This is a genomic window from Sphingobacterium lumbrici (assembly GCF_006476045.1).
GTDB lineage: Bacteria > Bacteroidota > Bacteroidia > Sphingobacteriales > Sphingobacteriaceae > Sphingobacterium > Sphingobacterium lumbrici.
Genome location: NZ_SRZY01000033.1, coordinates 1 through 107,136, shown reverse-complemented (window position 1 = coordinate 107,136; position 107,136 = coordinate 1). Strand labels below are relative to the sequence as shown.

82 protein-coding genes, 2 tRNA genes, 1 other RNA gene and 1 riboswitch are annotated in these 107,136 nt (G+C 38.9%); of the genes, 31 read left to right on the top strand and 54 right to left on the bottom strand.

From position 1 onward, the window contains the following. Positions 1–106 precede the first annotated feature (106 nt). The 3 genes from E4F24_RS13705 (at position 107) to E4F24_RS13695 (ending at position 1,362) form a co-directional block, all read left to right on the top strand. Positions 107–301, top strand: coding sequence for a hypothetical protein (locus tag E4F24_RS13705; RefSeq protein WP_140939673.1), 195 nt, complete (start codon positions 107–109; stop codon positions 299–301). 180 nt (positions 302–481) lie between these two features. Continuing rightward, positions 482–799: a hypothetical protein gene (locus E4F24_RS13700; protein ID WP_140939672.1), complete on the top strand. Its 318-nt coding sequence runs from the start codon at positions 482–484 to the stop codon at positions 797–799. 290 nt (positions 800–1,089) lie between these two features. Beyond that, complete coding sequence (locus E4F24_RS13695) at positions 1,090–1,362, top strand: hypothetical protein (protein WP_140939671.1); 273 nt, start codon at positions 1,090–1,092, stop codon at positions 1,360–1,362. A gap of 78 nt (positions 1,363–1,440) precedes the next feature. Here the strand turns inward: E4F24_RS13695 and E4F24_RS13690 are convergent, their stop codons facing one another. From E4F24_RS13690 to katG, 3 genes are all read right to left on the bottom strand, one after another. Then, positions 1,441–2,415 (bottom strand): ROK family protein, encoded by a 975-nt coding sequence (locus E4F24_RS13690; RefSeq protein WP_140939670.1) that lies wholly within the window; start codon positions 2,413–2,415, stop codon positions 1,441–1,443. 120 nt (positions 2,416–2,535) lie between these two features. Then, positions 2,536–2,901: an iron chaperone gene (locus tag E4F24_RS13685; RefSeq protein ID WP_140939669.1), complete on the bottom strand. Its 366-nt coding sequence runs from the start codon at positions 2,899–2,901 to the stop codon at positions 2,536–2,538. Positions 2,902–3,036: 135 nt separating this feature from the next. Further along, entirely contained in the window at positions 3,037–5,319 is a 2,283-nt protein-coding gene (gene katG, locus E4F24_RS13680) for a catalase/peroxidase HPI (protein ID WP_140939668.1), read from the bottom strand. 374 nt (positions 5,320–5,693) lie between these two features. Here katG and E4F24_RS13675 point away from each other — a divergent pair, with 374 nt between their 5' ends. Further along, positions 5,694–5,918, top strand: coding sequence for a VF530 family protein (locus E4F24_RS13675; protein WP_140939667.1), 225 nt, complete (start codon positions 5,694–5,696; stop codon positions 5,916–5,918). 133 nt (positions 5,919–6,051) lie between these two features. Continuing rightward, a tRNA-Pro gene (locus E4F24_RS13670) sits at positions 6,052–6,125 on the top strand. A 78-nt stretch (positions 6,126–6,203) separates the two neighbouring features. On the opposite strand, the gene E4F24_RS13665 is transcribed toward E4F24_RS13670, so the two are convergent. The 7 genes from E4F24_RS13665 to E4F24_RS13635 all read right to left on the bottom strand — a co-directional run bounded on the left by E4F24_RS13665 (position 6,204) and on the right by E4F24_RS13635 (position 15,536). Then, positions 6,204–6,650 carry a DoxX family protein gene (locus E4F24_RS13665; RefSeq protein WP_140939666.1) on the bottom strand — a complete coding sequence of 149 codons (447 nt, stop codon included), beginning with the start codon at positions 6,648–6,650 and terminating at the stop codon, positions 6,204–6,206. A 298-nt stretch (positions 6,651–6,948) separates the two neighbouring features. Beyond that, a complete protein-coding gene (locus tag E4F24_RS13660; RefSeq protein ID WP_140939665.1) occupies positions 6,949–8,613 on the bottom strand; it encodes a PNGase F N-terminal domain-containing protein in 1,665 nt (554 codons plus the stop codon). A gap of 35 nt (positions 8,614–8,648) precedes the next feature. After that, positions 8,649–9,692, bottom strand: a complete 1,044-nt coding sequence (locus tag E4F24_RS13655; RefSeq protein ID WP_140939664.1) for a ferredoxin--NADP reductase — start codon at positions 9,690–9,692, stop codon at positions 8,649–8,651. A 106-nt stretch (positions 9,693–9,798) separates the two neighbouring features. Continuing rightward, a complete protein-coding gene (infB, locus tag E4F24_RS13650; protein WP_140939663.1) occupies positions 9,799–12,852 on the bottom strand; it encodes a translation initiation factor IF-2 in 3,054 nt (1,017 codons plus the stop codon). Between the two features lie 102 nt (positions 12,853–12,954). After that, a complete protein-coding gene (gene nusA, locus E4F24_RS13645) occupies positions 12,955–14,193 on the bottom strand; it encodes a transcription termination factor NusA (RefSeq protein ID WP_140939662.1) in 1,239 nt (412 codons plus the stop codon). Between the two features lie 2 nt (positions 14,194–14,195). Further along, complete coding sequence (gene rimP, locus E4F24_RS13640) at positions 14,196–14,660, bottom strand: ribosome assembly cofactor RimP (RefSeq protein WP_140939661.1); 465 nt, start codon at positions 14,658–14,660, stop codon at positions 14,196–14,198. 99 nt (positions 14,661–14,759) lie between these two features. Continuing rightward, entirely contained in the window at positions 14,760–15,536 is a 777-nt protein-coding gene (locus tag E4F24_RS13635; protein ID WP_140939660.1) for an XRE family transcriptional regulator, read from the bottom strand. Positions 15,537–15,639: 103 nt separating this feature from the next. Here E4F24_RS13635 and E4F24_RS13630 point away from each other — a divergent pair, with 103 nt between their 5' ends. Next, entirely contained in the window at positions 15,640–15,957 is a 318-nt protein-coding gene (locus E4F24_RS13630) for a GIY-YIG nuclease family protein (RefSeq protein ID WP_140939659.1), read from the top strand. A 63-nt stretch (positions 15,958–16,020) separates the two neighbouring features. Here the strand turns inward: E4F24_RS13630 and E4F24_RS13625 are convergent, their stop codons facing one another. Both E4F24_RS13625 and E4F24_RS13620 read right to left on the bottom strand, forming a co-directional pair. Next, the gene (locus tag E4F24_RS13625; protein WP_317130750.1) at positions 16,021–19,131 is read right to left on the bottom strand and encodes a peptidase MA family metallohydrolase; all 3,111 of its coding nucleotides are present in this window, start codon (positions 19,129–19,131) and stop codon (positions 16,021–16,023) included. Between the two features lie 56 nt (positions 19,132–19,187). Then, on the bottom strand, positions 19,188–21,536 hold the full coding sequence (locus tag E4F24_RS13620) for a transglycosylase domain-containing protein (protein ID WP_140939658.1): 2,349 nt from the start codon (positions 21,534–21,536) through the stop codon (positions 19,188–19,190). Positions 21,537–21,761: 225 nt separating this feature from the next. Here E4F24_RS13620 and rpoN point away from each other — a divergent pair, with 225 nt between their 5' ends. After that, positions 21,762–23,225: an RNA polymerase factor sigma-54 gene (rpoN, locus tag E4F24_RS13615; protein ID WP_140939657.1), complete on the top strand. Its 1,464-nt coding sequence runs from the start codon at positions 21,762–21,764 to the stop codon at positions 23,223–23,225. A gap of 212 nt (positions 23,226–23,437) precedes the next feature. On the opposite strand, the gene E4F24_RS13610 is transcribed toward rpoN, so the two are convergent. Then, a complete protein-coding gene (locus E4F24_RS13610) occupies positions 23,438–24,409 on the bottom strand; it encodes a bile acid:sodium symporter family protein (protein ID WP_140939656.1) in 972 nt (323 codons plus the stop codon). Positions 24,410–24,489: 80 nt separating this feature from the next. Between E4F24_RS13610 and E4F24_RS13605 the strand changes: the two genes are divergently transcribed. Both E4F24_RS13605 and E4F24_RS13600 read left to right on the top strand, forming a co-directional pair. Continuing rightward, a complete protein-coding gene (locus E4F24_RS13605) occupies positions 24,490–25,695 on the top strand; it encodes a pyridoxal phosphate-dependent aminotransferase (protein WP_235891232.1) in 1,206 nt (401 codons plus the stop codon). Between the two features lie 148 nt (positions 25,696–25,843). Further along, entirely contained in the window at positions 25,844–27,292 is a 1,449-nt protein-coding gene (locus E4F24_RS13600) for an IS1182 family transposase (RefSeq protein WP_140939655.1), read from the top strand. 269 nt (positions 27,293–27,561) lie between these two features. On the opposite strand, the gene E4F24_RS13595 is transcribed toward E4F24_RS13600, so the two are convergent. From E4F24_RS13595 to E4F24_RS13580, 4 genes are read right to left on the bottom strand one after another with little or no spacing between them, the layout of a single operon-like run. Further along, positions 27,562–28,836, bottom strand: a complete 1,275-nt coding sequence (locus tag E4F24_RS13595) for a glucose-1-phosphate adenylyltransferase (protein WP_140939654.1) — start codon at positions 28,834–28,836, stop codon at positions 27,562–27,564. Positions 28,837–28,838: 2 nt separating this feature from the next. Beyond that, on the bottom strand, positions 28,839–30,251 hold the full coding sequence (locus tag E4F24_RS13590; protein WP_140939653.1) for a glycogen synthase: 1,413 nt from the start codon (positions 30,249–30,251) through the stop codon (positions 28,839–28,841). An 11-nt stretch (positions 30,252–30,262) separates the two neighbouring features. Beyond that, positions 30,263–32,173 (bottom strand): 1,4-alpha-glucan branching protein GlgB, encoded by a 1,911-nt coding sequence (gene glgB / locus E4F24_RS13585; RefSeq protein ID WP_140939652.1) that lies wholly within the window; start codon positions 32,171–32,173, stop codon positions 30,263–30,265. 6 nt (positions 32,174–32,179) lie between these two features. Continuing rightward, positions 32,180–34,633, bottom strand: coding sequence for a glycoside hydrolase family 31 protein (locus tag E4F24_RS13580; RefSeq protein WP_140939651.1), 2,454 nt, complete (start codon positions 34,631–34,633; stop codon positions 32,180–32,182). A gap of 251 nt (positions 34,634–34,884) precedes the next feature. Between E4F24_RS13580 and queA the strand changes: the two genes are divergently transcribed. Together queA and E4F24_RS13570 are read left to right on the top strand one after the other, a co-directional pair. Then, complete coding sequence (queA, locus tag E4F24_RS13575; protein ID WP_140939650.1) at positions 34,885–35,934, top strand: tRNA preQ1(34) S-adenosylmethionine ribosyltransferase-isomerase QueA; 1,050 nt, start codon at positions 34,885–34,887, stop codon at positions 35,932–35,934. A gap of 68 nt (positions 35,935–36,002) precedes the next feature. Then, on the top strand, positions 36,003–36,695 hold the full coding sequence (locus E4F24_RS13570) for a 2-C-methyl-D-erythritol 4-phosphate cytidylyltransferase (protein WP_140939649.1): 693 nt from the start codon (positions 36,003–36,005) through the stop codon (positions 36,693–36,695). Here the strand turns inward: E4F24_RS13570 and E4F24_RS13565 are convergent. The 9 genes from E4F24_RS13565 to E4F24_RS13525 form a co-directional block, all read right to left on the bottom strand. Further along, positions 36,692–36,844 (bottom strand): lmo0937 family membrane protein, encoded by a 153-nt coding sequence (locus E4F24_RS13565; RefSeq protein WP_140939648.1) that lies wholly within the window; start codon positions 36,842–36,844, stop codon positions 36,692–36,694. The two genes, E4F24_RS13570 and E4F24_RS13565, sit on opposite strands and share 4 nt — an antisense overlap. Positions 36,845–36,949: 105 nt before the next feature. Then, on the bottom strand, positions 36,950–37,717 hold the full coding sequence (locus E4F24_RS13560) for an MBL fold metallo-hydrolase (RefSeq protein ID WP_140939647.1): 768 nt from the start codon (positions 37,715–37,717) through the stop codon (positions 36,950–36,952). Between the two features lie 3 nt (positions 37,718–37,720). Further along, positions 37,721–37,990 carry a hypothetical protein gene (locus E4F24_RS13555; protein WP_317130747.1) on the bottom strand — a complete coding sequence of 90 codons (270 nt, stop codon included), beginning with the start codon at positions 37,988–37,990 and terminating at the stop codon, positions 37,721–37,723. 41 nt (positions 37,991–38,031) lie between these two features. After that, entirely contained in the window at positions 38,032–39,039 is a 1,008-nt protein-coding gene (locus tag E4F24_RS13550; RefSeq protein ID WP_140939646.1) for a glycosyltransferase, read from the bottom strand. A gap of 5 nt (positions 39,040–39,044) precedes the next feature. After that, positions 39,045–39,995 carry a glycosyltransferase family 2 protein gene (locus tag E4F24_RS13545; protein WP_140939645.1) on the bottom strand — a complete coding sequence of 317 codons (951 nt, stop codon included), beginning with the start codon at positions 39,993–39,995 and terminating at the stop codon, positions 39,045–39,047. A 21-nt stretch (positions 39,996–40,016) separates the two neighbouring features. Continuing rightward, positions 40,017–40,583, bottom strand: a complete 567-nt coding sequence (locus E4F24_RS13540) for a DUF4199 domain-containing protein (protein WP_140939644.1) — start codon at positions 40,581–40,583, stop codon at positions 40,017–40,019. A 6-nt stretch (positions 40,584–40,589) separates the two neighbouring features. Then, the gene (locus E4F24_RS13535) at positions 40,590–41,258 is read right to left on the bottom strand and encodes a hypothetical protein (protein ID WP_140939643.1); all 669 of its coding nucleotides are present in this window, start codon (positions 41,256–41,258) and stop codon (positions 40,590–40,592) included. A 4-nt stretch (positions 41,259–41,262) separates the two neighbouring features. Next, positions 41,263–42,531: a dihydroorotase gene (locus E4F24_RS13530; protein ID WP_140939642.1), complete on the bottom strand. Its 1,269-nt coding sequence runs from the start codon at positions 42,529–42,531 to the stop codon at positions 41,263–41,265. A gap of 305 nt (positions 42,532–42,836) precedes the next feature. Next, positions 42,837–43,412, bottom strand: a complete 576-nt coding sequence (locus E4F24_RS13525; RefSeq protein ID WP_140939641.1) for a UbiX family flavin prenyltransferase — start codon at positions 43,410–43,412, stop codon at positions 42,837–42,839. A gap of 342 nt (positions 43,413–43,754) precedes the next feature. Here E4F24_RS13525 and E4F24_RS13520 point away from each other — a divergent pair, with 342 nt between their 5' ends. Then, positions 43,755–44,408 carry an ankyrin repeat domain-containing protein gene (locus E4F24_RS13520; protein ID WP_140939640.1) on the top strand — a complete coding sequence of 218 codons (654 nt, stop codon included), beginning with the start codon at positions 43,755–43,757 and terminating at the stop codon, positions 44,406–44,408. On the opposite strand, the gene E4F24_RS13515 is transcribed toward E4F24_RS13520, so the two are convergent. Continuing rightward, complete coding sequence (locus tag E4F24_RS13515; RefSeq protein ID WP_140939639.1) at positions 44,405–45,682, bottom strand: DUF2851 family protein; 1,278 nt, start codon at positions 45,680–45,682, stop codon at positions 44,405–44,407. The two genes, E4F24_RS13520 and E4F24_RS13515, sit on opposite strands and share 4 nt — an antisense overlap. A gap of 43 nt (positions 45,683–45,725) precedes the next feature. Beyond that, positions 45,726–46,781 (bottom strand): bifunctional diaminohydroxyphosphoribosylaminopyrimidine deaminase/5-amino-6-(5-phosphoribosylamino)uracil reductase RibD, encoded by a 1,056-nt coding sequence (gene ribD, locus E4F24_RS13510; protein WP_140939638.1) that lies wholly within the window; start codon positions 46,779–46,781, stop codon positions 45,726–45,728. A 55-nt stretch (positions 46,782–46,836) separates the two neighbouring features. Between ribD and prmC the strand changes: the two genes are divergently transcribed. Both prmC and E4F24_RS13500 read left to right on the top strand, forming a co-directional pair. Further along, a complete protein-coding gene (gene prmC / locus E4F24_RS13505; RefSeq protein ID WP_140939637.1) occupies positions 46,837–47,697 on the top strand; it encodes a peptide chain release factor N(5)-glutamine methyltransferase in 861 nt (286 codons plus the stop codon). A gap of 160 nt (positions 47,698–47,857) precedes the next feature. Further along, positions 47,858–47,930 (top strand) — tRNA-Lys (locus E4F24_RS13500). A gap of 509 nt (positions 47,931–48,439) precedes the next feature. On the opposite strand, the gene E4F24_RS13495 is transcribed toward E4F24_RS13500, so the two are convergent. From E4F24_RS13495 to E4F24_RS13450, 10 genes are all read right to left on the bottom strand, one after another. Continuing rightward, complete coding sequence (locus tag E4F24_RS13495) at positions 48,440–49,735, bottom strand: TlpA family protein disulfide reductase (RefSeq protein WP_140939636.1); 1,296 nt, start codon at positions 49,733–49,735, stop codon at positions 48,440–48,442. Then, positions 49,732–51,108 carry a TlpA family protein disulfide reductase gene (locus tag E4F24_RS13490; RefSeq protein ID WP_140939635.1) on the bottom strand — a complete coding sequence of 459 codons (1,377 nt, stop codon included), beginning with the start codon at positions 51,106–51,108 and terminating at the stop codon, positions 49,732–49,734. Before E4F24_RS13490 ends, E4F24_RS13495 begins: the two co-directional genes overlap by 4 nt. Before the next feature lie 27 nt (positions 51,109–51,135). Beyond that, complete coding sequence (locus tag E4F24_RS13485) at positions 51,136–52,566, bottom strand: TlpA family protein disulfide reductase (protein ID WP_140939634.1); 1,431 nt, start codon at positions 52,564–52,566, stop codon at positions 51,136–51,138. 79 nt (positions 52,567–52,645) lie between these two features. Further along, a complete protein-coding gene (locus E4F24_RS13480) occupies positions 52,646–54,193 on the bottom strand; it encodes a PKD-like family lipoprotein (RefSeq protein WP_140939633.1) in 1,548 nt (515 codons plus the stop codon). Positions 54,194–54,217: 24 nt separating this feature from the next. Then, positions 54,218–54,991 (bottom strand): DUF4843 domain-containing protein, encoded by a 774-nt coding sequence (locus E4F24_RS13475; RefSeq protein ID WP_181182496.1) that lies wholly within the window; start codon positions 54,989–54,991, stop codon positions 54,218–54,220. Between the two features lie 10 nt (positions 54,992–55,001). Then, a complete protein-coding gene (locus tag E4F24_RS13470) occupies positions 55,002–56,426 on the bottom strand; it encodes a RagB/SusD family nutrient uptake outer membrane protein (protein ID WP_140939631.1) in 1,425 nt (474 codons plus the stop codon). Positions 56,427–56,433: 7 nt separating this feature from the next. Beyond that, positions 56,434–59,742, bottom strand: a complete 3,309-nt coding sequence (locus E4F24_RS13465) for a SusC/RagA family TonB-linked outer membrane protein (protein ID WP_181182495.1) — start codon at positions 59,740–59,742, stop codon at positions 56,434–56,436. Positions 59,743–59,951: 209 nt separating this feature from the next. Continuing rightward, positions 59,952–62,219: a M60 family metallopeptidase gene (locus tag E4F24_RS13460; protein WP_140939629.1), complete on the bottom strand. Its 2,268-nt coding sequence runs from the start codon at positions 62,217–62,219 to the stop codon at positions 59,952–59,954. Positions 62,220–62,325: 106 nt separating this feature from the next. Continuing rightward, positions 62,326–63,462 (bottom strand): FecR family protein, encoded by a 1,137-nt coding sequence (locus E4F24_RS13455; RefSeq protein ID WP_140939628.1) that lies wholly within the window; start codon positions 63,460–63,462, stop codon positions 62,326–62,328. 83 nt (positions 63,463–63,545) lie between these two features. Beyond that, on the bottom strand, positions 63,546–64,160 hold the full coding sequence (locus tag E4F24_RS13450) for an RNA polymerase sigma factor (protein WP_140939627.1): 615 nt from the start codon (positions 64,158–64,160) through the stop codon (positions 63,546–63,548). A gap of 381 nt (positions 64,161–64,541) precedes the next feature. On the opposite strand from E4F24_RS13450, the gene E4F24_RS13445 reads away from it, so the two are divergent. The 5 genes from E4F24_RS13445 to bioA are packed head-to-tail and all read left to right on the top strand — an operon-like array spanning position 64,542 to position 69,162. Further along, the gene (locus E4F24_RS13445) at positions 64,542–65,150 is read left to right on the top strand and encodes a hypothetical protein (protein ID WP_140939626.1); all 609 of its coding nucleotides are present in this window, start codon (positions 64,542–64,544) and stop codon (positions 65,148–65,150) included. Then, positions 65,143–66,252, top strand: a complete 1,110-nt coding sequence (locus E4F24_RS13440; RefSeq protein ID WP_140939625.1) for an aminotransferase class I/II-fold pyridoxal phosphate-dependent enzyme — start codon at positions 65,143–65,145, stop codon at positions 66,250–66,252. The genes E4F24_RS13445 and E4F24_RS13440 overlap by 8 nt, the downstream gene beginning before the upstream one ends. After that, a complete protein-coding gene (gene bioD / locus E4F24_RS13435; RefSeq protein WP_140939624.1) occupies positions 66,253–66,873 on the top strand; it encodes a dethiobiotin synthase in 621 nt (206 codons plus the stop codon). A 4-nt stretch (positions 66,874–66,877) separates the two neighbouring features. After that, positions 66,878–67,873 (top strand): biotin synthase BioB, encoded by a 996-nt coding sequence (gene bioB / locus E4F24_RS13430; protein WP_140939623.1) that lies wholly within the window; start codon positions 66,878–66,880, stop codon positions 67,871–67,873. Further along, positions 67,858–69,162, top strand: coding sequence for an adenosylmethionine--8-amino-7-oxononanoate transaminase (gene bioA, locus E4F24_RS13425; RefSeq protein WP_140939622.1), 1,305 nt, complete (start codon positions 67,858–67,860; stop codon positions 69,160–69,162). The genes bioB and bioA overlap by 16 nt, the downstream gene beginning before the upstream one ends. A gap of 32 nt (positions 69,163–69,194) precedes the next feature. On the opposite strand, the gene E4F24_RS13420 is transcribed toward bioA, so the two are convergent. Continuing rightward, positions 69,195–71,852, bottom strand: a complete 2,658-nt coding sequence (locus tag E4F24_RS13420; protein WP_140939621.1) for a glycoside hydrolase family 38 N-terminal domain-containing protein — start codon at positions 71,850–71,852, stop codon at positions 69,195–69,197. 380 nt (positions 71,853–72,232) lie between these two features. Then, on the bottom strand, positions 72,233–72,976 hold the full coding sequence (locus tag E4F24_RS13415; protein ID WP_235891231.1) for a GntR family transcriptional regulator: 744 nt from the start codon (positions 72,974–72,976) through the stop codon (positions 72,233–72,235). Positions 72,977–73,271: 295 nt separating this feature from the next. Between E4F24_RS13415 and E4F24_RS13410 the strand changes: the two genes are divergently transcribed. Further along, the gene (locus E4F24_RS13410) at positions 73,272–76,436 is read left to right on the top strand and encodes a GH92 family glycosyl hydrolase (RefSeq protein WP_140939620.1); all 3,165 of its coding nucleotides are present in this window, start codon (positions 73,272–73,274) and stop codon (positions 76,434–76,436) included. Positions 76,437–76,463: 27 nt separating this feature from the next. Here E4F24_RS13410 and E4F24_RS13405 read toward each other — a convergent pair whose 3' ends face one another. Together E4F24_RS13405 and E4F24_RS13400 are read right to left on the bottom strand one after the other, a co-directional pair. After that, positions 76,464–78,620: a cation:proton antiporter gene (locus E4F24_RS13405; RefSeq protein WP_140939619.1), complete on the bottom strand. Its 2,157-nt coding sequence runs from the start codon at positions 78,618–78,620 to the stop codon at positions 76,464–76,466. 107 nt (positions 78,621–78,727) lie between these two features. Continuing rightward, on the bottom strand, positions 78,728–79,945 hold the full coding sequence (locus tag E4F24_RS13400) for an ABC transporter permease (RefSeq protein WP_140939618.1): 1,218 nt from the start codon (positions 79,943–79,945) through the stop codon (positions 78,728–78,730). 95 nt (positions 79,946–80,040) lie between these two features. Here E4F24_RS13400 and fmt point away from each other — a divergent pair, with 95 nt between their 5' ends. Further along, complete coding sequence (gene fmt / locus E4F24_RS13395) at positions 80,041–80,961, top strand: methionyl-tRNA formyltransferase (RefSeq protein WP_140939617.1); 921 nt, start codon at positions 80,041–80,043, stop codon at positions 80,959–80,961. A gap of 8 nt (positions 80,962–80,969) precedes the next feature. Here the strand turns inward: fmt and E4F24_RS13390 are convergent, their stop codons facing one another. Further along, entirely contained in the window at positions 80,970–81,173 is a 204-nt protein-coding gene (locus E4F24_RS13390) for a helix-turn-helix domain-containing protein (protein ID WP_140939616.1), read from the bottom strand. A 300-nt stretch (positions 81,174–81,473) separates the two neighbouring features. On the opposite strand from E4F24_RS13390, the gene E4F24_RS13385 reads away from it, so the two are divergent. The 3 genes from E4F24_RS13385 to E4F24_RS13375 all read left to right on the top strand — a co-directional run bounded on the left by E4F24_RS13385 (position 81,474) and on the right by E4F24_RS13375 (position 87,708). Next, complete coding sequence (locus E4F24_RS13385) at positions 81,474–82,334, top strand: sigma-70 family RNA polymerase sigma factor (protein ID WP_079642450.1); 861 nt, start codon at positions 81,474–81,476, stop codon at positions 82,332–82,334. Positions 82,335–82,515: 181 nt separating this feature from the next. Continuing rightward, a complete protein-coding gene (locus tag E4F24_RS13380) occupies positions 82,516–85,323 on the top strand; it encodes a S9 family peptidase (RefSeq protein WP_140939615.1) in 2,808 nt (935 codons plus the stop codon). 195 nt (positions 85,324–85,518) lie between these two features. Next, positions 85,519–87,708 (top strand): glutamine synthetase III family protein, encoded by a 2,190-nt coding sequence (locus tag E4F24_RS13375; protein ID WP_140939614.1) that lies wholly within the window; start codon positions 85,519–85,521, stop codon positions 87,706–87,708. A 93-nt stretch (positions 87,709–87,801) separates the two neighbouring features. On the opposite strand, the gene E4F24_RS13370 is transcribed toward E4F24_RS13375, so the two are convergent. The 6 genes from E4F24_RS13370 to holA form a co-directional block, all read right to left on the bottom strand. Beyond that, complete coding sequence (locus E4F24_RS13370; RefSeq protein ID WP_140939613.1) at positions 87,802–88,101, bottom strand: septum formation initiator family protein; 300 nt, start codon at positions 88,099–88,101, stop codon at positions 87,802–87,804. A 64-nt stretch (positions 88,102–88,165) separates the two neighbouring features. Then, positions 88,166–89,464: a phosphopyruvate hydratase gene (eno, locus tag E4F24_RS13365; protein WP_140939612.1), complete on the bottom strand. Its 1,299-nt coding sequence runs from the start codon at positions 89,462–89,464 to the stop codon at positions 88,166–88,168. Between the two features lie 698 nt (positions 89,465–90,162). After that, a complete protein-coding gene (carA, locus tag E4F24_RS13360) occupies positions 90,163–91,263 on the bottom strand; it encodes a glutamine-hydrolyzing carbamoyl-phosphate synthase small subunit (protein ID WP_140939611.1) in 1,101 nt (366 codons plus the stop codon). 238 nt (positions 91,264–91,501) lie between these two features. Continuing rightward, positions 91,502–91,705: a YwbE family protein gene (locus E4F24_RS13355; RefSeq protein WP_140939610.1), complete on the bottom strand. Its 204-nt coding sequence runs from the start codon at positions 91,703–91,705 to the stop codon at positions 91,502–91,504. Positions 91,706–91,707: 2 nt separating this feature from the next. Further along, complete coding sequence (locus tag E4F24_RS13350; protein ID WP_140939609.1) at positions 91,708–92,277, bottom strand: hypothetical protein; 570 nt, start codon at positions 92,275–92,277, stop codon at positions 91,708–91,710. 4 nt (positions 92,278–92,281) lie between these two features. Next, positions 92,282–93,292 (bottom strand): DNA polymerase III subunit delta, encoded by a 1,011-nt coding sequence (gene holA / locus E4F24_RS13345; RefSeq protein WP_140939608.1) that lies wholly within the window; start codon positions 93,290–93,292, stop codon positions 92,282–92,284. 96 nt (positions 93,293–93,388) lie between these two features. Here holA and E4F24_RS13340 point away from each other — a divergent pair, with 96 nt between their 5' ends. The 7 genes from E4F24_RS13340 (at position 93,389) to E4F24_RS13860 (ending at position 100,240) form a co-directional block, all read left to right on the top strand. Next, a complete protein-coding gene (locus E4F24_RS13340) occupies positions 93,389–93,844 on the top strand; it encodes a type I restriction enzyme HsdR N-terminal domain-containing protein (protein ID WP_140939607.1) in 456 nt (151 codons plus the stop codon). Between the two features lie 74 nt (positions 93,845–93,918). Then, the gene (gene clpP, locus E4F24_RS13335) at positions 93,919–94,617 is read left to right on the top strand and encodes an ATP-dependent Clp endopeptidase proteolytic subunit ClpP (protein ID WP_140939606.1); all 699 of its coding nucleotides are present in this window, start codon (positions 93,919–93,921) and stop codon (positions 94,615–94,617) included. 10 nt (positions 94,618–94,627) lie between these two features. Beyond that, positions 94,628–95,875, top strand: coding sequence for an ATP-dependent Clp protease ATP-binding subunit ClpX (gene clpX / locus E4F24_RS13330; protein ID WP_140939605.1), 1,248 nt, complete (start codon positions 94,628–94,630; stop codon positions 95,873–95,875). Positions 95,876–95,946: 71 nt separating this feature from the next. Further along, positions 95,947–96,762, top strand: a complete 816-nt coding sequence (locus tag E4F24_RS13325) for an AMP nucleosidase (RefSeq protein WP_140939604.1) — start codon at positions 95,947–95,949, stop codon at positions 96,760–96,762. 172 nt (positions 96,763–96,934) lie between these two features. Beyond that, positions 96,935–97,050, top strand: a riboswitch (SAM riboswitch). A gap of 235 nt (positions 97,051–97,285) precedes the next feature. Next, positions 97,286–98,593: an O-acetylhomoserine aminocarboxypropyltransferase/cysteine synthase family protein gene (locus E4F24_RS13320; RefSeq protein ID WP_140939603.1), complete on the top strand. Its 1,308-nt coding sequence runs from the start codon at positions 97,286–97,288 to the stop codon at positions 98,591–98,593. Between the two features lie 93 nt (positions 98,594–98,686). Beyond that, positions 98,687–99,868, top strand: a complete 1,182-nt coding sequence (locus tag E4F24_RS13315) for a homoserine dehydrogenase (RefSeq protein WP_140939602.1) — start codon at positions 98,687–98,689, stop codon at positions 99,866–99,868. Positions 99,869–100,063: 195 nt separating this feature from the next. Next, a complete protein-coding gene (locus E4F24_RS13860; RefSeq protein WP_181182494.1) occupies positions 100,064–100,240 on the top strand; it encodes a hypothetical protein in 177 nt (58 codons plus the stop codon). A gap of 36 nt (positions 100,241–100,276) precedes the next feature. Here E4F24_RS13860 and E4F24_RS13310 read toward each other — a convergent pair whose 3' ends face one another. The 5 genes from E4F24_RS13310 to E4F24_RS13290 all read right to left on the bottom strand — a co-directional run. Continuing rightward, positions 100,277–101,656, bottom strand: coding sequence for a sigma-54-dependent transcriptional regulator (locus E4F24_RS13310; protein ID WP_140939601.1), 1,380 nt, complete (start codon positions 101,654–101,656; stop codon positions 100,277–100,279). 62 nt (positions 101,657–101,718) lie between these two features. After that, positions 101,719–102,107: RNase P RNA component class A (gene rnpB, locus E4F24_RS13305), an RNA gene on the bottom strand. Positions 102,108–102,296: 189 nt separating this feature from the next. Continuing rightward, positions 102,297–104,261, bottom strand: coding sequence for an OmpA family protein (locus tag E4F24_RS13300; RefSeq protein WP_140939600.1), 1,965 nt, complete (start codon positions 104,259–104,261; stop codon positions 102,297–102,299). 18 nt (positions 104,262–104,279) lie between these two features. Further along, entirely contained in the window at positions 104,280–105,293 is a 1,014-nt protein-coding gene (locus E4F24_RS13295; RefSeq protein WP_140939599.1) for a PorP/SprF family type IX secretion system membrane protein, read from the bottom strand. A gap of 26 nt (positions 105,294–105,319) precedes the next feature. Further along, on the bottom strand, positions 105,320–107,136 hold a 1,817-nt coding region (locus E4F24_RS13290), incomplete at its 5' end, for an Ig-like domain-containing protein (protein WP_140939598.1).

Here is a 107,136-nt window from a genome sequence, read left to right as displayed (position 1 = left end):
CGATCTAAGCTCAGTTCGTAAAACAGCCGGGGAGTAAAGTCTTTTCGTCCTTGCATAATGAAAAATACTAAATATCAACCTGTTCATCAAACAAATTAAGCTATATTTGAGTTGTGCAACAAGCACAGCGGTTTGGCAATATGGCGGGCTGAAGTACTTCTATGAAACTTTTGTGCAAGGTTCAACGGTAGTAATTTTTTTCAACTTTAGTGCTAAAAATCCGCCACATCGCCAAGCCGCAAACCGTAAGAAGAAAGTTGTCGAGGCCAAGAAATCGAACGAGGGTACGATATCAGAATAAGACCTGTTAGCCAACTAATTATAATCACACCTGGAACCTACACGTAAGCAAAAATGCAACTACAACCCATTGCAATGAATGAATATGGTGCCGCACAATTCAGTTTATAAATGGGACAGCATAAAATTACATATAGATACTTGCTAACAGGTGTAAAAAAAATGTACCTTTGCGCTAATTATGGCTTACACAAAAGAGAGAAAAAAGCTCGAGAAGCTTTCGGAAAAAATTACTAGTCTCCAAAACTATGATGATAAGAGTTTGACTATCATTACAGACATATACGAACAGTATTCACATACAACTAGGATCTTAAAGAACAAAGATACAGAAACGTTCAACGAACTTTATCTGAACGAATTACAACAAGTGAAGGAATGTAAAAGAATACTTAAAGTAGGTGAAGAAGAAGACCGTCAGGTAAATTTCATCAAATATAAGGAGACCCTTTCAAATGCTTTAGAAAAAACAATTCAAACAGCAAAGGATACCATATAAAATTATTTTTATCAATTCATTTGTCTCGTGTAGGGCGCCCAAGTACCATACTCAATCAGCTTTTTTTCCGATTCGGTCAAGCCTTAACCCGATTGAGTCCAGTAGCTTATCGGCTATATTTTTGGCAATACCATACCCTCAATTTTTCGACATCCGCTTCTCAAAAATGCCCCACTCGGATAAGTGCTTGAATTCATTCGACTTTTCTGAATCTGTTCTTTCACCTTTCATGGCAGTTTCGAGTTGATAATTAATTTTGTAATAACAAGTCTATTCCATATTTTGGCAACATGTCACATCAAGAGCACAATCCGTATCAATTATTTACAAAAACTATTCTATCAAATTGGAAATCCCAGCATGTTACTTACATTAAAGTAGAAGAATTAACCTCTGTCAATAACGTCACAATCTATGAGCTAATTCCTGATTCAGAATTATTAGATGGTGACCAAGAAACACTTTATCCTATTGAATCAGAAGATATCCTAGACATGCTTCTTCCAAATCCGAAAATCCGATTTTTAGTTCACGATATCTATCTCGCTGAAAACGAAGAGTAGAATACAAAAATAAATATCTTCCCTCTACAAGCCCACGATTTAGAATTACAAAGGCAGAAGATGATAAGGTAGTAACATCTATTTCTTTGCTCCTAAAACTAAAGCACTAGCTCCCAGAATTGCCGCGTCTGCCTCGGCCAGTTCGCTGAAAACTAATTTCACTTTATTTCTAAAGATCGGAAATAGATTTCTCTCCATATGAAGTTTAGTTGGCTTCAGGATGAAATCTCCTGCTTTGATAACTCCACCAAACAACAGAATTGCTTCAGGCGAAGAAAACATTACAAAATTAGCCAAAGCTTCTCCAAGCTTTTGTCCTGTATACCTAAAGACCTCAATGGCTATAGGATCTCCTTTAATCGCACACTCATAAACTGTTTTAGAATTGATAGCATCTTCTGGAAATTGGTTGAGCATAGAACTTGGGAATTCTGCCCTCATCTTCTTTGCTGTGATAGCTATGCCCGTTGCGGAAGCATACGCTTCCAAGCTGCCTTCTGACCCCGTACTCCAGTGTTTTCGGCCACCTGGTTTTACTATGGTATGCCCCAGCTCACCTGCAAAACCGTCATGTCCATAAACTAAGCTACCATTGGAAACTATTCCGCTTCCTACACCCGTACCTAAGGTAATCATAATGAAATCCTTCATTCCACGTGCAGCTCCGAAAAGCATTTCGCCAAGTGCAGCAGCGTTCGCATCATTAGTAACCGTGCAGGGCATCTTAAATTTTATTTTCATCATCTCACTGAAAGGAATCACTCCTTTCCAAGGTAAGTTAGCGGCTTGTTCGATAGTACCGCTGTAGTAATTCCCATTGGGAATACCTATGCCGATTCCATCAAAATTCTCCGCTGCACCATATTTCTCTATTAGGGGATAAACTTTATTATATAAAGCATCTATAAAATCTTCTACCTTATTATATTCATCTGTTCTTAAGCCTCCTTTTTCAAGGACTTCCCCTCGATGGTTGACCACACCAAATTTTGTATTGGTCCCACCGACATCTATTCCGAGAGCAACACGTCCCGATAAGTTTGTTAACGACATTTCTTTATTTTAAAATTTCAGATGATCAAAACTATAAAAAAAAGTATTAATACGCTATTAAATAATATTAACTACGTCACCCCACTTAACAGCAAACAGTTATTCTGAGATTGGCTTTCTTTATCGATCAGTCTCTCTCATGATTTTATTATTATTCTCCGTCACTCTGAATTTTACAATTCTTTCCATTAATCCATAGGGAATAGGTTGGTCAAGCGGAAATTGAACTGAACCTTTTCCCTGTTTATACTGTGAAAGTTCGTCACTAAATTCGCTGTGTCCCGAAGGTGTCGCGTAAAAACCGATATGCTTTTTAAAAGCTGCAAAATAAACCAATGGTTTTTTATTTATCTTATAACCAGGCATACCGTAGGCCATCAATTCTTCTGCTTCAGGCGCACTATCTTTAATCAATTTTCGAATCTTCCGCAGAATATCTTGAATATCTTCCGGAAACTGCAAAATATATTTTTCAATTTCGTTCATAATAAATCATTTTTAGCACTTCCGAACACAAGCATAAACAACTCAATACCAGTAAAAAAAAATACAGCAGACAAGAGTGTTTGCTGTATTTGTAGCTCCCCAAAGTGACATGTGTATTTGTCACAATCAGATGTATCAATCTAAATCAAACCGATCCAAATTCATCACTTTACTCCAAACGGAGATAAATTCGTTGACAAATTTGTCCTGCGCATCCGCACTTGCATACACCTCAGCAAGAGCTCTCAATTCTGAATTGGAGCCAAACACAAGATCCGCACGAGTACCGGTCCATTTGAATTCTCCGCTATGGCGGTCGCTACCTTCGTAGACTTCTTTGTCGTCGCTTATCACTTTCCAAACCGTGTTCATATCAAGTAGATTTACAAAGAAATCGTTGGTCAGTACTTCTGAACGGGATGTAAAAACACCATGTTTGGAACCATCGGCATTTGTATCCAATACACGTAATCCTCCTAACAATACGGTCAGCTCTGGTGCTGTAAGTGTTAGCAGTTGTGCTTTATCGATCAGCAACTCTTCGGTAGACACGTATCCATTAGATTGGCGGTAATTCCTAAACCCATCGGCAATAGGCTCTAGGTAACCAAAAGACTCAACATCGGTGTGTTCCTGCGAAGCATCCATACGCCCCGGCATGAAAGGTACGGTGACGGTATATCCTGCGTCTCTAGCTGCTTTCTCAACACCTGCACAACCAGCCAATACGATCAAATCTGCGAGCGACACTTTCTTCCCATCGGTCTGTGAAACATTAAATTGGTTTTGAATGCCCTCCAATATATTTAATACTTTTTGCAGTTGCTTAGGATTATTTATCTGCCAGTCCTTTTGAGGAGCTAAACGAATACGTGCACCATTTGCACCACCACGTTTGTCAGAACCACGGAAGGTAGAGGCCGATGCCCAAGCTGTAGAAACCAATTCTGACACCGTCAAATCAGATTCCAATACGTTTGCTTTGAGGGTTGCAATATCCTGTTCATTTATCAAAACATGGTCAACTGCAGGAATAGGATCTTGCCAAAGCAGTTCTTCTTGCGGAACATCAGGGCCTAAGTAACGTTCGCGAGGTCCCATATCACGATGTGTTAATTTAAACCAAGCACGGGCAAAAGCATCTGCAAAGTGATCTGGATTTTGAAGGAAATTTCGTGATATTTTTTCATAAATGGGATCAAACCTTAACGCGAGATCTGTCGTAAGCATGGCAGGTGCAATTCGTTTTAACGGATCGTGGGCATGTGGCACTGTTTCAGCCCCCATACCGTGCTTTGGTCTCCATTGATGCGCACCGGCTGGACTCTTTGTTAGCTCCCATTCGTATCCGAATAGATTCCAGAAGAAATTGTTGCTCCATTTCGTCGGAGAAGATGTCCAGGTAACTTCCAAACCACTGGTCGTCGTATCTGCTCCTTTTCCTGTGCCAAAACTATTCTTCCAACCCAGACCTTGCTCCTCGATGGAGGCTGCTTCGGGCTCAGCTCCTACCAGGTCTGAATTACCCGCACCGTGGGTTTTGCCGAAAGTATGCCCCCCCGCAATCAGTGCAACAGTTTCTTCATCGTTCATCGCCATGCGACCGAAGGTATCACGTATATCTTTAGCGGCAGCAATAGGATCAGGATTGCCATCAGGGCCTTCAGGATTCACATAGATTAAGCCCATTTGCACGGCAGCAAGAGGTTTTTCTAAGTCTCGGGAATGTATAACACCATCAGCATCATCATCCGAAACTAATACCCCTTCTTCCTGTGACACACCTTCGGAACCATGACCATAGCGAAGGTCTCCACCTAGCCAAGTAGTTTCAGAACCCCAATAAACAGATTCATCCGCCTCCCATACATCTTCACGTCCGCCAGCAAAGCCGAACGTCTTGAAACCCATAGATTCCAGTGCTACGTTACCAGTTAGGATCATCAAATCTGCCCATGAAATCTTCTGTCCATATTTCTGCTTGATGGGCCAAAGCAACCTGCGGGCTTTATCGAGACTCACATTGTCCGGCCAGCTATTCAATGGGGCAAAACGTTGCAATCCTGCACCTGCACCGCCACGACCATCACTTACCCGATACGTACCTGCACTGTGCCAGGCCATACGAATGAACAAAGGACCATAATGACCAAAGTCTGCCGGCCACCAATCTTGTGAATCGGTCATAAGTGCATGAAGATCGGCCTTCACAGCTTCTAAGTCAAGACTTTTAAAAGCTTCGGCATAATTAAATTCCTTGCCCATTGGATTTGACAAAGAAGAGTGTTGACGTAGAATATTCAGTTTTAATTGGTTAGGCCACCAGTCACGGTTTTTAGTACCGCTACCCCCTACTTTATGTTTCATACTTCCATTATGGAATGGGCATTTGCTGATATCGTTTGATTCTTTTTCCATGTTTTATACATTTTTATTGATTGAACAATTATTTATATTATGTCTAATTTTTACAGTCAGTAGAACCTTTTATGATTAAATATTTCATTTATCCTGTATACTCAAAGATACTTTCAGTCACATCGGGTTTATCTTAGATATAAAGTTAACATATTAAGAACCTCAATCAAAATCAATTAATTCTATATTACAATAATCAAAACCTATTATCTGCTTTATTTAGTGATCGACACAGACAATAGTCTTAACATTTCTTGCCTTTTCGAAACGAGCTAAGCAAACTGATCCAACAAACAAGAGTTTCACATCATGGAAACATACAATTAATACGATAGTGAAAAACATAAAATAATAATTTTTATTACTTTTATCCTATGCAAGAACAACTCAACAATCCGTTACATGGCAAAAGGCTAGATACTATCATTGAACACCTCGTAGACTATTACGGAGGATGGGAAAGTTTAGGTAGACAAATAAATATTAAATGTTTTAATGAAAACCCAAGTATGAAGTCATCGCTTACTTTTCTGAGAAAAACACCCTGGGCGCGTCAAAAAGTTGAAGAACTATATCTGCGAGTCATCCATAAAAAATAATCTAATGCCTTCGAAATAACGGTTCAATCATAGGTCATCGATGTTTTCAACATGAATGCAAAACTAAAAATGTTATCTTAAAATTTTACTGATCTATTTTTATTTATTGCTTTTTATTATATTTTTGCATTATCGGGATGTAGCGTAGCCAGGTATCGCGCCAGCATGGGGTGCTGGAGGTCGTAGGTTCAAATCCTGCCATCCCGACAATTATATCAGTCTTTTAAATAATATAGTTTAGCAAGCTAACAAACAACAAATCCCATTACCAAAATATATTCAGCATTATATCTTGCGTAAATAGCCTGGTTTTCTCATCGCATGGTCTAGAGAATACTTTCCAGAACCAACAATCAAAAACAAAACCAATAGCAGTAATACAACCAATGACAACCAAAACTCAGAGTTCAAAAAACTAAACCCATTAGTTATATTAACAAAGAATACTGCTCCGATCAAAATAGGAATCTGTAACAATACAGCTAACCGTGTAACCAATCCCAAAGCGATGAATATACCTCCAACCAAATGCATAAAAGCAACATAATGTACTGCTCCCCATATCGATAGTTGAAAATTAGTGAGAGCAATTAATCTGGCTACAGCATCTGTATCTGAAATAAAACTTATTCCCTTGGAAAAAATCAGAACACCAAGAGCAATTCTTAAATAATCAAGCCATCTAGGATGATGAGTATCTCCCCAATGCTCTATCTTGTACAACAGATTCATAACGACCTCCTTTTAAATTGGTTATATCAACTACCTATTTAACGTCAAAAAATGGTTTATTATTGTAATATCTATAATTATCTTTATCAGAGGAAGAATCTCTGTTTGTTAAAGAGCCGATAACTTTCATCAATCCGACAACACAAAAGACAGATGTTTATTGGTTAGAATTTTATGAAAAGATAAAACTAGAAGTACCAAAGGGTAAATTAGGCTGCACCCCAAATGGACGTGCAACCTCATCTAAACTGTTCTTTGTAGGACACCTGGAATAAGAGGAGATTTCTACACGGACAACCTAATAAATCAACGCACCGCTCACGTTCCAAAAACTCATGCTATTACCTTCCCGGGGACCTTGTGGAATATGAATACGAATGGTATGTTTACCGGCTTTTAGATTTCCTAAGTTGATGAAAATCGGGTTGGTAACGGTACCAGGACACCAATTTGAACGACTTAAATCTGATGAAGACAATCCATTCTCAAAATTACCTGACACAGGATTGTAAAGTCGGTAACCACCACAATCTAATCGCCATGGCGTAAACTGAAATGAAAGCCGCCCATCGAGATAGATACTATTTACTTTAGGCACAAATTCGTCTCCATTCCCCCATCCGCCATGTCCCGTTGTAATATATCTAAGCTGTACATTTTCAATATCTTTCGGAATATCAAACGTAAATTCCAGTCCTTTTTCCAAACCAAATAAAGTGGCGTAGGTTTGTCCTCCCATCTCCATCACGTTGGTTGTGTTGAATAATGCAATGCTACTCTTACCTTTTGCATACGAAGAATTGCCGGAATGAATAGTAAGTTCCAAACTCACTTTATGACCTCCTTTATCGTAATTTCCAATATAAGTTCCAATATAGACTTCTCTACCCGAAAGCACTTTCAAAAATTCGGAAACTTCTTGTCTATAGATAACACTATCCTGCCAAGTCTTCCCTTTTAGTGTCAACCTATCATTAAAGTGGCTTACGCCAAACGGAGTAAAAAAACGCATCAACTCATATACCGGACTAAATTTATCCGTTCGGATCATCCCTAGATAATTATTACCATCTCCATTATCATAACGAGGTAACGTCGTCATCCCATTTTTCATCCCATCTAAAAAGGTAAGTTCCTGATCTTCTGCTATTAAAAAAACGGATCCCGTACGATCGTAAGCATCTCCATTTGATTTTTCGATCAATTCAATGAACACCTGACTATTCTCTCCTACTTCCGGAATTTTGACTTTCTTTACGATCACCGTGCCTTCAGCAAAGCGTAATATAGAATCTGATTTAATCCGATCGGGATTGAAAGATATTAGTTCATCTTTAAAAATCGGAACTTGAATAAAGCGGCTCTTCCAAAGAATATCACGATATGTTAATTCGTTCAAAAGATCTCGAACTTCTGGCGGTTTAATCGAACTTGGAAATGCATCTACTTTTTCGATTTTTGTAGCAATCAAACTGTTGCTTCCATTGCGCGTGTATTCCAATACCAGACCAAGAGGAAGACCTGTTTCATTAGGAGCTCCATAAACATTTAATTCGTTGGTATACCATATCTCTATTGCATTTGAATTGACGGATAGACTAGCTTTTCGTGCACTGTACCCCATAATTAATTTGGTCTCAGAAGTCTGATTATAGACATATTTACGAAAGACATTAGAATCTACCGCTGCTATTTTTTTATCCTTGGATAATGACGTTTCTTTATAAAATAGCTTCGCCTGCTGATCTACAAAATAATATTCATGTGGAAATTTCTGCTCTCCGGATAATATGCTTCCTTTGGTAATGGCTGAGTAATCTGTACTTGCATACACCACAATAGGCTCCTGCTTGGATACCTGTCCATTATGAAAAGATTGATAGGTAATTCTATATTTATCCTGACCTAACGCTATGGATAAAATCCCCTGAGTTAAGAAAAACAATAAAACTATATTTTTCATCTGTATAATAATTACTTTTTATCTGTATTATGTTATTAAATCACTTCGATTGTGGTTCCATTTGAAAGAGGGTGTGAAGTACAGATCAAACATCGCCCATTTTCCACTTCCCGATCTGTAAGTACCTCATTATAATCCATACGCACCTCACCTTCCGTAACTTGAGAAATACACGTGCTACACATACCTGATTTGCAGGAGTAAGGCAATTTAATTTTATGTTCCAAGCCTACATCGAGAATCGTTTTATTATACGGAATAATCAAATTATATTCTTGGCCATGAAACTTCAATTTAACCTCATAACTTGTTCTATCTACTGGCTCCTCCTCTTTCTCATCTTCATCTTCCTCCTCTTCCGGAAAATGAAAAGTTTCGCGTTTTATTGTATAATCAGGGAATCCCATCCCCAGTAAGGTAAAACGACATAGATCCATATAAAAAACAGGACCACAGGTATAGAACACTACTTCCTCTCCTTCACTAAGATTTGATTCTACCAAATTAATAATATAATCTCTGTTTAGTCGAGCACGTAATAAATTTTTGACATTGGACCAGATAAATTCAATCTTCAAACGCGTTGGGTACTGCATTTGCCAAGCTAACAACTCCTCATAAAAAATTGTATTTTGTTGTGCACTATTACTATATATCAATACCACTTTACTCTTCTTTTCAGCCGTTAATGCCGTTTTCAGAATCGAGTATAAAGGCGTAATTCCTACACCAGCCGCAAACAGAAAAATAGTTCTTAAACTATCTTCCTTAGGTTCATACACAAATAATCCCTGCGGATCCATTACATTGATAATATCGCCCACTCTAGTCTTATGATGTAGTAAACGGGATATTTCACCATTATCAACACGTTTCACCGTGATTTCGGGCTTCTCATCTAACGCTGGAGAGCTACTAAAGGAATATGATCTGCGCACTTCCCTATCCCCGAACAAAAATGATAGGGTCAAAAATTGACCAGCTTTGTAGGTTGGAAAAGTATTGTTAATATCATCAAAACGAATGGTAATATTATGATTGGGCTGTTGAATAATTTCAGACACTCTAAACTTATGCATGTTTTAAAGATAAAGCCTTCGTAGAAAATAATCAAATAAATATTAGGGATATAAAAAATCCTGACACTATAGCCAGGATTTCATTATATTATTGTATGTAAAGTTATTACAACTTACGTTTCACTTCTACTTGTTCGTATGCTTCCACGATATCGCCTACTTGAATATCATTGTATCGATCAATATTCAGACCACATTCATATCCAAAAGAAACCTCTTTAACATCGTCCTTAAAGCGTTTTAATGAAGCTAATTTACCGGTATGAATTACAACACCTTCACGAATAATACGGATATCATTGTTACGGTTGATTTTACCGCTCAATACCATACAACCTGCAATTGTACCGACTTTAGAGATCTTAAATGTTTCGCGGATCTCAACCTCAGCAACGATTTTCTCTTCAAATTTCGGAGCCAACATACCTTCCATTGCGGATTTAATCTCTTCGATCGCATCATAAATGATGGAATAAAGACGGATGTCAATCTGTTCACCTTCGGCTAATTTACGTGCACTTAGTGAAGGACGAACCTGGAAACCAATGATAATTGCATCTGATGCAGATGCTAGCAATACATCGGATTCAGAAATAGCACCCACAGATTTGTGAATGATATTCACTTGAATTTCATCGGTAGATAATTTCAATAACGAATCAGACAATGCTTCGATAGAACCATCCACATCACCTTTAACAATGATATTAAGTTCCTTAAAGTTACCGATAGCCAAACGACGACCAATTTCATCTAAGGTAATATGTTTCGTTGCACGCATACCCTGTTCACGTTGCAATTGAAGACGTTTATTTGCCATTTGACGAGCTTCCGACTCACTCTCCATAACATATATCTTATCGCCTGCGGTCGGCGCACCAGCCATACCTAAAATCTGTACCGGCTGCGACGGTCCTGCTTCTTTCACACGTTCGCCACGTTCATTAGTCAAAGCTTTCACCTTACCGGAATGCGAACCCGCTAATATAGGGTCTCCAACACGAAGTGTACCCCCTTGGACTAACACCGTAGTAACGATACCACGCCCTTTATCTAAAGCTGCTTCAATCACTGAACCTACAGCACGTTTCGTAGGATCCGCTTTAAGATCAAGCAATTCGGCTTCTAATAATACTTTTTCTAATAAAAGTTCAACATTTAAACCTGTCTTAGCAGAAATCTCTTGTGCCTGATATTTACCCCCCCACTCTTCCACTAGGATATTCATTGCGGATAATTGTTCACGTACACGATCCGCATTCGCGCCTGGTTTATCCACTTTCGTAAATGCAAATACAATAGGTACGCCAGCCGCCTGAGCGTGGTTAATGGCTTCTTTTGTCTGAGGCATCACGGCATCATCTGCTGCAATGACAATAATAACAATATCTGTTACCTTAGCACCACGTGCACGCATGGCTGTAAAAGCTTCGTGACCAGGAGTATCTAAGAATGTAATCTTTCTATCATCTTCTAATTTAACAGCATATGCACCGATATGTTGCGTAATACCACCAGCTTCACCTCCAGTTACATTTGCCTTACGGATATAATCCAATAATGAAGTCTTACCATGGTCAACGTGCCCCATTACTGTTACAATTGGTGCACGAGGGGTCAAGTTTTCTTCCGTATCCGGAACTTCCAATTCGGCAACTTCTTCATCCTCTGGCTTGATAAACTCTACTTTATATCCAAATTCATCGGCTACAATAGTCAACGTCTCTGCGTCCAACCTTTGGTTAATAGATACGAACATTCCTAAGCTCATACATGTACCTATTACCTGTGTAACTGGAACGTCCATTAGATTTGCCAATTCATTAGCCGTAACAAATTCCGTTACTTTTAACACTTTGGACATCATTTCTTGTTCCAATGCTGCTTCTTCCGCAGAAGTAGCTATATCATCACGCTTTTGACGACGCAATTTGGCACGCTGTGCAAATTTACCCGATTTACCCGCACCACTTAAACGAGCAAGTGTTGCCTTGATTTGATCTTGGATTTCTTTTTCAGACAATTCTTCCTTCGGAGCATCCTGCCTACCTCTATTATGGAAATTTGGTCTCCCTTTTCCAGGATGATTACCACCTGGACCTCCAGGTCTGTTGTGGTTTCTATTATCAGGACGTTGTCCTCCACCTGGTGCATTCGTATTGCTTCCGGGACCTCTATTTTGACCACCTTGACCTTGTTGCTGGTTGTTTTGGTCATTTGGAGATACCGGTGTATTCGGCTTATTTGTACGCTTACGCTTACGTTTGTTGTCGTTATTTGCATTAGAAGAAGACGCAACAGGTTTTTCTTTAGGTTTGAAAGTAGGCAATACAATCTTACCAATAACCTTTGGTCCTTCTAATTTTTCTGAGCGAGCGCGAATTACATCGTCCTGCGGTTTTACCGGAGCCTCTGTTTTAGTAACCGGTACAACCACCTTAGGCTCTTCTTTTTTCTCCTCTGGCTTTATTATCGGAAGCGGTTTTGGTTCCTCTTTTTTCGACAGTTCAACTTTTGGTGCTTCCACTTTTGGTACTTCTACGTTAGGAGTTTCAACTTTTGGAGTTTCTACTACAGGCTGTTCAACCTTAGGAATTTCCACTTTCGGTTCTTCTTTCTTCAATTCCTCTACAACAATCTTAGGCTCCTCTTTCTTTTCTTCAACTCTTTCAGGCTGAGAAGTTTTCGCTGTATCAGCTATTTCTTCCTCTCTCTTTTTCGATTTACCTCTACTCAAGCTATCCAGATCAATTTTACCTACTACTTTAAGATGATTTCCAGCTTCTTCTTCTTTCTTAGGTTCGGATTTTGCTGGAGATTCAAGCGTAGCGTTACTTACATTCTTGATTAAGATTTCCTTAACCTCTTTTGTATCTTCGTTCTCAGAGGCATTAGAATCCAGAGAAGGTGTATTCCCTCCTGTTGAAGGTGATTCATCGCGACGAATTTTGCCAATGACAATTTGCTTTGCCTCGTCTTTAACGATCTTATCACCTCGGAATTCATGCAAAAGAACATTGTACATATCCGAAGATAATTTAGTGTTAGGTTTTGACTCTACCTCAAATCCCTTTTTTGCCAAATATTCTACGGCAGTCCCAATACCTATATTAAGTTCTTTTGCTGCTTTAAGTAAGTTTATACTTTTACCTTCTGTCATCTATTATTAACCTCTAAAAATTTTAGTCTTTACAAAAATATGTTTTTTTTACACGCAAATAACAAATATTTACATTTTGTTTTTGGTGATGCAGGCACATAGTTATTCAAACTCAGCCTGCAATATACGAACTATCTCTTGGATAGTATCTTCTTCTAAATCCGTACGACGAACTAATTCCTCATGCGACAGGGTCAAAACAGATTTTGCACTATCCAATCCAACTCGTTTTAATTCATCGATGATCCAGCTATCGATTTCATCTGCGAATTCTTCGATATCCACATCCTCCTCGATTTCATCGTTTTCACGATATACATCAATCTCATATCCTGTCAATTTTCCAGCCAATTTGATATTATGACCACCACGTCCGATTGCTAAAGAAACCTGATCCGGTTTTAAATACACTGCTGCAGCTTTACCATCTTCATCAATTTTGATGGAAGAAATACGAGCAGGACTCAATGCACGCGTAATATACAGCGAATGATTTGTCGTAAAATTGATTACATCGATGTTTTCATTCCGCAGTTCGCGCACGATACCGTGAATACGAGATCCTTTCATACCTACACAAGCACCTACCGGATCTATACGATCATCATACGATTCAACTGCGACTTTAGCACGCTCTCCTGGTTCGCGAACAATTTTCTTAATGGTAATCAAACCATCGAAAATTTCAGGAACTTCCAATTCAAATAAACGTTGTAGGAATTCCGGTGCAGTACGTGAAATAATAATCTTAGGATTACTATTCATCATATCTACCTTAGAAACTACGGCACGAATACTATCTCCTTTTTTGAAATAATCGGCAGGAATTTGCTCTGTTTTTGGAAGAATAAGTTCATTACCATCTTCGTCCAATACCAGAATTTCCTTTTTCCAGATTTGATATACTTCCCCTATTACTAATTCACCTTCACGATCCTTATACTTTTTGAATACTTCGTCTTTTTCTAATTCCAATACTTTAGAGACTAATGTCTGACGAGCAGCTAAAATAGCACGACGTCCAAAACTTTCTAATGTAATCTGCTCAATATATTCGTCCCCTACCTCTAAGTCTGGATCGTATTGATGCGCTTCTGCAAGTTCGATTTCTAGATCGTCGTCTTCAGAAAATCCGTCTTCCATTACAACACGGGTTCTCCAAATTTCCAAATCCCCATTATCTGGATTTACAATAACGTCTACGTTTTCATCTGTACCAAAACGTTTACGAATCATACTACGAAATACTTCTTCAAGCACTGTGATTACCGTCGGACGGTCAATATTTTTGAACTCTTTAAACTCCTGAAAAGAGTCAATCAAATTGATATTGCTGCTCATTTTTATTTAAATGAAATTAAAACCTTTGTTTCTTTTATTTGGCTTAAGGGAAATACAGCTTCTTTTATTTCAGCTTTCTTTCCTTTTTCTTTTACTTTTTCTTCAATTGTAAGCTCTTGCTCTGCTACAGCGATCAGTTTACCTTCTTTGGCAGTTCCATCCTCTAGCTTCAATCGCACATCACGTCCTATATTTTTTATATACTGACGTAACAACACAAGTGGGGAATCAATACCTGGAGAAGAAACTTCTAAACGGTATGCAGTTTCTATCGCATTTTCTTCTTCGAGATGAAAACCAACATGCCTGCTTACTTTAACACAATCGTCTATAGAAATCCCCTGATCCCCGTCTAGCAAAATCGCTAACACCCCATTACTCTGCATTTTGATACTTACGATAAATAAATCGTCACGATCTCCAATTTTTTCTAGTACTAATTCTTCTACCCGTTGTTCAATTTGCATATTCTAATCATTGAATTAAAAAAGGGGGCATACGATGCCCCCTTCCTTTCAGATACTACAAAGGTATAAAAAATTTTATAGAAATAAAAATCCGTATTATTATTTTTTCGTATCTACCACTGAATTAATAGTTTTCTGCATTTGAGCCATCATGGAGGTTAACGTTTCCATCGTAGGCTCTGCTACAGGCTCCGGAAATTCGGTCGATATAAAAGCTTTCGCTTTCCATATTTCCAAAATATCAGCAGGCCCAACCCAATACGATTCATAGACTTTATTATCCGAAACAAGTTTAAGGCCTTTATCTTCTTTATATTTAAAAGCGATACGTTTATACACCACACCCTCATCTTTTGAGATCACTATATATGTCTGTCCCGGCTTTATATCATTCCAATTCTCAACATATTCACCTATAATGACACTACCTGACGACAATGGCAACATGGAATCCCCTTTGATCTCAAAAGCTCTATACGTACCCTGATTGAACATAGGGAGATTGAATTTTGGCAACTCCTTTACATACTCCGGATCTGCATATCCATTAAGATACCCTGCACTGGCTTTTACAGGCACGAGTTCTATATTCTCCCGATCTGATTGATCCACTGTAATACTCAGCACGCGTAAGTTAGAGGCATTTCCTTTAGGTGTAGGCTTCCATTTTTCATCGATTACATCATTAGCCAATTCATCCATCGAAAGCGCATAATAATCAGCTATTTTTTTTAGCAACTCATACTTAGGTTCCGCTCTATCTTCTTCATATGCTCCCACCGAAGCACGCTTAATATCCATTGCATCAGCAAATTGCTGTTGAGTAAGTCCTTTATTTTTTCTTAAATATTTAAGATTAGAAGCGATGTTTGACATAATATTTTTTTAAATATATTTTAAAAAACTAAAATTATTAGTATTATTGTGCCAATAAAATTAGTGAAGAAAAAATATAAAACCAAATAATTTAGTAAATAACATGAAGAAATACAGCATTTACATGATAACAGATAGCAATAGACTGTATCTAGAAGTAGGATACTGCACGGATATATCCTTAAAACTTCATGAAATTGAACAAGCCGACTGGTCTTTATTTTCTACTGCTCCTAAATTTAACAGAATAGTATATAGTGAAGAATCCCCTTCTTTTGAAGCAGCACAAAAACGCGTTGATGAAATTAAACACTTTACACGGATGCAAAAAGAAAGACTTATTAGAAAACATAACCCAAACTGGTTAAATATCATCCAGAGATCAGCGGCTCTCATAAAAAAAGCCGTTGTTTATGCCTGAGCCTAAACAACGACCTTAACAACCTCAACACGCATCATCTTACGTGCAAACTCAAAGGTTAGACTACCACCCTGGCGCAAAGTTTAGTCCGAATGTACCAAATTTTGATCTTGCCTTGTTAAGAGGTATCGCATAATACGGTTCAAGAATCATTGCGCCAAATAAATTTACGCGTAGTGAAACTCCTGTACTGAAAACCGGCATTCTTACATTTGAATCATAATAAGTAATAGTTTGGCCATTTTCTGTTTCTGTGATTAGATCCGCATCTGTCTTATTCCATTTCACCTTGTTCCCTTTACTCCATGCTAATCCTGCGTCTACAAAGAAATTTAGATCGGAAAATAAAAATCCGGATTTTATGGTGGCAAGTTTTTCTGGCCCCGTAAAAGGCAAACGGACTTCAAAATTAGCAACAGCCATCCGTGAGCCCATTAAATCAGACCAACTGATTTTGCCGGATCTATCGAAATCACCATTTTCAAATCCTCTAACCAAGTATGGATAGCCAATGTACATTCCATACAATTTATCCTCATCTTTTCCTGCACGCATGTATGAATATATGCGGGCCGCAAGTGTAACCGGTTTAAAACGTTGATATTTACGAACATCAACATTTATTGTTGAAAAATTATAATCTCCGAATATACGACCATATTCCAGCCGATACCTAAATCCCTGCAACGGTGCTGCTATACCAAAAACCGCATTATCGCCTACAAATCCTGCACTTGTTTGTTGTAAAAAGGCAGATTCAAAATTACCAAAACCTAAGTTTTGTGCTTCCTCGTTAGATAACTTTTCACGATCTCCATAACGACCAAAATAACTCTGACGCCACTTTTCAATTCTGTAACTATATTGCGCAACAGCTCCGCCCAGTTCAAACCGATGATGCCTATTGAATGGATACGCCACAAATGCGTCAAACTGTGTTTGAAATTGACGGATCATATAGGTATTGATCGAAAACTCATCACCAATACCTGTCCCAAAATCTTCCATTTCATATCTATTGAAACCATACCGATAAGGAATATGCGAAAGGGATCCCCCCCAATTCCAACGGCTACGTTGGTTAATATATGCCAACTGCCCTCCAAAATCATAAATCTCTCCATTGATATTAAGTGCAGCAAAAATCTGGTTATACCCTAAAATATCAGAGAACATCCCCTGTATACCACTCGCAATACCTGCACCATAGCGAGATCCGACAGACATACCTACACCGCTATTTGCTAGATAATCTAATTTAAACTTTGGTTGATAGGCTATATTATTTATTTGCGAATCATCAATCCGCTGAAACACATTAAAATTTTGCAAATTGGTATTGACAACATTTATTCCTCGATTTACATTTGGCGGAAGCATCGCTGCATTAAAATCCGTTACATTGCCATCTACGACCTGAGCTTGAAAATCCGTACTTTTTGCTTTGTAAACGGTATATTGATTCTTTTTAAAATAAGAATATACGATTTCGTCGTTAGCAGAGATACTCATGGCAGGAGAATATTCTGTAATGCCGCTTATACCCGTAAAATAATCCGTTAATTTTTCTACAGTATTCGAATGAATAAGGTAACGGTACATATTCCTAAAACCATCTCCATTAGAAAGAAAATAGATTTCCTGATCATTTGACGAGAAATGTGGGTTCAAATTATTTGCCCCAGGAAATACTTCAATATTCCGAATTTCTTTGCTGACAACATCAATTATAGCCAAATTCATCGGAATATCCACTGAACGGGAATCCGACTGCAAAGCAACCCGATCTGTACTGAATACGATATATTTACCGTCACGAGAAAAACTGGGTTGAAAATCAGAGTAAAGATCATTTGTGAGTTGATTAAGTTCCTTCGTCTTCAGGTTATAAATATAGATGTCACTATGGCCATTCCTTAAACCCGAGAAAGCCACTTTATCTCCATCAGGCGACCAGGTAATATTTGTAAACTCTACGATATCAGCCATGGGTTCGACAAATACAACCTTTCCGGTTTGTACATCTACAGACATCAATTTATTTTTGCCATCGCTAAAAACACTAAAAGCAAACTGCTTAGAATCCGGAGAAAATGTTCCTGCTGATTCCAAAAAACTAAATTCATCGATATCACTATTTGTCAATTTACTCCCCAACTTTCGTATCGTTTTCCCCGTATTGGCATCCGCCAAAAACAGATCGATACTAAAGAGATCCTGTTCCGAAAGGTAAACAACATATCTCCCATCGGGAGAAATTGTAGGAGAAACATTCATCCGACCTCCATTTATACTATTTATCAGATTCATACCGATCGGATTCGAAGTAGTATCTTTATTCAGATTACGATATGTACTTTCCATACTATTCTTCCATAAAGTAGAAATCGTCTGCGCATCATAACCAAATACACGACGAATAGCATTTTCATATCCATATTTTGCCGTTTCGATAAATAAAGGCATAATTACGGTATCTCCATAGGTAGATCCGATATATGCCCAAAATGCCTGTCCGTATCGATACGGAAAATAATTATACGACTGCTCCGTCATCTGCTTAAGTGATGGAATATCTTTATTGGCATAAGCATCACGCATCCACATCGAAGTAAAGGCATCTTTCTTACCAATAGAAAAGTATTCGGCCATACCTTCTATCATCCACAATGGAATATTACCAATACTTTCCAAACGAGTAGAATCTGTCCCTTCCATCAACACCCGATATTGAAAAGCATGTACCAATTCGTGTCCCAAAACGTGTCTGGTCTGCTGATTAATCTGCATAATAGGCATTACCACTCTTTGTTTAAACGCCTCTGTCACCCCACCGGTTCCGACACCTATCTCTCCAGAAATAGCTGTAGTCTGTTGAAATTCCGGATGATTGTTATAAACAATCAATGGATTCTTCCGCGAGAATGTATCTTGGAATACCTGCTGATGCAATTCGTACCATACTTCGCTCTCTTTGGCCAGCCACCTAACCAATGTATCATTATCTAAATAATAATACATATTAAAGTGCGGTGTATCGTAAACTTTAAAATTCAGCTTTTTATAGCGCATTTTATTCTGCCCAAAATATTGTGCAGAAGCTGGTATGACTACCATTAACATTAAAAATGCTACAAAAAAGCGGCTAATCGTGATGGTTAAATTCTTTTTCATAATTGTTAGCATAATGCCTAAAAATAATAAATTCCTTCCCCTTATTATATCAATATCTAAATATTTTCATCCGAATCCGCATTTGAACTGAAACTTTGGGGCAAACTTGGTCTTATCTGCGGTAAAGTGGGCAACATATTAACATCAGCATCCCCTACTGAATCGCGTTCTGCACTTACTGTATCTTGTTGCACAGGAATTCGAGGACTAGGACACCTATATTCTTTTTTGATCTCTACTTTTGCTTCCGGAAATTTCCCAAAGGTCACACCAAATCCTGGATTTTTATATATTTCTTCCATAAACGCCGCATAAATTGGCAATGCCGTTTTAGAACCTTCTCCAGTTTGCGAATTTTTAAAATGTATGCTCTGCTCATCACACCCCACCCATACGCCCGTTACTAAATCCTTAGTCACTCCCATATACCAGCCATCGACATAGTCTGAAGAAGTCCCTGTCTTACCACCAATTTCGTTATTATTACGAAATAGATCCCACTCCCAGAGTGCTTGCGATGTACCTCCTGGCTCTTCTATTGTTCCTCTAAGCATATATGTCATCAACCAGGCATTCTCAGGATCTACTACTTGCTTTTGATCTGCTTTAAACTCCGCTATTGTATGCCCCTCCATATCAACAATTTTAGAAACCAAGATCGGCTCCGTTTTTTTACCCGCATTCATAAATGTACTATATGCACGTACCATTTCGAATACCGATACGTCATTAGACCCTAATCCTACAGAAGGAACAGGTTCCAATTTACTTTCTATTCCACATTGGTGCGCTACTTCCACTACTTTATCCCATCCCACATCTTGCGTGATCTGTGCAGTGATAGAATTAAGCGATCTGGCCATCGCCCATCGTAATGACATATTTTGATGGGAAAATGTCCAATCCGCATTCTTCGGTTCCCAAACCTCAGGTTCTCCTTTTAAATTAACAAAATCAATTTTAATGGGTTGATCGACATATTTATCACAAGGTGTCATTCCAGATTCTAACGCCGCCAGATAAGCAAAAGGTTTAAATGTGGATCCCGCCTGACGTTTAGATTGGTTGACATGGTCATATTTGTAGAAAGAATGGTTAATGCCACCTATCCAGACTTTTATTTCACCATTATACGGATCCATTGCCATCATACCCGTATTCAGCATCACGATATAATGTCTTAAAGAATCCATAGTAGAATAATTTACTTCTTCCATACCATTCCAAGTGAATACTTTCATTTTCTTTTTCTGCTCCAGAATGGAAAAGACAGAATCCTCATTATGATATTTCTCCATCAATTCCTTATATATTGGAAGCTTACGTGCATGGTTTTCTAAAAAATCAGGCAACACTTCTCCTGACTTATCGCGCCAAGGCTCTTGATTACGCCAAGTATTTTCCAGTCTACGCTGCAGCTCTTTCATCTGTTTCGCCACTACATCTTCAGCGATTTTCTGCATCCTTGAATCAATAGTAGTATATATTTTGAGTCCTGCCTTGTAAATATCTATTTCATTGTCTTGACTCCATTTATCCAACCACCGTTCCACAGCTGCACGTAAGTAAGAATCGCTTGCGTCCCTATTATCTTGATAATTTAAGTTTAGTTTTAACGAATCCTGACTAAGATGTGCGACTTCGGCAGAAGAAATAAAATTTGCTTTTTGCATCTGACTCAACACAACATTTCTCCTTTGAAGTGCATTTTTAGGATTACGAGTCGGATTATAAATGGTTGTACCCTTCAACATGCCGATCAACAATGCACTCTCATTAACCTGAAGCGCACTTGGCAACTTATTGAAATACCGAAGAGATGCAGACTTGACCCCGTATGCATTGTTACTAAACGAAACAGTATTCAAATACATCGTAATGATTTCATTCTTCGAATATTTTTGTTCCAGCTTATAGGCAGTCATCCACTCTTTATATTTAGTGACGAGAATACTAATCCCAGGGATTCTGCTTAAATACCCTTGTGAATGGGCGTAACGCGTACGGTATAAGTTTTTTGCAAGCTGCTGCGTAATTGTACTAGCCCCACGGGGATCTCCTTTCAAAGTTGAAACCGCTCCTGAAATTAATCCCAAAAAATCAATACCATTATGTTTATAGAATCTAATATCTTCTGTCGCAATCAGCGCCTCCAAAACTGAAGGAGCAATACTATCATAGGGTACCGGATCCCTATCTTCTTCAAAATAACGGCCAATCAACACGGAATCTACCGTGTACACTTCAGAAGCCACATTTAAGGTAGGCATAACTATATCTTTTTTGGTAGGGGTGTACCCAAAAAGGCCTAAAAAATTGAGTTGAACAGCGCACGTAAATAATATGATGCTATAGACAGCAATAAGAAGGTAGCGAAGGGACTTGTTTTTTACTCGTGTAAACATGTGGTAAATATGAATAAAATGTTTGAAAAAACTACATATTAAAGGATTAATTGATATTGGCGAATAGAAAAATTAACGAATTTTAACAAATGATATTAATGGGTAAAAATCACCTCATTACTTCTTAAAATACTTATTTACGCTATTAAACACATCTTCTCACTATCCTAAATTTAAATTATCTCAATATTATTAACTAAATTTACATTTGTAATTAACTTAAGCATGTTAAAACAAACATTACAACAAAAATTATTACAAAAATTATCACCTCAACAAATACAGTTTATAAAATTGTTGCAGGTTCCTACAGCTTCGTTAGATACCAGAATAAAAGAAGAACTGGAAGAAAATCCGGCATTGGAGGATGGCAGTTTGGCAAATATGAATGATCCTATTGAGGAATATCCGGACAAAGATCCGGATGAAAATTTCGAAAGCAGTGATGATTCATTTGATGAAGAATTTAGTGTAGAAGAATATATACAAGAAGATGATTTTAATGATTACGGAAGTAATTATTCCAACGATGATGAGGACGATCGCAAGGAGATCCCCATCGCTATACAAGATTCATTTTTCGAAAAACTACAGAATCAGCTGGACTTACTCGCTTTATCCGACAAAGAATATCTTGTCGGAAACCAAATCATAGGTAGCCTAGATGATGACGGATACTTAAGACGACCTATTCCATCGCTGATAGACGATCTCGCTTTTTCTCAGAATGTCGTGACGGACGAAAAAGAAGTAGAAGAAATGCTGGCAATCATTCAGGAATTTGAACCTTCTGGTATTGGAGCCAGAGATTTACAAGAATGTCTCCTTATTCAACTTCGAAAAAAAGATCAAAACAATTCGATCGTAAAAAAAGCGATTCAAGTTGTCGAAAATTATTTGGATGAATTTATCAAGAAACATTACGACAAAATAGAGAAGCAGCTAGGTGTAACTTCCGAAGAGCTGAAAGAAATAGTCAATGAAATTTTGAAATTGAATCCGAAGCCGGGAGATTCAGGGATTGTAACCGGAAAACAGCTACATGTAATCCCTGATTTCCATATCGTGAATAATGATGGTATATTACATTTGACACTGAACGGTCGTAATGCCCCCGAACTGCGCGTTTCGCGATCTTATCAAGATATATTTGAACACTACGAAAAAACAGAGAAATCGGATAAGAAAATGAAAGAAGCTGTTCAATTTGTAAAACAAAAATTGGATTCAGCAAAATGGTTTATTGATGCGATCAAGCAACGTCAACAAACCCTATTAAAAACAATGAATGCCATTATGGAATATCAGTACGACTATTTCCTAACTGGTGATGACCGCATGCTTAAGCCGATGATTTTAAAAGACATCGCAGACAAGATCGAAATGGATATTTCCACCGTATCCCGTGTAGCCAATTCCAAATATGTACAAACTGAATTTGGAACATTCTTACTGAAATCATTTTTCTCAGAAGCTATTCAAACTGACTCGGGAGAAGAGGTCTCAAATAAAGAAGTAAAAAAGATTCTGGAAGAATGTATAGCCAACGAAGACAAACGCAAACCATTGGCAGATGAAAAATTAACCGACATCCTTAAAGAAAAGGGCTATACCATTGCCCGCCGTACTGTCGCAAAATACCGAGAAGCTATGAATATCCCAGTTGCCCGACTTCGTAAAGAACTCTAAAAAGGGCTTTCTAAAAGCAAGATTAAACTGTATAAGTTGTCATTCTGAGGCTTACTGAAGAATCCCGAAGGGCTCATCAGACACAACCTAAACAACTGATTAACAATACGGTTTTTAGATCCTTATTCATTCACACTCGTATTGAACTGCATGAATGATTGCTTCGTAGTTCCTATCGTCAGGATAACAAAAAATATAACATTTAACCCTTTTTAGTCAGCCCCTTTTCTACCGTGATAACGTTGAGCTATAATAGTCACGAGAAAGATCTGAAAAGCATGGTAAATCATCAGAGGTAAAAAATAAAGACCCGCACTTGGATTATTGAGAAACAAAAATTTACCAAAAACACTACCGTGGGTCAACGACTTCTTAGCCCCACAAAAGATTGCAGTTACCTGATCCTGAACAGCGAATTTCAACACATATTTCGTCAACACATATAACACCCCATAAATCAGTACGAATAGAACAATAACAGCGATAAAAACATAAATCAAATAAGACGTGCTTATCGTACGGAATACACCAGAGTTAAACGAGTCCGCAAAACTACTGTAGACGATTAGAAGAATGACCGTCTTATCAAACTGTGCTAATCTCATGCTATATTTAGATGCCCATGCCCCCAAATAACGTTTTAGTAGTAAACCTAAAATTACCGGAATGATGATTTCACGTATCAATCCCCAGTACACGTCACCAAATACATTTTCCGTATAAAAATCTAAAAATAAACTCATCCATAGCGGTGTAACGATCACGCCGATTAACCCCGAAATACTGGCATTAAAAATGGCCGCTGGCACATTACCTTTAGCAATAGAAACCATCACTACGGACGACGAAACCGTAGAGGGTAGTGCTGCTAAAAAGAAAAATGAAAGCCAAAAATTTTCTTGTACAACATCAACGACAAAAGGTTTGAAAGGCAATACCAGTAAGGGGAACATTACAAAAGTTGCCAATTGGACAACGACATGAAGCTTCCAATTCTTTAACCCACACTTTACATCTGTGATACTTAATTTCAAACCATAGAAAAAAAAGATGAGGGACACCCCTACTGTCGTTGTTACCTCCAATAACTGTCCTTCTTGAAATAAAACCGCTTGAGGAAAAAAATAAGCTAAACCTATCGCAATCAACAAAGCAACTATAAAACTATCAAATTTCATTTTCATATATAAATCGTCATATTTTTTCACAATTTATCAAAATTTTAGCACTAAAAATGAAGGTTATATAATATATTTGCACTACCATGAGCACAACATCATTTTTATCAAATAGGATTAACAATCTATCCGAGTCAGCGACTTTAAAAATGACCAAATTAGGTCGTGAATTGGCTGCAAAAGGTATCAACATCATCAGTCTTAGTGTTGGTGAACCAGATTTTAACACACCGACACACGTAAAAGATGCCGCGAAGAAAGCATTAGACGATAATTATACACGTTACTCGCCTGTACCCGGTTACCCCGATTTGCGTCAAGCAATCGTCAATAAACTAAAAACTGAAAATGGCCTCGACTACGACATTTCACAAATTGTCGTTTCTACAGGCGCTAAACAATCATTGTCCAACGTAATATTAACACTCATAAATCCGGGAGAGGAAGTAATCATTCCTACCCCATACTGGGTCTCTTACTCCGAAATGGTCACTTTAGCAGAAGGAAAGTCCGTTTTCATCGATACTGATATTGAAAGTAATTTCAAAATCACTCCAGCACAGTTAGAAGTTGCTATCACACCGAACACCAAGCTTTTCATGTTTTCTTCACCTTGTAATCCGACCGGATCTGTATATAGCAAAGATGAGTTAGCTGCCTTGGTTGCCGTATTTGAAAAATATCCTAATATTTTCATTCTTTCGGATGAGATATATGAACATATCAACTTTGTTGACCAACACGAGTCTATAGCACAATTTGACAGTATCAAAGATCGTGTTATCATCGTAAACGGCTTTTCAAAGGCATTCGCAATGACAGGATGGCGTTTGGGGTATATCGCAGCAAATAAAGAAATAGCAGCAGCTAATGACAAACTGCAGGGACAAACAACCTCAGGTACATGCTCTATCGCGCAACGTGCAGGAATTGTAGCTTACGAACAAGGGCTAGAAAGTGTAAACAAGATGAAAGAAGCATTTTTACGCCGTCGTAAGTTGGTTTACGAATTACTTAATGATATTCCGGGAGTAAAAACGAACTTACCAGAAGGTGCTTTCTATTTCTTCCCTGAAATCAGTTCATTCTTTGGTAAAAAAGATCCAGACGGTAGTGAAATTAAAAATTCAGCTGATCTGGCTTTATACTTGCTAAACTTCGGACATGTAGCTACAGTAGGTGGAGATTCGTTTGGAAACAACAACTATATCCGTCTTTCCTATGCGGCATCTGATGAGAGCTTGGTAGAAGCCCTGAGAAGAATAAAAGAAGCTTTAGCCAAATTAGCATAAAACAATGTAATAATTCAATATAAAAGGGCTAGATTAATCGAGGTCACTGAAAAAGTGTCCTTTTAGAAAAAGTGAAGAAAAGGAGTAGAGAGCAATAGTTTTCTGTTCCTTTTTTCGTATCTTAAAGTCGGCTTTAACGGACTTCAGGATGCTTTCTACTCAACAAAAAATACAATTCAGTTCCTGTTCAGGATTGTACGATATCATTGTTCCAAAAGACAATCTACTTCGAAAAATCAACGATCTTATCGATTTCAGTTTTATCTATGACGAGCTTTTGGAGAAGTATTGCAGCACTAATGGTCGTACTGCGGAGAGCCCCATCAAGATGTTCAAGTACCTTCTGTTAAAGACCATCTATACCGTTTCGGATGTAGATGTTGTTGAGCGTTCCAGATATGATATGTCGTTTAAATACTTTCTTGAAATGACCCCCGAGGAGGATGTGATCAATTCCAGTTCCCTCACCAAGTTCCGCAAGCTGAGGTTAAAGGACATGGATCTTTTGAACCTGTTGATCAACAATACCGTATCAATTGCTTTGGAGAAAGGAATTATTAAATCAAAGTCCATCATCGTAGATGCCACCCATACCCATTCCAGATCGAACCCCTATACAGCATTGGAAGTTCTTAAGGAACGTTCCAAGCTATTAAGAAAAGTGATCTATCAGATTGATGGGGAATACAGGGAGAATCTGCCCCAAAACAACGAATCCAACGATCTCGATCAAGAGCTTACCTGTTGTAAGGAATTACAGAGGGTCCTTGAGCAGGATCAGGCTATCAGTGAAATACCGGCTGTAAAAGAAAAGCTGAACCTTTTAAAGGAAACCCTTGAGGACACGAAAGAATACTACCTGGTTTCCAAAGATGATGAGGCCAGGCTTGGCTATAAATCCGTAGACAGTAGTTTCTTTGGCTACAAAACACATCTGGCGATGACCGGGGAGCGCATTATCACGGCAGCGGTCGTTACGACGGGCGAAAAAGGCAACGGTCCGGAGCTGCCGCGTTTATTGGAGATCAGCCAACAGAATGGAATGGAAGTGGACACGATCATAGGTGATGCTGCATATTCTGGAAAAGACAACCTTCAGTTGGCAAAAGAGCAGAATATTGATATCGTAGCTAAATTGAATCCGGCAGTCAGCCAAGGATGCAGGAAAGAAGGAAATCTGTTTCACTATAATAAAGACGCAGGGATGTTTGTCTGTCCAGCAGGACATTTGGCAATCAGGAAAGCTCGTCAAGGGAAAAAGGGCCAAGCTACAAATCAAACTGAGACGTATTACTTTGATGTTGAGAAATGTAAGGGATGCCCACTAAGAGAAGGCTGTTACAAGCCAGGTTCTAAAACCAAGAGCTATTCGGTCTCCATAAAATCTGAACGTCACAAAGAACAGATGGCTTTCCAAGAATCAGAATATTATCGAAACAAATCTAAGGAAAGATATAAAATTGAAGCAAAGAATAGTGAGCTCAAGAATGTTCATGGTTATGGAAGAGCAGACTCATACGGCATCCAGAATATACAAATGCAAGGTGCAATGGCAATCTTTACTGTAAACTTAAAAAGAATCCTGAAATTGATCTAAAAAGGAGGACTATTACCTCGAAAATAACCACGATTGGACACTAAAAACCCAAATAGTCGCTATTGGTCACTTAAAATTCTATCAGGGACATTAAAAAAACGAACTTCTGAAAATACTTAAAATAAAAATGACCGAGATAGGTTAGACCCATACTCAGTCATTTCTTTAAGACTCATTAAAATGTTAAGGCTTTTTCAGTGACCTCCCTTTTTGGACACCTTCTTTTTTACATTTAACCGTTTCACTTACCACGACTATTAAAATTCGGATTAGCAACCGATACTTGTACCATTAGGGATGACTGCATTTTTCTTCACGACTACGATTCCTTCCACCACCGTATAATGTTCAAAATCACCATCGCCTAGATGTTTCCCTCCTTTAATCCGCACATCATTACCAATACGACAATTTTTATCCAAAATAGCGGTTTCAATATAACAACGTTCCCCTACTCCAATGGGAGGAGGTTGCTGCGAATTACTAAGCTCCACAATTTCGTTCAAATCTTCGTAATAATCAGTTCCCATCATATACGTGTATTTAATGACGGATCCTTTGCCTACACGTGATCGAATCCCAATCACAGAACGCTCTATCTTATCGGCCATTAAGATACAACCATCAGCTATTATAGCACTATTCAAGGTAGAACCCGAAATTTTGGAAGGAGGAAGCATACGTGCTCGCGTGAATACCGTTTCTCCAAACAAATTAAAAGATGGAATATCATCTGTCAGCCCAATATTCGCTTCAAAAAACGAAGATATAGTACCAATATCAGTCCAATAGCTATCAAACTGGTAGCTTAACACCTTACAATTTCCGATAGCCTCTGGGATAATCTCTTTACCGAAATCCATACCAGGGTTCTCAGACAGCAATCTTCGCATAACACCTTTTGAAAAAACATAAATTCCCATAGAGGCAAGATAATTACGTCCTTGTCTTTCTAAATCAGAGGGAACGTCAGAAGCCCAATCAGGCAGCAAATCCTTAGCAGGCTTTTCAATAAAAGAAATAACTTCATTCGACTCATTAGATTTCAAAATTCCAAAACTCGACGCTTCCTTCGCCATGACCGGAATTGTCGCAATGGTAATCTCACCTCCATTTTGAACATGAAAATCCACTAAGTCCGAATAATCCATTTGGTACAGCTGATCCCCGGATAAGATCAATACATAATCATAATCTACATTGATCAGATTCTTTTGCGTTCTGCGCACAGCATCTGCCGTACCCTCAAACCATCTATCTCCATCATTTGTTTGTTCTGCCGCCAAAATATCAACAAATCCCTTACTAAAAATACTGAAATTATAAGAGTTCTTAATATGCTTATTTAGCGAGGCCGAATTATACTGTGTTAAAACAAAGATCTTATTATACCCTGAATTAAGACAATTAGAAATGGGAATATCTACCAAACGATATTTTCCAGCAATTGGAACTGCGGGTTTTGATCTTTGATCCGTGAGCGGATAAAGACGCGTACCTCTCCCGCCTCCTAATACTATCGATACTACTTTATGTTGTGCCATAGCTATTTAAGTAATTGATTATATAATTCTACATATTTTTGAGCAGATCTATCCCATGAAAAATCAAGCTGCATTGCTTTTCTTCGAATACCTTTCCATGTTTTCACATCGAAATAAATATCAAGCGATCGTTCAATTGCTTTTACGGCATCATCTGTATTCAGCTTTTCAAAAACAAATCCATACCCTTCATTTTCGATATCTATAACGGTATCCCTAAGTCCTCCTATGGCACGTACTATTGGAATAGTGCCATATTTTAAGGCATAAAGTTGATTTAACCCACACGGTTCTACCCTTGATGGCATGAGCAACATATCCGATGCTGCATACACCTGATGCGCAAGCTCCTCATCATAACCAAAGAACAAACTCAATTTTCCTTCAAATTTCAGCGCTAGATCGGTAAGCTCATCTTGAATTTCTCTATCACCAGATCCTAATATGAATACACATATATTATCCCGAACAGAAAATAATTTTATAAAAATTTCAGCCAACAAGTCAGCACCTTTTTCCTTAGCAAATCGACCAATAAAAGAAAGTAGAGGTAAATTACTAGAAAGATTATATTTTTCGCACAAAATTCGCTTATTCTCTTCTTTACCTTTAAGGACAGTTATTTTATTGTATTTCTTCTCGATTAATGTATCTAGCTGAGGATTCCAATATGCTGTATCTATTCCGTTCACAATTCCATAACCTTTAGCAGATTCCGTATTAAACAATCCCTGCAATCCGTTGGCCTCTATGAAGAGTTCATTCAAATACCCTTCAGATACAGTGGTATATATATCACTACACTTAATAGCCGTCGCAAGTGGATTAATTAATCCATCCCAATCCAACAAGCCCCACTTCCACGTATCAAAAGGTGGTAGCAATATCCCTTTACTCCAACTCATCCAACCTTGATATTGGCCATTATGCACTGTAAATACAGTTTTGATATCTGCCAAGTCTCTAAAAACAGCACCATATTGTAATAAAAATGGAATCAATCCCACATGATGATCATGACAATGAATAACAGATGGATGTATACCATTATTTTGTATCCAATGTAGAAACGCATGCTGAAAAGCGATCCATTGCTCTGCTTCATCCGGATAACAATAAACCTCTTCCCTATCTAGTTTTCCGGGTATTTTAATCAGAAAAAGAGGGAACCCCAATATGTCATTTTTTTCTTTATGAATTTCATACTGTAACTCTTCAGATCCTTGAAAAAATGAGCCAGTAGCTACAATTTCGAATTCATGCTCTTTTACAAAAGGACGATCGAACCAAGGAATAACTACTTTTGCATCAATCCCTAACACGCGTTGGTATTTAGGTAGCGCACCGACGACATCAGCTAGTCCACCAACCTTTGCAATAGGAAAACACTCAACACTTAGATGTATAACTTCCATAATAAGATTTTTTACGTTGTTCGTTTAAGCACTACCCCACCCAAAGGCGGCAAATTAATTTTAATAGAATTGGCTTTATTCATCCAAGGAATCTGCTCTGATTTAGCATTTGGCATTTCCATACCTGACCCAAAGAAAAAAATGTCATCCGAATTAAATATCACCTCCCAATTACCGGATTCCGGAACACCTATTCGATAATCCTGCCTCACAACTGGTGTTAAATTAAGAACTATTATAACATCATTTGATGATACAAGGCCTTTTCTTATGAAAGAAAGTACACTGTTATCATTATCACCATATTCCAACCATTCAAATCCGTCACCGCTGAATGCTCTTTCATATAATGCAGGCTCTGATTTATAGAACTCATTTAACTGCTTTATATATTGATGCATACCTCTATGCGGTGCGTAGTCGAGTAGATGCCAGTCTAAAGATTGGTTTACATTCCATTCCGAAGTCTGTCCGAACTCTCCCCCCATAAACAAAAGCTTCGTCCCTGAAAAAGTAAACATGTATAAATATAAGGCTCTCAAATTGGCAAATTTTTGCCATTCATCTCCCGGCATTTTATATATCAATGATTGTTTACCATGCACAACCTCATCGTGCGACAAAGGGAGCATAAAATTTTCATGGAAGGCATATACCGTTGAAAAAGTCAATTTATCATGGTGGAACCTTCTATTAATTGGGTCTTCCTTAAAATAATTAAGCGTATCATGCATCCACCCCATCATCCATTTCATACCAAACCCTAATCCATTGCTAAACGTAGGTCGACTCACACCAGGCCAAGAGGTAGATTCTTCTGCTATCATTTGTACATCTGGGTAATTGGCATATACAGCTTCATTGAGTTCTTTCAGAAAATGAACGGCCTCTAAATTTTCACGTCCTCCAAATTCATTTGGAATCCACTGTCCTTCTTCTCGCGAATAATCGAGATACAGCATAGATGCAACAGCATCGACTCTAATTCCGTCAACATGGTAGCGATCCAACCAGAATAAAGCGTTGCTAATTAAGAAAGAACGAACTTCATTTCGCCCATAATTGAAAATATACGATTTCCAATCCGGATGAAATCCCTTTCTCGGATCCTCATGTTCATACAGCGATGTACCGTCAAAATTGCGAAGTCCATGATCATCACCCGGAAAATGAGAAGGAACCCAGTCCAATAACACCCCAATTTCATTTTTATGAAGTTGTTCGATTAAGAACATCAAGTCCTGAGGACTGCCATACCGCGAACTCGCGGCATAATATCCGGTAACCTGATACCCCCATGACAGATAATAAGGGTGCTCCATTACCGGCATAAATTCTACATGTGTAAAACCTAAATTTTTAACATACGGAACTAATTTTTCGGCAACTTCACGGTAAGATAAAAGCCTTTCCGGATCATCCGGATCTCTGATCCAAGAACCGATGTGCATTTCATAAACTGAAATCGGGCTCTGCAAGCTATTATACACATTACGACGCCTCATCCATTTCTCATCATGCCATTGATACCAGGTCGTGCTTACAATAGATGCCGTATGCGGCGGTATTTCTGTCATTAAAGCAAAAGGATCACTTTTGTCTACATGATGGCCTGAAAAAGAATGTATATGGTATTTATACACTTCCCCCATTCCGATGTCAAAAATAACACCTTCCCAAATACCACTTCCATCCCATCTCACATTTAAATGATGGCTATGCGGATTCCAGCCATTGAAGTTGCCTACTACAGATACAACCTGTGCATTAGGTGCCCACACAGCAAAATAAACACCCTGTCTGCCGTCTAAAAAGATTGTTTGAGAACCCAACTTTTCATATAAGCGGAAGTGTCTTCCGGCTTTAAAGAGCTCAATATCAAAATCTGTCAGCAAAGAAAAAACTTCTACAGCTTTACTCATAATAGATTATTCTATGGTTATTTTTTTGAAATCATTATCTACAACTATATATTTATCACCATTCTCTTTCGACAACACCGATAGTATGATACCGTCTGCCATTACTTGTTTTACCTCAAAAGGGAAACCGATCAGATAGATATAGTACTCGTCATACCGTTCCGTAAATAAACCATCACGCTGTTGCAAAATTTTCGCTCTGTTCGTTTCCGCTGTAAAAATAAAGTGTTTCTCCAAATACACATTTTGTTCAAAAGCAAATGTATCTCCATGATCCGTGTACCCATAGCTATGGTGTTCACCTTCCGAATAATATACATTCAATTTTAGCGCCTCAATCTTTTTTTCACCGACGTACTGCATCACAGGATATTCAGGCAGGATCGTCCCTCCTTTAATAAACATCGGCATTTGATCCAGGGGAGTCGGGATAGATACTTCTTCTTCACCTTTGAATACTTCATTGGTAAAATAATAAAACCATTCTCCTTTCGGAAGATAAACCACTTTAGACATCTGACCGGGATTCAAAACAGGAGACACCAGTATTTTGTCTCCAAATGCAAATTCCTCCTCCCGAAGTAAATTTTTATAGACATGCTGTTCCAGCAATGCAACAGGGCGTAAGATCGGAAGTCCATACTTATGTTGTTGCCAGAAAACAGCATAAATATAAGGCAATAAACGATACCTTAATTCAATAAACTTTTTACATATAGCTTCCCATTCCGGCCCAAAGCTCCAGGGTTCCCTATCCCGTGTATCACCTGCCGAATGAACACGCATAAATGGTGAAAATACGCCAAACTGCATCCAACGTGTATAGAGTTCACCATCCGGATTACCGGTAAACCCGCCTATATCTGTACCACAGAACGATAAACCGGAAACAGATAAGCGCTGCAATTGTAACACACCTATGCGCAAATGTTCCCATGTAGCTATATTATCACCTGTCCATACAGATGAATAACGTTGCGTACCCGAATACGCTGCCCGTGTTATCGTAAAGGGCCTTTTATTTTTATATAATTTGAGAAGCCCCTCATAGGTAGCGCGAACCATTTGCATACCATATATATTGTGGGCTTTACGATGTGAACCCCTATATCCATCGTAATTATGACGAACATCGTCCGGGAATGTACCTCGCCCAAAAACCGCTGGTTCATTCATATCATTCCAAAACCCCGCTACTCCATCGTCCACTAGTCCTTTATACAAAGTACCCCACCAAGCTCGTACATCAGGATTGGTGTAATCCGGAAACTGGCAGCGGCCAGGCCAAACAAAACCTTCCATAAAATAATCATCACCCCGACGACAGAAATATTTATTATCATGTCCCTCCCTGAAAACCCAATAATTTTCATCCACTTTAATACCGGGATCGATCATTACGACCGTCTTAAAACCATTGGCCGACAAGTCGCTGATCATCTTTTTGGGATCTGGAAAGTATTGTTTGTTCCAAGTAAAACACCTGTATCCTTCCATATAATCTATATCCAGATAGATCGCATCACATGGTATCTCCCGCTTTCGGAATTCAGAAGCCACATCGCGAACCATCTTTTCGGGATAATAACTCCACCTACACTGATGGTAACCTATCGCCCACATAGGCGGTAAAAAATGTGTTCCGGTAAGAGCATGATAGCGCTGCACGACATCCATTATCTGAGGACCGTGAATGTAGTAATACTGCAGTTCACCTCCTTCGGACCAAAAACTAGTTTGATCCTGATGTTCAGCCGCAAAATCAAAAAAAGTTTTAAACGTATTATCGAAAAAGATACCATAAGCATCCCCCTGAGTCACACCAATATAAAATGGAATTGTTTTATACAACGGATCCTGATTAAATGAAAAAGAATACGTATCCGAGTTCCAATTCTTAATCCTTCTACCTCGTAAATTTAAGCTAGATGCTTTATCGCCACCGCCAAAGAAAACCTCATCTTCATGTGCCTTTTTCGTACAGTAGACATAATAGCCTCCAAAGTCCGGATTTTCCTCCCAATGCATAGGCGCATGATCTGCATTGAGTGTCTTGCCTTTCAGATCAGAAAATGACACTAAAAAATCCATTTTGGCGATTGTACAGATCACATTATTTGTCTTAACATGAAAATTTCTATCGTCTTCTCTGAAATCATAAGAATGCGTATGCTTTTCCTGCTCGATTACAGCGTACGAAAAATCATCCAAAAAAGCTCCTTGAGGAGCCAAACGCACACGTATCACATCATCAGTAACCACTTTGACTTCTACTTGAGCCTTCCCGTCTGTAAAAACAAAATTATTCCCTTCTTTTACATATCCAGTAACCGATCGAAGGTACTTTTTTTCTATCTCCGGCAAATCAAGGACCGGATTATTGACGTGCTGTATATCCCCTTCCAAAGACTCTTCCGACACCATTTCTAATGCTATTTCTTGTTTTTTTATATCCCCCATAAAATATTAATCTATTTTTTATAACTATCAGTATTAGTTGCATTTAAAATACAACTAATTTTTTGAAAATCACCTTTTTTAGTTGAAAAATAACAAAAAAAACTTTCTAACGAACTTACAATTTACCCCAGACCCGATTCTACATTTTTATACCACGAACAGTACCTCAATATCCAATAAAATACTTACCTTTGTATTCTTTTTTATCTCACTATGTAAGTAGGATAAAAATCATTAATATTGATTACACGATGAAATTATCACAATTCAAATTTAATTTACCAGAATCACTATTAGCATCTGAACCATCAGAACACCGCGATGAGTCTCGCTTAATGGTTTTACACCGTGATACGGGTAAAATAGAACATAAAATTTTTAAAGATGTTTTGGATTATTTTGATGACAAAGATGTCATGATCCTTAATAATACAAAAGTATTTCCGGCTCGTATGTACGGGAATAAGGAAAAAACAGGTGCCACTATAGAAGTTTTCTTATTGCGTGAATTAAATAAAGAATTACGTCTATGGGATGTATTGGTTGACCCTGCACGTAAAATACGCGTAGGTAATAAGTTATATTTTGGTGATGATGATTTATTAGTAGCTGAAGTAGTTGACAACACAACTTCTAGAGGCCGCACTATCCGCTTCTTATTTGACGGTACAGATGAAGAATTTCGTCGTAACATCGAAATCTTGGGCGAAACACCTCTTCCTAAATATATTAAACGTAAAGCTACCCCTGAAGATAAATTCCGTTACCAAACAATTTACGCTAAAAATGAAGGCGCTGTAGCGGCTCCGACAGCTGGTTTACACTTTTCACGCGAATTGATGAAAAGATTGGAACTTAAAGGAGTTGACTTTGCAGAAGTAACACTTCATGTAGGATTGGGAACTTTCCGTACCGTAGAAGTAGAAGATTTAACAAAACATAAAATGGATTCCGAGCAATTCATCATCACGGACGAAGCTGCTAAACTTGTCAATAAAGGTATAGACAATAAACGTCGCATCTGTGCTGTAGGTACCACTTCTATGCGTGCGATCGAATCATCTGTATCTGCAGATAAACACTTGAAATCGGCAACAGACTGGACAAGTAAATTCATCTATCCTCCTTATGATTTCAGTATCGCAAACTCAATGATTACAAATTTTCACACTCCGGAATCAACGTTATTAGTAATGATTGCTGCGTTTGCCGGTTATGAAAATGTAATGAATGCCTATGAAGTAGCCGTTAAAGAGAAATATCGTTTCTACAGTTATGGCGATGCAATGTTGATTATCTAATTTAAAAAATATTCAATAATTTTAAGCGTGAATGGTGAATTCACGCTTTTTTATGTTATGCGCAACCCATGGTAAATAATATCGTAATCATCGTAGCTGGTGGCACCGGATCCCGTATGCAATCGGATATTCCTAAACAATATCTTCTATTAGAAGACAAACCGGTGTTGATGCACACAATAGAAGCTTTCGCACCTATCGCTACCGATATTATTGTCGTATTACATGCTGAAATGGAAAAATACTGGGCTACACTCTGTCGAAATCATCTATTCAATATCCCACATGACATCGTACACGGAGGCTCCACTCGCTTTCAAAGTGTTAAAAATGGTTTACAACACCTAAAAAACAAGTACAGCGAGATACTGTTACATAACACCGCTATCGCTGTTCATGACGGAGCGAGACCATTGACCAATAGAAGATTAATCAAAAAGTCTTTTGAAATGGCCCATAAGGGCAAAGCTAATACTTTAGCCGTACCGAGTACAAATTCGATACGCCAAGGAACAATAGGCGATTCAAAAGCGATGAAGAGGGATAAAATATGGCTTATACAAACGCCCCAAACCTTTCCATCTCAACTGTTAATAAATGCTTACGAACAGGATGAACAGCCTGATTTTACAGATGATGCTTCAGTAGTAGAAAAAACAGGCACCTCCATCTATCTTTTAGAAAGTAATCACAAAAATATCAAAATTACGTTTCCAGAAGACATCGAAATTGCCCAAATTTATTTAAAAAAAATGAGCTAAGCGCTGCCGCGTATCACCCGTAATAAAACAACAATTATTGCAATTACTAACAAAATATGAATAATATCTCCTGTGGCGTAGCCTCCAAAAAAACTGATTGCCCAAATAATTACTAAAATTACTGCAATCGTGTAAAGCAAATTTCCCATAGTTTCAATAATTAATAAACTTTATCCTCTTTAACGAATTGTTTATAGTGTTATAATAAATAACAACAAATTGCCGTATGGAAAGTTTTTGAAGGGGCAGCTTTTCTATCTTATTTCAATACTTAATTGGTCAAAAGATACAAATACATTACCCGGTAGCAGGGATTGGATTTCTTCGTGCGTACCAAAACGATGACTAATATGCGTAAGATAAGCTTGATCAGGATTGATATCACCAATAAAGGCAAGCGCCTCCTCTAAGGTAAAATGGGATATATGCGGCATCATTTGAAGGGCATTTACCACCATCACTTTTACCCCCTCCAAGAGCTTCCTTGATTCAGGAGATACGGTTTTCGCATCCGTAAGATATGCAAAGTCACCTATACGAAACCCCATTACAGACATCTTGTAGTGCATCACTTCAATAGGGATAATCTCACGACCAAATAGATTAAGGGGTATTCCAGGTTCAATTTCTTCCAACTCTAAAAGTGGAGCACCTGGATATTTGTTATTACTGAATGCATAATAAAACTCGCGCTTTAGCGCTTCATGCGTCACAGAAGTAGCATATATCGGAATAGAGGCTTGCTGTATATAGTTAAATGCACGTACGTCATCTAGCCCCGCTATATGATCTTTATGGGAATGGGTCATCAGTACCGCATCCAAATGCGTCACATGCGATCTCAACATCTGATACCGGAAATCAGGCCCCGTATCAACAACAATGTTATGCTTATCCAATTCGATGAGAATAGAAGACCTTAATCGCTTATCCCGTGTATCTGTCGATTGACACACTTTACACTGACAAGCGATCACAGGTACACCTTGTGAGGTTCCGGTTCCTAAAAATCGAATTTTCAAAATCTATGCAGTTGATTTAATTAAAGATTTAAAAAATGTATACTGTTTCTCATCTAGTTGTTCTTTCTCTAAATCAAAATCTTTTAAAAGTTGAATCAAAGACAAAATCTTAATTTCCAGATTAGAAAATCTATTGACCACAATAACTTTTGAATGTTGGATCACACATGCACCAGTTTTGAAATTCCCTTTCTCATAACGTACTTTATATCCCAAATCATTAAGAAGATGCTCTATCTTATCTAAATTATATTGCGTAAACGATATCACCATACTAAGCCCAATATACTCATCCTATTTTTCAAAACAAAAGTTTACTGTACCATATTTTTTTTTAACCCCACACGGTCTATATAATTTTGTATAAATCCGCTTCCGTATGCTATCAATTGTGTAAACGATGCCAAAACAGACAACACTGCCACACGAATACTCTTTGTCACGGAGAGGCTATGTACGAATAATATTCCACAAAAAAACAGCACCAATGTATTCCCTATCAATGCTAGATAATGTAATAGCACGATTTCATCGAACGTAAGCATATTAATGAAATTTAAAATCAACAATCCGATAACCCCAACGGTAAAACAAGAAGGAAGCGTATGAATAAGTTTCAATTCGTTGGGATAGATTTGCGCAATATCAATTCTCCCCTTTCCGAACGAATAGGTCTGTTTATAAAACTGTGCAAAATTCGCTCTCCGTTTATGATATACGAATGCTTCTGGTATTAAACCAACTTTACATCCACCTTCTATCATTCGAATGCTAAATTCAATATCTTCCGAACGCCTAGACAATTTAAACCCTCCCGTTTTTTGCCATACCGTGCGCGATATCCCCATGTTAAAGCTGCGCGGATGAAATTGTCCTACATGTTTTTTATTCCCCCGTATTCCACCAGTTGTAAAAGGGCTTGTCATCGAATAGCTGATAGCCTTCTGAACAGCAGTAAAAGAAGAATGAGTAGCATCCGGCCCTCCAAATGCATCCCAATTATTCTCTTGAATACTAGACAAGACTATAGAAAGGTATTCAGACGGGACAATAATATCAGAATCGAATACGATAAAATAATCTCCTTTTGCTCTTTCGAATCCATAATTTCGTGCAAATCCCTGACCTCCATTCTCCTTGAAAAAATAGTTAATTTGGAGATCTGCAGCGAATGATTCCACAATATCTTTCGCCAAATCCGTAGACCCGTCTTCCACAACAATCACTTCAAAGTTGCTATACGTTTGGGAAATCAAAGATTGTAAAAGTTCCTTAATTTCTTGGGGCCTGTTGTAAAGAGGGATAATAATGGAAAAAAACATACCGATTATACTACACGCTCGATTTGATATTTATTTCGCTCCGAACTATTTCTAGCGATCAGCTCCGCGACAAATCCAGTCAGAAACAGTTGTGTACCTATCAAAATCGCCAACAGTGACAAAAAGAATAAGGGCTGATCTGTTACGTTTCTGTAAGCCGTTCCTTCCGCTATACTCATTAACTTTTCACAGATTAAATAAAAGGTAATGAAGAATCCAATCATAAAGCTAATTACTCCGATAGGACCGAAAAAGTGCATTGGACGCTTACTAAATTTGCCAACAAAAAATATAGATAGCAGATCTAAAAATCCTTTTATAAATCGTCCGGGGCCAAACTTAGTCGTACCATATTTTCGGGGGTAATGTTGTACTACCTGTTCTTGAATAGCTGTAAATCCAGCCCATTTGGCTAAAACGGGAATATACCGATGCATTTCACCATATACTTCAATGCTTTTTACGACATCTTTATGATAGGCTTTTAATCCGCAGTTAAAATCATGCAGATTGTGAATCCCAGACATACTTCGGGTAACCGAATTAAACAACTTGGTAGGTATCGTCTTTGTTGGAGGATCGTAGCGCTTTTGCTTCCACCCCGACACAAGATCCGCACCTTGATTTTTCACCCGATCATAAAGTGCCGGAATTTCATCAGGACTATCCTGCAAATCTGCATCCATTGTAATGACCACATCTCCCTGAGCAGCAGCGAAACCGACATTAAGTGCTGCAGATTTCCCATAATTTCTTCGAAATTTGACACCGGTGATCTGTTCATTTTCCTTTTTCAAATCCATTATTACCTGCCACGAAGTGTCTTTACTTCCGTCATCGACAAGAATAATTTCATACGAAAAACTATGCTGCTCCATTACTCTTCTAATCCACTCCGTCAATTCGGGCAGCGACTCTGCTTCATTATATAAAGGTATAACTACCGAAATGTCCATAAAGATTTATAGTTTAATTGCTTACTTAACTTTTTGCGTATTATTTCTGAATAATAAAGCTAAAATCAAAGCAAATATAAAATTTAATAATAAACTGATAAAAATCGGAGGAACTGTATTTCTAAAAGTCATTGGACTAAAAGCAAATTCGCGATCCTGTTCAATCACCTCCATTTGTTGATCTATCTCTTCATTGCTAGCTCCCTTTTCTTCCATCTCTACTATTTTCAAGTTCATCAAATTTTGATAACTTTCTTCCAACACTACCTTATCCATAGTTTTCTGATAGATGGTAATACCGAGCGAGCTAACTACGATACTCGCCGCCAAAAGGATATAGATACTTTTTAGCGCTTTGCTGAATATCCAATCTCCACCGCTACTGCGTCTGAATAAGTAAACAAAAAATACAGGGACAGCAATAGATCCTAAGATCTTCAATAGTGTACTGACGATATACAGATTAGAATAGGTGTCCGCATTTCGAGTATAATAAATACTCGAAACGGAAAGGATTATAGCTATCACACCTACAGCTGCTCCATATATCAATCCGTTCCTTTTTTCCTTCTTACTTAAATCATTCATAAATTACTATTTATTAAAATTGGCAATGATTTGATACAATGCGGTCTCTAGCGATTTATTTGACGCGTGCTCCGTGAACTCAGCGAGTTGATCCGACGAAGGATTTGGCTCGTAGAAGAAACTAACTATAGGATTAAAAAGCTCGTATAATTCATCTTCATCATGTACTGTGGTGGATACTTTTGCAATTTCAGAATAATCACTTTCAACAAGAATCTGATTTGCAATTATTTTTTCATAGATGCGATACTCATCCTGAAATTCATCCTCTTCCACCAATAAGAATTCTTTTAAGTAGTCTTCTAATTCTGGAGCGATTTTATCGTCCGCGCATTCTTTGATGTATAAAAACACATTTAACAGTTCTGTGCCTCTATCTAATGTATCTTCTTCAATAGCCTCCCATTCATCAGAATCGAGGTAATCTTCTTCGAGCTTTTGCACATCCTCTGCAAAAAAGTTAATCATTAACAAATCGAAAAACACCTCTCTAAGTTCTTCAAAAGATTGGTATTCGTCAAAAACAGCATCTACCTGTTCAAGCTTATTCATGAATATAGCTTCCGCATCGAATGCAATTTCGATGGCCTTTTGAAACTCTTTTGCATCTATTTTTTCCAGGTCGGCATATGTATTAACACCCGCCTCTACTGCTTTTTTAACTTTAATATCCATAATATTAGTTATTAACAACTACTTGATTATTATTTATTACCGCTAGTACTTTCCCTGTTAAAGTCTGTCCAAAAAGCGGATTATTCTTACATTTCGATTTATTTGTTTTATCGTTGAACTCCCAAGTAGCCGTTGTGTTAAATAAAACTATATTTGCTTCTTCACCTATTGCTAAGCTGGGGATTTTTAACCCCACGACTTTTCGTGAATTTATTGCCAATTTTTCAACAATTTGATCTTCGTTCAGTCCTGCTGTAAGCAACATCGGCAACACGGTCTGTAAACCGGTAATACCATTTTTTGCAATATGATATTCAACCGCCTTAAACTCGATCTCTTGTGGCGTATGTTGGGAAACTACAGCATCTATTACACCGTCCTTAAGTCCTTTAATTAATGCTTTTACATCCTTATGCGTACGTAAAGGGGGACTCACTTTATAGTTGCTATCAAACCCCTCTATATTATTGTCTGTAAACACCAAGCTGTGTGCTGCCACATCACAAGTCACGCGCAACCCCTTAGCTTTCGCCTTTTTTATCAGATCTACCGATTCTGCTGTAGAGATAGTGGTAAAGTGAATAGGAGCATCATTATATTCTGCCAAATACAAATCACGCGAAACCATTAACGCCTCCGCTAGATTCGGAATACCTTTCATACCTAAAAATGTACTCATCACCCCTTCGTTCATTTGATTACCTCCGGCAATAGATTCGTCTTGAGCGAAAGATATCACCAATCCATTAAATCCACGGGCATATAATAATGCACGCCCCATTAATCCAGCTTGCTGAATACTGTGATTGCCGTCCGAAAAAGCTATTGCACCATTTACCTTCATATCATAAAGCTCGGCCATCTCCTTACCTTCTCGCTTTTTGCTTACAGCTCCTATTGGATATACATCTACAAGATTACCTTTAGACATGTTAACAATCAACGAAACTTCCGATCGGCTTTGGATAGCGGGATTAGTATTCGGATGAACGGCAATACCGGTAAACCCTGCTGCTGCAGCAGCAGCGGTACCAGTTTGTAAATCTTCTTTCGTCTCGTAACCCGGTTCACCAATATTTACATTCAAGTCAAAGAAACCAGGTGCTACTATCGCCCCCGTCCCTTCAATAACCTGAATCTTTTCATCAGTCTGTTTAATTTTCTTATTTATATCCACAATTTTACCTTTGCTTATCAGCAAATCAACTTCTTGTTGATGAAATTTATGCCCGGGTAAAATCAATTTTGCAGAAGTAATTAAGATCGTATTCATAGATATATAATATGCTAGAAATTAAATTTTGCTAACTTAACACAATGGAGTTGAAGCATTTTAATAAAAAAAACCTTCATGATAGCGGTAATACCGACAGCTATGAAGGTTCTTGATGGCCATTGCAACGAGTTCATTGATCCCCTTAAAAATAAACAATTAGCGATAACACAAACACTTTCTGAAAAAAAAAGCAGTTTAGCGTATCGTTCTATTAAAAGATTTCTTTTCGAAAAAACCGAAAAATCAAATTGCTCCATTAAAAAACAAATGTACAAAATACTCTTAAAATGTAAACGTATTTATTATAGTTTATTCCCGCACTGTCCCCACTCATAACTATCTATTTTAAGACCAGCTAAAGAAATGACCCTATCCACCACTGTTGCAGCTACGTCTTCAATACATTGAGGTTGACTGTAAAATGATGGACTTGCCGGACAAATAATTCCACCTGCTTGGGTCACTGTTAGCATGTTTTGTATGTGCATCAAGTTTAAGGGGGTTTCTCTGGCGACAAGAATTAATTTTCTTCTTTCTTTAAGAATAACATCTGCAGCGCGAGTAGTTAAATCCGAAGACGTACCGTTTGCTATCCGCGCTAAAGTCCCCATTGAACAAGGACAAACAATCATCGTATCAAAGTTTGCGGATCCCGATGCAAAAGGAGCCATAAAATCATTCTTTGAATAGAATACAAAGGGATATGTTTTAAACGCCTCATTCTTCAATTCGAATTGCCAAACGTCCTTCGCGTTATCCGACATAACAACACCTATCTCTTCAATCTGATCCATCAATAGACTCAGTTTATCCAATAAAAGTTTTGCGTAAATTGCCCCCGATGCTCCTGTGATCGCAACTATGATTTTTCGTTTCATAGAACAAATCTATAAAATAAGGGCCGAATAAGAAGGGCCGAATAAGAAATATTCGACCCTACATCTACCTATGAAAAACATGCCCTTGGGGAGGGCGCTACAAAAGTAAACAACCTTTCCTTATTTGCAACATTTTCCCGAAAATTTGATTGTTAAAATTAAAACTCTGTTACATGAACACTATGTAAAACCATTGTTTGCGTAATAAGCATTATAAAATTATGCTTTAGCTGAGATTTCAAAAAAAAAGCATTATTAATCCACAAACAAAATTTTACTCACAATTTGTGCCGAATCCATATTTTTTTCTTTATTTCGGAGCTGAAACAGGAAATTCAAAAAATGAGCTTAACAGTATTAGAGGAATATATTGAAACGGGTAACTTTCAAGATTTAGATTTGTTACTAAGTAAAAACTCTTCTTTGGTTAAAGAGAATACAAGCCATGATATTTCACCTTTATTATTGGCCTGCTATTACCACAAACCTCAAATTGTACAAATAATCTTAAAATACATCACATCGATTACCATTCATGAAGCATGTGCCGCAGGATTAGCACAACACGTACAAATGATGGTCGAACAAAGACCGGAGGTGATTAACGAAATTTCTTCTCATGGCTTTACTCCTATCGGTATTGCTGCACATTTCGGTAAAGAAGATATTGTCAGGATTTTGCTAGCCCATCATGCAGATCCCAATATACCATCACAAAATGGCTACAATGTGTACCCCTTACATGCTTCATTAAGTATCAACAATGAGGTAATAAGTAAAATGCTTATTGAGGCCGGAGCCGAAGTAAATGTAGTCCAAACCGCCCGTATTACTCCACTACATTTGGCCGCTCAACACGGTAATATTGAGTTGATTATTTTATTATTGGAACAAGGAGCTAATATCAGCATTGTTACAGATTTAGGTGCTACGGCGGCAGATTTGGCTGCAGATAAAGGTTTTCATGAGATAGCGGAGATTTTGAAAGTAAATTAGTGTTTTAAAAGTGAAACACCGATAGCACATTCTAAACACCTTTTGTTATCGCAGTAATTATTTTTCAAATGTAGCAAGGCTTGTGAATCGGCTGCAGTGTGTGATTTTACATTCATTTTCTTGAACCTTGTGATGATGGAATTATTTTCCGTCTCAATTTCCTCCAACCATTGTATAGCTTTCTCCATGTATTTTTCGATGTTATAAAACTTACCATAGGCAAATACTATTGGTATAAAACAATTCACAAAGAGATGGGAAATAAATTCCTTAGACCATGAGGTGGAATGAACTTTTGTCTGCCTGTCAAACCTATAATGATCCCTCCAATATACCTGAAGTTCAAAGGATTGAATCATCGCTGAAATCGTCAATCTATCTTCACGTAAAATAAATTCAAACCAATAAGCCTTATTACATAATAATGTCGACAGCTGTGCAATACGATAAGTAGGGAAATTATATGGTCTCATCCTCAAAAATTTCCACTCTTCTGTCCGCATAGGTTCCAATTTATGGATTTTCTTCAAGTACTCAAACTCAGACAGTAACGCTTTAGGGTAATCATCCTTTGTCTCTTGCTTCAATAGACCAGCAACCCCAAACAGCAAGCTACTCGTCTTTATAGTATCATTTTGATACTTTTGAAACAAAAGTAAATCCACAGAAGACATCAATTTTTCGAAAGCTATCGAGTTTACCCGCATACCGAAGGCTCTTGCCAATGCAATAGCCAATACCCTTTCCCAATCCTGTTTAGTTTCCTGAATAATTCGTAAAAAATAGTCGTATTTATCTGCTAACCGTTCTATGGCAAGTCGCTTTAGCCATGGATAAACCACAATATCATTAATTTGAGAAATCTGATTTTCGCAGGGTATCCAGTTCAGATTTTGCATAAGAGATTGATATTTCAACAACCTTCCTTCTTGTACATAAGGCTGCAAACATATAGTAGGAATTGGAGTTCCGTCAGATCGGAGTACAGCAAAATCATTATTCCATACCACATGCAATACCGTATTGTTATATGCCGGATCAGATGAGTGCCCATGCTTTTCCCAATCTTTAGCATGAATGTGAATTTCTACATGACCATGCCATAATACGTCACCAATTCGGACACAGGCAAATTCAAAATCAGGACCTGCATTAACATTATACTGCCCTATTTCCACCACCCGCACCTCATCTCCATCAGATGTTTTTAAATCCAATTGGTTATACAAGCGAAAACGCCAAATGAAGTGAAGTAATTCTTCCGGAAATGACATAGCTTAAATTTACAGCTTTTATATATCATTTTAAAATAAATCGCTAATTAATTGGGTGATAGATCAATAATTGATCATCGGAGACTTGCAATTTCTTCTCCAAAACGCCACTTATTTTTGGAGAAACCATCCCTGCGCCCCATGATTCTTTGGATACAAAAATTCGTGCTTCATCCCAGAGACCGGCATCGATAAACATCTGTAGAGTTTTAGCCCCACCTTCGATAATAATAGATTGTACATCCATCAAGTACAATTGATATAAAATGTTTTGAGGCAGGTATAGGTCAAAGTTTTCAATTTCGATATATTTAAGATTCTGATTCCATTCCGATTTAACCGCATTAAACACAATTGTTTCGATAGATTGATCCAAAAGATGATAATCAGCAGGAACATCAAGATTCCGATCGATCAGAATCCGCTTCGGAGACTTTCCCGTCCAACATCGATTTGTTAAACTTGGGTTATCAATTAGCGCCGTATTCTTCCCCACCAAGATAGCATCTTCTTCACTGCGCCATTTGTGTACCAACTGCTTGCTCGCAGCGTTACTTATCCATTGCTGTCTGTCATCGTCGGGCGCAAAATATCCATCGTTAGTTTCGGCCCATTTTAAAACCACATAAGGCCTATTTTTGTTAATCTGTGTAAAGAACCGACGATTTATATACTGACATTCATCTTCCAATACTCCTTTAACAACTTCTATTCCGGCCGACAGCAGTTTTGCTATCCCCAGACCATTTACTTTAGAAAAAGGATCTAAACAACCTATAACAACTTTTTGTAAGCCATGAGCGATCAGCATATCCGCACAGGGCGGGGTTTTTCCGAAATGCGCACAAGGCTCCAAACTTACGTAGATGGTGCTATCCGCCAATAGCTGATTTGCTTTCTCTATCCCGTATTTAGTAATCACAGACTGTACAGCGTTGACCTCAGCATGCGGCCCGCCACATGGAGAAGTATATCCTTCTCCGATAATAGCATCTTCATGCACAACGACTGCACCTACCATCGGATTGGGGCTCACTGTTCCCATTCCTAAAACAGCAAGATCCAAACACCTTTGCATATAATATTCACGCCTATCCATACAACAAACTTAGTGAATTGCTCCTAAATAATGCATAATATTGTAAGTTTGTATCATGAACAAATGGCGTGATATTGAACAAGTTTTTTTAGATGAATTAGCTAACCTATATGATCCGGCAGAAATTAAAGCAATGTTTCATATCGCCATCGAACATATTGCGCAGCTAAAAAAAGCAAACTATTTGCTCGAGAAAAACAGTGCTCCTACTGCCGATCAGCAGCATCAATTGCTTGAAATGCTCCAGCAATTAAAATACGGCAAACCTATACAGCATCTTATTGGCAGTACATCATTTTATGGACTCGACTTTAATGTCAATGAACATACATTGATTCCCAGATCGGAAACGGAAGAATTGGTCGATCTGATCTTGAAATCACACGGCACACAGAAAAATCTACGTCTCATAGACATTGGAACAGGTACCGGATGTATTCCCATTAGCATAGCAAAACACATACAAGATGCAGAAATTTGGGCGATAGATATTTCATCAGAAGCTCTTGCAATTGCTAAACAAAATGCGGCAAAACAAGAAGTAGCTATTCAGTTTGTCCATGCAGATATTTTAGAATGGGAATTTTTGTTTACCAACGGTGAACGATTTGATATCATCGTAAGTAACCCCCCTTATATTACACCGGCAGAGAAAGAAGAGATGCATCAAAATGTCATCGCCTTTGAGCCACATCTCGCCCTATTTGTTGAAAGCAGTGCCCCATTGATTTTTTATGACTACATTTCGGACTTTGCATTGGCTCATCTGGAGGAAACCGGTACGCTCTATTTCGAGATCAATCAATATCTAAGCCATGAAACGGCATCCTTACTTCGCAAAAAGGGATTTACACAGGTCAAGATTTTACAAGACATCAATGGTGTAGACCGCATGATCAGCGCAAAAAAGCAATAATCTTATGTTAAATCTAGCAAAAAGATTATTTTTTCAAACTGAAAAACAAACACTTAATGGTTTAAAAACAAAATAAAAACCATTTCATTTGGTCTGTATTATAGATTTTTTTACCTTTGCATCACTTCAAACAACGAAGGATAATTCAATAAAGAATTAGGATTCCGTAGCTCAGCTGGTAGAGCAATACACTTTTAATGTATGGGTCCTGGGTTCGAATCCCAGCGGGATCACAAAGCTACTCTTTCAGGGTGGCTTTTCTCATTTTAAGCGGCATTAAAACCACTTTAAAGAAAATAAATAAACCATACTATTTCATTCCATAGCAAACCATTCGGTTACCTCGGCTATTGCTTATTTTTGGTAACCGGATCGCGGGAAAGTTTGATGAGGCGAGAGAAGAAAAAGGCTTTCAGACATCTATTGTTTAACCTTTTTAATGTGCGGGATGATGAAAGATACAACCGGGACATTGAGACATCAAAGGTAAATGTGTCACGAAGGAAGCACCGGGATACAAGGCCGTCAACAGGGCAATTGCAATTCCAGTAGCAACTCCATAATATGAAATCCTGCATTTGAATGAACAGATGCAGGATTTTTTGTTTCTGAAGCTATTTTAACTTTTTTGCATTTTGTTTCGGGGGCTTGTTTTAGCTAGACGTAAATGTATCTGGTCTGAGTCCGCCATCGAGTTGAATAAATCCTTTGTTGAGCCTAATGGATGAGATACCTACGTGTATTAATTAGTGACTTTCAATTCTTCCTCAATTATTTTTTTCAATTTTGGGTCAGATGGTCTCGGCGAATTCGCTGTAACCAGATTACCTTTCTTGTCGAAGACTAAGAATCTAGGGATACTGCTGATCTTATAGAACTTGGAAAATTCATTGGTTGGTCCAGCAAGGATGTGTATGCTGCCTTTCATTGCCTCTTCCTCAATCATTTCTTCCCACTTGTTCTTATCTTTGTCCTTATCTGTAGACATGCCTATGAAGACTACGTCTTTGCCCGCTAAAGATTCTTCAAGCTTTCTTAGGTGGGGAACTTCCTTCAGGCAGGGGCCACACCAAGTAGCCCATACGTCTACTACTACGACCTTTCCTTTAAAATCACTTAGCTTCACGATCTTACCATTTTTGTCGGGATAGGCAAATTCAAAGCCCATATCTCCGGGGGTAAAATTACTAAACTTGAGTTTATACTTCTCTAAGTCTTGCTGTTGTTTTTTCGTAACAAAGAAGGCGCTGCATTGGCTTGCTGCTTCATTAAATCCGCGGTAGCTAACCAGTTCGGCCATATAATTCAGTACAATATCTCCTTTTAGCGTGTCATTTTGTATGCTTGCTAACTCGGATTTCAAGCCTTCCATTCCTTCTTTGATTTTACCGCTTTTCGCTGCCTCAAGCTGTATGATCCGTTTCAATGTCTTCAGCCCATTTGGTAATGCGTAGACCTCATGTGCAGAACGTGTGTAATCAGTGATTTTGAATCCTTTTGCTAAGCTATTACTATGCTGAGCGATATTCCACTTCAAGTATTGTGGCAAGAAATGATCAAATTGTTTGTTTTTTGATTTGTTCTTTTCAGCATATAGCTTCGCTGCGGCGTTTAATTTTGACATGTAGTCCTCAGGACTATTGAGCTCCATGCTCAAAAGAAGCGACTGTGCTTCCCACGCCTCAAGAATCTGGTTTTCTTTGGAGTTGTTTGCACCTTGCAGTTCATACCCTAGTTCGTTTAATGTCACGTCCAAGACGTCTCCTTCTTTTAGGTAAAACTCCGAATTAGGAGCAGAACTTGCACTTGTTTGGAGGACATAAATCCCCTCGTAATCTGGAAAGAACGAAAAACGGAAGCTTCCGTCTTCTTTTGCTTGTATTTTTGCTACCTCTAATGCAGCACCTGCATCAGTCTGATATAATCTGATTTCTTTACCGATCGCGAGTTGTCCTTTGATTTCGACAGGCTTCTGGGCGAATGCTTGTCCCCCCGTGGAGAGTGCAAAGAATAATATTGCTAAATGTTTAAATCTCATTTTTTTAGTTCTCTTTCAATTATTAATTTTAAACTTGGGTCAGATGGTTTTGGTGCATCCGAGCTTACGAGTCTGCCTTGTTTATCAAATACAAGGAATCGAGGAATGGTATTGATTAGATAGTACTTTGAAAATGGATTGCCGCTTCCTCCATGCAATTGGATTCCGTTCATTGCTTTCTCGTGGAGCATATCTAGCCATTTGACTTTATCTTTTTCTTGGTCGGTCGATATACCGATAAATACGACCTCTTTATCTGAAAATGTTTCCGCTAAGGACTTAAAATAAGGAGCTTCCTGCAAGCATGGACCACACCAAGTAGCCCATACGTCTATGACCACGACTTTACCTCTAAAATCACGAAAAGAATGCATTTTTCCTTGGCTATCTGGAAATGAGAATTCAAAGCCCGGATCACCCGGATTAAAAGGGGACAGATTAGTCTCGTACAGAGCTAATATTTTTTTCTGGTTTGCTGTTGCGATATAGTGTTCAGATTGCTTTAGCTTTTCAGTAAAAATTCCCCGGTCTTTAATCCGTTGTAGATCATCCAAGACGAGATATCCTTTTAATGTATCATTAAAAAGATAGTCCAGTTTTGGTGCTTTACCTTTGATTGATTCTTTCAACGTAAGTAAATTAACTGTTCTTTGCCCATACGGATATAGGAACGCTTCTTTTGTGTTTTTTGTAAAGTTCACCGGATTGACATAATTTATAGCATCAATATGCTGTTCAGCAGTAGGGTGTACACGACGTCCTGTGAATAAATAACTCAATCCGAATGAAGCAATATCCCATTTTACAATGATGGGAAAGACTTTGTCAAATTTAGGATTGTTAGACTTATATTTGGCAATAAACGCGGGTGAGTCCTTATACAGTTTTTCTAAGTCTGGAAAGAAATCTACAAACGTACTCCCTAGATAATGTCTTTTCCATTCTATAGACTTTTGTTTTACTTTAAACGACTGCTCAAACCACGCGGATAGGATTTGGTTTTCTTTAGAGTTCGATCTACCCTGCAATATATAGGTAGTATCGGTTAAGTCGATATTTAATTGGTCCCCATCTTTGAAATAAAAGATGTTATTATGGCTAGGTGCGGTTGAAGTACCCGTCCCAAAGACATAGAATCCTTCGTATTCAGGATAGAATAGGAAGCGAAATGCTCCGTCATCCTTGACGTTAAACGCCGTAATCTCCTCTAGCGTACCTTCCAGTACACTGTACAATTTCAACTGTTTGCTATCAGATGAACTTAGTGTTCCTTTTATCTCTACGGGCTTTTGAGCTAGTGCTATCATGGCCAGCTGAGAAAATAACAGTACGCCAAATATTCTAATTGTTATTACCTTATATTTATAATCCATATCTTGTGAGCAAAGTTTTAGGAAATGTTAATTTTTCTTTAACTCATCTTCAATAATTAATTTCAGCTTAGGATCGGACGGCCTTGGTGCATCTGCGCTCACTAATTGTCCTTGTTTGTTAAAAACAAAGAAGCGAGGAATGCTATTGATCTGATAGAATTTTTGAAATTCGCTTCGTGTGACGGAAATCAATTGATAGCCTATCATGTTTTTATCTTTTACCATTTGTTTCCATTTTTCCTTATCCTTAATATTATCGGTACTGATGCTTACAAAGGCCACGTCTTTATCTCTAAATTCCTCTTCTAGTCTTTCTAAATAAGGAATCTGCTGCAAGCAAGGGCCGCACCAGGTCGCCCATACATCAATGACTACAACTTTTCCTTTTAGATCTGAAAAAGCAACATTTTTTTCGTTTATATCAGGGAATACGAAGTCAAAGCCCGCATCGCCAGGTTTAAAGGGAGCTAACTTACTTTCATAAACTGCTTGCATCTTTTTTTGGGTATCAGACAAAATGAATTGACCGTATTTAGCCACTCCTTCTTGAAAATTACCCTGATCTTTTTGATGTTGTAGAAAGCTGAGTACAGCGTCTCCTTTCAAGGTGTCATTTTGAATATATTTAAGTCTGTTTTCTAATCCTATTATACTAGCCGATAGCTTCTCTTTATTCTTTACACCCCAGAAATTTAGCAACATCGGGATGGTACGTTGTACCCAAGGATACTGATAAGCTTCGGTCTTATCTTTTGTGTACTGATCAGGAGTCAGCGAGTTCAGCGTTGAGTTGGATGTATAATAATCAGGTATAGTTCTGGAAGCAGGTGTATCTTTTGACGGAGGAGTACGACTACCTTCTCCATGAGGCGTCCACAAAAAGTTAACACCATAACTCGCAATATCCCATTTTACCAAGGCAGGCAATAATTTATCAAAACGGGGGTTACCTGATTTATTCTGAGTAATAAAACTTGCAGCGCCTGCGGCTAACTCATCCAGATCGGGATAAAAATCCACATAGGTTGTGAAAAAGTTGGAATTTGCAAATTCGACAGACTTTTCTTTTACCACAAAAGACTTATTGAACCATTTGCTTACAATCTTGTTTTCGATTGAATTATGATCCCCAATTAGTGTATATGTTGAGTCATTCATGTTTAATTCCAGTTTATCTCCTGGCTTGAAATAGAATGTCCTGTTATGATGTGGTGCCATAGCACTACCCATCCCCAATACATAAAAACCTTCATAGTCCGGGTAAAACATAAACCGGAAACCACCGTCTTCTTTTACATTGAAATTGAACATTTCCTCCAGTGCACCTTCAACTACTTTATATAGCTTTATTTTAGAGAATCTGTCTGAGGAAAGTCTTCCGTTAATCTCTACAGCCTCCTGCGCATAAGTTCCCAGGCTATATAATAGCGCAAGTAACAATACAGTTGTCTTTTTCATTCTTTGTTTTAATTTATTTTGTTACTTTTTTAAATAAGCGAGCCTTCATGACTCGTCTAAATCATGAAGGCTTATACTTTTATTCTCTGTACGTTACGTCTATGATTTTTCCAAATCCCGAGAAGGATTCGTCTAATTGAGGCGCCGTAGTAAGGTTTATGGAATAAAGATCTAATGTACCAGATACCTGAGGCTGTGCAGGGTCGTAGGAAGCTAAAACAAGCTTTTTACTAAAATCTACATAACGCGGAATAGTTTTTTGGGATACGAGTTTTTGAAATTTAATGAAACTGATCTCCCGTGTCCCTAAATCCAGAATCTCTTTTTCTACTTTATTAAAAGGATCGTACTGATAGACTTTAGAACCAACAGAATATACAATGAAGCCAAAATTGGGATCTAAGGTGATATGCTTTGCATTGACTAGTTTTATTGATGAAGGAATAGGTTCATAGCTTAGTGGAATAATTTCGGTATCTCTAAACACAGGAGATGTAAAACGTAGCAAGCTAAGGTCTGATCCATTAGGGTCTTTGAAAATGGCATAAAATTGAGGTGTAGCCGCATTAACAAAATCCATGTAAAAAAGATCCTTTTTTATATCACTGGGATTAAATAAATCGGGTACAGTAGAAATCGGTAGGATCACCCCTTTGTTACCTCCATAATGGACTAAAAAGCGACGAGCATTTATGTCAAACATCAGCAAATAAGGATTTATTGAATTGTATTTCTCTGCTACAAATGGCGAGATATTAATCTTCCCTCCATCTGTGAATCTATTGAGCGTCGGTCCATGCATTAAGCCTTGAGTGACATTTTCAAGAGATACTATTCCCTCTGAGTCAATCAGATAGGTCATAGGAGAGAATGGAATCGCCATCGAACGTATTGTTACGGCATGATAGTCATCGGCTGTAGGTCTCATAACCTCTACTTTCAGATTGCGATAATCTTCCCAATTTCGTTGCTCATTATTGATACTATATGTCGCCTTATCAGTTCCCACATATATACGGTCTGTAAAAGCATTTGTAAAAACATCTCTATTTCTAAGAAAATACACCATTTTAGGCGCACCGGATAGCTTAATTGAAGATATTGTAGCTAATACATCTTTGTAGGAAACAAATTCGGCAGATTTTGCATTATAGGCTAACATATCTAACCTGGCTTCCCCTTCAATATCATTCAATATTAACCAACCGTCAGCAATGTCAGATTGTACATTAAGTCTGGTTTTAAACTGTCGTACATAAGACGTACTCTTTTCTTTGACACGTAAATAGAGTGTATAGGTAGACGGCGTAAGCGGTAAGTCCAGACTTAATATTCTTTCATTACCGAGGATTCTTTTCTTTCCATTACTTAAAGTCATCTCCTCATCAATGGAGAACCATTCGTAGTCATAGTCTTGCTCTACAAAACTATTTTTTCCTTCGATTTTAAATTGAGGATCCAAGTAAAACGGCAAGCCCGTTAGTGCTTCATATACTGATTCCAATCCATCAACCACAGTGATTTGATCCAATTCCTGATAAGTATAATTCCCCAAATCCTTGCTGCAGCCTTTCCAGGCTAATATGATACAGAGCGCTATAGCAACTCTAAATAATTTTATTTTCATAATACGTAGTAATTATTTATTAGATTATTGTGCATTAGGCCCCATCTTCATAGGTTGCCCATTGGCTTCAAGTATGGGCGTACCATTAATACTCATTTCATTTAAATAAGCTTGCATACCGAAGCCCCATGCAAGAATATTGAGTGTGGGCGGCATGAAATTCTCTGCGGTTATTACATCTGCATCAAGATTGTAACGACCTATCATGAGTTGAAGTTTTTTAGCTGAATAATCACCTAAGTAGCCAAAAATAATAGCATTGTTCGTGTTTTTTAATTTATCCCAAAACCAGGGAGCACCTATTATATCATCTACGAATAGAAACATTTGTGTATAATACCTTCGGACCGGTTGCATTCCTATTTCAACATCGCGGTAATTTACTTCTGTGCCAAAAAAATCGTTAGGCTCCAGCATTAATGCTAATCGTAGTTCTGCAACACGCATATTTTCGCTTCTCAAAACTTGAATGGAAACGGTGTCTGTCAAAGTATTTGCAGCAATTACAAAATCTTTATTCAAAAAATTATAATCCACACCTTCCACCATGCTGCTTTCGGCGACCCTTAGGTGATATGGCCGATCATAGTTGACACTCTTTCCTGTCGCTATGACAGGAAATTTGAATACAGAGTCTTGAACATACGAAGATAGATAACCAAAAGAAAACTGCTTTTGATTATTTGCTTCAGCTTCTGGAAAATAGATACTAGGAGTCCCGGAGTAAGTATCTAAGAGATCTTCTTTACACCCCACCAGTAGTGTAATACAAGCAATAAGTAATAATATTTTTTTCATTATCGTTAATTTAGCGGTTTTCGGTTTCAGAAAGTGGAATAGGCAAAGTGTAGTCATCGATATTAATCGGCTCCATATTAAGAGTAGAGGCGCTCAATATAGCGGGAGCTGATTTGCGTTTATAAAAAAACCACATTTGTCCTTCACCATAGAACTCTTTAGCATATTCACTTTGAATAGCGTTCATCAATAGATTTGTTGAAGTTAAAGGGATACAATTTCTGTGTATCCTAAGCTCATTTAGGTATGAAAGTGCTTCGTTTGGATTTGATTCGGTCTCGGCTGCAATGAGAAACATTTCGCTTAATCGGATACCCGGGACTTTAAATCTAAAGTTTACATTGTCCTTACTTGTCACATCTTTGTATTTTATAAACAAGGGAAAAGTTTTTCCACCTTCGATTTTCCAAGAAGGGGAATAACGGAAATCATTCTCCCAATTTTCATAGACTAATCTTAAAAAGCTATTATCTGGACCAGATGATAGAATAGTCTGATTGGTTACAGATGAACCGAAATTGGCATTATAATACTCATAGAGCTTTGGGTTTTCAAACTGAAAGAGAATTTCTGTAGAGAAAATCCTGTTGGGAAGGTTTTCATTATTAACCTGATCGGCATTGATCCAAGGAAACTTCGATTGATCTTGAATGACACGTTTAGCTGCCGCCAACGCATCTTCATTGTTGCCAATGTAGAGATTCACTCGGGCCTGTAATCCTTTAACAGCATAGAAATTAAGTCGATTGTTTCGCGTTTTCCAATTAGACTCTCCGATGATGCCCCTCGGAATATCAACAGTTTCCAACTGCAGTACCGGATCCTTCTTCAATAATTCTTCTGCTTGTCTCAAATCTTCAAGGATATGGGCTACCACAGACTCTGAAGTTGAAAAAGGAGCTATTACGTACCCAGCCTCATCGTAATAGGGAATACGTGCAGCTAGTGGGTTTTCTGTGTATGATGGTGCAAATAGTCGAAGCAAATCAAAGTATAAATAAGCTCTAAGGGCTAAAGCTTCCCCTTTGTAGATGTCTCGGCTAATAGGATCTAATACAGAGTTCCATGTTTCTATATTGGAAATAAATTTGTTGATGTTGGTAATATTGCTGTATTGATTTTTCCAAATATTATCGATTCGCACTTTTGCTTCTTCCTCTTCATAATGGTATGCAACCCATCCACGCATCGCTGCAGGGTGACCTTCAGGGACATAATAATATTGTGCGAGCAAATCTACTCCATTCATAGTAAGTTCGCCTCCATACATATTAGAAGCAGCTAATTTGAGGTATATCCCATTGAGGGCTGTTGCGAAGCCTTCTGGTGAGCTAAATGCGTCCTCTTCAATGAACTTATCTTCGGGTTTTACATCGAGCCATTTTTGACAAGAGGCAAAAGATATAAGGATAAATAGATATATAATTTTTTTCATGATGATCTTATTTAAATGTGGCAGAAATACTCATAGAAACTGAGCGTCCGAAGGGATAATTTATTCCTCGCTCTCTCCTTATACTAGAAAAATATAGGATGTCATTCATAAAACCCGTTATTCTTAAATTAGAAAGTGCAACTGCGTTGAGCCAAAGTTTGTCTCTAAATTCATAACCAAGGCTTAAGGATTCCAGGCTTAACGTGTTTTCTGTTTGAATAAAGCGCGAAGACATGGGGGTACTTATGACGGAGCTTATGGCTTTGAATTGGCTGATGTCTCCTATCTGTTTCCATCTGTCGTAGAGCGCACGTTTATCCTTATTTGACTCTAAATTTGCAGAAGAAATATTTTCCACTTTATTATACAGTGCAGAGTTCATTTGGTCTTTTTGCCATATATACCTTACAATGGCACTGGCCTGAAGTCCTTTATAGTTTAAACTACTCCGAAAGGTCCCTTCGGCCAATGGTTCGGATGTACCAACCCGAATGATATCATCGGTGTTGTATATAAATACTTGCTGACCATCTTTCGCTAAAAATAATTCCCTCCCTGTAGCCGGATCAATACCCTTGGATGGGACCGCCCAAATATCTTTTGGACTATACCCATCTTTATAACGCTGGATTGATTTACTATTTTGGAGACTTTCGTTTAAAGTTTTTAAACGATTATCAAACTTATCAAATTGCATACGAACCATAGATCCCGTCATACCGAAGGTCAAGACAACCTGATCCTGAGGTCTGTATATAGGGGAGTAACTAATCATCGTTTCTACGCCTTCCGCATCTAATAATCCAGCATTGAAAGGATAAGTTCCTACCCCTGTGGAAGAAGGGAATGATGCTTCTACGACTAGGGGTTCGGTACGCTTCCGGTATGCATTAAGTTGGATATTTAATCTATTGCGAAAAAGACTCAGATCTGTACCTATACTAGTCTGCAAAGTGCGTTGCCATTCTAAATCGGGAGCGCCCAGCGTACCTAGATAAATACCTTGACCGTAACTGTTATTATCTGGATAATAATTATAGATGGATTCACTCACATTTCCAAAGTTTTGATTTCCTGTCATACCCATATTAGCGCGCAGACGCCACATCGAAATCCATTCTATATTTTTTAAGAAGCTTTCATTATGAATATTCCAGCCAGCCCCTGCAGAATAATAAGGAGAATATAAATTATTGGAACCAAAAGCTGTAGAGCCATCAATATTGAAATTCAAATCTAAATTATAGCGTTGATCAAAAGAATAATTTAATGAGGCTAAGATCGAATTGCGTCGTGCAATCTGTGTGGAAGTTCTCGGTTTAGAATTTTCAGCAAATCCAAAAGCGAATGCCGGATTTCCGTTAGTACCCGGTTGAAAACCAATCACTGTGTATCCATCTGATTGGTTTTTATTTTCGCTAATCTCAGCTCGTACGTTGCTGGTAATTGAATGCTTATCCGCGAATACAACGGCGTAGGTTGCCATAATATTTCCGGTATAATTAAAAGGATTATTTATACCCCGGGTTAAACGCCCTTTGCGAGCAGCTTCTGTTGTCTCAAATTGTGTATGAAGCGGTGATACAAAATCGTCAGATAGATAATTACCTTTACTTAATTGTCCTCCGATCGTAAAACGCAGTCTCGAATTGACATCATACATAATCTGCAAATTATTGATTAGCGTGTAGCTGTTTGCAATACTAAAGCTATTGAGGCGTGCATTGTACATGGGGTTACTTATAGCAGGAAAGGCTCCAGTACTTACAAAATCTCCAGATAGGTATTTCACATTATCACCCATCAATTCATAATAAGGGTTCGTATTTACCCAGGTAGAGAAGCTTCCATAGGGAGACTCCTCGGAATTATAACCGACAATATAGGTCCGGTTAGAAACATTCAATTGCTTATGTCGATAGCCTAAGTTCAGAGAAGCTCCCCAATCGTTTCTCCCCGATCCCAACATTACCCCCTTGGTATCTTTGTAATTGGCCCCGAAATCAAAAAGGACAGCGCCCTCACCACCTCGTACATTTAAGGAATGACGATGCGAAAAACCTGTTTGTAAAGGTTTGTCCATCCAATAGGTATTTACTCCACGAACTACATTTCCTAAACGCCAGTTATACAAACTATCTAATGTTAATTGACCATCGACATTAGTTGATATATAACGTCCCGATAGACGTTCAAACTCAAGCTTCTCGCTAGCGTTCATCATATTATAGCTGCGTAAATCAGACATTTCTAATTGTAGATCAGAAGTGTAAGATAGAGTCACTTTTCCAGCCTTAGGTTTTGTAGTTTCTACAACAACCACACCATTAGAAGCTCTGGATCCGTAAAGTGCTGTTGATGAAGCATCTTTCAGTATTGTAACGGATGCTACCATATTCATATCCAGATCCATAATTGTCCTCAAATTACTTTCAAAACCATCCAAAATAAATAAGGGCAGGTTAGGATCAGAAGAAAATTCAGATCGAATACTGGAGCTAGGGATACTAGTCTGCCCGCGGACTTCAATAGTAGGAAGAGCATTGGGATTAGAACCAAGAGCATTATTTTCGACCTGTATGAAAGAAGGATCTAATGCACGTAAACTCTGTATAATATTCTGGTTGTTAACCATCTTAAGCTCTTTGCCAGTAAATGAGGAGGTAGCACCTGTAAAGCTTTGCTTGTTCCGAATAATACCCGTTCCCGTTACAATGACTTCAGCGATATCAGCTTCCGCTTGTTTCAAGACTATACTTCTGAAATGTTGTATACTTTCAATACTACTAAATATAATTTTAGCAGTACTGAATCCGATATAGGAAAACTCAACCTGGTCTCCAGGTTCCAGAGCTAGTTTAAATACTCCTTTTGCATTGGTCGTGGTTTGATAATTTTTCCGTACAACCTTTATAGAGACCCCGGCAATACCTTGTCCCAACTCATCAATAACGCGACCTCCAATAGAATCTTGAGGAATATTTTTTATACTGTCATTAATTTTTGCAGGATTGATGTTATTCTTTTGCATAAATAGAGTGATAACCTTACCCTCTATTTCAAAATCAAGCTCCTGATCCTTAAATATCAGTTCTAGTGCCCGTTGTACAGGTTGGTTCTGAATATCTACTGAAATAGGTTTTGCAATTTTTAATTGCTCATTTTGTATAATGAAAGAATAGTTGGTTTGTTTGCGTAGCTCCAATAATACAGATTTCAGACTGGCATTCTGAACGCGCAGATTGACGGTTTGAGCAAAACTTGTTGCAAAAACCTGTGCTGCAAAAAACCAAGAAAATAACAATGTTAGTTTCATATATGTAATTATAGTTAATGGTTTATGTCGACTACCTTGGCAAGAAATCTTTTGTCTATCCTCCAGGGTATGAGTATTTTTATCCATACTTTTGTGTGTTAGGTTTATCTCAATACTATTTAATTGCTTTAATTAAGACCTAGCTTTAATTGACCGGAGTGTTTGCCCACTCCGGTTTTCTTTGGTCTTTTACTTAACTATTTTGTTGATTAACGCTGCCCATATACTAAGGTTCGCGTTCCGTCCCAAGCAACAGCCTCTATTCGCGTAGATCCGGCAGGGTAACTTACCAGGGTAGTACTTCCATTAGGCGAATTTGTACCTACCATAGCAACCTTCACCAATTCGTTGTTTTTATAGGTTTCGAAGACTGTTACATTTTTCCAGACACTATGCGATACTGTTGCATTCCCTAGGCCTGTATTGACCGATATACCTTGATTGAAATCGCCTATTACAGGCAATTGGTTTTGGTAAGCGTTCAAACTATTTGCTGTTATATAGTAAATGACAGGGCTTTCGGGTTTTTTATACTTCTTGGCATATTGGATGAGTGCATCGCAATCGGCTTGCGTAATAGTTACGTTGGCCGAGGTATAGTCAGTTACGGTTCTATTTATAGGTTTCAACATACCTACCTTCACAAAAAAATCAGTTAAATCTTCTTGAAGGATATCACATACATTGCGCATAAAACTCAACTGAAGTTGTCCATTTGGTGTTCCTAATCCAACATTTGTAGTTCTTGCAATTTCAGCTAAATCTGCAAACCAATCGTATTTTTGCCAATCAGTACCTTCGGCCAGACGATAATAGAGCAGCAATTGCCATATCGGACATAGTTTAACAAAAGAATCACTTTCCCCATCTTGTCCTCGCTGGAATTGCCACAAGTCACCTTTGACAACACCATTATTTAAGAAGGAATTGAATCGTCCTCCTAATATCAGGTTACCTTCATCATCATACGTACGCTCTTTTTCAAGATTCATATCATCCGGAGTATAGCGATAGCGGGTTAATAAGGAATATATATTATTGGTTACTTCTGTTGTTCCAACCCATCTTAAGCTAGGTCGAATTTGGTTTACATGTCCTAATTCGTGTGCTATCGCCCATAGCCCTGAACTTTTTACGTTTACAGGATTAACGTAATTAGACATTAAACTTTTCTGTAAACCAATCCCGATTCCATCTGCAAATAATCCCGATTCAACAGACCTTCCAAACATATGGTTTTTTGGAATTCGATTGTATTTGGTCAAGCCCATAATGTCAAATTGCAATTTGACAAATTCATCATAAAGGTTGATTAACTCTAGACCGTCAGGGCAAAACAGCTTTAGAGATGCTGTAGTGTATGCCAGATTAATATAATTACCTTTTATATCAAAAAAATCTGTAACTGATGCGTTTAGTAATCTATTCCAATCTTCTTTTGTGTGTTTTTCTTTATCAAAATAACCATTTATTTTATGGTTCATAATATGCATCTTGATGGGCTGAAGAGTTAAGTATTTATCGGTGTAAAAATTAACATATCCCAGTCCGCTATTTGTTATCGGAACAACATTCATCCCAGCACGCAGTGTGTAGGTCCTGTTTTCATTCGTATTGAAATCGTAGACGCGAAGTGTAATTAGTTCTTCTTGTGTATTGCTTACCAGTATAACAGCTTCCGTGCCTGCTGTAAAGTAAATACCTGTAGGGTTTTCAAACTGATTGTATTGCGATATTTTCAAAACATTGGCAGTCGTTGCTACTAAAGGATAAGGTTGATATTCTTGAATACGAAAAAATTTATCATAATCCCCACGTAACATTTCTTGTGCTACTTTTCGATATACAGGGTTGGGGATGGTGTTAATGTCTTCAATAGTTATGTTTGGCTTTAGATCACTTAATAGACTGTCCGTAAAAACATGAGAATAGCCGTCTTTTTTACAAAAAGTTACTTCTCCAACACTTGACTTATTGTTTTTTCCTGAAAGAACTACAATTCTAAATGAAAGGACTCCTTTCATAGTTTTAGAAAATTCTATTGTCGAAACCTTATTGTTTTCTTTAAAATCATAAGTTCCTACCTTTTCATATAAAGGCTTATCTCTTCCTAGGTACCATAGTTCTACCTTACCCCAAAGGCCATCGTCGCTATCCGTACGGGGGGTGTAGATAAAATAATCTACTTCTTCAGCTTTTGTAAAGGAATAAGTAAGTGTATCAGATAAAGAATTTGTCTGGTACAGGGTATTGTTGTCTCTATCAAAAGATTTTGCAATTTCATTTCCGGTCAGATCAGAACTTGATGTCGCTCGAACAATTTTTAAAATCAGACCATCTTCTACAATTTCAGATTTTGGAAGGATTTCTTCCTCTATTATAGGTGGTATCAGTTCCTCCTCTATTGTAATCTTCTTAGCACATTGTGTTAGTGAAAGGGCAAATAGAAGCAGTAAATAAAAATATTTTATTCTCATAATTTAATAAATAAGTGTACTACAAATTGTGTTAGGTTTGATCTCTCTTAGGGGAGTGGATCAACACTCCGGTTATCTTATCATAATACTTAAGTCATTCGATTTGTTATCTTAATTCTATAGAAACCCTCCTTCCTTGGATTTTAAATTTAAGTTTGTAATTCTTTTCTAAGCTGTTTAAAACATCATTTAAGGGTAGGTTTCTGTCTAGCACGCCGAATACGGTCTTTCGCCCTAAAGAGGCAGGTATCTCGTCAAAACTCACATCATACCAGCGTTCCAGCTGTCGTAATATAGTGGGTAGCTCTGCATTGCTTAGCACGATCTCCCCTTTAGTCCAGGCAATGTACTCTTCTGGCTCCACGGGGATAATATACATCTCTCCATCATGTTGAATAGCTTGCTGATTCGGCTTTAATAATTTTTGTATGCCGTTTGTGGTTTGTACTGCCACACTACCTTCTACTAGTGTCGTCCGTGTGGCTGTCTCGTTTACATAAGCATTTACATTGAAGCGGGTACCTAGGACCTCAATGGTCTGTCCTTTAGTATGCACTATAAATGGTCGTTCCGTATCTTTATGAACTTCAAAGTATGCTTCACCGGTCAACTCCACTTTGCGTTCGGCTGTATTGAACTTCGTTGGGTAGGTTAGTGATGAGGCAGCATTGACCCAGACTTTTGTACCATCAGGCAATGTAAGACGGTATTGCCCGCCATTTGGGGTCGAGATGGTTGCATGTGCCACATCAAGACCGGATGCTACCGTACTTCCGTCTTCGTATTGGATACCATCTTCATGTATCTGTACACCTTCTTTTGCTTCACTAAGTTCATAGCTGCTTCCGTCAGCTAACGTGATTGTCGCTCTATTGGTTCCGGGCAATACGTCGTCACCATATAAAGAGGTAAACTGTGTAGACTGAGAATTGCCTGCGTTATGCCTGTACCAATAAATACTTATCCCAACAGAAAGAAAAATAAGAATAGCCGCAGCATATCTTATCCATCGTATCTTGCGCACTTTCGGTCTTGAATGCTGTATTCCCTGACTAATACACTCCTTAATTGTATTTCCCAGTTCTTTCTTTTCTTCCAGTGAGAGATTCTCAAATTCGTTGTGGTTTTTATCAATAAAACGATCCCATTGTTCAAGGAACATTAATTCCTCTTTGGTAGCTGTACCTTTAAGGTATCGCTTGATGATCTGCTTTAGCTGACGACTGTTTTTTTGACTTTCCATTTCGTTTCTTTAAGGCTGCTTATGGCCGCCTCTATATGTAAGTGACGGAACGAGCAGAAAATCCCAAAAGAAATTAAAAAAAATTAAAATTCTTTGTAGTAAGTGGTAAGGATGATTATTGAGGTCAGGAAATGCGCATACTTATTTCTCAATTCTGCCTTTGCCGTAGTCAATTGATTTTGCACCGTTTTTCGGGATACGCCCAGTTTTCCAGCTATGGCATCTGTAGAAAGTCCATCCAAATAATGAAGTAAAAATATCTTCCTTCTTTTTTCAGGTAACGCACTTATCCAATAATCCAGTAACTGCTGCTGCTCCTTTTCCCGAAGAGGAGTATCAGCAAAAAGGTGGGATACTACGGATTGTTCAAATTCCTGATAATAGAAGGTATCTAAAGGAAGTTTACTCAACTGCTTGTATGTAAGGAAACGAACAGATGAATGCAGGTAAGCCGAAAGGTTATCAATATTTATGGATTCTCTTCGTTTCCAGAGATCCATAAATATTTCCTGAACTATATCCTGACAAACTTCCTTGATTCGGACGCGATTGTACGCAGAACCATACAGAGAACTCCAATACTTGTTGTAGATGATTTCAAATGCCGTATAATCCCCTTCTCGCAGCCTAACCAGCAAGTCCTTTTCATCATATCGTGGTATTAAGGTCATTCCTTTTTGGTCGTTACAATTTTGCATAAAAATATTAATAATATTTTAATTATGAAATTTGAATTGATTTTAACAGCAGCTATTCCGATTTAGCTAGGAATATAGGAGTACGTTGCCATAAGATCTCTTCCCTGTTCAAAAATAGATCTATAGTATTAACTCTTATTAGCCAGTTGAATATAGTATTTCATTTCATAGCAAAACATTCGGTTGCTCCACCCTCTCGCACTCTATGTAGATTTCCGTAAACTATCATGAGTTTATTGTGTACTATCAGGTAGTTTATGATCGGCTCGTACAAAACGTCGCTTCCCCCAAGAAACAGCAACCGGACTATACATAAAATTAAAAGTGGCACCATTTGATTCGTCAACAAGATTCTACTTTTGACGCAAATTGAGGATATATATGTACAGTATACTACGACACCTTGTAAATAACAATGAATTGCATGCAAAATGGCTCAACACCTTATCTTTTATGGAAAATGCAGGTGCGAGAAAAATCTCTTTATGCGAGCATCCTACAAACGTTGATATCATTCAGCTCAAACATGCTGCCGAAGAACACCGTCATGCTTATTATTTAAAAAAGCAAATTGGTAAAATCAATTCGCATAGCTGTTTGACCTATAATAATAATGAATTACTGGCTGCAAATGCAACTCGGTATTATTTGCACGCCTTAGACATTCAAACCTGTCGCTACCTGAAAGAAAATTTTCAATTGAAGGGAAGTGCATTAAAATATGCGGCCTATTTATTTGTCACGTATGCCATCGAAGTACGTGCAGACGAACTTTACCCCCGATACCAAGAAGTGCTTACCGAACAAAATCACAAAGTGATGGTAAAATCAATCATCGTGGAAGAAGAAGGCCATCTCGAAGAGATGATACAGCAACTTAACACCTTTCATACGGATTGGGAAAGACATTCCATTCCTATTCTAGCATCGGAACAAAAACTATTTGATGACTGGATTACCGTTATTGAAAAAGAAATATTTCATGCTTAATACACTCGTAAGACTTAATCAGGCTTTAGAAGACCGAACGCAAAAAGATATCCTGAGACGGTTAAAACCACCAGATAAAGGCATTGATTTTTATTCGAATGATTATTTAGGATTCACACAGAACGTTCTGCTTCAAGAAATGCTTCTAAAAGAAATAAATAAACAGCCTTATCTTTTAAAAGGAGCTACAGGATCACGATTGATAAGTGGAAATACAGACTTCATGATGGAAGCCGAAGCCTTCTTAGCGAAAAAACACGGTGTAGAAAGCGCATTACTTTTACCATCGGGTTACTTGGCAAATATGGCTTTTTTTTCTTCCATACCGCAACACGGAGATACTGTTTTGATGGATGAATTTGTGCACAGATCCGTACGTGATGGTGCAAGACTATCCCCTGCCCGAAGATTAAAATTTGCCCATAATGATCTAAACCATCTAGAAAAATTATTAAAAGAGGTAAAAGGCTCCTGTTTTATAGCAGTTGAAAGCTTATATTCAATGGAAGGCGATTTTGCTCCTTTAGAAGAGCTTACAGAACTGGCTAATCGGTACCAGGCATGCTTGATTGTAGATGAAGCGCATGCATTCGGCGTGTTCGGGTATGGGCTGGTTGCCAAAAAAAACTTACAGAAAAAAATATTTGCCACCGTTGTGACCTACGGCAAAGCGCTGGGAATGCATGGAGCAGCTATATTGAGCAATCAAACAACCATCTCATATCTAGTCAATTTTTCTTCTCCGGTTATTTATACTACCGGGAGTAATGATTTGCATGCAATGAGTATTAAAAAGGGGTACGATTTTATGGAACATAACTCAACCCCGGCTCAAAATCTACAGAACAATATCAGGGAATTTAGACGTATTGGCCTCCCTACGCTATCGGATGCCCAAAGCCCGATTCAGACCCTGCCCATTCCGGGTATTTCAGCTGCAAAAAAACTACAACGGCATTTAATGAGCAAACGGTTCTTAACCTTTGCCGCTGTTAGTCCTACTGTCAAGGAAGGAGAAGAGCGATTACGTATCTGCCTGCATGCTTTTAATTCAAAAGAAGAAATAAATCAGTTAACCAATATTATCCGGGATTTTATTTAAATGAAAACTCCAAAAAAAATATTTGTAACCGGAATTGGTACAGGTGTCGGCAAAACGATTTGTTCAGCGGTACTCGTCGAGCATTTAAAGGCCGATTACTGGAAACCTGTTCAATCCGGAGATCTGGAGCAAACAGACAGCATGGTTATTAAAAATTTAGCAAATGACAAGACCGTTATCCACCCTGAACGATACCGTCTAAAACTAGCAGCTTCACCACATAAATCGGCATCGCTGGAAGATATTTCAATACATCCAGACGACTTTGCGTTGCCCGACACTAAAAATCACTTGATAGTTGAAGGAGCCGGAGGCCTATGGGTTCCGCTTTCCGAAGAGTTTTTCATACTGGATCTGATAAAAAAATTAAACCTGCCGGTGGCTTTGGTAGCTAAAGATTATTTGGGATGTATCAATCATACCTTATTATCGATTGAAACCTTACGAAAAAACACCATACCATTGGCCTTTTTCATCTTTAACGGAACCTTTGATGAAGACAGCCGTCGAATCATTAAAAAATCGCTGGATACACAAACACAAATTTTAAATATTCCCGATCTGGAAACAATCAAATCAATCGAAATCCGAAAAATTGCAAACAAACTAACAAATATCTAACAAGATGCAAACAACAAAACAATTAAGACACGATTGGACAAAAGAAGAAATTAATACCCTTTACCATCAACCCCTATTAGAACTGGTTTATCAAGCTGCTACTGTCCATCGTGATTGGCACAAACCTTCGGAGATACAGGTCTGTACGTTACTCTCCGTAAAAACAGGTGGATGCCCGGAAGACTGTTCGTATTGCGGACAAGCAGCCCGATATCATACCGACATCAAGGTACAGGCACTGTTACCTACAGAAACGGTAATTGCTCATGCACAAAAAGCAAAAGACGCAGGATCATCCCGGTTCTGTATGGCTGCAGCTTGGCGTGAAGTACGCAACAACAGAGATTTTGACCGCATCATTGACATGGTAAAAGGTGTGAATGAATTAGGTCTTGAAGTGTGCTGTACATTGGGAATGCTTACCGAAGAGCAGGCGTTACGATTACAAGAAGCAGGACTTTATGCCTATAATCACAATTTAGATACTTCGGAAGAATATTACGATGAAATTATTTCTACCCGAAAGTTTGATAACCGCATTAACACCATCAACAACGTTCGAAAAGCCGGGATTACCGTTTGTTCTGGTGGAATCATCGGTTTAGGTGAAACGCATACAGATCGAATTTCTATGTTGCTTACCTTGGCAACCATGCCCAAACATCCAGAGTCAGTTCCCGTAAATGCACTGGCACGTGTAAAAGGAACACCTCTTGAAGACCATCCAAAAGTAGCTGTTTGGGATATGGTGCGCATGATTGCTACCGCTCGAATCATTATGCCCGCCTCAATAGTACGACTAAGTGCCGGACGCATTGAGATGTCGGAAGAAGAGCAAGCCTGGTGTTTTATGGCCGGAGCTAATTCTATTTTTACCGGAGAACGCGAAACCTTACTCGTCACCCCAAATCCGGGAATTACTGAAGACATGCAAATGTTTAAGAATTTGGGATTACAACCGATGATTAAAGAAAAAGAAGCTACATGCACGACGATTTAAAAAGCCGGGATAAAAAAGTAAACTGGCACCCTTATACACAAATGAAAACTGCCTCTGACATCATTCCTATTGTCAGAGGACAGGGTGTGTATCTTTTTGACGATAAGGGCAACCGATACATAGATGCCGTTTCCTCATGGTGGGTTACGCTCCATGGGCATGCTCATCCGTATATTGCACAAAAAGTTTCTGAACAGTTGCATACCCTTGAACAGGTTATTTTCGCAGGTTTTACACACGAGCCGGCGATACGCCTTTCCGAAAATCTTCTGCAACTATTACCAGACAATCAAAGCAAGGTATTCTATACCGACAATGGCTCTACCGCCATTGAAGTAGCCTTAAAAATGTGCATTCAATGCGCACATAATAAAGGAATGAAGAAGACAAAAATATTAGCTTTTAACAATGCCTATCACGGCGATACGTTTGGGGCTATGTCTGTCAGTAGCCGCGGAATCTGGACACAGCCGTTCGGAGAAATGCTTTTCGAAGTCATTTTTATCGATGTCCCTACAAAAGACAATCTCCCGCTCCTAAAAAACATTATTGACCAGCACCTGGATCAACTGGCGGGCTTTGTATATGAGCCTCTGGTACAAGGTGCAGCCGGAATGTTGATGCATGATCCCGATGATTTGAGTGCTTTGATGAAATACTGCCGTTCGAAGAATCTATTAATGATTCAGGATGAAATCTTTGTTGGGTTCGGCCGTACAGGTAAATTGTTTGCAACAGATCATTTAACAGAGAAACCAGATATTATATGTTTCTCCAAAGGATTGACCGGAGGGACTTTTCCGTTGGGGCTGACCACATGTACAGATCTAATTTTCGACGCTTTTTGTTCCGACGATGCGCACAAAACCTTATTTCATGGGCATTCATTTACAGCCAATCCATTGGCTTGCACAGCAGCTTTAGCCAGTCTGGAATTGCTCTTAAAAAAAGAAACCCAGGAAGACATACAGCGAATTTGCAGGGAGCATGAAAAATTTGCAAAAGAAATGGCTGTACATCCAGCCGTAAAAAACGTGCGGCAATGCGGCACCATTCTCGCATTGGAGTTACAGATAACACAAAAGACTTCTTATTTCAACAAACAGCATAAAAACCTATACCCTTATTTTTTAAGTCAGGGGATCTTATTACGTCCACTAGGAAATATTATCTATCTGGTTCCGCCTTATTGTATTTCTACAGCTGATTTGAAATATATCTATCAAACCATTACAAAAGCACTGACTATGCCACCTAAACAATATTGCAAAACAAATTTATCTTCTTAGATTCCTTCTGTACCAGCGCAATCACTAAAAATCTACTGTAACACAAAACTGGCCGGAGCATAGGCATTAACATAATAGCTGAATTCCCCCGATACTATTTCTATCGGTTCTCCTTTCTTCTCCCCCCTTAAATCCACAGGCATTGCGCTGGATACCTTTATACCCTTTGGTAACGTTACTCTAAGATCCCCCGAAACTCCTGCCTGCTCCCACAAGCGCAACACGGTTCCATCCCCATCTGGATTTCTCCCAAATGCTGTAACCATTGTTCCTTTTCGTGACAATTGGATCCCTGCGGCAGTTGCAGGCAAATCGCCACCATTACCACTTACCAACGTTGACAACAGCGGGGAACGCGATTCTTCAGACGGTGTGATGATCGATTTCTCGTTATTAAAATCATCTGTAAACCATAAATCAATCCTTGCAGACCATGAGCCTTCGATCCATTCTGTAAAGTTCGTGCTCCAAAGATTATTATAGAGATTGACAAAAACATTAGGCTTTTCGGGAATAAAATACGCTGAATACTTCCACAAACCAGGCCTGTCAAGGCTAATACCGGGTGCATCAGGTGTAGAAATCCCTATTCCATGACCATTTCTACCAATTACCGCCATACCCGAATTAAGGAAATTATAATCAAAATTGCTTCCTTTAACGAAATCCCTCGCAGGGTCTACCACTCCACCCAATCTTGCCAATTTAAATGTCGGATCATCAACATTGAAGGGCAGACTTATCCAGCCCGCTTCCGGCCAAGACTCGGCTGGTTTACTATTGATATTCCAGATTAACTCAACATTAGGCCTGTTTCTGTATAAACTTACCGTAATACTATAATCGTGAGGAAGGTTCGCAGATACCGGAAAAAGCATCGTTGCGGCAACTGAAACATCATTTTTTGAGAACATAATTTTTGCGTTATTTCCCTTCACAGATACGTATGGCTCATCTGTTAAATTCGGCTTACCTACTCGATCACCATCTCCACTTTTTATATAGCTTTTTACGTAACTATCTGCATCTTTTTTACTAAAACGTTCGTATAAATATTGTCCAAATCCAAATTCGCCGTTTTTATCAACCATTTCCCTGCCCGAACTTTTTTCTACTATTGAACTGATACTCCCCTTAGCCGGGTCAAATTGGATCTTTAAATAGCTATTCTCTATCGTATTGGTTAATTCATCTATCAATAGCTCATTTCCTGAATTTTCCGGAACTTCATCAACCAATATATAATTCCGATAGCCGGATGCAGGTACATCATTAGCGATAAACTGAAGGATATTCCTTTCATTTGAAAAGGGAATAATCTCACCCGTTTCAACATCTTTAATCGCGCTGCCCTTATGGGATGAGCTAGGCGCCTTGACCGTCACCAATCCACTTCTTTTCCATGGAAGCGGATTATAAACAAAAATCCTTTTTCCTTTGATGTTAACCTCATTCGCTAATTCCCTTAATTGTCGGTTCAAGGAAGGAGTAACAATCCTGTCAGCGGAAAACACACGGTCAGCTTTCTCCTTCCATGATTTTTCAATATCCGTATATGCCCCCTGTGCACGTTGCATTTTAAATTCATCTCCATAGCTCCACGTACCATTTTTACCATGAGGCATTGCCATTCCGAAAGTATGCTCATCAAATAGAAGCTTATTCGTGTAAGCATCTGATAGCAGCTCCGTTATATGATACCCCTTAGGCGACCAAATATCATATAGCGTATTAAGCGACTCCAATGAGAAAAGATCCTTACTAACCCTACGGGAATCTTTAACCTCCCGTGGCATAGACATATACCCATGTATCCACGTGTCTGGCATATCTCCGCGAACAACAGGTAATGAGGGATTCTCTCTCATAATAGCATCATAAAAATCAGACATTCGGCCAATGCTAACTTTTGCATTCGGAATTTTTTCCTGGATTTCTGCTAAATATTTATCAATTGTCTCTGCCGTTGGCGGACCTGCGTTATTCCCATTTTGCATAATCGCTAACCAAGTTTTATAGGGCCAGTTTGGAGGTGGCAGTAAAGAAGTACCATAATTCTCTTTCCAGTACATTGTCATCAATTTTGATCCATCAGGCCCCTCCCACCAAAATAAGATTGGTACATCAGGAGTTCGAGGAGCAGCATTACTACCTATCTGAAGAAATTTCACTCCAGCATGAGATAACATTGTCGGCAATATCCAGGAGTGACTTGGCACATCTGACATTTTTGCATCTATAGCTAAGGACAAACCGTACTTCCGTGAAATAGCAGACGAAATATTCATGCCCCGAACCAACGCTTCAGGATCGCTGGATTCGGTCTCTACCGTAAAAGGCAAAGCGTGTAAAACAAAACGTCCCTTTATGAGAGCCTCCTCTACTTTTGACTTGACCTCAGGGAGACTCTGATTAATCATTTTCAGCATCGGCCAACTAGGAACTGTCCAAACAAATTGTTTCTCGGGCAGCCGATCTTTACTCCTTTCTATGATGTTAAAAGCATTTTCCATCATAGAAGTACTATACTGCTGCACAACAGCTTCAGCATAATCCGTGTACCCAATATCAAAATGTGTTTTAAACACAACCACTATTTCTTTAACAGAACTATCCACCTGCTGTTGAGCAAATGACGAAGAGCTAACAAAGAATAACCAGCATAAAAAAAATAATATCTTTTGTTTCATAATATTTTATTTTCAAATACAATAATTCCTTTTCAGGCATCAATTCTTGCGTAGTTTTTCTGCCAACAACTTTTTATCTCAAAATATTTACCAACAATGTATATACATATTAAATAATTAATATTTCTATGTTAATTCAACATCGATCATTTAAAATCCCACTCCCCGGGTCATCAGGGAGAGCACCTTTGCAGGAAATTGATATACACACCACAATAGGGCAATAAGAGGTTTATATCCGATGAGACCGACTTTCGCTACACCTATCGGTACTCGGTCATTTTTATACACCAGACAAATGCACCGAACAAACCGCAACACACAAGTCAAATATACGCACAGACGAACACGCGTCGATCTATCTAAATAGGGAGGAGGGATTACTCCCGACGACTTTCAATAGTATAAGTAAAACTATCCGCTTTATAATAACCTAGATTGTATTCGATGAGACGCTCTGCCGCATCATAAACAAAGCGTTTGCGCAATAATATCGCACTACCTTTTTCCGTTTCCAGTTTCTTGGCCATAGCATCATCAGCCAGGATAGCACTAATCTCTTCTTTAGAAATATAGGCAACGGTATTATGTTCCTTTTCTAAGATTTCGTATAGTGGCTGTTTAAAATCCTCTTCACCTGTCATACCGATACGGGGATGGAAGTAAGACTCAAAATAAACGAAGGGACCTTCTTGCCGACCACGCAAACGGACAAGCTTGAGCACTTTACGTCCACTTTTCAGATCAAAAAAATTAGCGATCTTCTGATCGGGATAAACCCAACTGATATGCAATTCAAAATTTCGAATAGGTATACCGCGAGCTTCCATTTCCTGCGAAAAACTCAACCAGTTTTTGGATTTGGAACTGATAGACTGTCCCGTTGCCACACGAGTACCCACCCCCTTTTTCCTAACCAACAGCTCTTCATAAACGAGCTTATTGATCGCCTGTCTTAATGTAGCTCGAGAAATAGCAAGCTCTTTCGCCAAGTCAACTTCATTGGGCAGTAGTTTCCCCTCCTGATACTCCGGAGCTTCAATCAGCTTACGCAACAGATTTTCCGCTTGTATGTATAATGGTATGGGACTTTGGTGATCTATCTTAAAATTCAATTTTGCCATATCAAGTGAAATAGTAAACCAATTTAAAAATTAATTTGGATTTTACAGAAAAGAATAAATACATTTCTATGTACATACAAAAATAAACTAATTTATCTCACAAAAAAGACACGCAAGCACACCTTTAATGACAGACCTGTATTTGCTCCGGTGTACTGGTGGAGTTTGCACTGTACACGCGCAACATCACGTCACCGGTGTTGTGGCACAGACCTCCATGGATCACCTTGCCAAAAAAATAAAAACCGATAATAGCATATTTCTTTATTACTTAATATATTCTTAAATTAGAAAAATGATAAGGATTTTTTTTAGCACTATTATTGCTTGTACGCTCGCTGTTTTGATATACAGCTTCAAAACACCTAACACGAAAGTTATTTGGCAGATTGGAGCTCCGGACGGCAGTGCCAAAGAATTTGCTCTTGCCGAAGGCGATCATACCAAATTTCTGGATCATGATTTTGGATGGGAAGACCGTTTCTATATGGTAGGAAAATCAAATCCCAAACAGGACTTTCCGTATATTTTACCAGGCCCGGCCGATACATGGGGAGGCACAAGTGGTACGGCAGGTATCCGATCGCATGTGCTGAATATCCTTTTTCGCATGCGATCCGTACCACAACAAGGTGAATGGAAACTAGTCATAGATATTTTGGACACCCATAAAAGTCAACCGCCCTATTTTAAGGTAACGGTCAATGGGCAATCGTGGAAATTTGTATTGCCTCGCGGAGGAGGAGACGAATCTCTCCACGGAGACTACAGCAAAACGATCAAGCAGACCTTTGAAATCCCATTAAAAGCGAGTATGATAAAAAATGGGGGGAATGAGATCAACCTGACAAATCTGGAAGGGTCCTGGCTCATTTTCGACGGCATACGGTTGGAAGGGCCGCAAAACGCGACATTGGACGAAGATATCGGAAAAGCCTACCTCCGTAAAGTAGAAGTGGCAAATTATCAACTTCAAGACACCAGGACTCAACCCTTATTGGTTGATATAGAACACCTGGAGGGTACACCGGATGTCAGGGTAGAAGTGGACGGAAAAACGATCCTCAAACAAACCTTGGAGCAAGGTCGTTATATTTTTGAAGCACCTATGCCTGCTGTATTATCCGAACAAAAGAGTCGCTATAAAATTTCAATTAACAGCAAAACAGTTGACGAAGGCATTGTCATCCGTTCCCCGAGAAAAATCGCCAATGCCGCAGATTACATCGACACCCGCATGGGGACGGCACATTCGCGTTGGATGATTGCTCCCGGCCCCTGGATGCCCTTCAGCATGGTCAAGCTAAGTCCGGACAACCAGAATCCGGGCTGGCAGTCGGGCTATGATCCGGTTTACGAAAGCATCGGCACATTCAGCCATATCCACGAATGGACGATGGCCGGATTAGGAATCATGCCTACACACGGAAAGCTAAAAACCAAAATAGGGGATCAATCCATCTTTAAAAAAGACAGCACCGTTTATCGTTCCTCTTTTGACAAAGCCAGTGAAGTGTCCGATGTAGGCTATTATAAAGTGGAACTTACCGATTACGGAATACAAGCCGAATTGACCTCTACAACACGTTGTGGTTTCCAACGTTATACCTATCCCAAAGGCACAGACTCCCGTGTGATGATCGACCTGAAAATTCCGGCAGAATATAATTACGACATACTGGATAGTAAGATTACCCGGATAAGTAATCGCCGCATTGAGGGATTCAGTAAACAACAAACGAGACATGTTTGGTCGCAGGATAGCGATCAGGATTATATCATTTTCTTCGTCATCGAATTTGATCAGGATATGACAGGCTTTGGTGGATGGATCAACGATGAAATCATATTGTCAAGCGATGAAATTACCGCCCAACGACCTGAAAGCTTGGGCTATTTTGCCACTTTCGACACCCGGAATAATGCTGTTATACAGGTACGTTCCGCAGTTTCCTACGTAGATATAGAAGGTGCCCGAAAAAACCTTGAAAAGGAGGTCACACAGCCATTTGGATGGAATTTCGATGCGGTACGGGAATACAACCGCCAGACCTGGAGTGACATACTTTCCCGTGTGGCCGTCCACACGAACGATCAACGGGAAAAAATGCGATTTTACACCAACATGTATCGTGCATATTGCCGTAATACCTTCAGCGATGTGGATGGGCGTTGGGTAGATGCAACCGAGCAGATCCGGCAATTTGACGATCCGGATGCTGTTGCCTTGGGCTGTGATGCCTTTTGGAACACATTTTGGAACCTCAATCAACTTTGGAATCTGGTTACTCCCGAGTGGTCATCGCGTTGGGTAAAATCCCAATTAGGAATGTACGATGCCAACGGCTGGTTGGCCAAAGGCCCTGCTGGAATGGAATATGTTCCGGTAATGGTTGCCGAACATGAGATCCCCCTACTGGTCAGTGCTTACCAAATGGGCATACGGAACTTTGATATAGAAAAAATGTTTGCCGCTACTAAAAAGATGCAGACCACACTCCCGGAAAGCATAGGTAACGGACTTGCAGGTAATCGTGACTTGGCCGCTTACTTAGAACACAAGTACGTACCAGCCGATAAAGGCCGATTCTCCAATACATTGGAGTATTCCTTCGATGATTGGACGGTAGCACAGCTAGCTAAATCACTCGGGAAAGAAGTAGATTACCAACTATTTAAAGACAGGGGTAATTGGTGGAAGAACGCTATCGATCCGGAGATCGGTTACGCGCGGATACGCTACAGTAATGGCGAATGGGAAAAAGATTTTGACCCCTTTAAATCAGGAGGTAATATACAATACGTAGAAGCAAATGCCTGGCAGATGACCTTCTTTGTACCACAAGATGTGCCTGCATTGGCAAAAATTATCGGAAAGGACAGATTTATCGAACGCCTTACCTGGGGTTTTAAAGCCAGTGAACCGTTACGGTACAACGCACCGGGAGATCAGTACTGGGATTATCCAGTCGTGCAGGGCAATCAGCAATCCATGCATTTCGCCTTTTTATTTAACTGGGTGGGCCAACCTTGGCAAACACAAAAGTGGAGCAGATCTATTATCGATCGCTACTACGGGTACGGGGTATCCAATGCCTATTTGGGCGATGAGGATCAGGGGCAGATGAGTGCTTGGTTTGTGATGTGTGCATTGGGGCTGTTTCAAACCGACGGAGGTACCCGCCATGAACCCATTTATGAAATCGGGAGCCCGATCTTTGAACGTGTCGACATCCATCTTGGCGAGCAGTACGGCAGGGGCAAACGGTTTACCATCATTGCAAAAAACACGTCCAGAACAAACCGCTATGTACAACAGGCCCATCTCAATGGAAAACCCCTGGATAATTGGTGGTTTCCGGCTTCTGAACTACTAAAAGGCGGGCAGCTGGAGTTGGAAATGGGCCCTACACCGAATCCCTTATGGGGCGCTGATGCACAACCTCCCATAAGTGACTAAATAGAAATATATAAACAAAAAAAACTATTACTTATCTCTACCAAACATATTACCTATTTCCCTGCTTATCTTCCTAAATATCGGTGCAGTTTGAATATCTTCATACTCATCGATATGAAGATTCTCACGTCTACTCGGAAATACCAATATTAAATTTTGATTCTGATAATAACGTTCTACCCGTTTTGCAAGACCGTCCAACGAATCCCTGTAAGACACCTCTCCATTTCTGGAAGACACGAATATAAGGAGCGAATCCGAATTGGAAAAAGTAGCAAGCCCATAAATATCATCCCAATCTTCATAATTTTCAAAAGAACAAGGTACGCTGTTATTTAGTCTATCCAGCATACTGTCTAATGCACTTTGTGTACGTAGATTACAAACAAAAGAAATAGGAAGAGACAGCTCTCGCGACAATTTCAACATTTTCTCCATCCAAAATTCAAACCCCATTTCCGACTCCGCCAGAGGAGGTACAAAAATAGTAATCAATTTATTTAAGATAAATGGCTTATCAAGGCGGCACATGAATAAATTCGTATCTGTTCTGTTCAATATACTTTCTGTCTTTTCACCAACTATTTTCTCGACAAAACTCGCCGCACTAGGCCACCCCATGATCAGACAGTCTGCAAAAATTTCCCTTGAAGCATTACTGATACCACCGGCTATATTATAGTTTATTTCCGTAATTAACTCCACCTCCGTTTCCGCACCCGATGCGTACATCGCCATCTTATCCAGATTCTCCCGCGCCGTCACTTTATTTCTTTCCCCTTGTTCCATATCTGTTACCACACTCAAAATATGCAACGGATGGGGAGATTTTTTAGATTTAATCAGTGTTGCAAAGTCCAATATAGGTTCCATCTTATCCAAATTGGCGATAGGAATTAAAATCCGTTCATCATTCTCTTGCACATGTTCAACATGCAGCTCGTCCTGATATCCTTCCAATACCACCTTTTTAGAGGCATTTTCCGTTACTAACGAAGCAATTATACAGGTAAAAAGGATTAATACAATTGTACCGTTCAATACATTCTCGTCTATCAACTTACTGTTGTAGCCCACCATGATAATGGCCAATGTAGCCGCGGCATGTGCATTGCTTAATCCAAATATTAAGTTCCGCTGGCTTTTGGAATACTTAAATGCGAATTGAGTAGCTGTTGCTGCAAAAAACTTCCCTAAAACAGCCACCAATGTCAAGGTACCCGCAACGATAAGTGCAGTAGGCCCTTTTGTCAACACACTCACATCCACAATCATCCCTACAGAAATAAGGAAAAAAGGGATAAATATAGCATTTCCGATAAACTCAATGCGGTTCATCAAAGCCGAAGAATGAGGAATCAGTTTATTAAGCGCCAGCCCTGCGACAAAAGCACCAATAATATGTTCAAGACCTGCAATTTCCGCCAGGAACGCTGCAAAAAACACCACGGCCAGCACAAATATATAGTGTGCAGTTTTCTCTCCTTCTATCCGTGAAAAAAACCATTTTGCAACTCTAGGAATCAGTCCAAACATGATAAAGAGAAATATCGCAAAAGACACCCCCAGGGTAACCCAGAATTCCGAACCTATATTACCTTGATGTACCCCCTTTATAACAGCCAATATAATCAAGACAGCCGTATCAGTTAGTATCGTACCCCCGATTGTAATGGCTACAGCCTCATTCTTAGAGATCCCATAGCTCGTTACGATCGGATACGAGACCAGGGTATGCGTTGCAAACATACTGGCGACCAAAACACTAGGCAACAAACTATATCCCAGAAAGTAATAACAAACAGGAAACCCGATAGATATGGGAATAATAAATGTCAAAAATCCAAATAATGCACTTTTATTTTTCGTTTTCTGAAATTCGTTCATATCCAATTCCAGCCCGGCGATAAACATAATATACAAAAGCCCGATGGTCGAAAATAAATCTATCGCATCTACGCCCGTCATATTAACAGCCTGCTGGTCGATCTTTGACAACCAATTCAATCCATGAGGACCGAGGATAACACCAAATAAAATAAAACCAATAATACCCGGTACTTTAATAGGCCGAAGAATAATCGGGGAGAGTAATATAATAAACAGGACAAGTGCAAAAACTAATACAGGATTAGTCAGAGGTGTTCTAAATGCATCACTTAAATGATCTAAAAAATTATTCATACAAAGCTAACTATTTTAATACGTTACGGATCCATCACCCTAAAAATGCAGAAATATACAAAAAATTCAGCTTTCTCCGTAGCGCCCGAGTCGTTAATCGAGGTAGATTATTTAAATTGAATGGTCTTAATAGGTGAAATCCGAGATATCAACATCGAAGGAACGTACAGGGCAATCAATGCAATAAGGACGATCCCTATGTTCAAAAGAACCACATCATACCAAGCTATGGACATGGGAACATATTCAATATAATAAATCGATGGATCCAGTTTAAAAAACTTGGTATTCGTTTGTAAAAAATACAAACCCATCGTAATGATATTACCAATAATCAATCCATATCCGATGAGATAAATGGAATGGTAAAGAAATACCTTTCGGATTTGCCTGTTCGCCATACCTAGTGACTTCAAAATACCTATCATAGAAGTACGTTCCAATATCGAGATGAGTAACGCCGAAATCATATTGATGATCGCCACGACCACCATCAGCACAAAAATAATATCATCGTTCATATCCAGCATCTTCAACCAATTAAAAACATCTGGAAATTGTTCAATAATATTTGTTGCTTTTAACGCTACAGGCAATTCTTCATCAACCGCAACGGTCGTTTGCTCTATATTGTCAAAATTCTTAATCCGCACTTCATAAGCACCCGCATCAGCCGTACCCAAGTTATTAAGCTTCCTGATTAAGCCCAAAGACCCAATTACATACACCTTGTCTAATTCTGCTGAATTGGTCTGGAAAATACCTTTAATAAACATTTTCCGTTTACGGATAGGCTTCTGAACAAAGTACATGATAAAGTCGTCACCTACTTTTAGATTCAATCTGTCGGCCAATAGCTTGGAGATTAATATCTCCGTGTCCGAATCAGGGTTCACAAAGCTTAAGGTATCACCGGCAACTAAGGTTCGGGCCAGAAAAGATTGATTATAGTTCTTGTCTACCCCTTTCAGCAATACCCCCTCCACTTCGCCGTCCACGTTCATAATCCCTGCTTTTGTCGCAAAAGGCACTACGTCGACTACATTGGGGAGTTGTACAATTCTGTCCAGGTTTTCCTGTGAAAGAGAAATAGGCGAATTTTCATACGAGTCATTAAGATCATTTTTAGAAATGATCACATCACTAAAAAAACCTCTTTGCTTAGCCGTTACCTCATCTTTAAATCCCCGCAAAATCGCTACAGAAAGTATAATAGCAATTACAGCCAGCGCTAAAGCACCGATAGTCACCCTCACGATCAACTTCGAGAAAGTTCGATGTCCTTTAAACACGATTCGCTTTGCGAGAAAAAATGGAAAATTCAAGCTTAAATTAAATTTGTAACTTCGCAAAGTTAATAAAATTTGCCACTTAATAAGTGCAATTGTCAATCACGATATAAAGACTAATTTTCAGATATATGAGAATAATTTTCATGGGTACTCCTGATTTTGCCGTAGCTTCTTTAAGCGCACTACTTGCGGCAGGCGAAAATATAGTTGCGGTTGTAACGCCCCCCGATAAACCCGCCGGAAGAGGTCAAAAACTGCATCAATCAGCTGTAAAGATATTTGCCGAAGCGAATAATCTCCCTGTATTGCAACCTGAAAAATTAAAAGATACCGGGTTCATCGATACGTTAAGATCTCTTAAAGCGGACATCCAAGTCGTCGTTGCATTCCGGATGTTACCCGAAGTCGTATGGAATATGCCCCCTTTAGGAACCATAAACGTACATGCCTCTCTACTTCCGCAATATCGGGGGGCTGCTCCCATTAATCATGCTATTATCAATGGCGAAAAAGAATCTGGGGTAACCACATTTCTTCTCCAACATGAAATCGACACCGGCAATATCTTATTATCAGCTAGCGTAGCCATTGATGAAAATGACAATGCAGGCTCGCTACACGACAAATTAATGAACGCAGGTGCTAATACCTTGATTAAAACTATCCAGGAATTGAAATCAAATACGCTACAACCTATCCCTCAGCAAGATATTATAGAAACACAGCTGAAACACGCCCCTAAGATATTCAAGGACGACTGCCTTATTGACTGGAATTCCGACATTCAAACCATTTATAACAAAATAAGAGGCTTGAGTCCCTACCCCGCGGCATTTACCTATTTAGACAAAAAAGTATTAAAAATTTACATCGCGGAAAAAGAGGAGAAAAATAACACACTCCAACCCGGCACGTATGACACAGACGGAAAGTCATACCTGAAATTTTCAGGCAGCGATGGATTGCTATCGATTAAACAACTCCAGATAGAAGGAAAGAAAAAAATGTCAGTAGAAGAATTTTTACGGGGTTATCGTTTTGAAAGTTAATCTAACTACTAATCTTCGTAAACAATAATGTCACCCGGTTGGCAATCCAGCGCTTTGCAAATAGCTTCTAACGTACTTAATCGAATCGCTTTCGATTTTTGATTCTTTAGAATGGAAAGATTTGACAAGGTGATACCAACCCGATTACTAAGCTCATTTAAAGACACTTTCTTCTTAGCCATTACTTCATCCAAACGTATTTTGATACTCATAATTTCTAATGTAACATAATTTTAATCTAATTTAGCATTTATTGCTCACATTTAAAACAATTCTTGATCTAAAAGGTTTTCAGAGATATAAATATTATTCAAAGGAAAATAACAATAAAAATAATACAAAAGAAACAATGGAAATTTTAAAATATGGAACGGTTTTTGACAACAGCCAGACATCCCCACAGCCTTGATAACAACCTCTAAATGAGTTAATAAATTACACATTCTTTACAAAAAGAATGGAGATATTTTAGTATTTTTGCAAACATTTCAAGAATGAAGTAATATAAATTAATGAGACAGCTCAAAATTACACAATCGATCACGAATCGTGAATCACAATCTTTAGACAAATACTTACATGAAATCGGTAAGGTAGATTTAATTACAGCCGAGGAAGAAGTTATCTTAGCTCAACGGATTCGCGAGGGAGATCAGGTGGCATTAGAGAAGTTAACCAAAACCAACTTACGTTTCGTAGTATCAGTTGCCAAGCAGTACCAAAATCAAGGCCTTACATTAGGAGACTTGATCAATGAAGGTAATTTAGGTCTTATCAAAGCAGCTAAACGTTTCGACGAAACCAAAGGTTTTAAATTTATCTCTTATGCTGTGTGGTGGATTCGTCAGTCTATTTTGCAAGCTATTGCTGAACAATCACGTATCGTACGCTTACCTTTAAATCAAGTAGGTTCTTTAAGTAAAATCAGCAAAGCTTTCTCCAAATTAGAACAGGAATACGAACGCGAGCCTTCTCCAGAAGAATTAGCAGATATCCTAGAGACAACCGTCGATAAAGTTTCGGATACATTGAGTAATTCAGGTAGACACGTATCAATGGATGCTCCCTTTGTACAAGGCGAAGAGAATACACTATTAGATGTATTGGAAAACTCCGATCCAGACACAGATAGTTCATTAATTGACGAGTCATTATCCGAAGAAATCAAACGTTCTTTATCAACTTTAACAGAAAGAGAAAGAGAGATCATCGTGTTATTCTTTGGACTTGGTTCAAATCACCCATTATCACTTGAAGAAATTGGTGAGAAATTTAATTTAACGAGAGAACGTGTACGTCAGATTAAAGACAAAGCTTTACAACGTCTACGCCACACTTCCCGCAGTAAAATTTTAAAATCTTATTTAGGTTAATTGATATTAACCACATAAAAGGAAAAGCGCCAGACAACATCTGGCGCTTTATTTTTTCCGGAAGCATTCATCTTCAATCGACATTGAGAAAGGGTTTAATACTATAAAATCTGTGCCAAAATTGTTATACGTATATTACACGAATATAACTAAATTTGGGTACACACAATTTATCGACGGCATGTTACAAACAAAACATCTTCTCACAATTGCACTTGCTACAATTACCTTTATTTCCTGGGCTCAAAAAAAACCCTTGGATCATTCGACCTACGATACCTGGCAAAGTATCACAAATCCGGACATCAGCAGCAGCGGATCGTATATATATTATAGCATTTCACCACAAGAAGGTGATGTTACAACCGAATTTAAAACAAAAAAGAATCAATTAATTACACGTATTCCCCGCGGCTACCATGTCACCCTCACCCACGATGAAAAATTTTTGATAAGCTTAATAAAACCGTTGTTTCAAGAAATCAGGACAGCAAAGATTAAAAAGAAAAAACCGGAGGAAATGCCCAAAGACTCTTTGGCTGTATTTGATATAACAACAAAAAACACCCTAAAATTCAACAATATAAAAAACTACAAAGTTGCCCGAGAGTTCCGTCACAACCTGGCATTCATTCAAGAAATAGAAATACCTGCTACAAAAGATACACTTTCTGCCGCTGACAAAAAAAGTAAAAAGAGCGAAAAAGAAAACAGACTTGTATTATACAACTTATCCACCGGGGATACCTTACAATTCAGGAATGTCGAAAATTACCTGTTCAGTGATGATGAGACATATCTTATATGGAATAAAAAAACAGCAGAAAAAGACAGTTCGGATGCAGACGGTTTATACCTTTACAATATTGCAGCAAGACAACTAAAAAAAATATCTGCCGGAAGAGGTACATACAAGAATTTCACATTCGATGACGCATCCAGGCAATTGGTATTTTTAGCTGACAAAACCCCTGCAAAATCGCTTCGAAAAGATTTCAACTTATATTATTATACGCCCAATCTAGATACAGCGATTATCATTGCAAGCAAGACCTCTTCTACTATCCCCAATAATTGGCACATATCCGGAGATGCCGGTCTATCCTTTAGCGAAAATGGTGAAAAATGCTATTTTGGATTAGCCCCCATTCCACAGATAAAAGACACCACATTAGTGGAGTTCGAACACGCGAAAGTAGATATATGGCACTGGCAAGACGACTACCTCATGACGCAACAATTGGCCAATCTAAAAAGAGATCAATCAGCCAGTTACCCCGCCGTCTTTCACATTGCGCAAAAGCGAATCGTTCCGCTCTTAGACGACACCTTCAATCGCATCTCTTTTACAGACAGCGGAAACGAAGAATGGGGATTGGCAACGACAGATCTGGGCAACCGTATCGCAGGGCAATGGCAAGGCTATACCTTGAATGATATCTACGCCGTCTCCACACAAACCGGCAGCAATATACCTGTAAAAACAAAATGGAACGGGTCCAGCTTTCTTGCGCCCAGCGGACAACATATTATTTTATTTAATAGAGCCGAAGGCAATTGGTCAAGCTATAATATCTCAACCGCCGAAACCATTCCACTTACTCAGGATATAGCGACCAGCTTTACGAATGAGCAAAACGATGTACCCGCCCGGCCCGGAGCCTATGGCATAGCCGCGTGGAGCACAGACATGCAGGGCGTATATATTTACGACAGATACGATATCTGGTATTTTTCATTTGATGGAAAACAGCGTCAGCTTATCACAAAGGGATTTGGCCGAAATAACAAAATAACACTTCGGTTGATTGAGTTCAAGGAAAATGATCCGCGTGCTAAAACAGTGACAATAGATCCACAAGCCAAGTTATTTTTATCTTCTTTCAATGAACGGAGTAAACAAAACGGCATATTTCAATTGGATTTAAAGAAAGGAGATTTAAAGGAAATTATTCAATCCCCATTTACATTCAGACAATTTGCCGCGAATAAGAAAAAAGACCAGATCATTTATACAAAAGAAAATTACAATCAGTCACCCGATCTATATCTTACTAAAGATTTCAACAATGAAACTAAACTATCTGCGATCAATCCGCAGCAAGAACAATACAATTGGGGGACTGCCGAACTCGTAAAATGGGAAACACCAAGCGGAAAAGCGGCAGAGGGCATCTTATATAAACCCGAAAACTTTGATCCGACTAAAAAGTATCCTATCATCGCCTATTTCTACGAAACCCTCACCGAGGGACTCTATACATATCAAGCTCCGGCACCGACACCATCACGATTGAATATTTCATTTTTTGTCAGTAATGGATACTTGGTATTTGCTCCAGATATACGGTATGACAATGGTCATCCCGGTCGTTCTGCCGAAGAGTACATTAATTCCGGAATGCAATTTTTAGCTCAGGAATTTCCGTGGATAGACGCAAACAAGATGGGTATTCAAGGACAAAGCTGGGGCGGCTATCAGGTAGCACATTTAATAACCCGAACGAATGTATATACAGCAGCGTGGGCCGGAGCGCCCGTGGTCAATATGACTTCAGCTTACGGAGGAATACGCTGGCAGTCCGGAATGTCCCGTCAATTCCAATACGAAAATTTACAAAGCAGAATTGGACACTCCTTATGGGATAATAAAGATTTATATATAGAAAACTCACCCTTATTTTTCTTAGATCGCGTAACCACACCCGTCGCCATCATGCACAACGATCAGGACGGTGCAGTGCCGTGGTACCAGGGAATAGAAATGTTCACGGCATTGCGGCGATTAGGAAAACCCTCCTGGTTACTCAATTATAATGGAGATGGTCACAATCTGATGGAACGACAAAACAGAAAAGACATCCAAATCCGACAACTTCAATTCTTCGACCATTTTTTAAAAGGAAAACCGGCAGCAAGTTGGATCTCTAAAGGCGTTCCCGCTACAAAAAAAGGAATAGACTGGGGACTTACTATTGAAAATGATTAAATTTCAAAACAAAAAACACAAATAAATCAATACAAAAGGAAAAAAATAGAATATTTTTCATTTTTAAAGCCAATTTTTCATTAAAATTTTAAAAAAGTATTTAATTTATTAAAAAAAGTACCTATTTTTGAAATGAAATTTGAAGGGATATCAAATTCAAAACAAATACATCACGCATTATAAATAAATAATTAAATGTCTAACCTTAGATTTGAATCTGTAAAAGCTGCTTCTTCACGTCAAATCAACTCTGAAGAAAAAGTAGAGACAAAAAAAGCAACTACAATTTTTGGTAAAAATGTATTCACTATTGCTAAAATGAAGGATTACCTTCCTAAAACTACTTACAGGGAGTTAACAAAAGCGATAGAAGAAGGAGAGCAAATTACACGCGAAATAGCAGAGCATATTTCACAAGCCATGAAAGCATGGGCTCTGAATAATGGTGTATCTCACTATACACACTGGTTTCAACCTTTAACAGGTTCCACTGCTGAAAAACATGACGCATTCTTTGAACCAGATGAAAACGGTCAAGCCATTGAAAAATTTACAGCTGATGCACTTGTACAACAAGAACCGGACGCTTCTTCATTTCCAAATGGGGGTATCCGTAATACATTTGAAGCAAGAGGATATACAGCATGGGACCCTTCATCTCCGGCTTTCATTTATGAAACAGGTGCGGGTAAAACACTTTGTATCCCCACAGTGTTCGTATCTTACACGGGCGAATCATTAGACTACAAAGCACCGTTGCTTAAAGCAATCAATGCAGTAGATAAAGCGGCTACAGATGTTGCCCAATACTTTGATAAATCTATTTCAAAAGTAACAGCCTCTCTAGGTATTGAACAAGAATATTTTTTAGTAGACTTGTCATTATATAATGCACGTCCGGATTTACAACTGACAGGACGTACGTTGTTTGGACATATTTCTGCTAAAGGACAACAATTAGAAGACCATTATTTTGGAGCTATACCTGAGCGCGTATTAGCATTCATGGTTGATCTTGAAAACGAAGCCTTGAAATTAGGTATTCCATTAAAAACCCGTCACAACGAGGTAGCTCCTTCTCAATTTGAATGTGCTCCGATGTACGAGGAAATCAACCTCGCCATTGACCACAATCAATTGTTGATGAACTTAATGGAGCAAGTTGCCATCCGTCACAATTACAAAGTATTATTACACGAAAAACCGTATAGCGGTGTGAATGGTTCCGGTAAACACAACAACTGGTCATTGATTACCAATACAGGTGTAAATTTATTATCTCCAGGAAAAACACCTAAGAACAACTTGATGTTCTTAACATTTTTCGTAAATACGATCAAAGCCGTTTACGAACATGCCGACTTATTACGTGCCTCTATCGCGAGTCATTCCAATGACCACCGCCTTGGTGCCAATGAAGCACCTCCTGCAATTATTTCGATTTTCCTAGGCTCTCAGTTGGATGAACTATTGGAAGAAGTAGAATCTGCACGTATAGCTAAGAAAGTAAAAGCAGAAGCCAACCTATGGCATGGTATTCCAAAAATTCCGGAATTAAAACTGGATAACACCGACCGGAATCGTACTTCTCCATTCGCATTTACAGGTAACAAATTTGAGTTCCGTGCTGTGGGTTCATCGGCTAATTCAGCATTGCCAATGACCATCTTAAATGCCATCGTAGCCAACCAACTCATCGAATTCAAAATAGAGGTTGATAAGCAAATCAAAAAAGGCACGAAAAAAGATCTAGCCTTATTAAATGTAATCCGCAAGTACATCAAGGATTCGAAAGCTATCCGATTTGAAGGAAACGGTTACAGCGAAGAATGGGAGAAAGAAGCAGAAGCACGTGGATTATCCAATATCAAATCAACGCCTAAAGCATTAGACGTATACGTATCCGAAGAGTCACTAGCCTTATTTGAAAAACTAGGTATCTACACCAAACGTGAATCGGAAGCACGTCACGAGATCTTGTTAGAGAATTTCTACAAAAAATTACAGATCGAAGCGCGTGTTATCGGCGAAGTTGTAAGCAGCCAGATTGCACCAGCTTGTTTCACCTATCAAAATGAGTTAATTGCGAATGTAAAAGGACTGAAAGATCTAGGATTAAGCCCCGAATCTTACAGCTCTCAAATCAATTTAGTAGAGCGTATTTCTAAACATGCGAATACGGTGTTAGAAAAAGCAGAAGAAATGCGTCAAGCCCGTAAGAAAGCAAATGCTATCGAAGATACCCGCGAACTCTCTATCGCTTATGATGAAGTCGTAAAACCATATTTTGACGAGATTCGTTATCATGTAAACAAATTGGAGAAAATCGTAGACGATTCAAAATGGCCATTGCCAAAATTACGCGAACTATTATTTATTCACTAAGAATAGATCATTCCATAAAAAAAGTCCATTTTTCGAAATGGACTTTTTTTATATGAAGTAATACCCGATAAAGTATCCCGTCTGTTTTGTTATCTAGTTTTTTGAAGCAACTTCAGTAATCACATATACATCTTCGTTGTCCTTTTTCATTTTATATTTCTCCCGGGCTATACGTTGAATCTCACTTGGATTAAACTGTACATCCTTAATAGCTTTTTCGATATACGCGATCTCCGACACATAGAACTCTTTCTCCTTTTCCAATTTGGATTTTTCTTGGTAATAATTGTATTGCGCAGCAAAATCGTAGCGATCGAAGAAACACATCCATATCACGAAGGCGATAACAGCTAACAAAAACTTATTCTTAATTAAGTTGAGAAAACGTTCCATAATGTAAAGATAAAAAAAAAAGGGAAATGTTATCCATCTCCCTTTTTTTGTAAGCTCCGATTAACTATTTCTTCGGGGCATATTTAAAATCTTTTCCGATAAATTTAGCATTCGCGCCTAATTCTTCTTCGATACGCAACAATTGGTTATATTTTGCGATCCTGTCAGAACGAGAAATTGAACCCGTTTTAATCTGTCCACAGTTCAGTGCCACAGCCAAATCAGCAATAGTCGTATCTTCAGTTTCTCCGGATCGGTGCGACATTACAGAAGTATATCCCGAATTTTGCGCCAAAGAAACAGCATTGATTGTCTCGGTCAACGAACCAATTTGGTTTACTTTAACCAGGATTGAATTTGCCGTATCGTTATCAATACCTTCTTGAAGGCGTTTTGTATTTGTCACGAATAAATCGTCTCCAACCAACTGTACACGATCTCCGATTTTCTCTGTAAGTACTTTCCAACCATTCCAATCATCTTCGCCCATACCATCCTCAATAGAAATAATCGGATACTTTGCAGATAATTCAGCTAAATAAGCAGCTTGTTCTTCACTGGAGCGAACAGCACCTTTATCACCTTCAAATTTTGTGTAATCGTATTTACCGTTCACATAAAATTCAGAAGCGGCACAGTCTAAAGCCAAACAAATATCTTGACCCGGTGTGTAACCAGCACTTTTAATTGCCGTCAAAACTGTTTCGATCGCATCTTCCGTACCTTCAAATGTAGGTGCAAAACCACCCTCATCCCCTACCGCGGTAGACAAGTTTCTGTCATGTAATATTTTTTTCAATGCGTGAAATACTTCAGCACCCCAACGCAAAGCCTCAGAGAATGAAGGAGCACCAACAGGCATAATCATAAACTCCTGAAATGCAATAGGTGCATCCGAGTGCGATCCACCATTGATAATATTCATCATTGGAAGAGGCAATGTATTTGCATTCACACCACCAATATAACGATATAATGGCTGGTGACTTTCTTGTGCAGCCGCTTTTGCAACAGCTAAAGAAACACCTAAAATTGCATTCGCTCCTAAATTGCCTTTATTTTCAGAACCATCCAGATCGATCATGATCTTGTCGATTGTATTTTGCTCAAAAACATCAACACCTTCCAACGCGTTCGCAATCTTGGTATTCACATTTTCTACTGCTTTAAGAACACCTTTTCCCAAATATTTTGTCTTATCACCGTCACGTAATTCTACTGCTTCATGTGCACCGGTTGAAGCCCCCGAAGGAACCGCAGCACGTCCAACAAAACCATTTTGTGTAGTTACATCTACTTCAATAGTAGGATTTCCGCGCGAATCCAAAATCTGACGCGCATGTACATCAATTATTAAGCTCATTTCTTTCTTTATGGTCAATTAAATCCAATACCGTCTTAGTGTATTAACAACACTAAGTTAGCAAAAATTATTATTATTCCAAAAGTAGCAAATATTATTAAATTATTAACCAATCCCATGCGGTTTTTAGATATTATTATGATATCACTCAATATTGGAGTAAGAGGAAAATAATAAAAACGAAGGTTTATTTTAATCAAATTTCTTTTGTCGCTTAGCCCGCGACAGGGGCCTTCTTTTTTACCTTAAAAAAGAAGCAAAAAAGTCGTCGCTGTACCGGATCGACACGACGGTTCATCTTTCCTGCTATTGTCGACCCGCTAAGGCGACATTTGTCCAGTTTGTAAGGGTAGTGCATTTGTTATATTAATCTTATAATGCAGTAGCATTTAAAGGACGACCTAGGTCGATGTAGCGTTAAGAAAGCTTTTGGATTTGCGTTAAGAACAGATCCCCGAAGTGAAACGGCTTGGAGCTGTTTAGTAAATCCAAAAGCTTTTAGCGTAACATTGACCAAGTCTTGGGTTTTGCTTCTTTTGGCCAAGCAAAAGAAGGAGAGCCGCCCGCCGATGAGGGCAAAAAAGATGATTAAAATAAACCTTCCTTTAAAATCAATTTCCTCCAGAAGTCTCCCTTAATTCTAGCATAAAAAAGCCGGGCTTTTACACGGCCCGGCTTATTATTTCACTTTTAATATTTTAACCTTTGATCATCGACACAAAATCATCAAACAAATAGCGAGAATCATGTGGCCCAGGAGAAGACTCCGGATGATATTGCACAGAGAATGCTCTTTTCCCTTTCACACGAATACCTTCGATCGAATTGTCATTTAGATTAATATGCGTTACTTCTACTGCATCCGAGCTTTCGATATCTTCCCTTACCACACCGAAACCGTGATTTTGAGACGTAATCTCACATCGATTCGCAATGATATTTTTTACCGGATGATTAATCCCACGATGACCGTTAAACATTTTTTCTGTACGGATATCGTTCGCTAATGCCAAGATTTGATGACCTAAACAAATTCCAAACATAGGCTTATCGGCACGCAATATTTCTTTTACCGTACCGATCGCATAATCCATTGCAGACGGATCCCCGGGACCATTCGATATAAAATATCCGTCAGCACCCCATGCTTCCATCTCTGCAAAAGAAGTTTTCGCCGGAAAAACTTTCGCGTACACTTGCCTTGCATCAAAATTGCGTAAAATATTTTTCTTGATTCCTAAGTCCAAAACAGCAATACGTGTAGGCGCGTCCTCCTCACCATAGAAATAAGGCTCTTGTGTAGACACATGCGAAGAAAGCTCCAACCCGGCCATTGAAGGCACCTTAGCTAATTCCGATTTCAACGAATCCGAATCCAGATTTTCAGAAGAAATAATCGCATTCATAGCCCCTTTGTTACGGATATGACGAACCAAAGAACGCGTATCGATGTCAGAGATACCCACTAGATTTTCAGTCTCAAAATAAGTTTGAATAGATTCGTCCGCCATCTTCCGGCTATAGTTGATATTATAATTTTTACAGACCAATCCGGCAATCTGGATCTTTTTTGATTCCGTATCATCTTCATCAATCCCGTAATTACCAATATGCGCATTGGTCGTCACCATGATCTGCCCATAATAAGAAGGATCTGTAAAAATCTCCTGGTAACCGGTAGTACCTGTGTTAAAACAAATCTCACCTGTAGTGGTCCCTATTTTTCCGGCAGCTTTGCCATGAAATACAGTACCATCCTCAAGGACTAAAATTGCTGGTAATTTACTATAGTTGGTCATCTTTATATATATAATATTCTACTATCTTCTGTAATATCACGTTTAAAAATTAAGATACAAAAAAAGCCCAAACGGGCTATCAGTATCAGCAAATGATTTTTTCAATGTCGATATTAGACATGTTTTCAGTTGAGATCAAATTATAAACATCAATTTTCACGGGAGACAAAGGTACGAATTAAATTAAGAAGTGAAAATTATTTTTTTTCAAAAACGAACTCGTTTAAAACGTCAAATTTTAATCATCTTCTTCCAACACCTCCTGAACACGGCCTATCTGTCCATCTTGGAGACGCACTTTAATTCCCCTGTGGTGAAACGGGGCTGAAGTCAGTAAATCCTTTACAATACCTTCCGTCAAAATCCCCGTCCGTTGGTCTTTCTTTAGCACTATATTTACAACCATACCCGGCTTTATATTAGCTCTTGTTTTTCCGTCCATATCTATTTAAACATAATACCAACAGAAATATTAAAATGCTGGTGTTGAAAATCTCTATTATCCATTATTTTCTTTTCCGTGAGCTGTTGATACCCATATACAGCAGCAGTACTAATCCCCAATCCCGACTTTAAATTGTAAAGATAGAAAAAACCACCTTTAAACATAAAACCTCTATCGTAGCTCACGCCCAAATCAGGTGCATATCCCCCATTCACATAGACTCCAATGCTCGAATACTGCCCTACGATTCCAACAGGCAGACGACCGTCAATATAAATAGGCAACACACGCTTGCTATAAGAATACTCCTTTTGATCTTCTGCATAAGGATCATTCGTTTTATACTTACCATCAAAACCCTCATTACCTACTCCTAAGCCCAGGTATGCCCTATCATAATAGTTTCTCCCAAATACAAAGTGCATGGTGTACCCGTTAAAAGATCCTTCATACCCTTCATTCGCAAACCCCAGATTTCTTCCGCCCTGAATCAGCATATACGTACTTTTTTGCCCATATACCTGTCCAAAAAACACCATAGCTACTACCCAAAGTAAAAATTTCCACATATCATTAATTTAGAATTTTAAACACCATTTCCCGCATCAAATCGGACATTGTCGTATTAGGCCCGGTATTCAACCCTTTCGATTTAAGATCATAATCCCGCAGTATATTGATAATATCAAATGTTTTACGTTTAGTAAAATTACGGGCAGCCAGATCATATTCTTTTGTAAAAAAAGGATGCACACCCAATGCCTTTGCAACAGCCTGCGACGACTTATCCGGCAAATAATGATATTTCAATATTTTCGTAAAGTATCCCGCCAACGATCCCATTACGACTACTAACGGGTTGGACTTTGGATTTGCCGCAAAATAATCTACAATCTGAATAGCCTTTAACGAATCCCTTTTGCCCAACGCAGCGTTGAGTTCAAAAATATTAAAATCCTTACTTATCCCAATATTCCGTTCAATATCGACAGAAGAAATCTCACGATCCTTCGGCACATTGAGCATGAGTTTTTCTAACTCATTCGCTATCTTGGATAAATCGGTACCGAGGTATTCTGCCATCAAAGCCGCAGCCTGAGGGTGTATCCGCCATCCTTCCTGCCGCAATTGATCTACGATCCAAGGAGCAACTTTGTCGTCGTACAACTTAGCAGATTCCAACACCACCCCTTTTTTATCAATAGCCTTATAAAGCTTTGTACGTTTATCGAATTTCCCATGTTTATATGCAATAACCAATATCGTAGATGGTGTAGGGTTTTCAATGTACTTTGCAAACAGCTCATCATCCGACTTCCACTTCAGCCCCTGCGCCTCCTTAACAACGATCAATTGGTAGTCACTCATCATCGGATAGCGCTTTGAAGCGTTAACTATCGTCGAAAAATCAGTATCTTTTCCATACAAAATCGTTTGATCAAATCCCTTTTGCGCATCGTTCAAGACCGAATTTTCTAGCGCATCGCTAACTAAATCGATATAATAGGCTTCCTCGCCGTGCAATAAATACACCGGCTTATAGCTCCTGTTCTTGATATCGCTTAACGTCGTATTGATATTCATGAATAGGCGAAATTAATGATTTATGCGCAATTATCGCACATTTCTTTTTGAATCTCAAATGATTTATACATTGCCAAAATTTCGTAACTTTGTCCTATGTTTAAGCTGATCCCGTTGAATCTGCCTGCTTATCCCCTTAAGTTAACTCGCAATCAAGAGAAGGTTTTCGTTTTTGATATACTCAGAAAGAAAAATCTTATTCTGACGCCAGAAGAATGGGTAAGGCAGCATTGGATCCACTATTTGCATCAGCATAAAAAATACCCTAAGTCGCTGATGAAGACAGAAGGTGGGCTTCAGCTAAACAGCTTACAGAAAAGAAGCGATTTATTAATATACAACAGTACCGGAGTGAAGATTCTGCTCGCAGAATTTAAAGCACCTCATGTTAAAATTACGCAAAATACATTTCAGCAAATTGCGAATTACAACAGCATTCACAAAATTCCGTTATTATTGGTAAGCAATGGATTAGAACACCATTATTGCAGAATAGATTTTGAAAAAGAGTCTTTTGAATTTATAGAAGAATTACCAAATTACATTGAATAGACAATAATAGTTCAATTATTCATAAAAATAAATTTATATTAGTCATTCAATTTATAAAAAAGTAAAATAGTAAAATGAACATAGATAAAAACGAATTCAGAAAATATGCGATTAAGCATCATAGAATAGGTAGTCAGCATGTTGACGGTTTTATTTCTCGTTTAGAGACTAATATTCCTACCAATCTGACACCCTACATTGTCGAAGAAAGACAGCTAAACGTAGCACAGATGGATGTCTTTTCACGTTTGATGATGGATAGAATTATCTTTTTGGGGGATGGTGTGAACGATCAGGTAGCCAATATCATACAGGCACAATTATTATTCTTACAGTCTACCGATGCGCAACGCGATATTCAAATCTACATCAACTCCCCCGGAGGAAGCGTATATGCAGGATTAGGCATATACGATACGATGCAGTATATTTCACCTGATGTAGCAACGATCTGTACCGGTATGGCCGCATCGATGGGAGCCGTATTATTGGTTGCCGGAGCAAAAGGAAAACGTGCGGCATTAAAACACTCACGTGTAATGATCCACCAACCTTCAGGCGGTGCTCAGGGCGTAGCGTCAGATATGGAAATCAACCTGCGTGAGATGTTGAAATTGAAAGAAGAACTGTACACTATTATCGCGGAGCATTCCGGTCAATCCTATGATTGGGTCGAAAAATCTTCAGATCGCGATTATTGGATGAGAGCTGCCGAAGCAAAAGAATTTGGTATGATCGACGAGGTACTGGCACCTAAAAAAGAAAGTAAGTAAGTAAATTAAAATGAGTAAAAATAACAGAGATATACAATGCTCCTTTTGTGGCATTAGCAAGAATGAAGCACAAATGCTCATTGCCGGAGATGGAGCACATATCTGTGATCGATGTGTGACACAAGCAGGTGAGATTTTAGCTGAAGAGTTAAATCAGCGCAAAAATAAATCTTTGCAATCAACGCTGCAACTCATCCGCCCATTAGAGATCAAACAGCATTTAGATCAATACGTAATCGGCCAGGATGATGCCAAGAAAGTTATTTCAGTAGCGGTATATAATCACTACAAACGTCTAAATCAACAAGTGACTTCAGATGAAATAGAGATTGAAAAATCCAATTTAATCATCGTCGGAGAAACGGGAACAGGAAAAACATTATTGGCTAAAACAGTCGCCAAGATATTAAATGTACCATTCTCTATCGTAGACGCAACGGTATTAACAGAAGCCGGATATGTCGGAGAAGACGTAGAGAGTATCTTAACCCGACTTCTTCAATCTGCGGACTACGATGTTGCAGCAGCCGAGCGAGGTATCATTTACATCGACGAAATCGATAAGATCGCGCGTAAAAGTGACAATCCTTCGATCACCAGAGATGTTTCCGGAGAAGGCGTACAACAGGCGTTGTTGAAGATTCTGGAAGGAACGAATGTCAACGTACCTCCTCAGGGCGGGCGTAAACATCCCGATCAAAAGATGATTTCTGTCAACACCAGCAATATCTTATTCATTTGCGGTGGTGCATTTGATGGCATCCAAAAGAAAATAGCCAATCGTTTAAGAACCCAAACTGTTGGATATAAAATGAAGGAGGAAGATGAAATTATAGACTTGAACAACCTTTATAAATACATCACGCCTCAAGATTTAAAAAACTTTGGTTTAATCCCTGAGTTAATAGGCCGTCTACCGGTACTTACCTATCTTAATCCACTGGATAAAGAAACCATGCTGAGTATCCTAACGCAACCTAAGAATGCGTTAATTAAACAATACGTTAAGTTATTTGAATATGAGGATGTAGCGTTAAAGTTTGACGAGGAAGTATTCGAATTTATTGTAGATAAAGCATGGGAATTTAAATTAGGAGCCCGTGGCCTTAGAAGTATTTGCGAAGCGATCATGTTAGATGCCATGTTTGAAATACCCACCTCCAAAGATGAAATTGAGGATCAGACACTTCGTATTACGCTCGACTACGCGAAGCAGAAATTCGCGAAATCAGATATCAAAAAATTGCAAGTCGCTTAGATAAAATCCCTCACACAATGTGAGGGATTTTTTGTTATATAAAACAGTTACCTGTTTTTATTTTAAGATCTATGGCAAAAAAAGAATTAGTTGACACCCCTATTACCCCCGGCTTAAAATCCAAAGAAGATATTGTCAACAATTGGTTACCACGATATACGGGCAGATCACTTGAAGAATTTGGAAAGTATATATTATTGACAAATTTTTCGAAATATATTAAGCTATTTTCAGAACTGAATGATAATGCCCCTATTCACGGAGAAGACAAAGTCATGCAGTCCTGCTCTTCCGGTGGCATCACGATCATCAATTTTGGCATGGGGAGTCCGATGGCTGCCACGGTCATGGATCTGCTCTCGGCAATCAATCCCAAAGCCGTTCTTTTCTTGGGTAAAACAGGTGGGCTGAAGAAAAAAATAGCCGTAGGCGAGCTGATACTTCCCATTGCAGCGATTCGTGGCGAAGGCACCTCTACCGATTATTTTCCGCCCGAAGTACCTTCCCTACCCGCCTTCGCCTTACAGAAAGCCATTTCCACCACCATCCGTGACCATTCAAGAGATTATTGGACAGGCACAGTTTATACCACCAACAGACGGGTATGGGAGCACGACAAAAAATTTAAAAAGTACTTAAAATCCATTCGCGCCATGGCGGTAGACATGGAAACGGCCACCATATTCAGTGTTGGATTTGCTAATAAAATACCCACCGGGGCATTGCTGCTCGTTTCGGACCAGCCTATGATTCCCGAAGGTGTAAAGACCTCCGAGAGTGATGTGACCGTTACTGCCAAATATGTAGAAACCCATCTCACGATCGGAATCGATGCGCTAAAACAATTAATTAACAACGGTCTCACGGTAAAACACCTGAAGTTCTAAAAGAGCTTACTCCATTAGCGCCAATACCAATAACAACTTGACACTATTCGCAATGAACGAAGATTAACAAAACTTTTGTCAGAATACTTGCATCTATTAATTTCAAAACATATATTTGTGGAGTACTTCGATAGTAGTACACCTAATCAATACCTTGATAACAATAGGTCTTGGTTTATAAAGAAGTGGCGAGAGACTGGCTCAATGACCCACTGGCAACCTACAAATAAAGATTTGAAAAGGTGCCAATTCCTGTCCGAAGCAATACCGCTTTGGAGCATATAAATGAAAGAAGACTATGACATTAAAATTTAAGAATCAATCCATACTTGTTGCGTATAGTAATCCTAAACGCTCACAACGTTTATTACACCTTATCTATCACTTCTATTTCATGCGAATGTGCTAGTCGTCGCTTCAGATCAATATACGTATATCAGTAATTTTATACGCTGAGCAATAAGACGACCAACACATCACGTAGAAATTGACAAGATTCAGATAAAATAGACCAAACATTGAAATGGGAGATAACAAAAACTTAAAATTCGAGACATTACAGCTTCATGCAGGACAAACAGCTGATCCTACTACAGGCGCCAGAGCATTACCAATCTATCAAACAACATCATATATATTTGATAGTGCAGAACATGGCGCAAATCTCTTTGCATTAAAAGAGTTCGGCAATATCTACACCCGTATCATGAACCCCACCACAGAGGTATTCGAGAAACGTATCGCGGCGTTAGAAGGCGGAGCATATTCTGTAGCTGTAGCCTCGGGGCAGGCGGCTCAATTCATTGCATTGAATAATATAGTAGAAAGTGGCCAAAACTTTGTAGCGGGATCCAGCCTATATGGAGGCACGTACAACCAATTCAAAGTAGCCTTTAAACGAATAGGTATTGAAGCGCGATTTGCTGACGATAGCGATGCAGATAACATCGAAGCCTTAATAGATGCTCAAACCAAAGCAATTTATATCGAAACAATCGGCAACCCAAGTTATAATATCCCGGATTTCGAACGCATAGCAGCAGTCGCAAAAAAACATGACCTTCCGTTGATCGTTGATAACACATTCGGAGCAGGAGGATATCTATTCAAGCCACTGGAATATGGAGCACATGTCGTTGTAGAATCTGCTACAAAGTGGATCGGTGGGCATGGTACCAGTATTGGTGGCGTTATCATCGATGGTGGCAATTACAATTGGGGCAATGGAAAATACCCCCAATTCTCCGAACCTTCGGAGGGATACCACGGTTTGATATTTTCAGACGTATTCGGTGAAGGCGGCCCCTTCGGAAATATACAGTTCGGTATTCGCGCACGTGTAGAAGGACTACGGGATTTCGGTCCGGCCTTATCTCCATTTAATTCCTTCTTATTGGTACAAGGATTAGAGACCCTATCGCTCCGTGTTCAAAGACATGTCGACAACGCATTAGAAATAGCACAATGGCTCGATGCACATCCTCAGGTCGAAAAAGTAAGCTATCCCGGCCTTAGGCATCACCCCTACCATCAGAATGCGCAAAAGTATCTCAAAAATGGATACGGTGCAGTGTTATCCTTTACGATAAAAGGAGGTGCAGTAAAAGCAAATGAGTTTATTGATGCGTTGGAGCTAATCAGCCATTTGGCGAATATAGGAGACGCTAAAACCCTAATCATTCACCCTGCGGCCACTACACATCAACAATTATCGGATGAAGCACAACGCAAAGCAGGTGTAATAGCAGGCCAATTACGTTTATCGGTTGGTATCGAGCACATCGACGATATCAAAGCCGATATAGAACAGGCATTTGAAAAAATCAAGTAGTCTATTGAAAACACAACTTGATTAACACATTTTAGCAGCAGGAAAACGGAGTATAAGTACAAACAATATAAATTATAAACAGTATAAATTAGAATGGGTAAAAAGCTAACTATTGGTATGTTTGGATTTGGTGTAGTAGGACAAGGACTGTATGACATTATCAAAACCAAAAATTTAAATTTAGAGATTAAAAAATTTGTGATTAAAAATGCGGACAAAAAACGTACTCTTCCTGCAGAATTATTCACGACAGATGCTAACACTATTTTAGACGATCCGGAAATCAATACCGTAGTCGAATTGATTGACGATGCCGATGCCGCATTTGAATTAACTGTACGTGCACTTCGTTCCGGAAAAAATGTGGTCTCAGCCAATAAGAAAATGATCGCTTCGCACCTGGAAGAACTAACAGAAATCCAACAGGAAACCGGAACCTCTCTTTTATACGAAGGAGCCGTATGTGGCAGTATTCCGATTATACGGAATTTGGAGGAATATTACGACAATGAGCTTTTACATTCCATATCGGGTATATTCAATGGATCATCAAATTATATTCTGTCCAAAATTTTTAACGAAAACCAAAGCTATGACGATGCCCTAAAAAAAGCACAGGAATTAGGCTTTGCAGAAACCGACCCCACATTAGACGTAGGCGGTTACGATCCAAAGTACAAGCTCGCTATTGTAGCCTCACATGCGTATGGTATCTATATTAATCCGGAAAAAATCCTTAATCTAGGTATAGACAAATTAGGTAATGCCGATATACGATATGCCCGGGAAAAGAATTACAAAATAAAATTAATTCCTTTAGCTAAGGAAATTAACCCTAAAGAGGTCGTGCTCTATGTATTACCAAAATTCTTGACCAAAGAAAGCATTTTATATAACGTAGAAAATGAAAACAATGGTGTCTTAGTCAAAGCAGCCTTTGCCGACGAACAATTTTTCTATGGCAAAGGTGCCGGAGGTCATCCCACAGGATCTGCCGTCCTTTCAGATATTACGGCACTACGATATGACTATCGCTATGAGTACAAAAAACATCTTGATGCCCAACAAATTGAATATACTACAAACTACGAGCTCAAGGTCTATCTTAGGTATGAAGATGAAGACATATTGGAAAACATCATGTTTAATTCCATATCCGAAAGATTTTATGGAGAAGATGCGAAATATGTCATCGGGCACATCAATCTTCAGGAAATCATCGACAAACGCGATCTCATAAACAGGCCCGGTTATTTTATTGCCGAGATTGCTTAGGAATTAATTTGCCTCTGCGACAAATACTTGATCCCGACAAAAATAGAAGTGATTATTTCGAAAACGGATAGATTGGCATCCTTGTTGCGACAGCAAAGTACACGTTGGTTAATTTGCTTTAATTATGTAATTATAATTGCATATTAAAGCAAATTTATCTAGGTTTAAGGATTGACAAATTAACAAAGAAAAATTATGAGTAAGTGGAAAAGTGTGTTACTCCTTACGCTTTTAGCGAATACAGCTTGGGCGGAGTCCACGGAGGTAGAGCAGACTAATTCTCCTACAGGGTTTCTAATCATTGGAGGATTATTGGTGCTGGTGATTATTTTTATTCTATATAACAGACAGAAAAGAAAATTTAATGATTAAGAGAAAAGGTCAGCGATTGCTGACCTTTTCTCTTTTTTAATCTCTCTTTAAACCGAATTTTTCCATTTTACTATACAGGTGCGACCGTTGAATACCAATTTCATCTGCCGTTTTAGACACATTCCAAGCGTTTTTATCCAGCTTATGTGTAATATACTGTTCCTCCGCATAGTCTTTAAATTCCTGGAAAGACTGAAAATTATCAAAATTCAAACCCGTACTTTTAGTTGCCACATCCCCATTCGTTATATGTTTAACCGTCGACGGATTTGCAAAAGTACTGACCTCTTTTTCCGTGATTTTTTTATCACTTAAAATAATCAAACGTTCCACCATATTACGAAGTTCGCGGATATTACCCGTCCAGGGTAACGCCTGTAAACTTTTCATCGCATCAGTGGTGATCTCCTTTGTCGGAATATTGTAATCATGACATATCTCTTCACAGAATGAAGATGCAATCAGCGGAATATCATCCATACGCTCGGCTAAAGAAGGCACATGTATCAGGATTACACTCAAGCGATGATACAAGTCCATACGGAAATTACCGTTGTCGATTTCCTTCAACAAATCTTTGTTTGTCGCTGCTATTACACGTACATTCACATCGATTTCTTTCTCACCACCTACACGCGTAATCTTGTTTTCCTGCAATGCACGCAGCACCTTTGCCTGAGCAGACAAGCTCATATCCCCTATCTCATCAAGGAAAAGTGTTCCTCCATTTGCCTGTTCAAATTTTCCGATACGTTGCTTTACTGCCGACGTAAAAGAGCCCTTTTCATGACCAAACAATTCAGATTCAATCAATTCCGAAGGAATAGCCGCACAATTTACTTCGATTAATGGCAACGAAACCCGATTAGACTTCTCGTGCAGCCAACGTGCTACCAATTCTTTACCCGAGCCATTATCACCTGTAATCAGTACACGTGCTTCTGTAGGAGCTACTTTATCAATCGTCTCTTTAATGAGCGCAATACTGTTCGAACTTCCAAGGATTTCTTTCGTTTTTGCGACTTTACGCTTCAGGACTTTCGTTTCTTTGACGAGATTCCCCCGTTCAAGCGCATTACGTACAGTAATCAGCAGCCTGTTTAAATCAAGAGGTTTCTCCAGGAAATCGTATGCTCCTTTTCGAGCAGCTTCCACAGCCGTTTCGATCGTCCCATGACCAGAGATCATGATGAATGGTACATCAGTAATGGCGTTTGCCGCCACAAGCACTTCCATACCATCCATTTTATTCATCTTGATATCACACAATACCAAATCTATTTTCTCTTTCTTCAGTATCTCTAATCCCTCTATACCATTATCCACATCCAACACGTTATACTCTTCATATTCCAGAATATCTCGCAGAGAACTTCGAATAGGTCTTTCGTCGTCAATAATTAATACGGTAGTCATATATGATTATATATAGAATTAAGCGTTTAAATAAACACGTACCAGGTGTAATAACAAAAAAAAAAGAAGCAAACCTTGTAAGCCGGGTTCTGTAACCGAAATAAATCGGTTCTCTATCATTTATCTAGGCTTGCACTCACGCACAAGCTCCATCAACCTACCCATTACGAATGTCGTAAACCGACAGAAGACGAGCAGCCTTCGAGTTTCGCAACCTATTTGGTCTTTCAACACACGAGGTTTACCGTAATGTATGTCGCCATACAATACCGTGAGCTCTTACCTCACGTTTTCACCCTTATCCACCAAGATGGCAGACGGTATATTTTCTGTGGCACTTTCTGTATTCCGTCAAAACAGAACCCTTCCCGTTAGGAAGCGTGTCGCTCTATGTTGCCCGGACTTTCCTCTTTCCCGTTTTAGACGAGACAGCGATAGAGCCGGTTTGCTTCAACCACAAAACTACGTTTTTTAGTTGAAAGTAAATAATTGAAAATTATCAGCTCTCCCGTTCTAATCCGATGTGATATCGCCTAGCATATTACACTATATAGATCACGGATTATTTTCTCTGATGAATAAAAAAAGAGCCCGGATAAATTATCATCCGGGCTCATTCTTTAGAAACCTGTATTTTCTATTAAAATGCTAACACTTCTACTTCAGTTCTTCTGTTTTGTTGGTGTTCTTCCTCTGTACATTTCACCTTATTAGCACATTTGTTCACCAAGCGGGTTTCACCGTATCCTTTCGCTACCAATCGGTCGGCAGCAATTCCTTTACTTACGATATAATCCACCGCTGATTTTGCTCTTCTATCCGAAAGCTTCATATTATATGAATCACTTCCGCGGCTATCGGTATGACTTGAAAGTTCAATTCTAAGTGTTGGGTTATTACGTAGGGTTGTAACCAGCTTATCCAAAATTATAGCTGCATCCGGACGGATATTGTGCTTATCAAAATCATAGTATATATTCTCCAGCACAAATTTTTCGCCCACTTTATGAACAGGCTGTAAACTCAACGCTACACGTATGGTCGTATCTTGTTGAGGTATCACTCCCGATACAGACACACTGTCTGCCATATATCCAGCTTTATCCGCTAACACAAGATATGGTGTATTTCTGACAAGTTCAAAACTAAACACCCCTTTACTATCGCTGCTACCCATTGTCACAAGTTTACCGTTCTTGTCTAATAAGCTAATGGAAGTAAGCGGCAATGGTTCTCCGGTCTTCTTATCCCGCGTCATACCTTCTAACATAACCGTAATTTTCGGTTTCACATAGCGGAACGAATAGATATCGTCCGATCCGATACCACCTTGCCGATTCGACGAAAGGTAACCAAAGTTTTCATCCAGATTATCTCCTACAACGACAAAGGCAAAATCATCCGATGGCGAGTTGACCGGATAGCCCATATTTCGTGGCTTTTCGAAATGATCTCGTTGGCCTTTAGTCTGAAAAACATCCAATCCACCCATACCCACGTGACCTGTGCTGGAAAAATACAATATGTTATCAAATACCGCAGGGAAAACCTCGTCTCCATCCGTATTGACATTACTTCCCGCGTTCACAGGTGTTCCCCAGCTGCCATCCGCTTGCTTGGCACAAAACCAGATATCCACACCACCTTTTCCACCCGGCATATCCGAAGCAAAGTAAAGTGTATTTTCATCTGCACTCAACGCCGCATGTCCTACGGAGTATTCTTTCACATTATTATAAATGAAATCCTCTTCTATCCAATCATTCCCTTGCTTTCTGTATATTTTAAGCTCAAGGTTCTGTTTTCTCCATTTCTGTCCAATTGCCCGGTATTTTTCAACCTGTTTACCAGGATAGGTACGCGTCACATACAATACTTCTTCTTTCGAATCCGTAGTGACGGGGCCCAGGTGAAATTGCGATTTATTAAACACATCCGGCATTATATTTGGGTAGCTCAGAGATCCATCATCATTTTGGGTAGCCGAATATATTTTAAGATATGGCTGTCCTGTCATACCACTTTTTTCAACCATTAAGCTATTTGGCTCAGCAGCATACAATACACCACCGCTCGTAGGGATCAAACCAAATTCTGCTAATGCGGTATTGACATGTTCTTCATTCATAATCACATGTTTAGACGGGTTTTCCATCCAAAAAACGGCAGAGTCTGACCCCGCAATCGCGCGTGATACTTCTGCTTTCTGACCATACTTAGACTGGTAATTCACAAATGCTGCTTTTGCTTCGCTATATTTACCCTGCAATTGCAACACCCGTGCATAGTCGAGAAAAGACTGTTCACTTGCCGTTTCATTCTCCACAATACGGGCATACCAGTTTTCAGCCAATGCGTATTGATTGATGTACAGGTAACTGGAAGCCAGTCGCTCCATATCTTCCACCTTCGGCTTATCCTTGTCGATAATTACCTCATAAGCCTTAGCTGCATTCGCATATTCCATATTGTAATAGAACTGCGCGGCTCTTTGTTGACGACTAGGCTGCTCTTGTGCATATCCGTATTGACTTACGCCCGCCCAAAGTCCTATAGCAAGCAAACCTACCGTTATCTTATGCGTTCTTGATAGTAATTCTTTCATAGCTGTTTTCAAAACGGATTAAAAATATCTTGGACTTAATATCTGACGACTTATACGACCAAATGTCACACCTAGCGTCACCTCATGTGTACCATTCTGCAAACCACTCATCCGATTCAACATGTGATCGTAGGAGTATCCGATGCGGAATTTAGGTGAAATATAGAATTGCGCGATTCCACTGACCGAATTCACGGAGCTCAGTTTATTCGCTGAATAGTCGGTATAGTCCCGATTAAAAATCCGTGCTCGTGTACGGTATCCTCCACCGATCCAAAATTTGTCATTGAAAATAAACATCGCATTGATATCCAATGAAGTTGGTCCCTTAAAATCATCTTTCACGAGTATACTCGGACGAAGTAATAATGCCCTATCCAATTCAAAAAGTGCTCCGGCAATAAAATATCCGTGAATGCTACGGTATAAACTCTCCAGCGAATTTTGATTAAATTGATAATCTTTACCACTCTCACTGCCGGCAAACAGATCCTGAACAGATACGCCCGCATACCATCTTGGGTTGCTGTAGTACGCACCTAAACGAATATCCGGACGCCAGGTTCCGATCTTACCCGTAGGTATAAAAGGGTCATTCGCATCAATATATTTCAATTTAGTTCCATCAAGACTGTATTGTGTCACTCCTCCGGCAATACCCAGGCTCAACCGATGTTCGTCGGCTCTATCCAGTTTGAGCCGCAGCGCGTAGTTTGCGTAGATGCTCGTAGCGGCCTGCGCCCCCAGTTTATCTCCGGTAATCTGCAAGCCAACCCCGTGCCGTCTCTCATAAGGATCCAACACCCCGTCAATTGAAATAGTCCCGGTTTGGGGAGCACCTTCCCAACCTGTCCACTGACTTCTCAAACCCATCTGCCCAAACCATTCCTCTTTATAACCAGCATAAGCAGGGTTTACACTGATCGAATTAAAAATGTACTGGGTAAATTGGATGCTCTGTTGTCCATACCCTTTTATTCCTAAAAGAGTTATGGACAACAACAACATATATTTTTTAGCTAATCTGTTCATGGATTATTCGTTTAAGATCTATCTAATTATTTTCTTTTGATTATCACCCAACCTTTATGTGATTCTTTTTTACCGTTTCTAACCGTTTGAAGCACATAATAATATGTTCCATCATTCAATCCTGTACCATTCCATGTGTTGTTATAATTTTCATTGAAGTAAACTTCATTACCCCAACGGTTGATGATACTCAACGACACCTTATCGTACATTTCCAGACCTTTAATGAAGAAGTATTCATTATAGTCATCATTACCCGGAGTAATCACATTCGGGATTATCAATGGATTTGGCAGTATAGTTACCGTTACGGTAGCCACATTACTGTATCTTCCTTTTTGATCTTTCACACGATACGTGAATGTCACCGGATCCAAATTATTATCAGCAGGCGCATAGAACACGATTTCTCCCGACGGCAACACCTCTACTCTACCTCTGCCAGGTCCCTGAACAATCTCTACCGTTGACAAGTCAACAGGCCATCTTGTTATGATATCATTTGCCGTTACATTAATCGTTACATCTTTACCTGTTTGTACCTCAGCAAAATCATCTACAGCTTCGATTAATGGGAAATCTACCGGAATCTCTGGTGTTTCATCTTCATCATCCGGATCCTCAGTATCCGGTGTATCTGGTCCCCATACTTTCACACCATTACGTATCGTTTCCGGAGCTTCTTCAGAAACCGTTGCCTCTACCTCAACAATAATCGTACCTCCAACTGCTATAAGCTGGTTCACCGTAATTTCAGCGGTATTACCTGAGCCTACAATTGTCGCGTTGCCACTGCTGATACTATAGGCATCGATCGTCAACCCTTCACTTGGCAATTCAACCAATTTAATGATATCACCATTTTCCAACACACCAGGTCCCATATTCGTAATCGTCAGTGTAAAGGTCGTGCTTTCACCCGCTTTCACCCTGTTATCATTCGCAACCTTCGTTATCGATAGGGTCACACTACAATCATTAACTACCGGTGTTACAGCCAAACGTTCTAAGCTTTCACAACCATTGGCTGTTTGACTTGCATAATAAGTTACCCCATTTTCAAGCACCGTAGCCTCCGGTAATACTGTAGCATCTATTGCAGATGAACTGTACCATTTAATACCTGTACCTATCACTGGTAGATCTGCCAGTGTTTTATTATCACTCAAACAGAACTCCGGTGCAGCATCCTCAATAGTAGGTGCCGGAGTTGCTGTAATCGTAACAGTTACTTCCGTACGCTCAACACTCTCACATCCGTCAACAACCTGAGACGCATAGTACGAACCATTTGTCAATGCCGTTTCCGGTGCCAGTGCCGTACCGCCTGCATCAGACGTGTACCACAATACAGTACCCGTAGCTCCCGTAATATCCAGATCCGCAACCGTAGCCGCGTCAATCTCACAGAACGTCTGCGCTAACTCGTCCAGATCAGGGGCCGGAGTTGCTGTAATCGTAACAGTTACTTCCGTACGCTCAACACTCTCACATCCGTCAACAACCTGAGACGCATAGTACGAACCATTTGTCAATGCCGTTTCCGGTGCCAGTGCCGTACCGCCTGCATCAGACGTGTACCACAATACAGTACCCGTAGCTCCCGTAATATCCAGATCCGCAACCGTAGCCGCGTCAATCTCACAGAACGTCTGCGCTAACTCGTCCAATTCAGGGGCCGGAGTTGCTGTAATCGTAACAGTTACTTCCGTACGCTCAACACTCTCACATCCGTCAACAACCTGAGACGCATAGTACGAACCATTTGTCAATGCCGTTTCCGGTGCCAGTGCCGTACCGCCTGCATCAGACGTGTACCACAATACAGTACCCGTAGCTCCCG

Excerpts from the sequence above, each read along its gene's own strand:
- holA (WP_140939608.1), bottom strand. The coding sequence starts at position 93,292 with ATGAATATCAATACGACGTTAAGCGATATCAAGAACAGGAGCTATAAG.
- E4F24_RS13600 (WP_140939655.1), top strand. The coding sequence starts at position 25,844 with ATGCTTTCTACTCAACAAAAAATACAATTCAGTTCCTGTTCAGGATTG.
- E4F24_RS13860 (WP_181182494.1), top strand. The coding sequence starts at position 100,064 with ATGAGTAAGTGGAAAAGTGTGTTACTCCTTACGCTTTTAGCGAATACA.
- E4F24_RS13555 (WP_317130747.1), bottom strand. The coding sequence starts at position 37,990 with ATGGTGATATCGTTTACGCAATATAATTTAGATAAGATAGAGCATCTT.
- glgB (WP_140939652.1), bottom strand. The coding sequence starts at position 32,173 with ATGAGTAAAGCTGTAGAAGTTTTTTCTTTGCTGACAGATTTTGATATT.
- rimP (WP_140939661.1), bottom strand. The coding sequence starts at position 14,660 with ATGCAAATTGAACAACGGGTAGAAGAATTAGTACTAGAAAAAATTGGA.
- E4F24_RS13550 (WP_140939646.1), bottom strand. The coding sequence starts at position 39,039 with ATGTTTTTTTCCATTATTATCCCTCTTTACAACAGGCCCCAAGAAATT.
- bioB (WP_140939623.1), top strand. The coding sequence starts at position 66,878 with ATGCAAACAACAAAACAATTAAGACACGATTGGACAAAAGAAGAAATT.
- prmC (WP_140939637.1), top strand. The coding sequence starts at position 46,837 with ATGAACAAATGGCGTGATATTGAACAAGTTTTTTTAGATGAATTAGCT.
- E4F24_RS13630 (WP_140939659.1), top strand. The coding sequence starts at position 15,640 with ATGAAGAAATACAGCATTTACATGATAACAGATAGCAATAGACTGTAT.
- eno (WP_140939612.1), bottom strand. The coding sequence starts at position 89,464 with ATGAGCTTAATAATTGATGTACATGCGCGTCAGATTTTGGATTCGCGC.
- E4F24_RS13675 (WP_140939667.1), top strand. The coding sequence starts at position 5,694 with ATGCAAGAACAACTCAACAATCCGTTACATGGCAAAAGGCTAGATACT.
- E4F24_RS13485 (WP_140939634.1), bottom strand. The coding sequence starts at position 52,566 with ATGAAAAAGACAACTGTATTGTTACTTGCGCTATTATATAGCCTGGGA.
- E4F24_RS13535 (WP_140939643.1), bottom strand. The coding sequence starts at position 41,258 with ATGGATATTAAAGTTAAAAAAGCAGTAGAGGCGGGTGTTAATACATAT.
- E4F24_RS13420 (WP_140939621.1), bottom strand. The coding sequence starts at position 71,852 with ATGAAACAAAAGATATTATTTTTTTTATGCTGGTTATTCTTTGTTAGC.
- E4F24_RS13660 (WP_140939665.1), bottom strand. The coding sequence starts at position 8,613 with ATGAAAAATATAGTTTTATTGTTTTTCTTAACTCAGGGGATTTTATCC.
- E4F24_RS13370 (WP_140939613.1), bottom strand. The coding sequence starts at position 88,101 with ATGGAACGTTTTCTCAACTTAATTAAGAATAAGTTTTTGTTAGCTGTT.
- katG (WP_140939668.1), bottom strand. The coding sequence starts at position 5,319 with ATGGAAAAAGAATCAAACGATATCAGCAAATGCCCATTCCATAATGGA.
- E4F24_RS13625 (WP_317130750.1), bottom strand. The coding sequence starts at position 19,131 with ATGAAAAAGAATTTAACCATCACGATTAGCCGCTTTTTTGTAGCATTT.
- E4F24_RS13405 (WP_140939619.1), bottom strand. The coding sequence starts at position 78,620 with ATGAATAATTTTTTAGATCATTTAAGTGATGCATTTAGAACACCTCTG.
- E4F24_RS13595 (WP_140939654.1), bottom strand. The coding sequence starts at position 28,836 with ATGGCACAACATAAAGTAGTATCGATAGTATTAGGAGGCGGGAGAGGT.
- E4F24_RS13445 (WP_140939626.1), top strand. The coding sequence starts at position 64,542 with ATGTACAGTATACTACGACACCTTGTAAATAACAATGAATTGCATGCA.
- E4F24_RS13410 (WP_140939620.1), top strand. The coding sequence starts at position 73,272 with ATGATAAGGATTTTTTTTAGCACTATTATTGCTTGTACGCTCGCTGTT.
- nusA (WP_140939662.1), bottom strand. The coding sequence starts at position 14,193 with ATGAGCAGCAATATCAATTTGATTGACTCTTTTCAGGAGTTTAAAGAG.
- E4F24_RS13355 (WP_140939610.1), bottom strand. The coding sequence starts at position 91,705 with ATGGACGGAAAAACAAGAGCTAATATAAAGCCGGGTATGGTTGTAAAT.
- E4F24_RS13540 (WP_140939644.1), bottom strand. The coding sequence starts at position 40,583 with ATGAATGATTTAAGTAAGAAGGAAAAAAGGAACGGATTGATATATGGA.
- carA (WP_140939611.1), bottom strand. The coding sequence starts at position 91,263 with ATGACCAACTATAGTAAATTACCAGCAATTTTAGTCCTTGAGGATGGT.
- E4F24_RS13380 (WP_140939615.1), top strand. The coding sequence starts at position 82,516 with ATGTTACAAACAAAACATCTTCTCACAATTGCACTTGCTACAATTACC.
- rpoN (WP_140939657.1), top strand. The coding sequence starts at position 21,762 with ATGTTAAAACAAACATTACAACAAAAATTATTACAAAAATTATCACCT.
- E4F24_RS13495 (WP_140939636.1), bottom strand. The coding sequence starts at position 49,735 with ATGAGATTTAAACATTTAGCAATATTATTCTTTGCACTCTCCACGGGG.
- E4F24_RS13655 (WP_140939664.1), bottom strand. The coding sequence starts at position 9,692 with ATGCATAAGTTTAGAGTGTCTGAAATTATTCAACAGCCCAATCATAAT.
- fmt (WP_140939617.1), top strand. The coding sequence starts at position 80,041 with ATGAGAATAATTTTCATGGGTACTCCTGATTTTGCCGTAGCTTCTTTA.
- E4F24_RS13480 (WP_140939633.1), bottom strand. The coding sequence starts at position 54,193 with ATGAAAATAAAATTATTTAGAGTTGCTATAGCGCTCTGTATCATATTA.
- E4F24_RS13470 (WP_140939631.1), bottom strand. The coding sequence starts at position 56,426 with ATGAAAAAAATTATATATCTATTTATCCTTATATCTTTTGCCTCTTGT.
- E4F24_RS13545 (WP_140939645.1), bottom strand. The coding sequence starts at position 39,995 with ATGGACATTTCGGTAGTTATACCTTTATATAATGAAGCAGAGTCGCTG.
- E4F24_RS13700 (WP_140939672.1), top strand. The coding sequence starts at position 482 with ATGGCTTACACAAAAGAGAGAAAAAAGCTCGAGAAGCTTTCGGAAAAA.
- E4F24_RS13530 (WP_140939642.1), bottom strand. The coding sequence starts at position 42,531 with ATGAATACGATCTTAATTACTTCTGCAAAATTGATTTTACCCGGGCAT.
- E4F24_RS13695 (WP_140939671.1), top strand. The coding sequence starts at position 1,090 with ATGTCACATCAAGAGCACAATCCGTATCAATTATTTACAAAAACTATT.
- E4F24_RS13315 (WP_140939602.1), top strand. The coding sequence starts at position 98,687 with ATGGGTAAAAAGCTAACTATTGGTATGTTTGGATTTGGTGTAGTAGGA.
- E4F24_RS13450 (WP_140939627.1), bottom strand. The coding sequence starts at position 64,160 with ATGCAAAATTGTAACGACCAAAAAGGAATGACCTTAATACCACGATAT.
- E4F24_RS13520 (WP_140939640.1), top strand. The coding sequence starts at position 43,755 with ATGAGCTTAACAGTATTAGAGGAATATATTGAAACGGGTAACTTTCAA.
- E4F24_RS13590 (WP_140939653.1), bottom strand. The coding sequence starts at position 30,251 with ATGGAAGTTATACATCTAAGTGTTGAGTGTTTTCCTATTGCAAAGGTT.
- E4F24_RS13635 (WP_140939660.1), bottom strand. The coding sequence starts at position 15,536 with ATGTCAAACATCGCTTCTAATCTTAAATATTTAAGAAAAAATAAAGGA.
- E4F24_RS13300 (WP_140939600.1), bottom strand. The coding sequence starts at position 104,261 with ATGAAAGAATTACTATCAAGAACGCATAAGATAACGGTAGGTTTGCTT.
- bioA (WP_140939622.1), top strand. The coding sequence starts at position 67,858 with ATGCACGACGATTTAAAAAGCCGGGATAAAAAAGTAAACTGGCACCCT.
- E4F24_RS13385 (WP_079642450.1), top strand. The coding sequence starts at position 81,474 with ATGAGACAGCTCAAAATTACACAATCGATCACGAATCGTGAATCACAA.
- E4F24_RS13610 (WP_140939656.1), bottom strand. The coding sequence starts at position 24,409 with ATGAAAATGAAATTTGATAGTTTTATAGTTGCTTTGTTGATTGCGATA.
- E4F24_RS13320 (WP_140939603.1), top strand. The coding sequence starts at position 97,286 with ATGGGAGATAACAAAAACTTAAAATTCGAGACATTACAGCTTCATGCA.
- clpP (WP_140939606.1), top strand. The coding sequence starts at position 93,919 with ATGAACATAGATAAAAACGAATTCAGAAAATATGCGATTAAGCATCAT.
- queA (WP_140939650.1), top strand. The coding sequence starts at position 34,885 with ATGAAATTATCACAATTCAAATTTAATTTACCAGAATCACTATTAGCA.
- E4F24_RS13490 (WP_140939635.1), bottom strand. The coding sequence starts at position 51,108 with ATGGATTATAAATATAAGGTAATAACAATTAGAATATTTGGCGTACTG.
- E4F24_RS13665 (WP_140939666.1), bottom strand. The coding sequence starts at position 6,650 with ATGAATCTGTTGTACAAGATAGAGCATTGGGGAGATACTCATCATCCT.
- E4F24_RS13415 (WP_235891231.1), bottom strand. The coding sequence starts at position 72,976 with ATGGCAAAATTGAATTTTAAGATAGATCACCAAAGTCCCATACCATTA.
- E4F24_RS13515 (WP_140939639.1), bottom strand. The coding sequence starts at position 45,682 with ATGTCATTTCCGGAAGAATTACTTCACTTCATTTGGCGTTTTCGCTTG.
- E4F24_RS13580 (WP_140939651.1), bottom strand. The coding sequence starts at position 34,633 with ATGGGGGATATAAAAAAACAAGAAATAGCATTAGAAATGGTGTCGGAA.
- E4F24_RS13455 (WP_140939628.1), bottom strand. The coding sequence starts at position 63,462 with ATGGAAAGTCAAAAAAACAGTCGTCAGCTAAAGCAGATCATCAAGCGA.
- E4F24_RS13465 (WP_181182495.1), bottom strand. The coding sequence starts at position 59,742 with ATGAAACTAACATTGTTATTTTCTTGGTTTTTTGCAGCACAGGTTTTT.
- E4F24_RS13325 (WP_140939604.1), top strand. The coding sequence starts at position 95,947 with ATGGCAAAAAAAGAATTAGTTGACACCCCTATTACCCCCGGCTTAAAA.
- E4F24_RS13295 (WP_140939599.1), bottom strand. The coding sequence starts at position 105,293 with ATGAACAGATTAGCTAAAAAATATATGTTGTTGTTGTCCATAACTCTT.
- E4F24_RS13390 (WP_140939616.1), bottom strand. The coding sequence starts at position 81,173 with ATGAGTATCAAAATACGTTTGGATGAAGTAATGGCTAAGAAGAAAGTG.
- E4F24_RS13475 (WP_181182496.1), bottom strand. The coding sequence starts at position 54,991 with ATGAAAAAAATATTATTACTTATTGCTTGTATTACACTACTGGTGGGG.
- E4F24_RS13570 (WP_140939649.1), top strand. The coding sequence starts at position 36,003 with ATGGTAAATAATATCGTAATCATCGTAGCTGGTGGCACCGGATCCCGT.
- E4F24_RS13460 (WP_140939629.1), bottom strand. The coding sequence starts at position 62,219 with ATGAGAATAAAATATTTTTATTTACTGCTTCTATTTGCCCTTTCACTA.
- E4F24_RS13350 (WP_140939609.1), bottom strand. The coding sequence starts at position 92,277 with ATGTGGAAATTTTTACTTTGGGTAGTAGCTATGGTGTTTTTTGGACAG.
- E4F24_RS13565 (WP_140939648.1), bottom strand. The coding sequence starts at position 36,844 with ATGGGAAATTTGCTTTACACGATTGCAGTAATTTTAGTAATTATTTGG.
- E4F24_RS13375 (WP_140939614.1), top strand. The coding sequence starts at position 85,519 with ATGTCTAACCTTAGATTTGAATCTGTAAAAGCTGCTTCTTCACGTCAA.
- E4F24_RS13620 (WP_140939658.1), bottom strand. The coding sequence starts at position 21,536 with ATGTTTACACGAGTAAAAAACAAGTCCCTTCGCTACCTTCTTATTGCT.
- E4F24_RS13685 (WP_140939669.1), bottom strand. The coding sequence starts at position 2,901 with ATGAACGAAATTGAAAAATATATTTTGCAGTTTCCGGAAGATATTCAA.
- E4F24_RS13605 (WP_235891232.1), top strand. The coding sequence starts at position 24,490 with ATGAGCACAACATCATTTTTATCAAATAGGATTAACAATCTATCCGAG.
- clpX (WP_140939605.1), top strand. The coding sequence starts at position 94,628 with ATGAGTAAAAATAACAGAGATATACAATGCTCCTTTTGTGGCATTAGC.
- E4F24_RS13440 (WP_140939625.1), top strand. The coding sequence starts at position 65,143 with ATGCTTAATACACTCGTAAGACTTAATCAGGCTTTAGAAGACCGAACG.
- E4F24_RS13310 (WP_140939601.1), bottom strand. The coding sequence starts at position 101,656 with ATGACTACCGTATTAATTATTGACGACGAAAGACCTATTCGAAGTTCT.
- infB (WP_140939663.1), bottom strand. The coding sequence starts at position 12,852 with ATGACAGAAGGTAAAAGTATAAACTTACTTAAAGCAGCAAAAGAACTT.
- E4F24_RS13340 (WP_140939607.1), top strand. The coding sequence starts at position 93,389 with ATGTTTAAGCTGATCCCGTTGAATCTGCCTGCTTATCCCCTTAAGTTA.
- ribD (WP_140939638.1), bottom strand. The coding sequence starts at position 46,781 with ATGGATAGGCGTGAATATTATATGCAAAGGTGTTTGGATCTTGCTGTT.
- E4F24_RS13525 (WP_140939641.1), bottom strand. The coding sequence starts at position 43,412 with ATGAAACGAAAAATCATAGTTGCGATCACAGGAGCATCGGGGGCAATT.
- E4F24_RS13690 (WP_140939670.1), bottom strand. The coding sequence starts at position 2,415 with ATGTCGTTAACAAACTTATCGGGACGTGTTGCTCTCGGAATAGATGTC.
- bioD (WP_140939624.1), top strand. The coding sequence starts at position 66,253 with ATGAAAACTCCAAAAAAAATATTTGTAACCGGAATTGGTACAGGTGTC.